Source organism: Treponema sp. OMZ 906 (genome assembly GCF_024181185.1).
GTDB lineage: Bacteria > Spirochaetota > Spirochaetia > Treponematales > Treponemataceae > Treponema.
On sequence record NZ_CP051196.1, the window covers coordinates 288,358 to 403,700 of the forward strand.

A 115,343-nucleotide genomic window follows, 5' to 3' on the forward strand; every position below is an offset into this window, starting at 1 on the left:
TAATTCTTTCAAAGGTAAATAATTTAAGCAATAATAGGCTAATTTCAGTACCGCTAAGAATATTTTGTATAATTGCTTCTATTAATTTTGCGTTATTATGCACAGAATTGTATAGTAAATAGATTAATTTTAAACTTAATGCAACAGGTGATTATATTTTAGTGGAAGTAAAAACCGTCTATCAGGTATCAAATGATAGCCTATGAGATTATAAAGAGCTCGTTATAAAACTTTACCCTCACTTCCCACAGAACGAGTTATGGCCGTATGCGGGAAGCCATATCAAATCTGTACGTCCTTGTACAGATTTGATATCATGTTTTGCTGATGACAAAACATGATACTGTTTAGAACCACCGCCATCCATGGCGGTAGTGAAGGGAAAAATATTTTTTTAAGGTGGAAACAAATTATTTTTATTCACAGCTTAACTATCCTCTCCCCCGGACAGCGATTGAAGCAAAAATCCTTTTAGCCGCACGTGTGACGCAGGTGCGGTTTTTGGAACGATTAAGCGGAAAAACACCGCTTAAAAAAAGCAGCAGCGGCAAAAAGATTGGAGCGGAAAGCGCGGTGCCGATACTTGTGTACCTTTGCATTGATTAATGGTACACAAGTATCGGCAGTCCGCCAAAAGCATAACAATAAGAATTGCAAGAAACACTTTACCGGAGGTTTTTCCGCTTACGGCAATTCTTGCCGTAAGCGGAAAAACGAAGCCTTTTGAAAAGAGGCGGAGCAGATACAAGGAGATAGCCGAAAATAAAGCGGAGGCGTATCGGGTATACGGTGAGCATTTATTTTCGGCGTGCGACGCAGTAGATGCCCGCATATTTTCAAAAGGAGACGGGAACATGACACGTAAGATGAGCACCACGAACCTTCCCGGCGCCCGCGGTAACGCCTACCCGAAAGCCGAGCTTGACTACGCTCTTGATTACGAATACGACCCCTCTTATGCACACCGCTTAATCCACGCAGGAAACCGCTACTACCGCTATGACGCGAACGGTAACATAACGGCGGAAAAAGACGGCCCGTTTACCGACGACGATGAGTTTATCTTTACCTACAACTACGACCCCGACACCGACGTCTACGGCACCGACTACGGCTTCGGCCTTGACGCGCCGAAAGAGACGGAAGAAAGTCATCCTGAGAACCTATTCGCGTACCGCCGTAACTACACGTGGAACGAAAAGAACTTACTCACCAAATCAAGCGACCGAACCTACACCGTACACTACCGCTACGGTGAGGATGGTCAGCGCGCGCTCAAGTATACGGAAGAAGGACGAAGCGAAACCTTATACTTCAACAACTTTTACACGATACACATCCCCGTGCAGGACAAGAATAACCCGCAGGGCTTACGCGTTCATAAGCACATCTTTGTAGGCAATAGCCGTTTAGTTACCGCGATGACCCACACCGATAACAACGGCGATAACGCAGAACAGCGGGAGAAGCGCTACTACTACCACTCAGACCACTTAGGCAGCGCGCAATTCGTAACCGACTGGAAAGGCAGACAGTACGAGCACATCGAGTATACGCCGTACGGGGAGCTATGGATTGAGGAAGTAGCAGCAGGCTTAGATAAGCTGCCGTTCAGGTTCACAGGCAAGGAGATGGATGAGGAAACCGGACTGTATTACTACGGAGCGCGTTACCTTGACCCGAAGTACAGTAGATGGCTGAGTGGAGACCCGGCGTTGGGAGAGTATATACCAGCTGCAGGAGCAGACACGTCAAAACTTGCAGGAATGGGGGGCGTATATAATACCGTCAATTTGCATCTCTATCATTATGCAGGGAATAACCCTTTACGATACACCGATCCTACGGGTGCTTTTGATTGGGATACAAATACGATTCAAGCAGGAGACACTTTAAGTCAGATTGCAAATGATTGTAATACCCGATATGGAACAAATTATTCAGCAGATGATTTGAAAGATTTGAATTCTGATACAATAAGTGACAAAGACAAAATCTATGCAGGCAATTATTTAAATCTTGGTGAAGCTGAAGGCGTCCAAAAAAGAGATGCTGATTATGCCAGTAGATCGACGGCTCAATATTCAAATGAGCAAGATACGCCATCGCCCCTAGTAAATTCAAATCCTGGTAGTAAAGGTTATTCACGAGGTGCTAATATTGCCATTGGATTAGGTGAAATTTTATTGGGGATTGGTTTTTATGTTGGTTCGACTATAACGGCAGTAGGCATTGACGTTACTACAGAAGGAGCTGGTAGTTATTATGCAGGAATGGCTATTCTAGAAGGATATGCAACAGGCTCTTTGTTATTTGCATATGGAATAACTCGTTTGGCAGGAAGTAATAATCAAAAATTTAAGGATGATATAGTTGGTACCTTTGTTCTTCCTGAAGTTGATGTTGCCAATAGTATGAATGATTATTCAAAAAGGAGAAATAAATAATATGCATGATGGAGGAGTTATAATATTAATTATAGTTGGATTAATTACATCTTTACAGTTTGTTGTACGTTTTATAATTGACCCATTCGTAAAGAATAAAAACGGAGGAAAAAATAAATATAGTAAAATAAAAATTTTATTAAGCGTTTTTTATTGTATATTTTTCTTGGTTTTATTATTTCTAGATATACAAGGCTTCTTTGAATATAAATAGAATTAGGGACGGTAATATTTCGGATAGCGATTTAATCAGAAATCCACTTTCCAGTGTTGTACGTTCTGAGTACAACGCTTGAAGGCGAGTTTGACAAAATGTCAAACCCGTGTACTGACAGGATGTCAGAAAAATAAGAACGTCCACGGATGTGCGCTTTTGTATGTTTCCATCCGTGGAAGATCGTAAAGTTGCGCGGTTTCTGGAGTGAACGACCGGAAGCGGAAAAACGAGGCCTTTTGAAAAGAGACATGCTGGATGTGAGGAGCGAGAAAAAATTAACCGCAGGCGTATCTATGATACGTTGAGGATTAATTTTTTTGAAGCGACGAAGCAGACGGCGTGTATATTTTCAAAAGGAGAGGAGACGGGCGTTAATTACTACGGCGCGCGGTACCTTGACCCGAAGTATAGTAGATGGCTGAGTGGCGACCCTGCATTAAGCGACTACATACCCAAAGCCCCGATAGATGACGAGGCGAAAAAGCACAATGAGAACTTACCGGGCATGGGTGGGGTATACAACATAGTCAATATGCACCTGTACCATTATGCGGGGAATAATCCGGTGAAGTATACGGATCCGGATGGGAAAGATATAATAAGTTTTTTTAAAGGATGGGTTAATTACAATCTCAATAACACAATTTTTTCGAGGTATGGTTCGCAATATGCATATAATCCTCAATTTGAAATGGCAAATGAGGTTTTAGCTAACATTGGTCAAATTATGAAGAACGGTTATAGCGTATATGCTCAAACATTGAAATTTACAAGTGAACATTCTGGAACAGCTACATTGTTTTTACTAACCATTGGGCAACCTGGATTAGCTGCAATTACAAGTACCATAGGACTTGCAGTTGATAGCTTATTAGTTATTGATAATTTTGCTAATGGCAATATAGTCGAAGGGAGTAAAGGTATTGCTGTAATAGGTCTTTCGATGTTAGCTAATAAGGGTGTTAAAAAAGGATTTGAAAAATTGGGGAGTTTAGTCGGTATTTCTGTTGGTAAGAATGGCTTATACTATATGAAAGGGCGGAGAGGAGCATTAAAAACAATTGATGGAATTCGTAAACAACTTTATAAAGATTTGGTCGAAGGTTATTTTGGTCAAGCAATAGCTCCGGAAGTTGCTTCGCAGATGGTAGATGCTGTTATGAAAGAAATATTAAAAACTGAAAAGGTGGAAGAATAGAATGAATAGGCGTACTGCTCGGATTTGTTGTTATATTGCCTTAGTAGCATGTTTTATTGTAATTATATTGTATATAATTGGATATAGAGGAACATATATTTTGTATTATCTTCTCGGCTCTATTGCTGGAGGAGGGATGTTTCCAACTTGCTATTTTGATTTCAAAAATGACTATGACAATGATAAAATATCGCCTTCTAGTATTAAGGGATTAGTCGCAACGGTCTTTGTTTTTTTGATTTGTTTTTTTATGTTCATTAAGACGTTATTTGGGTAAATTAGAAACCATATGGAGTAAATTACGATGTTGATTGAAAAAAGCGGATTAAGACTTTATACAGATACTACTAATAAAATTTCTGAAGCTTCAATAACTAACTTTTCAGATGAAATTAAGGCAGAATTACAGTTGCATAATTTGAAGAAGCTTACTGTTGATAGTACGGATTGCATTGACGATTTTTCAGTTATTGCAAGCTTAAGAACTCTTTCTTCTTTGATTATAAGATTTGATTATAAAACGATTGATATTTCGTTTGTGAATGAAATGCCAAATCTGAAAGAATTGGGAAGTCCAAAATTTATAGGAAGTATTACTAATAAGAATATAACTAGTATTGGTTATAAGTGGTCTAAAAAAAGTGATATTTCTCAATGTAGTAATCTTCAAAGTATTGATGTTCATAACTGTAGTGATTTAGCAAGTTTTTTTCAGCAAATAGGTAATTTGCAATTTTTAAAAAAACTTTCTTTTTTTAAGTTAAGTGCCCCCTCTATTTCGATTGGCAGGTTAAATACGAATATAGAAGAGTTGAATCTCTCTTATTGTTCAAAACTTAAAACTTTAGACCATATTGGTAAGAACTTGCCAAAAGTTACAAAAATGACAATAGAGAATTGTAAACATTTGTGTAGTTACGAGGCGTTGTCAGAATTTAAAAATTTACAAAATTTGAATATTTTCGATTCATCGCCTATTTCCGATTTATTGTTTTTAGCAAACTTAAAAAATCTAACACATATAAAAATTGGAAAAACACAAATAACCGCGAAAAATAAAGATTTGTTGAATAATATCAAGAATGTTGATTTATGTATGACTGGAATTTTATAATAATTTTACATTTTTTTAGATTTAGTTTTTTCATAGGTTAAGCAAATCTGAATTTCTTAAAATTCCATAGTTTTGAACAAATTGTAAAATCATGTTATAGATATGTTATTGCTGACAATATAAAATATAAGAATGAATCTTGACAAAGTAAATAAGAGATGATTTGAAAGGTTAAAGTGATAGTATATAAAAAGCAGATGGGTATTCTTAACAGCAAGGATTCATCTTTACTTCCCACAGAACGAGTTACGGCCGTATGTGAGAATCCATATCAAATCTATACGTCCTTGTACAGATTTGATATCATGTTTTGCAGATGGCAAAACATGATACTGTTTAGAACCACCACCATCCATGGCGGTACTGAAAGAAAAAATATTTTTTTAAGGTGAAAACAAAATTTCGTTTTTATTTACAGCGTAACTATCCTCTCCCCCCGGACAGCGATTGAAGCGGAAATCCTTTCCTGCTTCTACGACTAGAGAAAGCAATAATAAATCGGGTGTTGCTAAAAGAGAAGCGTATGAAGCTCTTTCAGAATTATATGCAAAAGCTGTTGTTGTTCAGCCAGGGCTATCTCGATGTAAAGATTTTAGAGCTGCAATAATTAGAATGAGTGAAGCGGTTAAGGATACAAAGGGTACATCATATATCAGGCGGTGGCACAGTTATGCGTGATGAATTTAAATATTCAGGAAAAAGCTATAGAATTGATTTAGAAAATTTGCGTGGTATAAACCTTGTGGAATAATTTTATGAATGAATTGATAAAGAAATATATTGAATTATTATTTAGTGAAGGCAATAAAAATAAACGGGATATAATAATAAATCTTGGTTTATTAATTGAAAAAAATACTGATAAGGAGAATCCTACAGATTATGTACAACTACTTCCTTCAGATTTATTGGTTGTTAATTTATCCGAAGAAGAAAAAAATTATATATTAGATGAATTAATTTATTTTTTAAGTAAAGGCAGAAATTATTATGATTCTGTCATTTGGGCTATCGGAAAATCTTATGATAAAAAATTTATTGAAAAAGCATTGGAGACTGTAATTCATGAAAAATTATATGTATATAAAGATGTCTTACAGCAAATTAATTTTGTTGTAGATATAATAAAAAGCGAAAAAATAGATGAATTATTATCTACTATTAACCTGATGCTTAAATTTGGTTGAGTGATATTTGCGTTAGCATTTGAGGATTGTCGGTTGCAGGTATATCAATTCAAAAGTCGGTATATATGAATGAGTGTAAAAAAATATATTTCTGTATTTTTATGTAATGATGTATAATTTATAATATAAGATTGGATAAATGGATACTGTTTAGAACCACCGCCATCCGTGGTAGTATTGAAAGGAAAAATATTTTTTTAAGGTGAAAACAAAATTTTGTTTTTAGTCACAGCGTAACTATTCTCACCCCCGGACAGCGATTGAAGCGGAAATCCACTTTCAAGCGTTGTACATCCGTGTACAACGCTTGAAGACGAGTTTGACGAAATGTCAAACTCGTTACTGCATAGAACCACGTCCATCTTTAACGATGAAAAGTATGAAGAGGCGATGGGAGAGGAAACAAAGATAACGATTAGTCGGCTGTATGAAGTAGCAGAGGGAGGGAAGCGGATCGGATCGTACTTGGCAGTTTTAAGGGGATACATTGGTGGGCGACCAGCTTTAATCCGAGGGTACAAGGAGTAAAGGCAAGCGACTTAAAAGCCCAGTTTACCGTTAATTTTGGTAACAATAAGCAAATGTATCAAGATTTCAAAGCAGAATGGGAAGAAAATTCCCACTGGAAATTTAATGAGAATCCCAATACAGCGACTTTAAATTTTTAAAAGGAGGAAATATGAGTAAGTCAAAATTCATTGTATTTGTCGTTTTATATATGCTTATTTTTATAAATTGTCAGGGAAAAAAAACTATGCGGTTATTTACAAGCCATGATCAAAAAAAATTAGAAATTGCTGATAAAATAATAACATATTTAGACTTAAAGGATGAAGATGGATTATATTCTTTATTTTAAGAGCAAGTTATAGAAGAAGATGAAGCATTGAAAGATGAAATTTTAGCGTTATTTAGTTCTTATCATGGTTCTGTTGTAAAATATGAGGCGTGGGGCATTGGCGTGAAGAGAAAAATTGAAAAGGGAGATAAGTTATCGCAATACTATTCACGATTCCTAGTATGGATAGGTGAGACTGAATATATGTTACATTATATATATAGTGCCGGCTGTCAAATTTCTCATCTAGCTGATTTCAATGAGGTTACCAGTATATTAAAAGATATTGGTTTTAAGTATGGAGAAGGTAAAGACGCTTGGGTGAAAGGAGACAATATTAAAATAGTAATTAAGGCTCCACCAATAGTTGAAAATTAATCAACACCCCGACAGAGAGCGTCGGGGGATTACTCCCTCTATACAAATAAAAAGGAGACTATATGGAAAAAACAATTCTCAAGATAATTTTTTTGTTATGTATATGTTTTAGGACTTATACATTACCAATGAATGGGGTGAAAATAGCTGAACCGACTTACTATAAGGATATGAATAGTTTTAAAATGATAACTTTTTACGAAAACAATAAAATTAGATTTTCTGATGATGAAAACAACAATTCAGATGATTTTTTATGGAATCATGTATTTGAGTATTCAATCAATACTGATGGTAAATTTTATCAGCTTAAGATAAAAAATGAAAATTATTCAAAATCATTATTGATGTTATTATCTGAAAGGTTCTTAGTTTTGTATGGAGAATCTAATGAACCTCTCTTTTTTGGTGCTTCAAAAATTAATACAGAACTCTTATATTTTCCATCTTATTTTGAAGCTTCTTCGGAACTACATGAAAAAGATATTATATACTCTGGATCAAATTTGAAAACTCTTGATTTAAATAAACCATGGGTTGAAGGTGTGAAAGGATACGGAGAGGGTGAGTCTGTTCGATTTAGCATAAATGCTGAGGAATTAATTATTTTTAATGGATTTGTATCAAAAAACAGATCCTATCTATTTTCTCAGAATAGCAGGCTGAAAACAATAGACTTATATTTTACTTCTTCAGATTTGCATGAACGATATGAATTAAAAGACACACCGAATCCTCAGTCAATAATTTTTGAAAAAATCTTTAATGAAGATATTATATTAACAATTATTGATGTGTATAAGGGTGAAAAATATACCGATACGTGTTTAAATGCAATTATACTAAAATATTAATGTGTACAGTTATGCTAAGTAAATTCTTTCCATCAGGAGCTACACCGGAACAGATGGAAGCGATGCAATGAGCTTCAGATGGAAATTATAATCCCCGTGAACCAGGCGGTGAGTTTAATCAACTTAAAAAAATATGGAGATAGAGGTTTTGAATGTAATACAGAAATTGAATATTGTTTAGTAGAATTTAAGATGTCTAATCAAACATATTATTGTTTATGGTTTTCTGATAACCGTGACGCGTTTTTGATTGATAAAAATGGTAAATTAATTATGTTTTATTGTGAAGCTGAAATGAGAGATTTTTGTAAAATTCATGATTTAGATACTCAAGTAGATGCTGCTATATTGTATGATATTGATACATTTATAGAAAAAATATGTCTGAACGATATAGATTGCAATCTTATTTTACGTTTTTGGAACATTGCATCTGATATGGCATATACATTGAAAGAACCGTTTATAGGTGATGATAATGGTGTGGATTGTATAATCTTAGACGTATATAATAAACTGTTTTACGGAACGAATCCTCCCGCCTTGAAAAAGGACTCTCCTGAGATATATAGTCCTGTATGGGGAGAAAGCGAAATAAATATTATACGGAATATTATGAACGATAGTATTAGAATATTTCGTAAGTTTCTAAAATAAATATGTCATTATTAGGACAATCATCAGGATACAACAAAATGAGAAAAAGAGGGCAAAGATGATCGTAGATACATATACAAAATTTAAAAATGGAGCTAATCATTATGTGTCTATTCCAGAATTTTTATATTTAATGAGTAAATTAAAGTCTAATGGTTTGATACAAAAAAGTATTTCATTTAATCCATTTTATGAACATAAAGATTTTCTGTTGGAGATAGATGAAAGGATGCTTTATATAGAAAGCCGAGATAGTCTGAATGAAATTGATACAAAGGAATTTTATGAGAGTCAAAAGTGTGAAGAAGATTTTTATAATGTTGATATTAAAAAAAGATATTTCCTAATACAAAGAGATGATGTGACAGAATATAAAAAAACTCTTGATAGGATAATTTCATATCTTGATGAGTTAATTCCTTATATACTGCAACGTTTAAAATCTGAATATAATACCAAAGAAGCTGGCTTATTGTTTGGGAATGTATGTTTTGAGATTTATTATGAATAGGAAATAGTCTTCTGGCGATAGAGTTATGTGGATTTTTGATGATTATAAAGGAAGTCACAATCCGCATTTAATACCCTAATAAGAATTTCCATTCTCTTCCCGCAGAACGAGTTACAGCCGTATGTGAGAAAACGGTGCCTTTTGAAAAGAGACATGCCGGATGCGAGAAGCGAGAAAAAATTAACCGCAGGCGTATCTATGATGCGTTGAGGATTAATTTTTTTGAAGCGACGAAGCAGACGGCGTGTATATTTTCAAAAGGAGGAGATGGATGAAGAAACCGTGCTATACTATTACGGCGCGCGCTATTTAGACCCGAAGTATTCGAGGTGGCTGAGTGGAGACCCGGCGCTGGGAGATTACATACCCAAAGCTCCGATAGATGACGAGGCGAAGAAGCATAACGAGAATCTCCCCGGCATGGGCGGGGTGTTTAATGTGGTGAACCTGCACCTATACCACTACGCGGGCATCGGGCAGCGAAGCGATAGCGAGCTTCAAGCCAATAATCCGGTGAAGTATACGGATCCTGATGGGAAGGCTTTACATGTGGCAATAGGTGCTTTATTGGGAGCAGCAGTGAGCGTAGCTTCAGTTGCGATTGGAGATTGTTTAACGGGTAATGTAAGTAGTATAGGTACGTATATAGGGGCAGCTGTAGGAGGAGCGATTTCAGGTGCTATTATGGCTGGCACATGCAATGGATATGCCGCAGGTGTAGCAGGTAGTAGTATTGGCGATTTAACTAAACAAATGATAGATAATAAAGGAAATATTACAAAAACAGATGTTAAAGAATTAATTACGGTTACAGTAATTGGGACTGCAACAGGTGTATTAAGTAATAATTCAATACCAGGAATAACTTCAGGAAAAGGATCTATGTTGGCGGTTTCAAAACAAGTTTCTATTAAATTAGCAAATGGCACAATAAAAAATATTAGTATAAAAATATCTGCAAAGATTGCTGTTGCAAGATGTAGCAATTGTGCATTAGTTGAAGGAACAGCTGCGGCAGTACTTTTATCAAAAGGCGTTAATCGAATAAAAGAGTATTTACCAACCGTAGATAAACAGCAAAAGCAATCAAATATGTTATATATAACAAATGGTATAGCAAATGGTGAGTAGAATAAAAAAATTGCTTATTTTATTTAAATCATATTTTTCTGAAAAGGAAGATACCGATTTTTTAAGGATAGACAAAGGAATAGGAGATAAAATTCTATTTTCCCCTGTTTATATTATGTTGATTATTTTACTTTTTTCTAATGCAACATGGTATGAAATGGCATTTTTTTGGATTTTATTTGCAATTATATTGATACCAGAAGTATGCGGTAGATATATACTCGTTTCAGATAAAAAAATAATACAAAGACAAGCATATATTCACAGAAAAGAGCTTGCTATATGTGAGATAAAAAAATGCTATGTTCGCTATGGTTTTTATCCAAGGGAAAAAGGTATAGATCGAGGCGGATATGTTGTGTTAAGATTGGAAACCGAAAAAAGTTTTATGAATATAAGTATGTTCTATTACCGCAGGAAAGAATTAATAGCACTTTGTGAGAAAATCGGGTTTCCTAATACGATAAAACGAAAGTGAATATTTTTTTGCCCATCAAAGGAGATCTATTTGCCTACCGCCGTAACTACACGTGGAACGAGAAGAACCTGTTAACAAAATCGAGCGACCGAACCTACACCGTACACTACCGCTACGGCGAGGACGGGCCGCGCGCCTTAAAAGTATACGGAAGAAGGTAACTTAGATGTCAAAAGTAATTAAACGCTCTATATTAGTATTAATTTGTCTTTTTTTAGTTTTTTCTTTATTTGAACAACGCAAATATTATGAGTTTACTTGTAAAAATGATACAAGTATGAAGAATATATTTAATTCAACTCAAATAAATCAGTTATCAAAAAAAGACTCTATTATGAGGGTATCTGTTGGTAATGTAATCTTCTTAAAAACTCAGCATTTGGGTTTTAGGATTTTTGCTAAACAGAATTTTAGGCAAGTACGCATCAATCAACTTGAAATTTTATATGACAATAAACATAGAATTTTAAAAAAGCATAATGTTTATGAACCAGATGATTCTAACAAGAATAGGGTTATTTTCAAAAATTATGAAGTTGATGGCATTAATTATTCAGGAGTTGAAAAATTAATATTCTCTGATTTTAATACAAAAGATTTTTGTTGGGTAAATTTTTATAATATGTTTAAATGGCGACATGGAAAGGTGAATGATAAATTCCCTGTAAAAATTGTCTGCCATTATTCATTAGATGAAGAAAATTACACAGAAGAAATTGACTACATAGTAGAATGCAAAGAAGCATATCCATCTCGGTTATACAAGATTTTTTTAATCATTTAACTCAACAGAGTAAAAATTAAAACTCCGTAGTCTTCAGAAACAACTACGGACTACCTACCGTACAAATTTACCGGCAAGGAGATGAATATGGTTGAGCCTTGGTTTTAGGAACTTGGGATTTGAATGCTCCAAATAGTTTGAGTGATATTGGTGTATGGTGTATGGTGGTCTGCAACAGGGGCATGGAAAATTTATAAGGGGAAAAAATAAAATATGTATTTAGGGTGGATGAAAAAACATTTATTAATAATAACAATATTACAGTTTAGTTTAGTGATATTCGTGTTAGTTTTTAAGCAAGAGTTTCACTATGGAATATATTTAACTCCATTTTTAGGAGGTTTATTTTGGGGCGCATTACAATATATTATTTGCAAGTTAGTTTATAGAAATTCAAAAAGTTTGAAGATAAATTTGATGCTTGTTATGTGGGATATATTTTCTATTTTTCTGTTGTATTATCACTTCGAAATTCAAATACGATAATTCAGATTATGGTTATTTTGTTCTTAGTTAGAACAGAATTAACAATCTTTTCTAGAAAGTTTAATATAAAAGAGAAATAGGTAGAGGGTAAGGAAAAATAACTAAGATTGGGAATTGAGCAATACAAATACGAACCGTGAAATAGAAGGAAATAATTATATGGGTATAAAAGATTACTTTTATCAGTTTAACTATATCCCCATCCCCCGGACAGCGATTGAAGCGGAAATCCTCTATCAAGCGTTGTACGTCCATGTACAACGCTTGAAGACGAGTTTGACAAAATGTCAAACTCGTTACTGCATAGAACCACGTCCATCCGTGGACGATTGTAGAATCGTGCGATTTTGGGGAGCGGCTATCAAATCTGTACATCCTTGTACAGGTTTGATAGTACGTTTTACTGATACCAAAACATGATACTGTTTAGAACTACCGCCATCCATGGCGGTAGTGAAGGGAAAAATATTTTTTAAATTGAAAACAAAATTTTGTTTTTATTTACAGCCTAACTATCCTCACCCCCGGGACAGCGATTGAAGCGGTATGGTGCAGCGGAGCCGACAGGCGTAGCTTCGAAGCAAGCGCGATGCCTTTTGAAAAGAGACATGCCGGATGCGAGGAGCGGGAAACTGATCCGGATGGGAAGGCAGCAACAGAATTTGTTATGGCAGTTATTCAAACGGATCTTTCGATACCTGATCCGTCTGATCTCAATCTGTTGAAATGGGGTGGGTATGTAGCTGCTATTGGATTAACAGCTACTGTTGAGTATTTTGCTATAAAAGCTATACAAAGTTCCATATCAAAAGCAAAAGAAGCTAATGGGCAGCGTAATCGTGAGCTTGGATCTATAACAATTCAGATACAACAAGGAACAAGATCGATCCAGGTTGGTTCGACACGGTTTGCTCTTAATGAAAAAGGAGTGACAAAGCGTCAAGCTCAAAAAGCTCTCGATGAACAAGTGAGTATGTTATCAAATAATAGAGGATATGGGCATCTGGTTAAGAGTAAAAAATTTCAAACAGCTGTTAGTGAAATGTCAGAAAACATTAAGACAAAGCATACTGTTGGAGATGGCGATCAAAGACACATGAGAGTCCTATTTGAATATAACGGTAAAACTTATCGAATTGATATTCGTAATAATGGTAATAATCCAAATTTACTACTATACTAACGATATAAAAGGGATTGTTCATGGATAAAAGAATTCATATGTTGTTGGAAGATGCAGAAAATGATTTATCAAAAAAAGAAGTTCTTGGAATTTTAATGCATATTATAGCAGGGACATATCAATTGATGGATCAATCTTTTTATCTGTGTATTCCTGTTGAATATAGAGATATAAGAATTAGACAAGAAGATGAAAAAGAGATTTTGAATAGACTCATAAGCATAATTAATAAAAAAGGAGATAATATGGAATATGCAATGAAATGCATATCGGACATGCAAAATAATAAAGCATATAAATGTGCAGAAGAGTTGTTTTTGCAAGAAGACTGGGGAAAATATCCTGATTTCTTAGGAACGCTTATTTTTTTTCTGGCAATTTCAGATCGAAAATTTAAGAAATATATTCCAAAAACAATCGAATACTATAACACGATTGATAATGTATTTTTTCATGAAACTGTCGGTGCATTATTAGAAGCTTTTTGGGCGAGAGGTGCTTATGGGCAAAGAATAAGAGCGAAAATAAAAGATTTTATCGTAATGCCTATACTAAGATTTATTTCAAAAGTGATAGAGGTTTCTATGTCAAAAGAAGAAGAAGCTTATAAATACCGTAATTGTCAGCTTAACTCGGTAACAATTCAGATACAACAAGGGAGAAAATCAATTCAACTCAGTTCAGTGCGTCTCGCCCTTAATAAAAAAGGGGTTACGAAAGGGCAAGTTCTAGAAGCTTTAACTGAACAAGTTACTATATTATCAATATCCGATGAATATGGAAAAATGGTTACCAGTAAAGAATTCCAAGCAGCTGTTATGGAAATGTCAAAAAATATTCAAACCAAGAATACAATATATGTTGGTGATCAACCTCATATGAGTGTATCATTTACGTATAATAAACAGGAGTATAGGATTGTTATATTAAGCATCGGAAAAAACCTAAAAGACTAGGAGAAAGCATGAATAGAAAAATTAAATTGCTTATGAAAAAAGCTAAGAAAGATACCAACGATATTCATTCGTTGGAAATATTGACAGCAATACTTTTCGCGAATTTTGCATTAGTTGATGAATCGTTTCATTATAGTATTCCTGAATATTATAGGAATATCAAAATAAAGAAAGATGATATTGATGATATGCTAACAGAGCTTGTTGTTATCGTTAATCAGAAAGGGGAAAATATGAGACAAGCAATGGAATGTATAACACAAATGAAAGACGATGAAAATAAGGGGTATGCATGTGCAGAAAAATTATTTTTACAAGAGAATTGGAAGCAATTCCCTGATTTCTTAGTAACCCTTATTTTTTTTCTTTCAATTTTTGATGAGGAATTTCAGAAATATATTCTAAGAATAATTGAATACTATAATACGATTGATAATGTATTTTTTCATGAAACAATCGGTTCATTATTAGATTGTAAAGGATACCTACAATCTATAAGTAGAGAATGAAAACTTACAATTATGATGTATACTGTAACAAAAACTTATCTACTCTTCCTCACAGAACGAGTTACAGCCGTATGTGAAAAGCTATATCAAATCTGTACATCCTTGTACAGATTTGATAGCACGTTTTGCTCAGCAAAATGTGCTTCTGCTTAGAACCACCACCATCCATGGCGGTATTGAGAAAAAAACAGCGCGGGAACAAAGCAGAAGCGGTAAAAAGATTGGAGCAGTATAGTGCAGCGGTGCCGATACTTGTGCATCTTTTCATTGTGTTGATGGTACACAAGTATCGGCAGTCCGCCAAAGAAAGATACATATTAAAAGGTTTTTGGGTAAATCCATGAAAGCAGATAACAAATTAAAAGAACAAATTAATGATATACTTTCAGAATGGAATCCTTTAGATGTACCTGCTTTTATAGCTAGTGAGGAATATATGAATTATGTTGACTCAATCATTAATATAGGTCGAAATATAAATGCGTTACGGAGATATTTCATTAGCCTTATTATTGATCGATTGGGCTTAGAATATGACCCATCAAATTTAGAACAAATAAATAGCATAGAGAATGTAATAGAAAAGGTTATGAATACTTTACTGAAAAGCGGTAATGTCTGACGCGATATATCTATCTGTGAAAGATATTGTCCAACGGCTGAATAATAGCGGAGGTAGAATTGAAATATATGTTCAGAAATTGGATGGCTAAAAGAATAAAGTATGTATGTTGGCGTTGGGGTACGTCTACAAGTCACTTGGAAAAAGGAGAAATAATGAGTTCTGAAATAAAACTAAATTTGGTGGCATGTTTATGTATTTTCGTTGCAATTATCTTTGTAATTATGCTTGTTTTATTTGATAAAAAAATTGGAGGAAACGTTTTAAATACAAAAAGTTATAAAACAGAAACTTTTTTTATTGCAGATAAGAATTACGGAAAATGTATTAAGGAGATAATTAGAATATCATGAAAGGCTTAATCATTAAATATATATGTATCATTCTATGGTGTTGGGTTACAGTGTCGATTCCTTGTTTCTCCGAAGAAACTTTTGAAAGGCAGCTGGAAAAAAACATTGAAAGGATAGGTATCGAAAATTATTATCTATTGGAAACTATATATAGAGAACGCCACAGTCCTGTACCCTTCATTGCTGTCTATTGTGATGGTGGATTTTATTCATTGTATGACACAGGATTGGAATGTGAAAAGATAGGGAATAAACGATATTTTTTTGATTATAAGGTTAATGATAGTATCAAGAAACTTTCGACGGAGATAGCTGATAAAAATATGCCTCTCAATGATTTTATCAACACCTATTTAGCGAAAAATGAACATGATGAAAGCTATAGGATATCTGATTTTGGCTATGGTCCATTTTTATCGTCAGAAATGATGGAAGCTATCTTGTTTGCCGCGCAGTATAGTTATGATTTTTTAATTTTAGCTGAGAACGGTTATGAACATGTGATAAAATTATATTTGCCGGATTCGTATGAATATGCTTTAAAATATTATGAGAAGATATACGGATTGAAAAAACAAAAGTAAAAACTTGCAAGTTTAAACGGTAATACTGCTTAACAATTGGCACGGATACCGTAGTTTTATATGATGGGGCGAATATGAATTACAATAGAATTAACGCTATAATAAGAATGGTCGTATAGTTCTTTCCTTTTTTCAACATATTCTGTGCTTTTGATTTTTTACAGTATCATAAAAAAATAGATGATAGTATACATGATGTTGAACATGTTGAGGAGTACAAAAAAGTTATAAATATAAGCGGGTTTAATCCGGAACTTTAGAGGTTGGCATGGAAAAATATTTTTTATCTTCAGATGAAAATAAACAATTAGAATATGTAAGAGAATGTGAGTATATACGATATGTAAAATTTTCAACAGGGAAATTAGCAGTGATTGCGAAAATTAGTGAGCCCGTGCAATGGAAAGATGAAAAAGGTTTTCATGGATCTGATTATATTATTATTACATCACGCCATGAAGGTTATGGTATAAAGGATATATCATACTTTCCAACTTTTGTGTATGTAACTGTCTTAAAAAATAAAGATTATGATTTGATTGAGGAAATAGTAGCGGATGATTTAATTACAATTGGAATAGGAGAATTATATGAAACTTATGATAGAGCAAAAAATCATATATTTGATTAATTTTTTTATATACTAATTTAAAAATAGGATCCTGTTGGGAAGATGCAAAAAAAGATGTACTGAAGTAATGAGATTTTTGAGGAAAGTAAAGTTTACGTTATCAGAGGAAAAGTTAAAGGCTTGTGAATTGTCAGCTGGGTCAATACTGCCTGATTCTTATTCTGATGGACATAGGAGAAGATTCGCAAATGAAGAATATAAACCGATTGATTAAGGGAAGTATTTTTTTTCTGCTCTTTTTTACACAAACGCTTTATGCCGACATATCTTTTGATAAAGATAATGCTATGTATTATGAGAGCCTGAAAAACAACTATCGAATAGAGGAGTTATATATACAAAATAATACGTATTATGTGAAAGTTAAAGATAAGTGGTTAGTCTTTTACGAAGGTAGGTTGATAGGTGAATTTAATTATACAAGCCTCGTTGTAACAAAGAACGGCCTATTGGGGAAAAATAATACGTATACATTATTATCGAATGATTTAAAAGTATTACAAGATAATTTACTGTGGGCAAGTATAAACGATAACGGGATTATAATAAAAGAGAAGAATAAAGAGTTGTTGGCGATATCTCCTGATGGTTCAAAAAAGACTTTAAAGGGGTATGATTATGCAGAAATGTGTTCTAATGGGTTCTATATTGCATGGAATGTTACAAGATTAATACCGCGATGGTTTTCATTAAATACTAAAGGTAAAATGATTGCATCAACTGATGAAAATATAATAGAATTTGATGGAAAATTTTTTATTAAGAAGGATAATAAAATTATAGTGATAGACAACTATAAAAAGAAAGTTCTTGATGAAAAATATAGTGATTTTATGGAGGGGAGAGAATATATATTTTTATTTAATAACGGTACAAAAAGATGGGAGGTACATGATAGTAACCTTAATTATGTGCTTGAAATAGATTTACCAAATGTTTCAACTAGTATGGTTTGTCATAATATTTTTTTAATATATGATAGGCAAGCAGAGGTATTGATAATGTATAAAATTGATACGCATACATCGATGATAATTGATGACTATCGAATGGGAGAAGACTATTTATTTATAAAATACGAGAATGCTTGGAAGAGAATTTACTAATTCGATAAAATTATGATTTAGAAGATGTTCTTGACTATGAAAACAAAAATTTGCTTTTATTCACAGCTAAATTCTCCTCTTCCTCGGACAGCGATTGAAGCGGATATCCTCTATACAAGCGTTGTACGCCCTGAGTACAACGCTTGAACACAAGTTTGACGGAATGTCAAACTCGTTGCTGCTTAGAACCACCGACGTCCGTGGCGGTTCTGATACGGTGAGGATTTTTAGAAGCAACGTTTTGGCCAAAGCCAAAACTTGCAAGTTTAAGTGGCAATGCCGCTTAAACATTGGCATGGATGCTGCTGGTTTAAACAGAAGCGATGTTTCGGCTTCGACCGAAACTCGTCGTCAAAAGCGTACAAGATGGGAGTGATTATAGTATATGCAGCGATATAATGTAACTATTGAACGAAATAGAACTTTGAACGGTTGTTCTAACAGACTCATAACTATTGCAAGAAAAAATAATGTTAATTTAGATGATTTTTTTCAAAATTATAAAGGAATAGAAGGTTTTACTGCGAGTATGAAAACTATGTATTCTGTATCGCTTTGTATAGATCAAGTGCGTGAAGTATCAATAAATTGCTATGGGTTTGACATAGGTATTTTTGATATAGATTGCTATTCATTTTCTTCAATATACAATGAAATAATTTTTTCATCTCACAATTATTTTTCAGCATATAAAAATCGACTGAATAGTTCTTTCCTTTTTTCAACATATTCTGATGCTTTTGATTTTTTACAGTATCATAAAAAAATAGATGATTGTATGTATGATGTTGAACATACTGAGTTGCTGAGTATTTATAGGGTGCTAAGACCGAATTAGAAAGAATAACTAAGATGAAGAAAAATAGAATTACACTTTATTGTTTTTTACTGATTTTGTTTTCAATTGTTTTTACTTCCTTTTTTATCATTCCAACATTCTTTGATTGGTTGATTGATAAAGATACCAGGGATCTAACCTTTGAAGAAGATGTAAAGGTTTCTAAAGTAATTGAAGATTTTTATTCTGATTGTTTTAAATTAGATTATGCCAAAATTAAGAAATTTTTTTTTAAGGGAAAGGTCAATATAGAAATAATAGATGGATATAATTTATTAACAGATTATGAAGATGATCGTTTTGGAACTATAGAGACTGAAAGTGATTTAAACAGAATTGGAATTGCCTATAATCAGTATGTAGGGGGTTTGATAAAAAAACAGATTGTTTTAAAGGAATTCGTAAAGCCGCCTTATGATTATCCAGTCGGAAATGTTTATTATATAAGTATAGATGCACAATATGAAAATGCAAAAACGCATCAGTATTTTTTTATAATAAATGGACATAAACAGTTTAAAATTTATGAGTATAAAATAGAAATTCTATGAAAATAAGGAAAATCTACACGATTATGACACTAATAGATTGTTTAGAAATTAAATTAGAATGAGTGAAGCGATTGAGGCTACAAGGGGTACATTATACTTGGTTTATTAATTGAAAAAAATATGGAGTAGGTAATTTAGGCACTGCACTACTATTGACTATTCCAATTTAAATTTTGCTAGGAATAAAAATGGATCTAAACTTTTTATCTATGCTAATGTTTATCTATTTTGTTGTTTCTATAATCATATTCATAACTCCAATACATAGGATGTTGAAACATTCATATTCAGAAATGCTGGAGTATTTATATTCAAAGAATATGATAGAGGAGATAAAAATAATTGAAGATTGTATATATGGCATATCAAGTTTTTCTCAACGTAAAGAATTAAGTAATTTTTATGAGAAAATAACACAAGATGAATATTTGAACAACTTAAAACAGAAGTATTTAAATAACCGAAAATTAATTATGAAAAAGTTTATTAAATATATTATATTTGTATTTATGAGTATAATAATGTTTATTATTATTTTATTTTTACTAGAGTTTATATAAAGCTGTATAGAATTAAGGATTGTTTAGAAGTTCATATAAAGGTTTATGTTTGATATAAAATAATGATTCTATGAATGATGATAAAAAATATTTAAAATATGGTGAATAGATGAATTGAATATGCTTCTAGTGCAAATAGAATAGGGATACTCTCTTCTTCATAGAACGAGTTACGGCCGTATGTGAGGAATAAACAGAAATAGGGAAGGTAGTCCTTCGGACAGCGATTGAAGCGGCATCAGAGCGCGAAGCGATAGCGAGCTTCAAGCCAATAATCCGGTGAAGTATACCGACCCGGATGGAAGAAGATTTTTGATGTCCATTGGTTGAGAAGAAACTGGGATAACTTAATAAGTTTAAGTGTTAATGCTACAGAATTTGTAACAGGTGTCGGAGCTTTTTACAGCGCAGCGATGACTATTCATGGTGGATTGAATATCGCTTTATCTATTTGTAAAATTACTTATACAACAATCATGGCTGATATGTATGGTGATGATTATGCTGATGGGATAGATTCAAGATTGCCAGATACAGCATTAGGTTTTGTTGGATATATGATGGGATCTTTTGCTGATACTATGGTTAGTTATACGGATTCTGCTTTACCGGAAAAAGAGGGGGCTTTATTTGATCTTTTCGACACAGGATGTAGAATAGCTCTATCATTTTGTGCTGGAAAGTTCAATAAAGCTGTCGATTCGTTTGTAAAAGAAGTTGGAAGCATCGTTCCTAAAAATAAATTAGTACAATTTCAAAAATATTTAGAAAGTGCTGAAAAATTTACTGCTGTAAATTTTATTAAAGGTATTATCGAAAAATATGATACTATTTCAGGAATTATCGAAAATATAAAACAGATGGGTGAGTAAATATGCTTTTTATTATCAGAAGTTTAATCTATCTTTTTGCATCGGTTATGTGTATTGTAGGAATATTCTTTACTTATCAAGATGCGGATAATGAATGTTTCAAAATTTTTAAGCTTCTTGTGCTTATATTGGGTGGTATAGTATTTATTGTTTTTTCTCTTCAGGATTTCATAGATTTTATAAAGATTGTGAGGAGGAAGTAATTTTTTTTAAAGCGACGAAGCAGACGGCGTGTATATTTTCAAAAGGTGGAGGAGCCGGGCGTTAATTACTACGGCGCGCGCTACCTTGACCCGAAGTATAGTAGGGGGCTGTCGGGGCGACCCGGCGCTGGGCGATTATATACCGACTAGAGGTGCAGATGCATCAAAGCTTGCAGGACTGGGTGGGGTATATAATACTGTCAATTTACATCTTTATCATTATTCTGGAAATAATCCTGTGAAGTATATAGATCCAGATGGAAAGGTTGTTTTTGTATCTGCCGCTATCGTATGGGGAGTCAATACTATATTACTTAGTTACGGAATAGGTGCTTCTCGAAAAGATGAATATGGTTTTGCTTTAAGGCATCCAATAATATCAGCAGATAGATGTAAATGGGTATCAACTTTGAGAAAGATAATGAAAAAGCAGTTTATTCTTTTATTAATTTTAATAGCTCTATTTCTTATCGTTTGTTTTTTGGTTTTTTTTACTTGCCTACGACCAGCAAATCAAAAACTACATACCATACGGATCGGGAAAGAAAAAAAACTTACAGATATTTATAGATATAAGTGTTAAAAAATTGTTTTTATTGAAGGTAAAAATAAAAAAGATAAAATTAAGGTGTTTTGTGATTCTGTTGAAATAAAAGAATGGTGCGAAAATCATGATGTTTTAATGCTGTTTATGGATAAAGATAGACATGCGATAGCATATCCGCTTTATACTTATTTTGATGATTTGGAGAGAGAACCTTTTTATGATGCTATTTGGTTTGAAGTTCCATTTGAAAAGGAGCTGCCTGAAGATTATGTATTTGTTAAAAGATTAACGAAAAATTCGTTTAGAATTAAAGTGAAATAATATATCGTTGAACCGATTGTCGAATCTGTTCGTAGGAATAGGTCGGTAAGAGGGAACAGAAAAGAGTATGAGGAATATGTATTAAAGCTTCCGTACTTGTACAATCAAATAATGATATGGTAGCTTAATACATCTAAATAAATACTTTTTGTGTTGAAAAAAATATTCTGTGTAGTCATTGATATTAGCTAAGGGGGATGAATATGATTATGGTGGTTTTTCCTGTTTGTGCAGTTACATTCTGGTTCTTCGTAAAAGCTTTTAAAAAATTTGATTCCGAATTTGCTAAAGAACGAAAAAAATTTGTAGAATATCTGGATACAATAAATGATATTGAGACTTTAAAACGAATCGGGGAAATAAATATGTTTGGAGTTCGTGAAAAATGGTATCCAAGGTATACGGATCTAATTCCTTATCTTGAATATAAAATTCAACAAACAAACGATGATAATTTTAAAACTTACCTAATTGAATATAAGAAATTTATAAAACATTTTTTGTGTACTATGCCATTTATTGTTCTGTCAGTAATGATTCCTATATCATGTATTATTTCTTTGTTCCGTAATTAAACGTATAAAATCTTTCTGTTTTGAAAGGTGCCAAGTCAGCATCTGTAAAAGGAGTAGCGGAAAATGTCACACGTATAAAAAATGGAAAACATATTGGCATTGATGTTGATAGAAACATTATTTCATTTTGAGCAATGGAGTAGTAAAAATGGCATTAGTTCATAATTTTTTTGTTATTCCGTCTTTACAAGATGTTACTAATAAAATTAATAATCAATTGGATTTAAAATGTATGTCAAAACGATATAAGCATATCTCAATTCATGATGATATCATTATTTTTATTTTTAAAACTTTGAAATGGTTTAAATCAGAAAATAATACTAAAACGAAGACCACAAAAGGCCTTTTTTATTATGGTATTAGTTTAATTGAATCTGATAATTTGAATACTTTTCTTCGCATAGTCGTCTTATGGAAAGAATTATTTAAATTAGCTCCTGAGACGGATGTAATACCGGAATCTAGTTATAGTAAAAAAGAAATTATATCACAAATTGATAATTTAATTAGGCTATTAGAATATGCAACTAAAAATAATAAAATTATTTTACATTTGGGAATTTGAAATATTTAGTGTATTAATTCTGTGCAAAGAAAAACTAAGTTTTTCATGTGTTTAGAGGAAAGATCGTCTATGGACGATAAAAAAATGGTTGGTTTGCTAGTGATGTACAACTAAATTGGCAAGTAGAGCTACAAAAATTGGTAAAGTAGTTGCTGCTATACCGCAGTAAAGGAGTGTTAAATGAATTTTAATTTGGGTGTGTGTAGAATTATTGAACAAATCATTGAATGCAGTATTGGAGATATTGATTTATATAGTTTTTTAGAGAATATATGGGGTATATATATACTTATAAAAGATAAAGAAAATTTAGATTTTCAACATATTTTTCATGAGAGTTGGGATTATATTGATGAAATTATAGGATTAAATATTGAAGATAAAAATATTTATACAACAATTTTACCAAAATTTAAACAAAATATGATTAAATTTTTATAATATTGCTATATGCGAATCAGAGAAACGAAGTAAAGTCTACACAAGATGCTTCATTATTGGTGGAAATAAATGGTATAACACTTCACGATGTACCGTTGTATGTAGCTGGATGTCAGCCGTGTGAAGCACGGACTCTCATTCGAGTAGATTCTGCCGGCTTTCGATGCCCCATACTTTCTGGATTGAAAACTGGGCTGATTGGTTAAAACCCGTTATGCCCAATTTTTTGTTTTAAATGCAGTATTTATAAGGTTTTCAGAAAACATCATCCCAGGGAGCACGAGCTTTTTGAGACGGTTGATGATTTCTATCTTGAGGAGAAATAAATATGAGAAATATAGCGATACTTCCTTTTATGCTTGTTTTTCTGATTGTAGGCTGTCATAAGACTTCAACTGCTATTGAAAGGGAACTCTATAAATTGAGTTATGGTCGATATGAGATTGCAGGAGGAGGAATGGTTGATAGATACTATACGGATTATAAAGGCAATACAATAACAATGCCATTGCTTCCCTGTGGATTGTTCTTATATTTTTCTGATAATGAAGAACTACCGATCTTAGACTACCAGAAAAGAATTGAAGATGTGGGCTTTTATCCGATGCATAATGTACAAAAAGTAATGATTTATCAAAAAGGATTGGTTGTTTTAAATGACGCCGATAAAATATATGAAATCAGCTTAATGAATCCTTGGGACTATACCGAAAAGGAGAATATTTCAGATTCAGATAAGGAACATAGTATCAAGGAGTATCACTTTATAAATAACGGAAAGAAATATAAAAATATTTATGCACATACATTTGGCCTACAGGATAATGATAAGAATAAGAAATATAAAGTTTCATACTCTACTCCTATTATTAATGGGATAACAAAAATTGGACTTTGTAGCCATAGATATTTAGTAGGCGAAACGATCTATTCATTTTTTGCCTTTGATATAAAGAATCAAGAAATTACATATTTTTTTGATGAAGAAGAGTATAAGGACTTTTGCTATAAGAATATTTATTCTACCGGTTTTGAAATGCTTATTTCTTTGTATTGTTATAAGAAAGGAAAAAGTATAATAAAATGAAAAAGATAGGAATACTTTATGTTGTTTTTCTATGTTTTCAATATACGCACAGAGTAAAGATATCAATTTGTTAAAAGATATTTCCAATTCTGTTCCTAAAAATTGCTTTTGAATTGTGTCCTGAAATATTGCGAAGGTGCAAGACTTTAAATATTACTCTTGGAATTGAAATTTATAATGATTTAAAAAGTTGATTCTGATACCATGTTTTGGATGGAAAAATGTGCTTATATTTAGAATCAACAACTACATATCAGTACTAAGAGTGGGGAAAAGGTTGAGCCATAAATGACCAGATATATTAGATGTTTTGATAAATACTCAGATAGATATATAGAAGAGTATAAGCTTCCTATGAATTTGAACTTGAATGATTTGATAGATCATTTGGGGAGTAGAGCAAGCAATGATCCAATGTTATATTACTGCTATAAGATTTACGAGAATGAAAAGGATTTTTATGAAAAAAAATTTCATATAATTTTGAATTTTGTAAAATATGATTATTTTTTAGAGTGTGATGCCTAGCAGCAGTAAAAATTTATTGAAGTAATGGAATTTTCACGAAAAGTAAAATTGACATTAGATGGGAAAATATATTTTAAAAGTTAAAAAATAATAAAAGCTTATGTTCTCTTCCCACAGAACGAGTTACGTCCGTATGTGAGGGATAAACAGAAATAGGGGGTAGGGCACTGCCCCTCCCCAGACAGCGATTGAAAACGTATGAGATTCATGGTTATCCAGTGTATCCTGAACAATATTTAAAATGAGGAATACCTATATGATTATGACACCAAATAGAATAAATAGCATCACAGATGAGGCTCCAAAACAATTGGAGGAATTAAAGTGAGCCTTGGTTTCTTGTTTTTTAAAATATTCCTTTGTTTTATTTATTCTTTTGCTTTATACTCTTTTGTGTCTATACAAAATAAGCATTCAAAAATGAAAAAAATTAGAAATGGGTTTTCAAAGTGGGCAATATATACAGGATATTATCTAATTTTTGTAAATTTGAAAATTAATAAATTTTCAAAGATATTATTTATATTACTTTATTTTTTAGTGATTATTGAAATACTAACAATTCCTGTTGATTTTACGTTATATATTTTATATGAAGCAAAAATAACATCAGAATTATTTTTATCTGAATGGATACAAATATCTACAAAATTTTCATTGTGGATATTCCGCTTATTTGGTGTATTATTTTTGATCAATTATAAACTATGGCGCAAATAGAAATATGTGGTATCTGTTGTTATTGAATAGGGGCTCTTATGGGACATCAATATGAAATAACCATACTACAAAGACATCTAAGAAATGATAAAGATTTCCGGTAATATAGGTGAGTGTATGCTTAAAGTCGATATTGCAATTGTGGTAAGACATCCGATACTGCCTACGCGTGAGATAACACCTATTTTTGACATTAAAGCAACTGCTGAGTATTCTGCTAATACGCCGCGAGTTTCACCCTCCGGTAAAGAATATTGCAATTTCAGAGAATCTTATGTTCGCTATGATGTTGTTCCTGAAATACTAAAGGGGAGTAATCATGATAGTATCATTCATGATTTGAATACCTATTTTAAATCGAAAATAAAAGATAGACAAAAGCTTGAATTATTTTTGCAAAGTGGTGGGAGTGTAACCTATGAAGTTTATCTGAATGAACTACATGATGAAAATATATTTGAATTGTCTCCACGGATTCTAGGTGAATGTGCTGATTTGGGTATACCATTATGTCTGACTATATTGATGGCGAGTGAAAATATAGTCTCTGACAATACAGATTATAAGATTCTAGATTTTGTAACTGTTTCCGTTGAACAGCCAATATCATCCTTTGTGGATAATGCTCATACGCATAACTTTAATAATGGAATAGTTTATTATCCACACAAGATACCTTTAACTGGAGATACTTATTTAGAGAATGAAATTGATAGAGCTATTACTGTTTATAAAAAACAAGCTGTTGATATGTATTTATCGATAAAAGAAAAAGTACGGTGTAAAATAATATTATGTCTAAAAACTTAAGTTATTCATAATCCTTCTGCGGAAGTTAAGGAAACAGTATTTTATGATAAAAATGGAAAAACGTTTGAAAGATTTGTTCATTATTCCAAGGAAAGGATTAGAGTACAATGAAAAAGATAAAATATTTATCAATGCTTTGTATGTTTGTAGAATTACTCATTGCATGTTCAAACCAAGAAAAAAGAATAAAAGATTTATGGAAAGTGGAAGATACTGTAAATTACCAAAATTTTACGGATGATGAAAATAAAAAAATAGAAAAACTTCTAAATGCTTTTTCTTTGGAAGAAAAAATAGATAAGTTAAATTGGAATAGTGGATACTCTCAACAATGTTATGTATTAAGAAAACTATATTTTGAAAAAATTATTCCAAGGGAAGTTTTTCTGGATAGCTGTGCTTCTGTATACAAGCGATATGAAGCTAATCAAACTAATATTTCTTTTCATACTCTGGGATATGCAGTTTGTCTTTATTATTTGGGAGAAAGGAAGCAGGCTAATGAATTGTTTATAAAAATTTTAGATAAATCAGCTGAGAAATATTTTGCTCCAAAAAGGGATTACGAAATAATAGTGACTGTATGTAGTAAATTGCTGGGAATAGACAATGGTAATAATCTAAAGATAGACGAATTCTTTTTCAATATGACCGATGATGATATAATTAATATATTATGCGGAAATTAAAAATAAAATATTTTTATAGAATTGATAATTATTTAATATTGAGTATATAGTTAGTTATGTCTAGCGTTATGGTTTTTCTTGGTGATAATTGAAAGAGAAAAAGAATTATACATCTACAGATCCTTTGAATAATTCGTATAGCGCTTATAAATATGCTAATACTTATGGAGATTAACTATGTCAAGAAAACTGAATATTTTTATACTTTTTTTGATAACAGTTTTGTGTATGTTATTTCCTGAAAATATAAAAAATAATCCAACACTTGTTATAAAACGTGAAGAATGCAATGGTATGATGAATTCTCTTGATTGCGATGTTTTGATAGAAAAGAAGATAGGAGACGAATATATTCTTTATAAAGAATATACGATTTCTAATTTTGAGATATTAGGGGACAGTTTTAATTACACAAGAAAAGACCTATCTCTTGCAGGTGGGGAAAGAATTGTTTTGTCAATGCGACCAATGAAATATCGTATAAAGTGCGTAACTCCATTTGATAAACAACATGAATATTTGAATAAAAAATATGATTGGATTTCTGATTATGTATATGTTGATTTTACGTATGATTCTATCGCAACAATAGTTATAAATCAAAAAATTGATGAATTTGGTTATTCTGGGGGCTGGGAATTAAACATTGTTTATAAGTAAGATGGATATGTTTTTTGGTTTCTATGATATAATGTGCTGGTAAGTATGAGTCTATTATAAATTGTAAAAGATCAGAAGAATCAAATAATAAACGAGGACAAAGATATGAAAAGGAAGCTTTTAATAGGTATGCTCTTAGTGGTGGCTGTTATGCTGTTTTCACAAGAGATACAGTTACAAAGTTATATCGGTAAATGGAAGGTTGACCGTATTTTTACTGTTAATGAAGACTATCACGTTATCGGTGATTTAATAAAGAATGAAGCTTATGCGTACATGGGAGTGATTATTGAATATGATAGGGAAGGTATCGTACTTGACGGTGAAAAATTTATAAATACGAGGGAAATTCAGGAAAACTTTTTTACAGATGAACAGTTAAAGTATTATACAAGAGGTTCTTGGTATCCCGGCTATACTTTTAAGGATTTAGGGATAACCGAAAAAATTATCAAGGAAATTTTTGTGCATGCAAAAAATAATAGGGGGATTTCTATTTTTGGGGCTGTATTTTATCAAATAAATGATAATGAATTAATAATAGAATATCGTGGTTGGTTTTATCATGCGGTACGCATTAGATAATTAAAAAACGGTACTTATCGATATACAGCACTGCCGAGTTTTTATCAAAACCGGAAGGAGAACACAAGGATATGAAGAAGATATTTTTAATCAGCATGATTTTAGTGGAGACGGCTATGCTGTTTTCACAAGAGGTACAATTACAAAGTTATATCAGTAAATGGAAAGTCGACAGGTATTTTACTATTACTGATGATAGTGCTTATATGCATTTTACTGATTTAACGAAGAGAGAGGCGTCTGCATATGATAAAGTAATTGTTGAATATGATAAGGAAGGAGTAGTGCTTGATGGTGAAAGATTTATAAAAGCGGAAAAAGTTGAAGAAATGTTTCTTACAGATGAGCAATTGAGAGCTGCGACGAAAGATGTTGTGTATTCAGGGTATACTTTTAAAGATTTAGGAATAACGAGTAAAATTATCAAAGCGATTTATGTGGAGCATCTTAACGGTAGGGAAGAGCGCCCTCTTTTCGGGGATACCTGTTATCAAATAAATGATAATGAAATAATCATTGCTTATCTCGGTTGGTTTTACCATGCAGTACGCATTAGCCACGTAGGGAATAATCCGGTAAAGTATACTGACCCGGAAGCCTGTACGTCCTTGTACAGCTTTAGGTACCCTGTCGCGTTACTGACAGGATGTCAGGGGCGTCAATAGGAATACAATATGCGTTAGATAAGCTGATTGAGTTTTTCGCTGATAAATTCGCTCTTTTCTTTTAAGCCGATGGAACCGGTTTCGAGCATGATGACGTTCGGCTGCTTTGCATCGAGTTTAACCCGTCCCGCAGACTCTTTTATCATGCGAAGCAACTTATCGATAGAAATCTTTGAGACCTTCGCAAAGGTGATGCGCACGGTTCCGTTCCGCTCTTTAAGCGAGGCGATTGCAAGTTTTGCACAGATAATTTTAATTTCAGCAAGAGAAAGCAGGCTTTCAGCTTCTTCCGGAACGGGGCCGAACCGGTCGGATAATTCCGCGTAGAGCCTATCCAGTTCTTCCGCGGTACGGACGGCGGCGATTTTTTTGTATATCTCCATTTTTGTTTCCGGCACGCGGATATAGCTGTCGGGGATGAAGCCCGTGTACTCAAGCTCTATGACCGGTTCCGTTTCAGGCTCGTAACCGGCGTTTTGCAGCCGTTCCACCGCCTCTTCCAGCAGGCGAAGGTAAAGGTCAAAGCCGACGGAATAAATATCGCCTGACTGTTCTTTTCCCAACAGATTCCCTGCGCCGCGGATTTCCATATCCTTCATCGCAATTTTAAAGCCGGAGCCGAGTTCCGTAAAATCGGAGATAACCTGCAGCCGCTTCATTGCAACTTCCGACAAGGCCTTGTTTTCGGGATAGAGGAGATACGCATAGGCCTTTCTGTCGGAACGCCCGACGCGGCCGCGCAGTTGGTACAGCTGCGAAACGCCGTACATATCGGCACGGTCGATGATGATGGTGTTCGCATTGGGGATGTCGATACCGTTTTCGATAATGGTAGTCGCGATGAGAACATGAAAGCCGCCCATGTTGAAGCGGCGGAAAATATCTTCAAGTTCGGTTGCGCTCATCTGCCCGTGCGCGATATCGATAAGCACTTCGGGGATGAGCTGCTGAATCTTATACCGTGTTTCTTCGAGGCTCTCTACGCGGTTATGCAGATAGAACACCTGTCCGCCGCGGTCAACTTCAAAACGGATCGCCTGCGCAATTTTTTCAGGGTCAAACGGAGAAATAACGGTTTCCACCGGACGGCGGTTTTGCGGCGGCGTGGTTAAAAGGCTCATGTCGCGGATTTTTAGCAGGCTGATATGCAGGGTACGCGGGATAGGTGTTGCACTCAAAGAGAGGCAGTCGATATTCGTCTTCATCTGTTTGAGCCGTTCCTTGTCTTTAACCCCGAACCGCTGTTCTTCATCGACAATCATCAGTCCCAAATCTTTAAACTGCACATCTTTTTGGATAACGCGGTGTGTGCCGATAACGATATCAAGCTCGCCGTTTTTCAGCTGGGTTAAAACTTTTTTCTGTTCAGCCTTTGAAACAAAGCGGGACAGCCGAGCAAGTTTTACCGGAAATTTTTGAAAGCGTTCCTGAAAGGTATCAAAATGCTGCTCCGCGAGGATGGTGGTCGGCGCTAAAAAGGCTGCCTGCTTTCCGCTCATCACCGCTTTAAATGCCGCCCGCATCGCAATTTCCGTCTTACCATAACCGACGTCGCCGCAGATGAGCCGATCCATCGGTATCGGTTTTTCCATATCGGTCTTTACATCGGCAATACAGGTCAGCTGATCTTCGGTCTCTTCATACGGGAAGGCGGCCTCAAAAGCGGTTTGCCATTCGTTGTCTTTCGCAAAGGCAAAACCGGCGGCGGCTTTGCGGCGGGAATATAGGTCGATGAGCTTATCGGCAATATCTTCAACCGACTTTTTAACCTTGTTTTTCCGGTTTTCCCACGCCTTAGAGCCGATGATATCCAGCCGCGGCGCTTCGCCTTCGTTGCCGATATACCGCTGCACGAGGTTCGCCTGCTCGATCGGGATAAACACCGTTTCGTCCTGCGCGTACAGCAGGTTGATATAGTCGCGCTCATGCCCCAGCGTTTTAACGCGCTCAATCCCCTTGAACTGCCCGATACCGTAGTTGACGTGGACAACATAGTCGCCGGGATTAAGTTCCACAAAGGTATCGATAACCGAGCTTTTAACCTGCTTAATCGATTTCGGGATACGCCGCCGCCTACCGAAAATTTCATTTTCCTGAATAACGAGTATTTTCAGCTCGGGGATGCCGAAGCCGGAAGAAAGTGTGAGCGGCAGCACGGTTGCCTTAATATCCTTGAGCAATTCACCGATACGGAGCGCCTGCGCATCGCTTTCCGCAAACACAAAAATACGCCATCCTTCCTGCTGCAAATGCGTTAATTCTTCTTTTAGATACACGATATTGCCGAAAAAACTGCGCGGCGGGTCGCAGTTAAACACAATCGACGCTCCGGTTTCATCCGATTCTTTCAGCGTTCGGAGGAAAAGGCTCTGCGGATAGCTTTCGATCAGCTCCGTAAAGGGCAGCAAAAGACGCTGCGGCATGGGATATTCGGTAATTAAAAGGTTATGCTTGATGTCGTCGTCAATGGCACGGGTGATTTTGTTATATAAGCCGTGATACTCCCGCTCCAGTGCTTCCACCGCGTTCCGCTGCCGGTCGTAGTCCATGTACAGGAGAACTGCAGGTTTCGCAGCGCCGCCTGTGCCCTGATACCTTGAAGCGCCTACGGAATTTCGCTGTGTTGATGCAGCGCCGTCGTGCAGATACTCAAGATAATCAAGGACGCTTGCAGGTTTTTCAAAACAGAGCGGATAAAAAAGCTCTTCACCGTCAAAGGCTCGCTGTTCTTTTAAGTGCGCAATCAGTTTTTTCGTACCTTCGGCCGTAAATTCGGGCATCTGCGATAAATTCCGTTCGAGCGTGGCGATCCGCTCATCATCCCAGATAACCTCTTTCATCGGATAGAGCGTCAGGCTGTCAAATTCTTCAACCGAGGCCTGCGTGTGCATATCGAAGGACTTTATCTTTTCGATAGTAGTAAAGTCGAATTGGATACGATAGGCGGTGTGCTGCGAACCTTTGTTAGCGGCGGCGCAGATATCGAGTACCTCACCGCGGAGCGCGAACTCGCCCCGGACGCTTACCCGCGGCACCCGCGTATAGCCCCACTGTATCAGCATCGAGGCTATTTTTTCCGTATCGATTTCCTTACCTTTATAGAGAGTACAGGTGAGTGTTTTAAGGTAGTCGGGCGGGGGAACCGGCGTTAAAAATGCCCGCTGGGTCATCACCGTTATCGTGCTTGCGGTCGAGTTTGATATCGCTGAGTTGGGTGCCGCCAATCCGGACATCGCCTTTGACGTCATGCCGGACGATACCGAACCGGAGACCGGCGCCCCTGCGCAAAGTTCGGCCAAAACTTGAGCGCGTTCTGCAAACACCGGCGCAGAGTTTTGTACCGGCCGATATGCCATATTGCCCCACCACGGCAAAACCTGAGCTTGCAATCCCGCGATATCGAGGTCTGCGCGTAACTCTTCTATTTCTTTTTCCGTTGGGACAACGATACAGAGGTTAGTACCGAAACGGCGGACATATTCGGCTAAGAAAAAAGCGAATATACCGCCTGAGAGGCCGTGTATATGATATGGAAAACGCTCTTCCCTCAAAGAGGAAAAAGCGTCTTGCATGGTTTTCCATGAGCGGATACTGTCTTGTAATGTGTGTTCTTTCATTACCGATGATTAGCCGAAAACGTTGTCTTTTGTACGCCGTGTTGTTACAAAACGGGAGAGGTCAACGATATTTTTTACGATAATACGGTCGCCGTATACCTCTAACCGTCCCTGATCGGCAAATTTTCGCAGCGCATCGCCGGTCGCCTCCGCCGAAAGGCCTGCCCATCGGGCTACTTCTTCAGGTGTGATGATAAAGGTACGCATCTGGGTAGAACGATCAAGATCGGGTTGCGTTTCATCGAGCATTAAGAATACGTCGCCGACGCGGGCGATATTGTCTTGTATCGTTAAAATCATGAATCGCCGTTTCTGGACGTAAATACGCTTAACAAAGGTCTTTAACAGGCGCATTGCAATGGCCGGATTGCCGGTCAACAGAATTTCAAAGTTTTCTTTATTAAACTCAAGCGCAACAACATCGTCATACGCGATTGCGGAAGCGGAACGGGGAGAATTATCCAAAACAGCCATTTCGCCGAAAATTTCTCCCTGCTGTAAAATATCGATGTTTTTTTCTGCTCCGTTGATGATCTTAATCAGCTGAACGCGCCCCGATTGAATTAAATAAAAAGAAGCGCCCGGTTCAAATTCGGAAAAGATAACGGAACCCTTAGGAAACTTTTTTGCAAAACGGGCAAACGAGGCAAATAAATCAGGCATGGATAGCTCCTTCGCATGCAGCCAGTAGTTCTTTAATCTTAGGCACCAGCAACGGACCTGCCATCGTCAATGCTTTATCATAGAACGGTAACGCCTTATCGGGCCGATCCATACCTTGATAGCACATACCGAGGAACATCAAAATTTCTGCAAGTTTTAAAGATTTGGGGAATTGAGTAATAAAGCCCGTACCGAGCTGAATACAGCGAACAAACTCGGACTGCTTGTATAAACAGCGGGCAGCTCCTAAATAAGCTGCTTCCAGCTTTGTGCCCTGCTTCATTTCAATAATAGTATGATATTGCTTGTATGCATCAGCCCACTTCTCTTGTTTTGCAAGATCTTCGGCAAGCTGGAAAGTCAAATCTACAGAGGCATCGTCGGGCTGAGTCTGTTGAACGGGACCGCTCACCGGAATGGAAGCGGATGCGGTAGACTGACCGGAAGAAGTACCACCCATGCTGCCCGGCTGCCGCGCTTCTCCAAAACTTCGACCTGCCATCTGTGTCGAATTTGCAATAATCGGGCCAATTGCCGCCAAGTGCTTGCCTGCCGGATAGAGTGCCCTGTAGCGCGCAGCTACTTGGGCAGCCGCCTGATAATGCTGTGATTTATAAAAGGCCGATGCAACCGTAAATAAACCGTCTTCGTTATTCGTTTGCTGTTTACTATCCATTAACGATTCAAGCTGCCGGTGGATATTTCGCAGTTGCCGGGAGAAAACTTTCAACATTTGAAGGATAATACGTGTATTTGTCTGAGCAAAACTTTCAAATTCGGCAACAGAGAATGTATACACAAGCGAATCGGTTAAGACCATCGCGCTCTCTTCTCTCGGATAATTCCCAAGTGCGGATTTCACTCCAAAAAACTCACCGGTTTTAATATATTCCGTTACCTGCGCGCCGGTTTCAATATCAAGCGAATTGAGTGCGATATGCCCGCTATGCAGCAAAAATACTCGAGCATCAAAATCGCCTGAAAAATAAATAACAGAATTTGCGCTGTATTGAACAGCCTTTGGCATTTTGTCCTCCGTACCACACGCAGTTCTCAACTGTAATCATACATGGTGCTCCCTAAAAACTTCAGTTTTTAAAGGGTACCGCATATATTTATCCGAACAATTAACGGTAAGAACTATCTGCGATGATTATATCATACCTCGCGGAAAAAACCTAGTGCATTATGAATCTTTTTGCTATAATGATTGCTATGATAGATTTGCATACTCATTCCACAGCCTCCGACGGTACTTTTTCACCGGCGGAACTGGCAGCGGAAGCGCATAAGGCGGGACTTTCGCTGTTTGCCCTTACCGATCACGACACCGTAGCGGGCGTTGCGGAAGCACGACAGGCAGGGGAAGCGCTCGGCATCCGTGTTTTGCCGGGAATAGAAATCAGTGTTGAATGGCAGCCGGGCGAGCTGCATCTACTCGGACTGGGAATCGATATCGAAAATAAAACACTCTGCGGTCTTATGCAGTATGCGCAGGAAAAACGGCTGGAACGGAACCGTAAGATAATAGAAAAATTTAATGAGGCGGGGATCGTCATCGACGAAGAAAAGCTCGCCCAACTCGCCGGCGGAGCGGTAATCGGACGGCCTCATTTTGCAAAGTATCTTGTACAAGAGAAAAAAGCAAAATCCATTCAAGATGCCTTCCTGAAATACCTTGCAAAAGGACGTCCGTTTTATATTGAAAAGGAATGTTTACCGCTTACGGAATCAATTGACGCTATCAAAGACGCACACGGCGTTCCTGTATTGGCTCATCCGATGTCGCTCTATCTTTCGTGGGGAAAACTGCCTGAAACCATCGCCCAATTTAAAAAAGAAGGCTTAGTAGGCCTTGAAGCATGGCATTCGGGGGCGCGGTACGGTGAATGTATCCGGCTACAAGAACTTGCCGAAAGTCTCGGGTTGATTGTTACTGCCGGCAGCGACTTTCACGGAGCAAACCGCAAGGATGTGCATTTAGGCAGAACCGCCGCCAATCTCCCGATTGATGACCGCTTTTTTACGGATAACCTGCTTCCTGCACTTGCCGCGGTCAATACTAAGTATCGATAACGGTATTTTTATAAAAACGCCCTCTAAGACGATGCGTTTTAGAGGGCGTTCACACAAGAACTTCTTGCTTCCAACATCAGCTAATAGCCGAAGCCGTTAGCCGGTCTTTTAGAAAACAGTCTGCTCTGTGATGGGCGTTTGTAAGGCTTTTAAAGCTTTTTCGACAAGCGCACGGCGTAATTCTTTTTCGTCCTTTGCGTTCATTGTCGGGTTTCCGAGCGGGTGTGGGATTGCTACCGCCGGTACGATTCTGTTCGCTCCTACTGTTTTTGAAATCGGAACAACGGTCGCAATATGCACAACCGGTAAAACTTTTTCAATTTCTTTAACCATCGTTGCACCGCAACGAGTACAGGTGCCTCACGTGGAGGTAAGAATAACCGCCTGCACTCCGGCGTTTACAAGCTTTCCGGCAATTTCGGACGCAAATCGCTTTGCATTCGCAACGCTGGTGCCGTTACCGACCGTCGTGTAATACAGCTCATACAACTTTCCTATTTTATGCTCGCGTTCCATATCACGCAGTACATCGACCGGTAAAACACGGTTGGGGTTAGCATTACAATAAGTAGGATCATAACCGCCGTGCGCCGTTTCGCTGTTTTCGGATGTCAGTTCTGTAAGTCCCGCGATGGAGTATTCACCGTAGTGAGAAGCGGAAGACGCTTCAATATGATCGGGGTTCCCTTTCGGAACAACACCGCCTGAAGTAACCAATGCGATAACTGCCTTGGAAATATCGGCGATAGGTGCATGGGGCGGTACACGGTCGAAAACCGGCATCGGATATTCGGTAACGAAAGCTTCACCTTTGAGCTTTTGTACGAGCATATCGACGGCACGTTTTGCTCCGCGCTCTTTTGCAAAGTAGTTTTGGCGGATACCGCGCGGCAATAAGCCATCGGCTGCAAGGTCGATTGCTTCGCCGTTTAATACTTTTTTTGCAACTGCGGCAATAGCCGGCACTGCATGGCGCATATCGGCAGCGGAATTCTTTGTTTTAACGGTGTACATACATGCTTTAAACACATCGTAACCGGGGTTCTCTTCATATAGCCCGGAAACAGCGGGAATGCCAAGCGCAGCCGCCGCTTTTGCAGCACCGCCGCATGCCATACCGTAACGGCCGGCGTTAAAACCGGGGCCGGTAATTAGCAAATCCGCTTTGTTTTCTCTTAAAACATCTTGGATAAATCCCATACACTCATCGGTGTGGTCGTTAAAATAGTTATCACCGCAGATAATCGTCTTAACGATTTTCCCCGCATCGCCGAGCGCTGCTTGAATCCCCATACCGGGTCCGGCATTTCCGTCGATTACTTCAATCTTGTAGTCGGCAACATCTTCTCCGCCCTTTCCGGCAAAGAATTGGTTGATATAGTGTACAATCTTTTTCATTGTTTACCTCTTATAATCCGCATGCGGATAAATTCCAGAAGCCCAGCTCATTCGTTGCACCGGTAATAACCTGTAATTCCGCTTCAATACTTCCGTCTTTGTGTAAGCTGCCGTCCCATGCACCTGCAATAACGTTTGCTTGTTGGGGATCGCCGATAACCAAGTCCATCTTAGGCAGTTTGATAACCTGATTGGCGTTTCCGTTCGACACCACGGCATCCGCAGAAGGATGAGCATCCGCAAGCGACTGACTCGCGCCGTCCTGCCCCGCGTATTCGTCGGTCAGCAATACTGTTTTAATGCCCTTTGCAGCAATCTTGCGGCAGTTCATCATCAAGTCGGCGTCGGGGTTACCGAAACCTTCCTCGGAGATAATCACTGCATCAAGGCCGAGCTGTTCCGCAAGCCGTGCAGTTAAAGAAGAAGAGCGCTCTTTATCCGCCAGCGTTACGTTCTCGTTGGTTACGATGACGCCGATAAAGTTGTAATCCTTTCCGTGCCGCTTATACAGTTCGTGGATAACGGGGCTGTTCTGGTGCACATACGTCGGGTTTTTGTCGCAGGCGGAAACGCAGTTGCCGCTTACGACTGCGCCGTCCATCGCCTCAGTGGGATACATAATGGTTGGAACAATCTGCTTAACATCGACGCCGTAGTAGTAGGTGTCATGCAGCAGCCCCTGGCTTTGCAGGGCATAGACATAGCCAACCTTCGGCAGATTGGGATATTGCTTAGCTTGTTCAATCGGGTTCAAGGTTTCGTACACTTCGGTTTCAGCCGGAGCAACGGACTTTGCGGCATTACCCAAATAGCGTGCGGCTTTAAGCCCCATCAAACGAAGTGATTTTTCTTTAACTGCACGAGTGGTGTCGTCTTTCACGGTGCCTTTTACCACAAGGTTAATCGTGCGGGAAAACGGCGTGTATTCGGCACCGGGGCCGCTCATATCGATAATACCTTCTTGGAATCCGACAACGGTACCGGTTGTTACCACCGCTGCACCGCGGAGTACGGCGGTTTTACCCGAGCCGACCGTATCTTCTTCGCCGGTAAAAAATCCGGGAAAACATACGCCGCTGCCTTCAACCTTGCAGCGCGGTTCAATAACGTCTTTAACGGAAATAATCCGGGTCTTGTCGCCCGGTTTGGTAATTGTCAGTGAAACATCAGTGATAAGCGGATCTTCTTTAATCAAAGATATCAGCTCATCCTTGTTTATTTCGAGACAAGTTCCTTTGATGGCAGTTTTATCGGAAAACCGCATCTCATGAATAGGGATAATTCCCAGTTCAAGCTTCATATCGACCTCCTATACTTTTTTGAAAGGGGCAGACTACCCCATAAGTATACAATAATATTTTATTGCAATTACTCTAGGCTGTCAATTTATACGAGCTTTTCTATCGTTTATTCTTTATAAAGTCTTTGATAGGCCGCCGAATCATGCGGACAATGGAGGTAGAGAGGATAATACCGACCGAGATTGCAACTGCCATAAAACATGAATGAACACCTTCAGCAAGCCCCTTATCCAGATCGCCGCGCACAAAGAAAAGCATAGAACGATATACGCGGAAACCCGGGACTAACGGGATAATACCGATAACGATAAAAGAGGTCGCAGGAGTTTTTTGAATAACAGCAAAGAGTTCCGCCAGGAGGCCGACCACAATAGCTGACAGCAGATTTGCAAAGATATAGCTGACTTGTGGAATGTCAAGACTTAACAGGATTGTCCAGCCGATTGCACCGTTAAGGGCCGCGAGCAATAATGTTCGTTTCTGAACATTAAACAGAACGCCAAAACCGAGACAGCTGATAAAGGCAAGCACGGTATGGACATAGATCGGCATTAAAGTCCTCCAAAAATCGAGTAGAGCATTAAAATACTGCCGACTCCGAACGCAATTGCAATGGCGACAAGAATTGCTTCTCCGATACGCGCGATACCGGAGAGCAAATCGCCTGAGATAAAATCTCTGATTCCTGCAGTAAATGCAACCCCTGGAACAAGAGCAAGTGCCGCACCGACGATGATATTGTCGAGGTTGTCAACTAATTTAATTTCAAAAGATATAATGGAAATGACTCCCACAAACATGCTTGCGATAAAATTACCGGTAAAAACAGTACGGGAACGCACCATTATTTTATCGCTGATAAAAACAGCAATATACGAAGCAAAAAACGCTGCGACAAAGTCTCCGAATTTTCCGCCTACTAAAACTGCAAAAATACCGCACCCGATACCGGTAGCAAATAACAGGAATCGATACGGGTATCCTTTATATTCATCTATCTTGCGTAGGCAATCCATTGCATCGGATATATCGATTTTGCCTTCCACAAACTTGCGAGAAAAATCACTGACTAAGGTAATCTTAGCGATATTGTTGCCTCTTTTTTTGATATCCTTTGTATAAAGTACGTTTTCTCTATCGCCTTTTGCAATAAAGAGAATGGTGGGAGTAACAAAAGGGGTAACATCGTACACACCGCCCGCTTCGCTTATCCGCACGATCGTTTCTTCGGCGCGGTACATTTCTGCCCCGTTGCGAACAAGCAGTTCTCCGGCGTAGAGCGCTATCTGCATTACTAAAGCATGCCGAGTGAGGGCATTGTCCTTTTCCATAGCTACAATATCCGACTGGGTATCCATAATAATTGCTGATTGTAATTCTTTTTCGCTATTATGACAATGGAACTATTTAATATTTTTTGGGGACAGACGGGCAAACGCATCAGGTATTTTTTGATATTCACGCAGAATATTTGCAACTGGTCAAGCAGAGTTTCGCCGCGCTGCGTCTCAAATGCTTGCCCAATCTCAAATATCCTGCGATTTTAATCTACTCTCCTGATGCGTTTACTCTCCGCACAAATAAACTGCGTAAAATTTTGGGCAAAGGTATTTATTTTAATATTACCCATGTCGAACCTGTTCCTCCGTCGCGTCCTTTAGGGTGCCCTGTTTCACCCGCATGGGCATTTGTTTCTAAAAATTTTTGTACAAACCGTGACAGTACCGGGCCGTTTTGGGAATGATTCCCTTTCCCGTGAATGATGAGTATTTTCTGATACTTTCTGCGTAAGGCGTCTTCAAAAAAAGTAACCAGTGCACCATAGGCTTCTTCCAGTGTCATGCCATGCAAATCGATTTCAGCCTGGGGGCGCATTGCCCGTAGCCGCTGTTTATCGGCTAGATTATCAAAAAGGGCAGTATTTTCGGAATTATTCGCATCTTTGTCATAAACGCCGTAACGGCGTAGCCAATAATCCATCGGGTTTAACGTTTGAGTATTTTCGAGGGCATACGCTACGGCTGTCGGATTTTTTAAGTCTTTACGAATCCGCTTCTTTCCATAAGGCTGTTGTGTCTGCGCTTCCCATTGATTTAGAATCTCTTCAAAATTCATAATTTCCCTCGCAGGATTAAAGATAAATGATTAAACCATGAAATACAAAAAACGTTTCAATAATAATATTGAAATTTATCGATTTTTTACAAAGTTTCCATATTTGCTAAAGATATTCTTCCCCCCCTTACTCCCCATGTCGTATATAAAAAAGAATCCATTTGCATCGCTGCCTGCATAAAATCTTTCACCTTGGTCTTGCGAATGTATCTGCAAAGAGCCGGTTCAGCTGTATTCATTAAGCGGAGCCATGAAAGCTGTACAAAATATTGTTGAAGTAAATCATTGCTTTGTTGGAGAAGATAAGCCATAAACTCGTTTTGCAGCAGGTAATCGTCGTCAGTGTTATACTGCAAGGCCGGATATATTTCAAAATAACGGCGTAAAAATAGCGCGGCGCGTGGGTTCGTCTGCCGAAAGACTTCCGTTACCGTATCACGGAAGTTTTCTTCCGTAAAATAAATACCGTGCAGACATTCGTGGGTAATAAACCGGTAACGGAGATCCCGCTCAGATTGACGGCTTATAGATACGATTGCACCCTCCCCCGCCTCAATACCGGTTTCCGTACGAACAATGATGCCATTATAGAAAAGAATTTTTCGTAAGTGCAATTCCGATTTGTTAAGCAGGAAATGTTCTTCTTCAGCCTTTTGAAAGAATGCTGCAAGCGTTTCTGCTCTGTAGTCGTGGGCATTAAACCCGTGGAGAGAAGTTAGCGCTCCATCTGAAAGAAGCTTTCCCGTAAAGCCTTTTTTTTCCGCAAAGAACGAAAGCCGTTTAAGATAGGCATCCTGTACCGAATAGTCGGCAAAATCAAAGATCAGCACCGAAGGAAATTGTTCCCATGAAAACAGCTCGTAAGAGGGCTGTCGCCATTGTTCTTGCGGCCAATCCGGAATAAGCCCCGGATCGGCTGTAATCGGAGCCATCAGAGAGGGGGTAGAATATTCGATCGTAATACCGCAGACCATGGCTGCCGCATCTGCCTGCTCACCCGTATCAGGAAGCGTATCTGTATTGGATAACCGCTCCGCATCAGGCGGCATATCCGCAGCGGCCGCCTTATCCACATCAATCTGTTCAAGCGTTAAAAGAGGATCGGAAAAAAGGCAGCTGTCAAGCGTAAGTTGGTATATATCCGGTGCGCGAAATACGGATATACGCTTGTCACCGCATTGAAACGAAAGGCGCGGCTGTTTTTGCCCTGCCGTCAGATTAACCGGTTGGGTTTTGTCAAAATGAATACTGATAGAGTCCCTACCGCCTGTCTCCGTATTTCCCGCACGTATAATCGCCGACGGTTTAGGGAACTCCGTGCGTAGGGGAACTCCCGATTCGGTACATAATTCCGGCGGGATAACATCTCCATCAGCGGTTGTACCGTACCACAGTGCAGCCCCATCTTTTAACCAACCGTACCGAACGGGTACGACAGCCGCACTTTTCAGCTTTAGAGCCGATTTTGCCGAAACCATAAAGCCCCTAATATGAGCTGTCCCCACCGCTATGCCTGCAAAGCCGATGCTAACCGTAAGGGTCCCTCGCGGCAGCAGCTTCGCTGTAACGGGATGCTGCGGGCGGAAGTTTTCTTTTAACTTACCGAAAGCGGAAAAATCGTTTGCATAAAGCAGCCCTACGGCAAATTGGGCAGAATCAGTTTGAATAGCGTTTGGGTTGATAGGTGCTGTGCGGCTCGATTGACCGGTGAACTCTAACGGTTCAAACTCCAGCTCGAGGGCATATAAGCCGGAATCGGTTAAACCGAACATCGTAGGGCTTTTTTCAAAAGCGAAGCACATGACATCGGATTTTTCCGGATCATCTATCGTACCCGTTTGGGCATTTGTATTTAAAGCCTTGAGCGGCACGCACCGGCTCTGCATACCGGAAACGGATGCAGCTAATAGATAAACCACAGTATCATCGCTGTCTACCGGCAATGCAAGCGATACCGACGACGCGGGATCGGCACAAGAGGTACATAACCAAGAGGTAAAAACTAAAACAAGAACGCCACGCAGCAGGATATGCATGTCGCTACTATTTTATAGCTGCTTTTAGAGCGTCAATCTTATCGGTTTTTTCCCAACTGAATTCGGGGCGGCCAAAGTGCCCGTAGGCAGCGGTCGCTTGATAAATAGGTTTACGTAAATCCAATGCCTTGATAATACCGGCAGGGCTGAGATCGAATACCTGCTGAACGGCTTTTTCGATTGCATCTTCCGGAACCTTTGCAGTACCGAAGGAATCTACCCGAATCGAAACGGGAAACGGTACACCGATAGCGTAGGCAAACTGCAACTCGCACCGTTCGGCTAAACCCGCAGCAACGATATTCTTTGCGACATAGCGCGCCATATATGCAGCTGAACGATCTACCTTGGTCGGATCCTTACCGGAAAAGGCACCGCCGCCGTGCCTCCCCATACCGCCGTAGGTATCCACGATGATCTTCCGCCCCGTTAAACCGGTGTCGCCGAAGGGGCCGCCGATAACAAAGCGGCCGGTCGGGTTAATAAAGAATTTTGTCTTTGAATCCAGTAAACCGGTCGGTTCAAGGACAGGTTTAACAATCTTTTCGATAATCGCTTCTTTTAACGAAGCATAAGAAATTTCGGGGTCATGCTGATGGGAGATAACGACCGTATCGATACGCACGGGTTTATCTCCTTCGTATTCTACCGTTACTTGACTCTTTGCATCGGGGCGCAGCCAATCGATCTTTTTCGACTTACGCAACTGCGATGCCTTCCGCAGCAGCTTATGTGCATACATGATAGGGGCAGGCATCAATTCCGGTGTTTCTTTACACGCATAGCCGAACATCATCCCCTGATCCCCTGCACCCATTTGGTTCTGATACTCGCTGAGGCCGGTACCGTTTACCCCCTGCGCAATATCGGGGGACTGAGCATGAATCATACTTAAAACAGCCATAGAGTTGCAGTCAAGTCCGAATGCGGAATCGGTATAGCCGATGTCCCGCGCAATATTGCGGGCTGTTTGCTGTATATCAACAAAAGTATTGGTGGTAATCTCTCCACCAATAAGGATTAACGCAGTTGAAGCAAAGGTTTCGCACGCAACATGGCTTCCGGGATCATCACGTAAACAAGCGTCCAAAACTGCATCAGAAATTTGATCACAAAGTTTATCGGGATGGCCTTCTCCGACCGATTCCGAGGTAAATAATTTATGTTCGTTCATTATTACTCCTATCATTAAAAGTGTTACGAAGCAGCCGCTATCATACCGCTATCAGTCTAAATGTACAAGTTGCTTGTTAGCCGATGCGATCATCTTTCTAATGAATGCAATGACTATTCTTATAGAATAAATTGGAGGGATACGGTCAACTGAGAAAGAAAACTTACAGAGGATATAAAAAACCGGGAGCACTACGGCACAAGAAGAATTAATCTACCGCTGCTTCCTTCCGGATCTGACGGGGTTCGAAAAACCTTCTTTGCATAGGTCCCGGTACGGAGAGAGAGGGATTCGAACCCTCGGTACCCTTTCGGGCACACACGACTTCCAATCGTGTACCTTCGACCACTCGGACATCTCTCCAAAGTGTTGAAAGCACCTGAAAGTATTGAAATTTTCAAGGTGTTTCGTAAAACGCATAAAGAAAGACAATGCTTGAACGCGCGGCTCCGTTAAAAAACGGAGAGAGGGGGATTCGAACCCCCGGTACCTTGCGGTACAACGGTTTTCGAGACCGCCCGATTCGACCGCTCTCGCATCTCTCCAGTAGCATGAGACTAGGCGGGCTCGAACCGCCGACCTTCAGATCCGCAATCTGACGCTCTAATCCAACTGAGCTATAATCTCAAAAATAAAAAAAACGATGAGACTAGGCGGGCTCGAACCGCCGACCTTCAGATCCGCAATCTGACGCTCTAATCCAACTGAGCTATAATCTCAAACACAAAAAAACCGATGAGACTAGGCGGGCTCGAACCGCCGACCTTCAGATCCGCAATCTGACGCTCTGATCCAACTGAGCTATAATCTCAAATATCCCCGATATGCTTTGTCCATTACTGCATTCTAGCCATTTAATGTACAATAATACCCGGTTTTATCTTACGGAGCAGGGGGGATTCGAACCCCCGGTACCCGGATGGGTACAACTCCTTAGCAGGGAGCCCGATTCGGCCACTCTCGCACCGCTCCAAAGTTATTGCCTATCTAAGTTATCGGTTTTATATATGCACGTATAAAGGAACGTGCCGCCTTTTATTTTACGGAGCAGGGGGGATTCGAACCCCCGGTACCTCGCAGCACAACGGTTTTCAAGACCGCCGCCTTAAACCACTCGGCCACCGCTCCATAAGCGGTTTGTATATTAGCCTAGAATAATGGCGAATGTCAAGACTATCGCTCAAACCGTATCGATTTTTCTCTTAATAGTGCATATAAAAAAATTTGTAATTTTTTTTATTTTTTTTTGCAAAAATACCGTAAATTTCCAGCCATTTTTAAATGAATGCTTTATATAACAGGTACTACAAGATCAAAAGAGACCGGAACCGCGGCGAGCGGCAACGCGGTACTCTTATTTTAGGAGGCTATTATGCACAATTTGAATTCGTTGATCATTGAGGGAAATGTAGTTCGTGATCCCGTTGTAAGAGCAACACCTAAAGGGACACCGCTCTGTATGTTTTCCATTGCTTCGAACCGTTTTTTTAAGCAGGAAGATCAAACGACACAGGAAACTTCGTTTTTTGATGTGGAAACATGGGCACGTTTAGCGGAACTCTGCGGAGAAAATTGCACAAAAGGCCGCGGCGTACGAGTTGTCGGACGTTTAAAGCAAGACCGCTGGGTAGGTACCGACGGCAAACACTACAGCAAGATTAAAGTGGTAGCCGAACATATCGAGTTTAAGCCCTTGTTCAAAAACGGGAAACAACCTGCCGATGCGTTAGACGATATGCGTGAGGAGACCGTCCCGGAAAAAGAGGCCGTACCTGCCTTTTAAGAAAAATGCCGGCGGTTCCGAATATGGAAACGCCGGTAAACAGTACGGGGATACCCAAAAACCTCAAAACTTGGACATCCCCTCTCCCCTGTTATAGGACAAACGCCTTGCGATAATTATGCAGGACTCCGCTCGATGTACCTGTTCGGATTTCCGCTGTTGTATGAACTACACACTGCACAGAAAAGCGGCAGCTCTACAAAGAGCGCTGATAAATCCAGCCAAATAAACAACTTACAGATGAATGCTTGTTTTTTTTTTCGTCAGATGTATACTCTTTTTAAGACGAGACTCGACTATTAGGAGGCATGCAATGAAAAAAATAATAGGACTCTTTTTATGTATTCTAATTGGTGCAGTAAATAGTTTTGCTGCGGAAATTATTTTTTCACCCGGTATCGGATTTTCATCGTATACAGTGCGAAGTTATGAAGTTATAATAAGCGGAGGCACTCTTAATACTTCAGATAAAGCGGCAACATATACTATTTTTGCTCCCGCTGTAGGGCTTGATATGCATTTTACTCATGAAAACAGCGGCTTTACCTTCAGTCTTATTAATAACGCAGCGCTCCCTGTCGGCATATATAAAAGCGGCGGCTTCGGTGCCGAGTCAATGAAAGTCCACGGTTTTATATGGGACGGCCAAATGCTGTTCGGTTATACGTATGGAATTAAACAGCCTTTCAGTATTCATGCCGGTATTGGCCCCGGTCTTGCGCTGGGAAGATTTTGGACGCGCTTAAATGGGCAAGGTTTGGAAAATTTTTATCATGCGTGGACACCAATAGCATTACATATCGGTTTCCAATATATTTTTACAGAGCACATCGGTATTAATATAGGACTGCATGATATGATAAGTTTTTCAGGACTTTTGCGTAGTATGGAAAAATCAAATATCGCTGACGACAATAATAAAGTCGGATCAACATTCGGCTTCGGTAATGTTTTTACGTTACGGATAGCTGCAGCTTTTAGATTGTAATTTGGCTGTCTGTTATCGCTGTAGTAATCTACAACGGTCTTTATGTCTTATATAACTTTTATACAGACTTTGCCGCTGCTATGCGCAGCGGCAAAGATTATAAATGAAGGTTAAGCGGCTATTGTACCGCTTTGCTTTTTAAATCAACAACCCCGACGCAAGCGTCGGGGTATTAAACCCTCCGCACGAATAAAATTTCCGTATTTAGAAAGCTTGTTTTTATTTGCTACGCTGGTTTTTGATTTGTTCGATCGCGTAATCCATCGCTTGATTAAAGAAGTCTTGCGGCGGTTCTTTGATAAACCCGCTATCCATCAGCTGCTGTGTCAGCGCTCTGCTTTCTGCAATTTCGGCCTTAGCTCGTTTAAATGCTTCATCCCATGTAATAGTGATACGGGCAAGACCTTCTTTTATCGCCTGCATTGCGACATCGGCCGCTTCGACGGCAAAGACATCCTCATCATTCATCTTTACGACGATGTTTTCAGGATCGATGCCTTTTTTCTCCGAATAGTCGGCAATGGAGTGCGCACAGCGGATAGCCATACCGTCGGAAATCTTCCGTGCACGAACCAACAACGCACCTTTCAAGATGCCGGGGAAGCAGACGGAGTTATTGATTTGGTTCGGGAAGTCTCCGCGCCCGGTACCGGTGATAAAGGCGCCGGCAGCTTTGGCATCGTGCGGCCAAATTTCGGGGACGGGATTTGCGCAGGTAAACACGATGGGTTTATCGCCCATAGAGGCAATTTGCTCTTTGGTTACCGTGTTGGGGCCCGGTTTGGACAGAGCGATCAGCACGTCGGCGCCTTTTAGCGCTTCGTTAAAGTCGTTTATCCGCTTGGGGTTTGTCGCTTGGCACAGCTCCCACTTGCGGTAATAGCGTGCATCGGCTTTGATGTCTTCCCTGCCTGCATGGAGCGCACCCTTGGAGTCGCAAATAATCATCTTTGCGGGATCTCCGCCGTCCTGCAGGATGAGGCGTGCAATCGTCGTGTTGGAAGCCCCGGCACCGAGTAACACGATGCGGCAGTCTCCGATTTTTTTACCTGCCAATTTCAGCGCATTGAGCAACCCTGCAAGCGTAATACATGCCGTTCCTTGAGCGTCGTCATGCCAAACAGGAATGTCGCATTCTTCCCGCAGCGTATCCAGAACTTTAAAGCAGTCCGGCTGCTGAATATCTTCCAGATTAACTGCGCCGACGCTCGGTTCCAGCATCTTCACAAAGTCGATAATCTTATCGGGGCAATGTTTACCGGCAGGGAAGTTGTATTTCTTTTCTTCATTCGGCTTGACGTAGGAATCGATACAGATGGGATACGCGTCGACACCGCCTAAGTACTTCATCAGCATACATTTTCCTTCCATAACGCCGAGACCGCCGGAAGGAGAACAATCTCCGTCCCCCAGTACGCGAGTGGAATCGCTGACAACGGCTACGAGGTTTCCCCGATTGGAAAGCATAAAGGAGCTGTCGTGATTATCACGGATTCCGGTAGAAACGGCGGATACGCCCGGCGTATACCAAACGTTAAACCAGTTAAACCCATAGATCCCGCATTTTGGGACGGTTTGCAGTTTTCCGCCATAAAACTCGTGTGTTAACAGCGAAAGCTTTTTTAAAAAAAGTGTTTTTGCCGCCGCTTTTTCATTTTCCGTAAAGTCGGAAGGGAAGTGTTCCGTAATAGATTGTAAATCTTTATTGATAGTTTTCATATGATAAGTGTAGCATGCTTACCCTCTCCCTGCAAGCTATCCTTTTGAAAATATACGGCATATCTACTTCGTTGCTGCGCACAAATTAATCCTCAACGTATCAAAGATACGCCTGCGGTTAATTTGTGCTCGCGCCTCGTATCTATACCGTATATTTTCAAAAGGCTTACGGTAAAAGGCTTTTCAAAGCGGACAGGGATGTCCGTGGTTGTAAGCAGTAGCGAGATTTGTGTTATACACAAATCTCGTCGTGGAACAGCGTACATGGATGTATGCTGTTCCACATGCCTGCGTGTGTTTTTTTCATTGCACACGATACATAAAGCTGTCGTAAAATTCTAGATAAAAATATGTTTTTTAGCAAATGGAAAGGTATGCATCGTAAAGTCGGCGGGCGCTTGATTCGAGCGCAGACTGTTCATCCGCGGGTAGTTCGCCTTCGATAATCCTGTCAACACCGTTTCTGCCGACAATACAGGGAACGCTTAAGCAGGCGTCATGCAGACCGAATTCGCCGTTCAAGGCTGTAGAAACGGAAAGAATACTGCGCTCATTTCGCAGAATGGCGCCGGCAATTCTGGTAAGTGCCAAACCGACGGCAAAATAGGTTGAACCTTTGTAGTCGATGATATGATAGGCGGAATGGCGTACTTCGTCTAAGATTTTTTCTTTATCGAAGTGAATACCCGAACTACAAACTCCGTGGCCGCAGTATTCGTCGATGCGCCGTCCGGCTATGGTGGTCATCGACCATGCGGCAAATTCGCTGTCGCCGTGCTCGCCGAGGATGTATCCGTGTATATTACGGGCATCGACGCCGCATTCTTTGCTGAGTACGTAGCGGAAACGAGCGGTATCCAAGACGGTGCCGGAACCGATAACCCTTCCGCGATCCCAACCGCTTGCTTCGAGCGCCACCTTGGTAAGAATATCGACAGGGTTACTGACAAGCAGCATAACACCTTTACAGCCGCTTGCGGCGATTTCTTTGGCAATGGTTTTAATGATGGTGGCATTACGCTTAAGAAGATCTATTCTCGTTTCTCCCGGCTGCTGTTTTGCTCCGGCGGTTATTACGATGATATCGCTGTCGGTGTAATCGTTCTGCCCGCCGGCATGAATATCGACTTGTGGCAAAAACGGTAAGCCGTGGACAAGATCCATTGCCTGTCCTTCCGCAAAGTTTTTATTCATATCGGTTATTGCAATCTCATCGGCAAAACCGCTTTGAGCTAACGCATAGGCAAATGTAGCCCCGACAGAGCCCGCACCGACAATCGTTACTTTTCGTTTCTTTTGATCCATAACGTCTCTCCTTATAAAAAATTAAAGTATTGCTTACTCTTCAAAAAAGTATAAGCGCTTCCATGTATCAATGATTATATACTTTTGGGAGGAGAAATTATAGAGAGCCTGATTGTAATTAGATCCGGTTCGGTCTATTAGTGGAAAATATAATATACCTTCCTCAAGTCTTTGTCTGCTTGCCGCGCAGATATTAACCGTATTCTGTCTTTCTTTTCAGTAAAAAAGACCAACACTATCAATATTCCGCTCAAATTGCCGATTCCGTAATATCTATCTTATTTGAAATGGCTGTTAGGTTTTATACATTCTTGCACATTAGTAATCATTGACTATTCCAGATAGAAGCCTATGAATGTACTCAGCGCAGTGATTAAGTCTAACAAATTTAAAATAGGTGAATTATTTCAATATTTCCCCAATTTCGTGCTAAATATTCCGCTAATAATCTTCTATGACACTGGTCGGGACGATCTTCACTACAAAGTAATACACCGTTGATGATCTCGTCTTTTTTTATGATATTCAGTATATTCCTTTGTTCAATAATTCTTAAATACTCAACTTCATAATCTGCCCAGGTAATTTCTTTCTTTTGATAATTACGTAACAAGTCTTTTGTAGGAGCTAATAATGGTTTATAAATATATTGCCAATTTAAGAGCTTTTCTAAAAAAAATTCCAGATCATTTGATTTTGTAAATCCTGCCAATTGAGAGGCATTATTAAGTCTGATATCAATAAGTTTATTTGCTGTCGATTGACCTAATAATGAAAAAAAATTTTGTGCACTTTTTTTTGAAAATCCGATTGTATAAATTTTATCTTTCAATCTCTACCTCACTGCTATGTAAACTGTAGGCAACTTTATGTTCAAGTATTTTATATAATTGAACAAGCGGATCATCATTGCCGCCAAATAATTCTGCCTCAATTGAATATTGTTTAAGCAGCTGCTGCTCTATATCTTTAGTCGTCATTAGAGTGCCGTCATATAAAATATGATTTGCATAAACACCGATTCTCTCTGAAATACCTTTGGCAACAAGGCTAAATCTATGGCAGTCGGCAGGTTCTTTTTCCGTGCACATAAGAGCAATACGATATCCTTCTTGTAGTCCTTTTCTAATTCTTTCTACCCCATTAATAAATATGGGAAGCTGCTTTACTTTATCAAAGCTGACAGTATCGTTTGTGTAAACACAGTTTTCTTTACGCCTAGCACCGAATTCCTTACTAAAAGATGAATAATAGATACGATTGTGACTTGTCGCTCTTTGTAAATTCTCTTTATTGAATTGAGCCGTATGCTTGCTATAGGGAGTAGATCGGACGTCAATGACGACATTAACTTCGTGTTTTTTGAGAATATCAATGAAAGATTCGATAGTATGAATCGAACACCCTATTGTATAGAGCCTACCTCCGCTGTTTATTGCACTCATAACCATCAAAAGATTCCTGCTACAATTTTAGAGCATTCTTCTCTCTTCTCATAATATCATAGAACGCTCTACATCTTCAATCTATTCGGATGCGGTACAACCGCCAAACCGGCACGTCCTACCCCGCTGCCAAAACCTTACTAAAGGAGCAGATCGCACCTAGTCTATAGCCCTAACAGCATCCGTGCCATAAACACAGAGAGCATCCAAAAACTAACGTTTTTAGATGCTCTCATAAATTTCAGCTATGTAACTATACAGCACTACACCGTATTCTAATCCATCTACACAAGCTTACCACAGTCTGCGGGTTTATGCTCTACTCCCACTTCAAGGTATAGGTTACGCCAACATGTCCTTTCACATATGTCGGTACCTCAAGTTCAATCCAATACCGGATAGTAAAATCCTTTGTTTCACCGCTGTGCCCGCCGAGATTTTATTAACCACAAAGGCCCCAGAGACCTATCTGCATCTACTTCCACCCTATCGTGTAAATAACCTTTATGGTTCCCTTTGAGCGAGTTTCATCATGGTTATCTACCGTATAAGTAATTACAAAATCTTTTTCTTCGCCGTCGGCAAGGGTAAAGTTTTCGTCGTAGGTAATCGTTACGCCCTTATAGGAAATTTTTCGGTTAGGATTCGGCTTTGTGCCTGCAAATTCGGTCGGCAACGGAATATCGTCTGAGCGTTTTATATTAACATTGGCCTTATCTACCGTCCACATTCCCGTAGTTTCATTGTATACCAAAGGAAAAATACTGTTGTCGTCGATGGCTTGAAGAGGATATACATTCCCACCTCCCCATGTCGTCCATTCCGCCCACCAATAATCGTGTCGATTTGCTTTAATCAGGTAATTGGAAAGAGATATCTTTAAGTCAGAAAACGAAGAAAATTCGGTTGTCAACCAAGCGGCATCTGCGGATTTTTCGGCTCCTACTTTGATAAAATCTTCCGACTTAACCTTTATCCATTTCCCACTATTGTTTTCAATGGGAAACATGTAACTCCACGATTCTGTAATATTACTTCCACCGGTTACCTGAACCGCATTCTTACGAGAAAGATGAACCCCATCAATATATTTATGCTTGAAGTGATCACCGTCTGCCGTACTCCACGACTGTAAATCTACATTCTGTATTTTAGGTGTTACGGTAAGGCGCATTATTTTCGCAAAATCAACATTAACCGTTATAGGTCCGGATACAGCAATAGTCGCTTCCATTGGTTCTTTCTGCGGCACAGCAGTTTGAGGCGTCGCTCCCTTCCAGTCCTTAACACAGAAACCGGGTTTCGGCGTAGCAGTAAAGGTAACGTTTTGATCTTCCCGAACCTTTGTACCACTCTCAATAAATTCTCCGTTGACTTTTGCCGTAACGGTACCTTTATTTTCGTCATTGGAAGTAAAGACAACGGGATACAGCCGTTTAAATACCGCTTTTACCGAAACTTTATTCAGCACCTTCACTTGTACGGTATCGTTTTCGCCAGCAGCGGAGGCGCCTTCCCAGCCATCCCAATGGTCGAGGTAATATCCATCGCGAGCGGTTGCTTTAAAAGTGACGTTTTTATACTTTTCCACTTCAGTACCGCTTTCCGCAAGAGATTGCCCATCCGCGGTGGCGGTAATAACGCCTCCTTCTACAGGAACGCACTCATAATTTACCGCAAAGCGTTTCAGTGCAAAATCAACGGTTACAAACATATTTTCCTTAATCGTTACAGTTTTAGGGGTTTCTTTTCCGGAAATACTACCGACCCAACCGCTAAATGTATAATCGTCAGTCGGAGTTGCAGTGAAGGTCACAACGCTGCCTTTTTCCACCTCAGTACCGTTTTTGCTGCATTCCAAAGGAGAACCGTTCATTTCTACTTTGAGCGTTCCTTTCTGCTCTTCATTATAAAAACAGAAGAGCTTGACTTTCGGCGCAGGCGGCGCGAGTATCGACTTAAATTTGACACCAAGCGTTATATCCTGCGTTACGGTTACATCGGCAATAAGCGGATTATCTGTACGAGGTTTAGCATTTATCCAGCTTGAAACAGTAAAGTCGGCAGCAGGGGTTGCTGTTAATGTCAGCATCGAACCGCGCTCGACTTCTGCGCCGTCTTCTATCGACTGTCCGCCCATCATAACGCTTAAAGAGCCGCCCGTTTTAGGCTTCTTGATATGAATAACCGCCATGCCTTTCTTCACTATAACCTTTACGGCTCTACTGGTTACCGATGTCGATTTACCGTTTTTTGAATTGGTATTGGTAATTTTGCAGTAGTAATACACCTCTTTTGCCGTATCGGTTGGGAAAAAATATGCGGATTCCGTTTCTCCTTTTCCTCCCGAAGCAGGCGTACCGCCTTCAGCCAATCCTGAAGTAGTCGTATACCACTGATAACTTAACTGTTCACCTTCCGGCACTGCATTCGGAATTGCCTGCACGAACCACCCCTTTGCCCCTTGTATGACCTCACGCGGTTCGGGTTCTTTCTTAACGGTTACGGCGGCCGCTGTGTATTCGGGATTCTCTATCCATTTTTGTACCGGTTTTCCTTTTATTTTATCACGGTAGGGGGAATACCCGGGCTTACCCGGATCCCGCTGTGCAGGTTTATCGTATGCGGAATTTTTTTGCGCGGTATAATTATTTTTAGAAATATTCCTTTTAATCCACTCATACATAACGACTGTGCCGTCTGCTTCTACATAACCGACGGGATCGCTCATATAAAACGGTTCGCCAAACTGTTTGTGCTCTCCTTCGGTAGGCTGTGCATAATCTCGCCATTTAGAAGGTACCCCTTGCCAGTTTATATCTCGAGGATCGCTGTAATAAAAGAGAAACTTGGAATACCGGTCTACACAAAACATAGAATTGTCCAGTGATGCAAGCCCTCCACCTGCAGAGCCTGTGAACCGATAAAAGTAAAAGCGTTCGTCACGAGGATCGGCGTCAGGTTGATAGCCGCCATGTTCCTTCCACCGATCTTTTCGTGTCTTATAACGGTAAAAATCAACATTTTTTGTTTTTTTTATACCGGAACCAAAATCTGGACCTCTATAGCATTCCGGAGAGCCTGACCATGTACCGTTTTTAAACGTATAGCTTGCAACATTGGTGCCATTATCAAACGAACTAATATAGACAACCCAGTCGTCGAATTTAGAAGCGGAAAACCCGTTAGAGTTGCTTTTATAATGATCAAACGGATCAATGAGCTGTTCGGTTGTCGTTAAAATCCATTTAAAATGCCCTTCTGCATCCTTAGGATTTGAACCGGGTTTGTTCGGGTTAAAGGGCGGAATTGGCGTTGAGCCGGCATCCGGTTTATTGTCATTATCCTCATCATTCGATGAACCGCCGCCACCTATGTCATCATCATCATCGCCGGAACCGCCCGGATTAGACGGATCGCCGGGTGTCCCCGGATCGTCGTCGGGCTTCTTTTCCCGTGTAACTTTTACTATTTTTATCAACTGTCCGGCAGGATCAGTAAGAGTAAGCTCTATCGCGAGATAGACAGGTGTTCCGTCTTTAGGCAACGGAACGGAATTTCCCGTTAAAAGTCGTATACGATAAGTAGTGTCGGCAATAGGCGTTTTAGTCTCGTCATTCGTTACAAGGCTTACGGCAATATCGCTTTGTTTTATCTCCTTTACCGTATGGGGTAGCGTGAGCGCATAACTGCCGTTGGCGGAAGCAGCAGCTTTATCCTGTATTTTTATCTCTTGTACCAGCACCTGTTCATTTAGGGGTTTCACCTGAGCTGCTTCTCTTGTAACTATAACGGTGGTCTGTAATGCCTTATACGGTTCAGGCGGGGTAATCGTCAGCAGAACTGCTGCGGGCACATCAGGGGCAAGCTGTACTGTCCCTCCGCTTACCGTAACCATACTGCCGGATATCGCATTTTCTTTTTTCTCATCGGCAAAAAGAGACACTGAGACATGCTCTTTTGTAATAGCTTCAATCTCATTCGGGACGGAGACTATATAATTACCGGATACGGCAAAATCGGGGGCAGGACTAGCCTCAATACCGTAAATTTTAAGGCGCTCTAAATAGGCCGTACTTTTAGGAAGCCTTTTTACTTTTAAAGTTTTCTCTATTACTGTATATCCGGTTCTCGAAGGTTTAATACGCAGTAGAACGGGGCTATACATATCTGCTACCAACGGCACCGAATCACCCGCAATTTCAAGCGTAATCGAAGATTCCGGAAACTCTTTTTCCAGTTTAGGATCGGAAAACAGTTTTACCTTTATTTGGGCGATACTGATATCAGTTAAAGTATTTGGAACCGATACGGTATAGTCAGGCGAATCATTAAAGCTTTTTGCAGAATCATTAGCCTTTACTTGAGCGCCAGCTACCGTTATCTCCCCCACATACAGCGGAATAGCGTCTTCAGAAACTGCTCGCGGATACCATTGGGTACCGATCGACGGATTACACGATAAAATCATCATCATAAAATATATGATCAAAAATGCATTCAAACTAAAAACATGCTTTCTACTACTCATAGTACCCTCCTCAAAAATCCTTCTAATAATAAACTTATATACCTATACTTTAAAAGCCAATCCGATGTGTACACCAAAATCGAACGAATTCATATAAAATGAATTAATAGGTTTATCGAAATCCACTGAAGGATTGTTATATTTCGCAGCATTTACCAACTTCTGTGGCATTGTTATATATTTCGGCTTATATATGGTATAGGCTAAGAAGCCGCCCAATATAATTTCCATATTGGAAAGAAAGGGCTGATTGTACTCAATGAACCCCTTAAATGTAAAACCGATAGGGTTGATCTTTTTCATTAGCTCCTGGGGAATAAGGAGTGTTCCCGTTTCATTGGAAAAGTCCACTTTTCCACCTGTTGTGTTTTTCAGCTCTTTTACTTCTTCCGGGCTGAGGTTTGTGTACAATTCATAGATAGGCTGCGGATCAAGCGGCATTCTGATGCCAGTATTCAACCCTAATGATAGACGGTTGCGCAAAAAATATGAACGCACTCCTGTCGTAAAGGTCAACACCGGCGTCATGTGTATACGACAGAACACATCTATCTTTTTCCCTTTACCGCCATTTAACGCACCATTATACTGTCCGGATATCTGCCCGGAAAAACCTTGCCCAAGTCCAAGTGCAAAGCTCCAGCCCAGGCCGCCAAATATGCTGTTATCTTGCATACGAAAGTATCGTATCGAATCAAAAATATAGGTTAAATCGGCTTCTCCGGTGGTAACATACCCCAGTGAACCACGCATACCATCGCCGCCTAAGTAAGCCATATCCTCTGGGCTGATTCTCGGTCTTGTCAGTGAACCTGTTAAATTCGCCTTTAGCCCCAGCGTGAAGCCGGAATCGAACGCATATAAATGAATAGCAATGGCGGTCAATAATACCACCGCACCTGCTTTTTTATGTAAATGCATAGGTTTCTCCTCATTTTAGATACCACCGGGCATCACTCCGTGTTATTTAAAAAATACTCATTTTATGCTATCGGCAAAATATATAGTTTGTCAAGACATCAATCCGCTAGCAAATCACCCGATTTATGGCGACGGTAGAAAAACTTGGTTACAGCGTTTCAATCCCATCGTCTTTACGCTTATAACCTCTTTTTGATATAGTGTCTATAATGAGACAACGTATCGGCTTTTTATACCTAAAGACAGGCGGCGGACATATTTCCGGTGCGAACGCCTTAGTAGCGCGCTTAAAGGAAAAATATCCGGATAATGCCGAATATATACCGCAAAACGGCTTTAATAGCACTAATTTGGTTGCACGTATTTTTTTTGAAAAAGGGTATCTTGCAACTTCAAACTACTTTGAACTCGGTTATGTCGCATTCTATCAATTAACGAAGTCGAAAACCGTTTTAACATTTTGTAAATGGCTGTTGCGCCCTTTTCTTGTAAAAAATTTGATAACGTTTCTTAAAACCGAAAAAATTACAAAACTGGTTTGCCTGCACGAAATACTTATCCCGCTTGCACGGATTGCCATTAATAGAGTAAACCCTAGCATCCCGCTTATTTCCATTGTGATGGATCCGTTCACCGCGCATCCGTTGTGGTTTTATGAAAAAGATACCGAGCTTATCGTCTTTTCACGGAAGTTGCAAAGAGAAGCAATCTCGTACTACGGCTTTAAACCGGAACAAGTACATCAATTTCCTATTATGCTTTCGCGGAATTTTGACCGGCGGTATACGCTCGACGAAAAAATTGCCGCTAAAAAAAAACACGGCATCCCGCTTGATAAAAAAATCGTGATGGTTGTCGGCGGCGGAGAAGGGTTAAAAGCGACGCTTGCTATTGTCAACGCTTTTATCTTTCAGCGCTGCCCAGCTCATTTAATTGTTATTTGCGGTAAAAATAAAGTGTTAAAAACGCAGCTGGAAATCCTGCTTAAAACCACGCGCATCGCTAATATTCAGGTGTTCGGGTTTGTCTCCTGTATGCCCGATCTAATCAATGTGTCCGATTGCGTTATCACCAAAGGCGGGCCTGCTACCGTTATGGAAACACTGTCTGCCGGTAAGCCGTTAATCCTTGCAAGCTACGTGCGTGGACAGGAACTCGGTAATATGCTCTATGTTGTTAACAACAACCTCGGTTGGTATATTCCTCAACCGCGAAAGATAATAAAAAAAGTAAAAGAAATAATAGCCGATGATTCACTACTGGCTTCTATAGAAAAGAAAATCGATATGATGCATATCCAAAACGGTCTGGAACCCATTGCCGATTTTATCTATCAATTTCAAGAGTCACGGAACACGGAAGAGGAATAGTAACTCATAACGCAAATTAAATCTAAGGAAAACCTCTCAAAACTGATTCGCAGTCCGCGTTAGCAGATACGATGATTATTCCTTACAGAACAAGCCGATAGGCTTGCAGTTTTTAGAGGTTCCCCATACAGTAAAGCTTACATCCGCATCCGGACTTTTTTTGCAATGCCGGGAAATCCTTTTAGTTTGAGTACAACTCCGTCTTCAATTAAAAAAGAGCCTTCAAAAGTACCGCAGATAGTCTTATAATCCCGCCGCCAGACGAGTATGTTCAAGCTCCGTTGCGAAATTGCACCGGGTGTAAAGGTTAAATCGACCATATTTTCGGTATCTTGGATAATCCAGTTTTTGGAAGATCCGAACGGGTATGTAATACGCACCGGTGGTAACGGGATTCGTTTTCCGCCGTAAAATAAAATATTGTCGTTATAGCTGTAGCTGTCCGGAGCGATGGAATCACTTAAATGAAAAGAAACTTGAGCTCCCTCGATAAATCCCAGTCCGATAACAACGCTTCGCTTTGTATGAGGAGACGTATACGTTTTTCTGAAATCTAAAAAGCCGACTCCGCTTGTCTTACTCAGCTGTATATCTTGGTTATGCCCAAAAGTAACCCATCCGTTTACGGCAAACGAGCGAAAATACACGGCTTGGCACCGGCGGCTCACAAAAGCAGGAATAACGGCAGAATAGTCGGTACATTGCGGCGAACGCGAATCAAAATCGAGCCTGCCCTCGCATGACGGCCGATCGTTGGCAGCAAGAAAATCAAAATCGGCATAGAGCATCCCTTTGGAAAGGCGGGAAAAGATACGCACGTACCGCCGTTTAACGCGGCAGGTTGCAACGCTGTACGCAATGTATTTGGGCAGGTGCACAAACCCCAGCGGCAAAAGTTGCCGGTAGGCAAGCAAGCGGTTTGTGCGCCGATTCCACAGTGTTGTCTCCATAAAGGCAAAATATCCGCCGTAAAAAAATTCAATTTCGCCGATAAGGTTATCGTCGCAAAAGAGAAGCCGCAATGTGTCTGTTATGCGAGTGTCAGTAATGAACGACGGGAGCGGCAAATTCCCAAACGGCTTTTTGACGCCCCGTATGTCAAAGGTACGGAACATCCCCGAGTACGACCCAAACAGCGGTACTGCATCTTCGATGGGGCGGCGTGGAGCCGGAGTAATAACGCGGGTATAAGGAACTTTTTGTATATCCATAGTAACAACCTAGCAATCTCGTAATAATCTAATAGAATCGCTCCTGCGGCGTATCGAAATATGCATCGAGTTCTTGGGAACGGTATATCCCCTTATCGGTTACGATTCCGCTGATAAGCTGAGGCGGCGTAATGTCGAACGCGGGATAGATTCCTTTTACCGCAGGATGAGTATGCCGCACCCCATGGCACGAAAGCGCTTCCTCAGGATTACGCTGTTCGATGCGGATATCGGCGGCATCATTTTTATCTGCATCCGGTATACCGGTTACATAGTACGGTATCCCGAACCTATCCGCAAGCAGGGCAATTTGAAAAGTACCGATTTTATTTGCGATATGCCCGTCCCGCGTAATGGTATCCGCTGCCGAGGTAAAAAGATCGACGTGCCCCTGCTGCATCGTATAGGCAACCATATTATCGGTAATAACGGTGGTGTCAAACCCCATATCGGCGGCGCAGCTTGCGGTTAAGCGAGCGCCTTGCAAGAACGGCCGTGTTTCAGCGCAGATTATTCTAACGGGATTATTGCGCGCACGGGCTGCCTTCAGCATCATCCCGACAATCGTTTCCCCAAAGCACTGGGTAAGAACGCCGCCCCCTTGCGGAAAAAGCTCTGCAAGATAGCTTCCAACCTTTTCCATTATACTGTAGCGCCGATTCAGTGAGTCTATTGCAGTGTTAAAAAGGGCGGTTACTATATCTTGCCCCGCGTTCAAAGCGCCTTTAGCCACAGCAAGACTGCCCGCCGTAATCTGTCCCATTCTGTTTGCCGTCGTCGGCCGGGCATGAGCCAACCCTTGTGCCGCCTCTTCAAGAAAGCACCGCTGCTTCTCCGCCCCTTCATTCCGCACTTGATATGCTGCAAGCGCCATCCCCATAGCGGCAGCCGTGTACGGCCCAGCGCTCTGGGTTACCATATCGGCAATCGCCTGCCGGACTTCCTGCCACGAAGAACATTCGACATACGTTATTTTTTCGGGATAGATGCGCCGGTCAAGGATTCTGACACACCCTTTTTCATACCATGCGACATTTTCATATTGCAATAAAAATGCAAGTTCTGCGTCTTTTCGTTCCATGTTTCATTTTTAGTAGTTTTGATAGATTGAAGACCGGTGGATTAACAAGTGGTGAATTGAAGAACATGCCGGCGAAGGGACTTGAACCCTTACGGAGTTGCCCCCAATAGATTTTGAGTCTATCGTGTATACCAATTTCACCACGCCGGCTTCCAAGATAAGCACTATAACATATTAGCTTTCCTTTGTAAAGCAGGCTATGAACTTATCTTCGTATCTGATATACTCGCACCGATTATGGATATATCTTTTAGAGATTTGGGACTCGATGAGTCCGTGTTGAATGCGGTAGCGGCAAAAGGATTTGAAGAGCCGACGCCCATTCAAGTGTTGGCAATTCCGCGCCTCTTAAACGGCGATGCGAACGTTATTGCAAAGGCGAGAACAGGTACCGGTAAGACCGCCGCCTACGGATTGCCGCTTGTACAGGAATTGAGGGAACCGCGGGAAAAACCGCGTGCGTTGGTATTGGTGCCTACTCGCGAACTTGCGCTGCAAGTCGCTTCGGAAATAGAATCGTTTAAGGAAGGAAGCCATCCCCGTATCACGACCGTATACGGTGGCGCGTCGATTGTCGAACAATTACGAAACTTAAAGCGCGGATGCGAAATTGTCGTAGGAACCCCCGGCCGTGTTATCGATCATTTGGAGCGCGGCTCGCTGAATTTGGACAGTATCGAATATTTTATTTTAGATGAAGCTGATGAAATGCTGAACATGGGCTTTATCGAAGATATCGAAACGATATTCAAAAAGGCGAATCCCGATTCGCGAGTACTGATGTTTTCGGCGACGATGCCCAAGCAGATTTTGAAAATCGCTACCAACTTTATGGGCGAATATGAAATTGTAGAAGAAGAGGCGTCGGAAGAACCGCTGCCGCTTACCGAACAGTTTTTCTGGATGGTAAGGGAAGAAGATAAAAGCGAGGCCTTGGTGCGCCTGATCGACACCGCCGAAAACTTTTACGGGCTGGTCTTTTGCCAAACCAAGGTTGACGCCGATGCAGTTGCGAAAGAGCTTGACGAACGGCATTACGAAGCCGCCGCTTTGCATGGAGACATCCCGCAGGGGCAGCGCGAAAAAATCTTGAGCCGTTTTCGGGCAGGGAAAACCCGCATTCTCGTTGCAACCGATGTCGCCGCCCGCGGTATCGATATCGAAGGGATTACGCACGTTGTCAACTATTCTATTCCGTATGACGGCCCCACCTACACGCACCGTATCGGTAGAACCGGACGGGCGGGGGCGAAGGGGACGGCGGTAAGCTTTATCCGCCCGAATGAGCGGCGCAGGATCGACTATTTGCGCCGCCATGCACGTGGCGAGCTGCAGGAAGGAAAAATTCCTTCTATAGAAAAAGTCCTCGCGCAAAAACAGGAACGGCTCTTTTCCGATCTGCGGCGGAAGCTGGATACCGTCCGCGCCGAACATACGGTCAACAAGCCTTTTATCGAACTCGCCCGGGAACTCTTAGCCGAAAACAAAGCAAGCTTCGCCACAGCAGAAGAAAACGCCGCCGATGGTACCGATACTGCTGTTGCAAATACTGCAAACATTGATGAAGCCGTTGCTTTCGGCGCTGAGACCGCGGTATCCGGCGTCAAGAATATTAGCAGCGTCGAAGTGCTTGCCGCCGTGCTACAGTTGCATTACGGTTCGGTACTGTCGGCATCCCATTACAGAAATATCAAAGTCCCCCGCACCGAAGACAAGCGCGGAAAATTCTCCGGCGGGAATACCATCCGGCTCTATATCGGTCTTGGTAGAAAGGACGGAACGAGCAAGCGGAGCCTCGCGCAGTTTTTTAGTACGCTGCTCTCCATTCCCGAACACGCGGTTGACCACATCGAATTATTCGACCGTTTTTCGCTCGCGGATTTACCGGCCGACGCTGCTCACGAGGCACTGAGGCTTTCAAAGAAAAAAGCCAACATGCCGCATATCCACATCGACACAAAATCGGATAGCGTAAACGAAAAAAGCCCACATACGGCCGGCTATACAAAAAAAAGCCCTTCACGAAAACTGCGTGAAGGGAACCGGCGCGAAGCCTTTTTCCGCGACAAAGACACGAGAAAGAAACATCCCGTTAGCGCAGGCTCCGCCGCTGCCTACAAAAAGCGGAAATAGCCTGTTGAACAGTGTACGTCCGTGTACACTGTTCAACGACGAGATTTTGCATTATAGACATTTATGCAAAAGTTCGGGATTACGGAATGCTTCGTCTATAATGCGGCTTAAAACTGAACTATACCCTTTACCAAGCGCTTTGACCTTTTCGGCTGTTTCGGGAGAAAGCCGGATTGCTACAACCTGTTTTTTTCGGAGCTTGCGCTGTTCTTTTGCGATACGTGCAAATTCCTTTAGTTGCTCTTTGGTTAGCGGCGGGCAATCTTCATCGTATACAATAGGCTTTTTTGCGGCTTGTCTAACCTCTTCAATTTGTTCTTTGGTAGGTTTTTCATTACCATACAAAACCGATGTAACTATTGCCATAGAGTCTCCTTTCCGCTTTAGTGGCGGGTCTTGCAGATATAATCCGTGTTTTATCGCCTCGTTCGGTGTAAACAACAAATAGTATTTTATCTACTTTTCCTATTGTGATAAGGCGATCTTCCATACCGCTGTGGTTTACATCAAAAAATTCGAGACGATTGTTATCATTGAAAACGAGTTTTGCCGTCTCAAATGAAATTTTGTGTGTTTTTATATTGCGTTGTTCTTTTTCATAATCCCATTCAAAAAGACGCTGTGCTATTTTATCGTTTCCCATAGTTTACTATACAATATGTAATACTTTTTGTCAAACTTTTCATAAAAAGCCATCTTATAGACTTAGAATTATAAGAGGGCTTTTTATGAAAGAGATACAGTACTTGTGGGTGTTGAGTATCGTTCTTTGGATATACAACACCGCCATAGATGGCGGGGAAGCTAAACAGCAGCGACGGGGCTGTCCCAAAAGTTTTGTTTTATTACCGATTGTATAGCCCTTACTTTCCAGCGCTTTTGAAAATAGCCTGTTGAACAGTGTACGTCCGTGTACGCTGTTCAACGACAAGTTTTTCTAATGAAAAACTTGCTACTGTGTGGAACCCCCGCCATCCGTGGCGGTTCTGAAAAGCTTTTGCCGTAAGCCTTTTGAAAATAGCCTGTTGAACAGTGTACGTCCGTGTACACTGTTCAACGACGAGATTTGTGCATAACTCAAATCTCGCTCCTGTTTATTACCACGGACATCCATGTCCGTTCTGAAACTACAAGGAGTTTAGCAAAAGCGAAGCGGAGGCGTACTTACTGTACGTTGAGGATTAATTTGTGCGCAGCAACGAAAAGGGTATCCCCCTGCCAGCGCTTTTGAAAATAGTGGCACAGTAGATGCCCCTTTCCGCAAGCCTTTTGAAATAGACGGTACAGATGTTAGGAGCCTAGCCGAAATAAAGCGGAGGCGTACTTGCTGTACGTTGAGCATTTATTTCGGCGTAGCGACAACGCAGATGTGCCGTATATTTCAAAAGGTGGTTAGCCTTTGCGGGATTCGTATACAACCGACCCTCCAATAAAATATTTGGAAAGTCCGAAGAAGATGAGCATCATCGGGATGCTGGCAATAACGGCGGCTGCCATCATTGCGCCTTCGTCGGTGCTCCGTTCGGCTGTAAATGAGGTGATGTACTGCGGAATGGTTTTCATCGTATCGGATTGGGAAACCAGCAGCGGCCACAGCAGGTTATCCCACTGCGTTCTAAACGAAAGGATCGCGAGTGTCGCGATAACGGGTTTGCAGTTTGGTAATACGATATGCGAATAGATGGAAAACTCATGCATTCCATCCACGCGCGCCGCATCCAAAAACTCATTTGGAAAGGTGATAAGGTATTGGCGCATCATAAAAATACCGAATGCGCTCACCATAAAGGGCAGTATCAAACCCGTGTATGTATTTTGGATATGCAGCTTCGTTGCAATCATGTACAGCGGTATCATAATAGCCTCAAACGGAATCATCATTGTTGCCATAATCAGCATAAAGATGAGGTTCCGTCCGCGAAATCTGAATTTAGCCAGTCCGTAGCCAGTGATGGATGCGAGGAGAACTGTAGTAAATAATACGGTAATCGCCACGATAAACGAGTTGATAATATTTCGAACGTAAATGTAATTGCCGTCGTTACCTTTCATTGCCGTTATGAAGTTGACATACTGCCAGCTTTCGGGAATCCATTTATACGGCATCTGCATAATCTCTTTTCCCGACATAAATGAAGCGGTCAACATAAAAATGAGCGGCATCACGGTAAAAGCTGCAAGCGCCAGCAATAATACCAGTTTAATAACCGAAAGCGCTCCCGTCGTCATAGATTGTTTCATATTTAACTCCTATGCGTCTTGCGGCGCTCTTTTAATAATCCGTCTCGTCGGGTTTTGACGAGCGGAATTGCAGCCATGTTAAAAAGAGCATCATCAAAAATAATACGATACTCATCGCGCTTGCACGGCCGATCCGCTGCAGCTTAATACCGGTCTGATAGATATTCAACGTGATAACGTTAATCGGCCCGAGCGACGCTCCATTCTGGGTAAAGAGATATTGGGTGCTGAACGTTTTTAAACACTGCAACATCGCCATAATTGAAACCAATACAGCCGTCGGTTTAAGGAGCGGCAGCGTAATCGACCAAAAGACTTGGAATCTATTTGCACCGTCGATTAAAGCCGCTTCGTACACCACCGGAGGAATGGTCGAAAGACCGGTAATAAAAAGAATAACAAAGTATCCGATATATTTCCAAAAATATACAATCATTGTAGAAAGTTGAAGCATCGTACTGTTTAGCAACCATTGATGGTCAATACCAGGCGTGGAAAGGAGCTTATTAATCCAGTAATTTCCCAGTCCGCGAGGGTCAAAAATCAGCAGCCAAATAGCCGCGGCAACAACAGACGATAGAATGGCAGGTGTGTAATACGCTATCTGAAAAACTTTTTTTAAACTGTTCCGCTGCAATGAGCTGATAAGCACTGCAAACAAGAGACTTAATATCACAAGCGGTATAAATGTTCCGAGCGTAAACACGACTGTTGCACGCAGCGAATTTAAGAATGACATCGGATTATCGTATCGGGAAGCGTCAAAAATATAGAAATAATTTTGCAGCCCTACAAACTTAGGGGGAATATTGCTGAGTACGCGCTTATCGAAAAAACTTTCGATGAACGCATTTATAATAGGATAAAAACTGAATACGGCAAAAAATAACACTGCGGGAATAACAAAAATAACACCCCACCGTGCGATCTTTTTTTCGATACCGCCGCTTTTTTTTGAGTTAGACATAACCGCTTTTCCTTTTACCGATGAATACTAGACCTGTTCAATAGCTTGGTTGTCGAAACGGAAGTTTCCGAACAGGTTTAATCAACAACTCCGACGCAGAGCGTTGCCGAGGGCGGCGGGTATTAAACCCTCCGCATGAATGAAACAGCCTCTAAAAATACCGTTTTTTAGAGGCTGTTAATGACTGTTCTAACTATTTGTTTTCTTCGTCAAGAATTTCTTGAGCCGTTGCTCGCAAAGACTCAAGCGCTTTTTCGGGAGCTACGCCGGACAGCATAACCGACTCAACTGCTGAGCGGATTGCCGTTTGCAACTCAGCACTGTTCGCTCCGTAGTACACCATGTGTCCTTTGTTCATATCGTTGATAAATACATCGGAATACGGCATATCTTTGAGTGTCTGCGAATCGAGCAGCGCTTTGGTCGGCTGAATAATGTTACCGCCTTCGCGCAGATAATCTTCGCCGTGCTTGAGTAAAAAGCCGATGAGCTTCCATGCAGCCTCTTGCTTCGTCTTGGAAATATCGTTGTTAACCATTAAGAAATGTCCGTAATAGCAAGCGGGAACTTCTTTAACTGCGTTCTTAAATTGAGGGAACGGAACAACCATCCACTCACCGCTATTATAGAAGTCGGGATTATCCTTGCGGATTCGTCCCTGCTGGTATAAACCGGTCGTTGCCATTGCAATATCGTTATTGTCTTTGTTGAACAGGTTACGTGCGCTCTTGTAGGTAGGAGAACCGAGGTTCTTTCCGGAGGGTCCCCAATCGCGCATAAAGGTAAGGAACTTGATCCATGCTTCATCCCCGACAATCGCTGTTTTGCCATCATCGCTGATCAGCTGACCGCCGAGCTGTTCCACCATCGGAACGAAGGCAACAAGGTAATACGGATAGCGGAAATCGAACCCTCTGCGTACCAGAATATCACCGTCGCGGATAACCAATTTTTCGGAAACTGCAACCATATCCTCCCATGTTTTGGGATAATCTTTTTCGGGATCCAAACCGGCATCGCGGAAAATCTTCTTATTGATATAGATACACCAGTTGGTAATCTCCAGCGGCAGACCGTATACTTTTCCGTCTTTCGTTACGGCATTGAGAATTTCCGGCAAATAGCTATCATAGATCGCAGCCTGATCGGCATAACCGGCGGCTTTGGGATCGACCGGAGCGACTCTGCCATTTGCAACATAAGAATATTCATCTTCGATAGATAAATTGAAAATATCAGGCCCTTGATTAGCTGCAAAAGCGGTCTGTACCAGCTCAATCAGCTTTGCAGCGCCCTGAGTTGTCCGCTCTACTTTGATATTCGGATTTGCTTTTTCAAATTCGGCGATAAGCTTTGTTTCAAGCTCGGTACGGGCGGGATCTTCATGCGTCCAATAATGAAGCGTGATAGGTCCCTCTTCCTTTTTTTCCTGCGCACACGACATAAGAGCCGCAATCATCAGTCCCGCAGACAGAATGCTAACCAATTTTTTTAACATAGGTTTCATACTCCTTCTTGCCCTCATCTGTAGATTTGGTTGATTACGATGGGGAACAACTCTTTATTTTCGCATACTATCGGTGAAAGGTCAATTGGAAAACAAGACATTGAGAAAAAGAGATACCGCACGAATAAAAAAACGGCCGCGCGTTATGCACGGCCGTTAGCGTTAAAGTATTCGTTCTATACGCGGATTACTGTTTAATCGTAAATGTACCTTCGTTTATAAAGCGAGATTGCCCCGTTACTCCGATTGACGATGCATTTTCATTTGCACTGATAGGCGTTCCGTTGATTGACAGAGAACCTACCGTCGTCGTCGCGCCTTTTTCGTTGCTTACGAGAACGTAGAAATTTTTATTCGTATTTTCAACCGATACTTTTCCGCCTATATCGACGATACCACCTTGAACGATAAACTGTTCATTGCGTACGTCTTCTGCCTCAGGAGCAATACCGGGCTTGCCGCCTTTTCCCATATCGGGTCCCGGCGGTACCGCGCCGATAAACGGAGCAATTTTTCCGTCATTGTATCCGCTGATTTTGACATCACCTTTTACATAGGTGCCGAAGCCATCAAAGGCTGCACTTTGAAAAAATGCGTTTTTTCCTTTTGCAGTCGCTTCTACCGAACCCATCCTCGAAATTGTTTTTTCTGCACCTGTCCATCGGTTGTGCCCTGTTGCGACGATTGCAGCGGCTCCTCCGTTCGGACATTCCACTTTTACCTTGCCGTCGACAGTCGCCTCGAAAACACCCTGCACGGTGTATATCGCCGAAAGCGAACCGTCTTTGTCTTTTTCGGCTGCATTGTAGACATATACATTGCCCAAGCGAGCTTTCGGTCCTGTCTCCGTTACTTTACCGCCGAGAATACCGCGTGCGGTATTAAAATTCGCCAATGCAACGGTTGCGTCCGCTGTCGTTCCCTTGTTATTGCATTTTACGATCATATGATCGACGTCGATTGTGCCGCTTGGAGCGACGTAGTAAAAGCCTGCCGTCGCGTTGTTTCTATAACCGGGGCTTCCGTCGACAGTGCCATCGGGATTGTAGATGCCTTCAATTCCTTCTGCAACGATTTCGATCGTACCGAGTTTAATAAACGGTTCGTCGATCCAATCCATACCGTCGGAATACTCTCCGCGGTCGAATTCGTTGATTGCAAAGATTGCGTTTCCGTGTATTTTATTTAATCCGTGAATATACAATCTACCTTGTCCTATCAACGTCGAACCGCCGCCTCTGAGATTTCGTACCGTGCGGATTTTGGCAACGCCTGCGCCGGCACCGCATGAAATTTGGAGATCACCGTCAATGCGGATTGAACCCGCGTACGGACTCGGATTCCCATCTGCTCCGACGGATCTGCCGTCTGCAAGCCAGAGAACTGCTGAATCGTTTGCGTTTGCATTGTTTGAACCGAGGATGAGCGTACCACCCTTATCGACATCGATCGCATGATTGAACGTATCGTTTAAAACACTTGTCGCGGCCGTGTCATTTGCTTTTTGCGACACTTCAGGATTGCTTGTTCCGGTGCCGCCGACGATAAAATGAAATGTATCGAAATCATTGACGGTTTTTCCGCTCCATATTTGAAGCTTTGCCCCCGATTTTACTTTAATAAATTTTCCTGCCGGAACGAAAAGTGTTTTTTGTCCGTAAGATATAACTTTACCGGGTACGCACACTTTGACGTCTGCACCGCGTTCGATGACGACACCGTCAAACGGCAAACCCGTATCGGCCGCTTTCCATTCGCGGATATCACCGTTCAAAAAACCGATGGTACTGTTTGCTGACCACCCGCCGTTAAAACCAAGCAGTGCGTTCATGTCTTCCTGATTTCGAATGACACGAACACGATCAGTCAGTACTGTAGCGCGGGTCGATACGCAAGATGCGAGAATTGCGATGAATGCCGCTGTAAATATCAGTCGGATTCCCTGTTTCTTCCACTTATTCATATATACCTCCTCCATAAAAATTTTCTAATTTCAAATATTTCAATCAACAACCCCGACGCAAGCGTCGGGGCACAGTGCTCAACGTTTCGCACTGTGTGTTCTATAAGGTGGTTGCAGTCGGTTTTAATACCCTTTGTTACGACGCAAGCGTCGGGGTATTAAACCCTCCGCACGAATCAATGACGGGATTATCCACCTCAATCTTATCGTTGTCTTGATAGGGGGCAAGAGTCGATACCATGCGCATCACGGCATTTGATCGATTGATAACATAATGAACTTCCTTAGGTTCAATATGGATGAATTGTCCCTTTGTCAGATGATGCACGACGTTATCGACAACAATATCTACCTCACCTTCAAGGATATAAAAATTTTCTTCCATTATGTCGTGATAATGCGCTCTAAAATCCTGTCCCGGTTGGAACTGCACTATCGCAAAATTCATTCGAGGCCCTTTCATCAAATACTTCGGCCCGTGATCCTGAAAACGATACTCTTTATCTTTTTCATCGACTATAAACATATTATTCTCCTATTATGCTCTGGGCACCTCTAAAAACTCGGTTAGATTTGCTTCGCATCCTTCGGAATAGAGGTGCCCGTCGAGTTTTAATTTAAGTCTTTATAATATAATGACTTAAATTAAAACATCGCAAGTTACATCTAAAGAAAACTTCTAAAACCTGAAGTTTTTAGAAGTTCCCGTCTATTTTCCGGTAATGCCCGGCGCAGCCCACATGTACTGCGTGATGCCGCGATCGCTCAAGCTGAGCTGTGCATCATAGATATCCCGCCATATTTTATACATTTCCATGTATTTTTTATGATGTTGCATATTCGGCTGTAGTGTCGTTTCGATTTTCACCATCGCCGCCGCCGCTTCTTTTATACTGCCGTATATATCGACACCTGTCGCTGCAAGCATTGCCGCCCCAAGCGCGGTTGCTTCTTTTACGGCTGGTATGCGCAAAGGAACACCGAGCGCATCGCATACGATTTGCGCCCATAACCGGCTCTTTGCAGCTCCGCCGCCGAATGTTACAGCAGCAGGCATTCCGCCGCCTTTTGATGCAACGAGCTGCATATGACCGTAAGTGATCAGCGCAGTGCTTTCGAGGATAGAACGGTAAAAGGTGTATTTATTGAACAGCTCCGCTTCAAAGGTGAAGTTCGTAAACGTAGGGGCTGCATGGCGCCATGCGGAAAAATTCATAACATCGCTAAATGTGCAGAACATACCGTTCGAACCGACCGGGATTTTTTCGGCGCGTTCATCCATCAGCGCATAGACATCTTTACCTTGCGCGGCAGCTTCTTTTTGTTCTTCGGTACAAAATCCGTCACGGTACCAGCGCATCATCAGGCCGGGCTTAAATGCAAGCGCTTCATACTGCCAAAGGTTTGGCTGCACATGGCAGTTCACCCGTATATCGCAGTCGTCCGATATGCTTCCGCTTGCGGTGTTATATTCATATTGCCAAAATGTCCCGCCGAAAACAGCCGCTTCGTTTGCTTCCGTTACGCCGACTCCGATTGTGCCGAGCTGAGCATCTCCGCCGCCGACAATAATAGGGGTTCCTTCTTTCAATCCGGTTTCTTTAGCGCCCTCTTTGCTGACGTGGGAAACGAGCGTACCGCATTCCTGTACCGGCGGGAAGATATCGCTTTTAAGACCGCAACGATCTGCAATCGTTTTATCCCATGTCCGCTTAGTCAACGAAAAAAGCCCGCTCGTAGAGCCGTTACTCGGTTCCATAACCAGTTTTCCGCTCATTTTATAGATAAGCCAGTCGTTAAACATACCGATAGAAGCAATGTTCTCATATACTTCCGGCAAATTATTTTTTACCCAAAGGATACGCGGCAATGCACTGAGCGAATACGTTTGTCCGGTCTCAAGGTAGAGTTCATGTTCAAGGGAGAGCGACTTTTTTTTAAGCTGTACCACTTCGTCCGTACTACGTGCATCGACATTTGCACAAGCCCAGATTTCTTTTCCTGTCTTATCGTATAAGATAATCCCTTCGCGCATACAAGTTGTCGAAACAGCAACGATGTCTGCGCTATTGATGCGTGATTTTTCCATTACTCCGGCGATACAGCGGCGCGCATAGTCCCAATTTTTTTCCCAATCGAAGTTCATACTCCCGGGATATTTCGGATCTTCAAGATGTTCCCATTCTTGCTGCACGCATTCGATTTGATTTCCGTTTACATCAAAAATGACAGCGCGAACACTCCCCGTACCGGCATCGATAGCCATCAAATACTTTTCACTCATAATTATCTCCCAATACTCCTTTACTTATTTTCAATGAGCCATTGTGCAGTCGTTTCATCCGTTATGAGAATATTCGGGTACTGTCCCCGAAGCGCCGCTCTGATTGCGGGGCGTTTGACCGTTCCTGCAGCAACAGCAATGACATTGTGCAGTTTCTTTAATGCTTCCGGTGAATATGTGATAAGGCGTTCTTCGGTAGAAACCGGAATAAAAGTTCCGTTTTCGTCAAAAAAATGAGCAAGCACATCACCCGCAGCGCCGCGCATTTTGAGAAAATCGAAATCGTTTTTTTGTATGATACCGGACTTAATAACAGTCGCATTATCATCCATACCGCCGATGCCGATAACCGAACAGCTTGCCGTCGGGTGCATCCGCGAAATTTCAATAACGGCTGTTTCCTTTTTTATTGCGTCAACAATTTCTTTTGTCGATGCAACGAAAGGAGCCGGAATAAGGTAGAGTGATGCATTTCCGGCAGAGAGCTGTGTGTTGAGCAGATAAATACTCACTCCACCAGTGAGCGAGATATACGTCGGTTTCTTTTTTGAAATTTGCGAAAAATAATTCATAAACCGTCCGGTCGTATCACCATATCCGATATTGATGATGGGAGTATCGGAGAAGTGTTCGTCGATGTACATGGCAGCCGCCTTCGCAACCGCATCATTAAGCGTTTCGGAGGTATGGCGTTCATCGGAAGGGATTACAAAGGCATCATCAAGCCGGTAGATATCGATCAGCTCTTGCTCGGTTTTCAGCCTGCCTCTAAAATCGTTATGAATACTGATTTGCACAACGTTTTCCCGTTCAGCCTTTTCAAGCAATCTGATAACACGCATACGGGAAACACCGAGCATATCGGCTATTTCTTTCTGCGTTTTCTTTTGAATGTAGTAATACCATGCAATACGTACGATAAGCTCTTTTTCCCAATCATCCGTCATTGTGTTTTTTTCTCCTAAACGAACAAAATATCACACTATGAACATATTATCACATTAAATCTAAAAAAACAAGATTTAACTAACAGATTATTAGGACTAAATATTCGTTTTCTTCATAAGTTAATTGGTAAAACTTTAAAACAGCAAGAAATCTCTATCTCGCTGAAATTTTGCTATTTTATCAAATATACATTTGACAAATCGTTTTTTTCGTCTTATACTTAATTTATTGATAAATGTTCACATTAAGAACAAAAGTTCTTTAATTTTTACTCTTGAGTGAGAGAGGAAACAACCTATGGATGAAAACGCAGCGCCGTTGCTGTCGGTAAAGAAAATCTATAAATCTTTCGGTTCCAATGCCGTTCTTAAGGGCGTTGACTTGAATGTCTATCCGGGAGACGTTCTTGCGCTTATCGGAGGTAACGGTGCCGGTAAAAGCACGCTGGTAAAGACCATTATGGGAATAAACAGGCCGGAAAGCGGTGATATCCTTGTAGACGGGAAGTCTATCCATTATGGAAGCCCATCGGCCTCGCTCCACGCAGGGGTATATCTTATACCGCAGGAGCCGATGCTTTTTTCAAATATGACGCTCGAAGAAAATATTTTGATGGGGATTCCCGGTAAAAAGAAAGAACTTCATAAGCGTCTTATGGATATTATGCAGCAGCTCGGCTGGAAGCTCGATTTTGATAGAACAGCGCGTACGCTCTCGATTGCGGAACAGCAGTTGGTAGAAATCTTACGCGGTCTGATGCGTGAGGCGCGTATCATGTTTTTTGATGAACCGACCTCTTCGCTTACATTTGAAGAGGTTAACTCTCTTTTTAACATTATCGCCGAATTGAAAAAAAAGAAAGTCGGCGTCATTTATATAACACATCGTTTAAATGAAGTATTTGCTATAGCAAATCGCATTGCGCTTTTAATAGACGGTACTATTACGATGGACGGCGACACCAAAGACTTTACATACGATATGTTGTTAAAAGGGCTTGCACCGGAAAGTGTCGAAAAAATGCTCGAAGAAGAAACGATTGAGACGACGGAAGTCGAAAAAAAAGTGCCGGTACTTTCACTTAAAACTCTCAGCGGTTACGGTTTTGCCGATGTCAATCTTGATGTCTATCCCGGAGAAGTTCTCGGTATGACCGGTGTTGTAGGAGCCGGTAAAACGGAGCTTGCAACGACGCTTTACGGCCGCGATAAGGTGCTGGGCGGAAAAGTGTATTTAAACGGAGAAGATATTACGGGGTTGAAAACCAAGCAGATCATTGCAAAGGGACTCAATTATCTTCCCGAAGACCGGTTTTTAAACGGAATTTTTAAATTGACAACGGTGCGTAATAATATTACCTCTATAACACTTACAACGTTAAAGCGAATGCTTATCAATACCGTACAAGAAAAATCGCTTGCAAAAAAATACATCGATGAATTTCATATTAAAGTTATCGGCGACGGCCAGATAATGGGTTCTCTTTCTGGCGGCAATCAGCAAAAAGTGATTATCGGAAGATGTTTTTCTACAAATCCGCACCTTGTTATTCTTGACGAACCGACGCGCGGTGTTGATGCGGGAGCACGCAGCGATGTGTACGCGATTATCAAAGAGCTTAAAAAAACAGGCGTAGCTATCTTACTGATCAGTTCCGATATGGAAGAAATCATTACGATGAGTGATCGGGTCGTTACCATGTACCGTGGTAGAATTAATCATGAATTTTCAAAAGATGAAATAAACGAACAGGCGCTGATGGCGGCTTCTTTCGGTGTAGAAAAAGGGATGGTTGGATAAATGCAGTGTATATCCTTTAAGCGGATTTTTAAGGCAAGAAGCCTCTTTTCGCTTGCGGTAGTAGTTATACTTTTTCTTCTTGTCGGTATTGTTAATCCCGATTTTCTCGGTACGCGAAATTTAATGCAGACGGTAAACTCAAGCGTCGTATTTGCGCTTTTGTCTATCGGTATCGCATTTGTACTGATTATCGGTGAAATCGACGTTTCAGTCGGCGCAGTGATGGGGTTGACTGCTGCGGTAAGCGCAACGTTAATTCGTGACGGCAGTCCGTGGTCGCTTGCTATTTTAGCGGCTGTCGGAATCGGTATTGTATGCGGACTCATAAACGGTTATGGGCTCGTATATCTCGGCATTCCTTCCATTATTATGACACTTGGTATGAACGGCGTTATCCGCGGTCTTATCTATGTCTATACCGGCGGAAAATGGGTTGAAAACATTCCGTTTGAGTATAAGGCGATCAGTCAAGCGACTGTCGGCGGTATCACTTACATTTACTTGACAACGTTCATTATCGCAGTCGGCGGTTCACTATTGCTGCGGCGTATTGCCGTAGGACGCAATTTTTATGCCGTAGGGGATAATATCGGCGGCGCCGAGCTGGTCGGTATTCCGGTAAAGCGTACGCGGATAAGCGCCTTTGTACTTAGTTCGTTCTTTGCCGCCGCAGCCGGTTGTATCTATGTAAGCCGCATCGGATTTGTTACGCCGATTGCAGGAAACGGTTACGAAATGAAAGCGATTGCGGCCTGTGTTCTGGGCGGCATCAGTCTGTCCGGCGGTGTAGGTTCGTTGTTCGGTGCGCTGATAGGAGCCATCATCATGGCGTCGATAGACCGCATCCTCGTATTTTTAAAATTTTCTTCCGATTATGACAGCACGATTACCGGTATTTTATTGATTACGATTGTTACGATAGACGGGCTGGTACAGCATTATGCGGCTGAAAAGGCCCGGAGAACGCGCCTCTTAGCAAAGACAGCCGGAACGGAGAGTAGGTAGCTATATGGGAAAGAAACGGTTTGCTTTCACAAATGAATTATTGCTGATTGCCGTTATTGTATGCGAAATCATCTTATTCGGTATGTTGAACCCGCGCTTTTTACGTCCGATTGTACTGCTCGGTTCAATCAATGACTTTATTTCGATCTGCATCATCTCGCTTTTTGTAACGATGGTTATTATTGCCGGCGGGATGGATATTCAGGCAGGTTCCATAGTCGGCCTTTCGTCAATTGTTGTAGGCGTATTTTTTCAAAGCGGTGTAAATATCTATGCGGCCTGTTTGCTTGCGATTATTGCAGGTATACTGTGCGGACTGTTAAGCGGTTTTATTATTGCGTATACCAATGTGCCGCCCATGGTCGTAACACTCGGCGGCTCGTTTTTATATTCCGGTTTAGCGGTTTCGATTACCCGTATTGCAAAGGTTGAATTGTACAAGGGTATCAGCGGTTTCCCTGCTGCATTTACGGCAGTTACGCAGTTCCGTTTTTTTGGAATTATTCCTTCTCAAATTTTATTGTTTTTAATTATGGCGATAATTGCCTATATTATTCTGCACCGTACTGCCTACGGACGTTCCGTGTATTTGTGCGGTATTAACTCGAATGCAGCCGAATTTTCCGGGGTAAATACGCGATTTATTAAGATGACGACGTATGCGCTTTCCGGGGCCGGTGCGGCGATCGCCGGAATTGTACTTACTTCATATCTCGGTACTGCAAAGGCGGACTTTGGTAAAGAATTAACCCTGCCGGTTATAACGGCCGTCGTACTCGGCGGTACGGCAATTACCGGCGGGAGCGGCAGTATTTTCGGGACGGCGCTTTCTGCGCTGGTAATTGGAATTATGCGATTCGGTTTATCGATGGCTGGAGTCAATACTCAGTATCTTGATATACCGGTCGGCATGTTACTGCTCATTATTGTTGCATCTCGCGGATTTTCCGGGAAAGGTTTTTCGAGTAATCTCACCGGTATTTTCCGCAAGCGATAGGGGAGGTCATCTTTAATAGCTTTGCTTTTAAAGATGTCTATAGGTGAAAACAACGGACGACAAAATCAGGAGGTAAAAAATGAAAAAACTGATGTCGATTATGTTGGCAGCGCTCTTGGTCGGCGTACCGGTATTTGCCGGCGGCTCAAGTGATCAGAGCTCTGGTGGTTCAAAGAAAGACGTTGTTGTCGTATTTATTCCGAAAATCAGCGGCAATGCTTTTTTTGAAGTAGCAAATGAAGGCGCTCAAAAACTGGCAAAGCAGGTCGGTTTTACCGTAAAGTATGACGGCAGCCCCGATGCAGCAGTGGCGAATCAGGTTAATATCATTAACAATGCTATTCAGCAAGGTGCCGATGCAATCTCAATTTCGACCGTTGATGCAGCCGGTGTCGATCAAGCATTGAAAGCAGCGCGCAAAGCCGGCCTTGCCGTTATGACATGGGACTCCGATTCCAATCCCGATGCACGGCAGCTTATGACATCTCAGGGAACCCCCGATATCCTCGGCAAAATGCTTGTAGATATGGGCGTTACCTCTCTTAAAGAAAGAGGTAAAAATCCCGATACGGATGTTATCAAATACTGCTGGCACTATTCTCAGGCAACGGTTACCGATCAGAATTCATGGCATGTCGCAGGCGAAGCTTATATTCGCCAAAAGTATCCCAAATGGGTTAATGTTGCGCCGGATAACTATTATTCGAACCAAGATGCAGAACGTGCAATTACAGTTGGAGAAGCGGTTCTGTCTGCTCACAAAGATATCGACTTAATTATTTGTAACGACTCGACTGCGCTTCCCGGTCAATGTCAAGCCGCACAAAACCTTGGTCTTAATCAGAAAAAGGTAACCATTACCGGGTTTGCAACACCGAATGCGATTAAGGGCTATTGCCGTGCAGGTATTCTTACTCGCTGGGGCTTGTGGGACTGCGGTATTCAAGGTGCAATTTCCTGTTACCTCGCCTACTGGGCAGCAACAGGACACAGTATGAAAGTCGGCGACACAATCGATATCCCTACCATCGGTAAGGTAACTATTCAGCCGAACACGGTACTTGATCCGAAAGCTTATACGGCAAACGATTCCGGTGTTGTATTGCTTCCGGAGCGCGCAGTATTCACAAAAGAAAACATGGATAAGTATAACTTCTAAATAGAGGTTATAGGGGAACCTTTAAAGACACAGCCGTTTTTAGAGGTTCCCTGTTATCACTTTTAATGATAGGAATGATAGTATGGCAGATTTAGACGGTTTAAAAACAGCTCACGATTATCACACGGATGTCCCTTTTGCCGTTGACGGTGCATTTTATGTCAAGGGGGCAGGCAATCTCGACTGGGGTATGAAAAAACACCTCTCGAATATCTTTAATCCTCAAACCGGTAATACCGTGATGTTCGCATTTGATCACGGTTATTTTATGGGGTCCGTCTCGGGACTCGAACGGCTCGACCTTTTAATTCCCCAGCTTAATGACCATGTCGATGTCCTTATGGCAACACGAGGCGCATTGCGCACCTGTGTGCGTCCCGACTGCAAAAAAGCTATTGCGCTCAGAGTATCTTCCGGTTCTTCTATGGTACAGGATGACTTAACCCATGAAGTTGTTGCCGTCAATATTGAAGATGCGATAAGGATGAATGCTGACTGCCTTGCAGTTCAGACTTTTATCGGCGGCGACGGTCAGCTGGAAAGCATCGATAATCTTTCTGCGGTTATTAATGCGGGAATCCGTTATAGCATACCGACCCTTGGCGTAGTCGCAGTCGGTAAGAACATGGAGCGCACCGCACAGTATTTTAAACTTGCAACGCGTATTGTTGCCGAACTCGGTGCAAATATTATAAAAACATATTATTGCGAAGATTTTGAAGAAATCGTTGCTGCATGTCCGGTGCCGATTGTAGTAGCCGGTGGAAAAAAGCTCCCCGAACAAGAAGCGCTCGCATTGGCTTATCATGCAATCCGCGACGGAGCCAGAGGGCTTGATATGGGCCGTAATATTTTCCAGAGTGCTCATTCTGTAGCGATGGCCGATGCAATCGGAAAAATCGTTCACCACAAATATACCGACAAAGAAGCGTTTGAATTCTATACGGAACAAATTAATAAAAAATAAAGGTACGACCAGGGCAAACAAATCTGACATGTTTGCCCTTTCTCTCAGCTTTTTAGTAGGAAGGCTAATTAATCAGTACTACCTCTTTATCCTTAATGCAGCTTCCCAGTCTTTACAAAAGACAGCGAGTGAGTATCTCCTACCGCCGTTTTGCAAGCGCTGTGCTGATCCTCGTACCGATAAATTGAATAAGTTCTACCATCACTAAAATAACGATGACCGCCGCCAGCATGATATCGCTGCGGAACCGCTGATAGCCGTATCGGATTGCCAAATCACCGAGACCGCCGCCGCCGATTGCGCCCGCCATTGCCGAATATCCGATAAGGTTAATAATAGTGAGCGTAATGCCTGCAACGAGGGGCGGCAGCGCTTCCGGTATCATCACTTTAAAGATAATCTCCATAGTAGATGACCCCATCGCGAGAGCCGCTTGGATAACACCGCGGTCGATTTCCAGCAAGGCGCTTTCGATAACCCGTGCAACAAAAGGGGCGGCAGCGATGGAAAGCGGCACGACCGTTGCGGCGGTTCCGATGCTGGTACCGATGATGAGCCGTGAAAACGGAAAGAGTAAAATCATCAATATAATAAACGGGAATGAGCGTAACACGTTTACCACCCGGTCGATAAGTTGATGCACCACCGGTCTCGGCATCAGGTTCCCCTCCGCAGTGATGCACAGCAGCACGCCGAGCGGCGCTCCGAGTATAAAAGAAAAGAGCGTAGAAAAGAATACCATTATAAGCGTTTGCCCCGTCGCCGTTCCTACCAGCTGCACTAACGCTGACCATGAACTCATTTATGTGTCTCCTCTACTTTGATACCGTTTTGGTTGAGATAAGCAAACGCTTTTTGCATATCTTCGGAGGAACCGTTAATATCGACAAAGAGGGTTCCGACCACCGTTTCCCCGACCTTCTGCATACCGCCTGCACAGATATTAAACTCAATACCGTAATCGCGGGAAATTTTACTCAAGACCGGCTCACTCGTAAGCTCGCCGGAGAACCGGAGCGTATAGGCGCCGCCGCTTTTAGACCATCGGATAAGCTGCGTGTCTTCGGGATTGAGCGGGTTGATATGCATTAAGAAGTCTTTGGTTACTTCCGACTTCGGCGCAGAAAAGATTTCACGCACGGAACCCGTTTCCGCCACGGCGCCGTTATCGATAACGGCCACTTGCTGACAGCAATCGCGCACTACTTCCATCTGATGCGTTATCATCACAACACTTAAATTCATATCCTTTTGCAGCCGCTTGAGCAGTTCCAAAATTGAGCGTGTTGTCTGCGGGTCAAGTGCGCTCGTCGCTTCATCACAAAAGAGGATATCGGGAGAAACCGCCAAGGCACGGGCAATAGCAACCCGCTGTTTTTGCCCGCCGGATAGGGTACTTACCCGCGCATCACCGCGTCCTTCAAGCCCGACAACATTCAGCATTTCTTCCACTTTCGCTGCGATAACACGCTTCGGCATTCCCGCAATTTCAAGCGGATAGGCGATATTGCCCGCAGCCGTGCGCGATGCAAATAAATTGAAATTCTGGAAAATCATCCCGATTTTTTTATGCTGATTTCGTAAGAGCTTACCCGTCAAGGTGTCTACGCGGGAGTCTCCGTAGTAAATCTCGCCCGAGTCAACCGGTTCCAAAAGGCTTATCAGCCGTACGAGCGTCGATTTCCCCGCGCCGCTTTTTCCGATAATTCCGAAAATCGTATGAGAAGGAATTTCAAGGCTGATATTATCCACCGCTTGAAGTTCTCCGTACCGCTTGTTTACGTTTACCAACCGTATCATCCGTACATACAAACAAAATATAAAACCTCTGTCAAGTTATTGCCGATAGGTGTATCATAATAGTATGTTATATGTTTAAGAAACAGTGATACACAAACGAGAGCTTCTAAAACTTACATCTCTTATAGCGCTCTCATATTGGAGGTAAACTCATGTATTTAAAACAGAAATTTCAAACACTACTGTCATTCGCGACAGTATTAAGCATGGTTGTGATGATCTTTGTATCCTCATGCTCTGCAAGTCCTGCTTCGGCAACAACGGTTTATGCCGATACAAAGCATTCGGATGCAATTACAAAAGAGACGATTACGTTGTTGGAAGGACTGCAAAGCGCAAACCGGCAGGTATCCGCAGCGATTTTACCGTCTGTGGTAACGCTTTCGGTTACCGAAATTAAGAAAGTCAGAAACCCGCTTTCGGGTGACGGTTTCCCGTGGTTCTTCTTCGGAATGCCTAATCAGGAGAACGGCGAAAAATCCGATGGAAAAGATAGCGGCGAACAGGAATATAAATCAGAAGGTATGGGATCGGGCGTTATCGTTCGTAAGAGCGGTAACACCTATTATGTGCTGACTAATCAGCATGTTACCGGTACGGCTGAAAAGATTATCGTCAAGTTGTATAACGGACATACTGCGGAAGGAAAATTGGTCGGTGGTGACCAGCGGCGGGATATCGCATTGGTTTCGTTTGAATCCACCGAAAAAGATATTGTCATTGCCGAATTGGGTAATTCCGACGCAGTAGAAGTCGGCGATATCGTATTTGCTGTCGGTTCTCCGCTCGGGTATGTTTCGACGGTTACCCGCGGTATGGTCAGTGCGGTAGGACGGTCGGGCGGCCCGAATAATAACATCAACGACTTTATCCAAACCGATGCGGCAATCAATCAGGGGAATTCCGGCGGCCCGCTCGTGAATATCTACGGGCAAGTTATCGGCATTAATACTTGGATTGCATCGTCGAGCGGCGGATCCCAAGGGCTTGGCTTTTCCATTCCGATCAACAACGTTAAAGGCGCAATCGACTCGCTCATTTCCGACGGTAAATTGAAATACGGATGGGTCGGTGTCCAACTGACGAGCGCCGACGAAACGGTTATGAAAGCCCTAGGGCTCGGTGAAAAAACCGGAGCATTGGCTATCGATATATTTTTAGGTTCTCCTGCGTTTAAAGGCGGCATCCGCCCGGGCGATTTTGTCGTTAAGCTGAACGGCAAAGAAGTAAAGAGTGTCGATCAACTTGTCCGCGATGTCGGTGATCTTCGCAGTGGAACGACAGCAGAATTTGTAGTTATCCGTGACGGCAAAGAACAAACATTTTCCGTAAAAATTGAAGATCGAGATCAAAACATCGTTACCGATTCGTCAAAACTCTGGCCGGGATTTATCGGTTACGAGCTCAGTGATGAAATACGTGATAAATTAAAGCTCGATAAAAAGCAAACGGGAGTACTGGTAACCAACATTACCAATAAAACACCCGCCGTTATTATCGGGCTTAAATCCGGCGACGTTATTACTGCGGTAAACGATGTATCGGTAGCGAATATGCGCGAATTCTATCGTGAATTATCAAAGCTCAAAAAAGAAGTATGGTTCGATGTATTACGTGAAGGGCAAACACTATCGACCTTACGTTATAAGTTTTAATAGAAGCTAAAAAAGGAAAACGCCGATTAACCCATCAGGATTAATCGGCGTTTTTTATACGTATTGCCTGCCCATGTTTGTAAAGGATGGCTCCAACCGATTATTTCACTCGCATAACGAAAACGCCTTTCCAATCTGCGGGCGGCGGAGAACTCCGATAATGTTCGATTCTTTCTAAGAAAACTTTTGCCGGTTTATCGTTATATTTTTCTACGCATTCCAAAAAATATTTTTCGGCAGTTTTCCATTTCCGCTGCCGATAATAGTCAAGCCCCGTTTCAAAAAGCTTTTTTAAATCATAAATTTTATCGCCGGTATTTTTTTTAGCTTCTTGCAACACTTCAAAAATACGTACAACCTCCGTTTTCCCTTTAACCGTTATATAATCAAGCTCACGGCAAATAAATGCATTTCCCAGATTGTTGTAGACAGCCTCAGAAATAATAGTCTTTGATCCATACTGTTTATTTGCGCCTTCAAGCCGTGCCGCCAAATTAACCGTATCACCGATAGAAGTGAAATCTTTTCTCGTTTCGGAACCGACAGGGCCGAATATAACGTAGCCCGTATTTATACCGATGCCGAGAGAAATTGTTTCTCTCCCTACCTTTAGAGCTGCCAGCTGTTCGCGATAGAGTGCTTCCCGTATTTCCATCGCTGCCTTACAAGCGTTGATCTCTTTTTTAGGACCTGCAAAAAAAGCCATCATTTCGTCTCCGACATACTTATCGACATCGCCGCCGTTATCAAAAATAATTTTAGTTTCGATGTTTAGGTAGCGATTTAACATCAATATGACCTCTCTCGCCGGCAATTTTTCGCAAAGCTTTGTAAAGCCTCTGATATCGGTAAAAAGGAAACAAAGATTTCGCGAGATACTTTTGGAACCGACATCTTTTTCCGCATTTCTAAGAGTATGGAACGAAATATATGGAAGCATACCACGCACAAGCGTAATAATATTTTTTATTTCTTTTGAAAGCGTTTTTATTTCGTCACGCGTTTTAAGATTATCATCAAACACAAGTTTGTGTGCATCGATCTTTGCATTTCCTGAAAATATTTCGTTTAATATATTAGTCGTCTTTCTAATATTTACACAAAGCTGAATAATAGGCTCGGCAATAAAATCGGCAAGAAAAAGTGTAATAATTATCGCCGCATACAAGAAAATAGCTGCAAGTGCAAAGATAAATACTTTTGCTTGGAAGTATGGCCGGTCAAGTATCTCTTTCATATATGTTACGACGGAAAACCCGACGAGTCTTTGGCCGTCTTTGCGTGAAAAGGTTATGGGGTGTACATAAAGGCACATCCGCTTGTCCGCTTTATAAATAGGCTGGCTCCGGGTATTTATATTTTGAAAATGTTTTATGTAAAGAGCAGCTTCTTCCGCAGTAATGCGTTTTTCTTCTGCGGGTATATTGCGCACCGCCCCTTGTTCTGTTGTATAGGAGAATACATTGAAATCGGGAAGCACTGTAGTATTATCAATCTTATCAAGAAATACCGGTTCTTTACTGTCCGTTGTAATAATATCTACGCGCCGGTGCGGAAACGGGGAAGATGCATTCGTTTTTTTTATTCCTTCGAGAAAGGCGCTTATTTTTGCATGAAGCCCGTCGGAAAATCCGTAGATTGCCGCCACTTGTTCGGCTTGGTTCTTACCGGTTGTATTCACATTTTGCGTTAACAGCAATTTATAGTTCTTTAAATCCGTATAAATAAAGACTGAAATAATAATAATAATTGCGATAAGAATTACGCCGGCTATTTTACTCTTTAGATGTGTCTTCTTTTGGGGAGACTTTATACGACCGATCAACTCTTGAACTTGTCGCTTTATATTGAATTTTTTTTTGTTTTCCGGCTGTTTATCCGACTCCTCTGTTTTTTCACTTTCTAAAATAAGTTGTTTGTATGCGGAATACGTTTCATTTCTCGCTTTTATTAATGCAATGCCATAGCTGATTAAAAAAATATGGAACGTAAGTGCCAAAAAAAAGGCCATATACACCAAAATACTTAGCGACTGGAACCAGCGTATGGTGTTTGCAAATACCGTCATCCCTGAGATGGCAGCCGCAAGATAGCACGTTACAGCAACAAATGCAGAGATAATAACGATATTCTGTGTTATTCTCTTATTAAAGATTGATATAAATATTATGAGGAATGCTACGGGCAGTAAAAAAAATGAAAAACAACTTACATAAAAAAATAGAAAATTTTGTTGCACTAAGCCGGAGAATAAAACTGTAAAAGGGTAGAGAAGCTGCGGCGTTCGCGTATGATTAACAAGATCCATTTTGTCCATACCAAAAGGTAAGAATATCAGCGCAACAAAAATAACAAGAGAGACAATTTGCATCTTGTAGGGGAACTCTACGGTCTGTTTATGTACTGTTTCTAACTTTTCGTCTTCGATTACACGCATCTCAATGTCCTATATTTTTAGAATAGCTTATAACACAAAAGGATATCTTTCAACAGCCTGTCGATATGTTAATTATCGCTTATAGTGTATATTCTCGACATCTTTTGTCAAGGGAACGCCCCGCGTGCCAGGGTAAATACACTAGGCGATTTTTTAACAGCTCCGCAAAATAATTAGGAATCACGGCAGCTGCAGCAAATAATCGGCGTATTCGACGTTTTCCTGATTCGCCGCAACACTTCAAGTCCATTCAACTGAGGGAGCATGAATGCAACGTGGAAGCTCCAGTACACCCGCAATGACGATAATACGCTCACACTGCGCGGCAGCGACTTACCCAAAGAGCTGGCAAACCTTACCTTGTCTCGGCAAGGGCGCTAACGCCAACGAAGCGCAGGGCAAGCGCATCAGATGCTTGTTTAATATTCCCGCAGAAAAAGCGGAGCTGTTCAACCGGAATTGAACCTCTACGCTTGCCCTGCCGCCGTAAAAAAATTACACAAAATTTTATTCAAAATTTTGTGTATAAGAGAGACGCTGCTTAAATACCCGTGCCCGTCTTCCGCATATCCTGAATAACCATTTGAGGTACCGTATTGCCGTTAAAGGTATTCCGGCTTAGTGTGAATACGGCATCGATACTGTCGCCGATTTTAAATTCGACGTTCAATTTATCCGCTGCCTGCCAATACACCGCTGTCCATTTATATGTTCCGCAGTCGAACGTAAGGCGTAAATGCTGCGGCTGGGTTTTACCCATAATTGAGGCGGCAGTTAGTTTGACTCCTTTAGCGGCAAATTGCAGCGCCGGAAAGCCTTCGCCGTAGGGCTCAAAGGTGTCAAGTACGGTTAAAAGATCAGGCGTTAAATAATCATGCGGGAGTTCCGCATCGATGGAAAGCGGAGGGTTTTCGGAATTTTCGTCAAATTCGATAGCAGCGGTGAATTCTTGAACTTTCTTTAAAAACGGCGCAAGTTTTTCTTGCATTAAGCTGAATCCTGCGGCAAATGCATGTCCGCCGTAGTCAAGGAAAAAATCGGGATATGCTTCCGGCAAAGAGAGCACCCGATAGCCGCGGGCGGAACGAAGCGAACCGACTGCGGTTCCGTCTTCCATAAGACAGATAACCATACTCGGCACGTTAAACTTATCTGCAAGCCGGTTTGAAAGGATACCGGTAATGCCGCGATGGATTTTATCGCTTACAACAACGGTGAGCTTTTCGCGGTATTTTGCAAGACTTTCTCGCGCAATCGGTTCGGCAATTGCCCAGCCGGTCTTTCCGAGTTCTTTCCGCTCCTCGTTCATTGCAACAACCGCATCTGCAAGTTCATTGCGTACCGCTGCGTTTTGCTCAAGGAAAAGTCTGATTGCCGTTTCCGGTTTACCCATCCGTCCGGTTGCGTTGATAACAGGCGTAATATTCCACGCAATATCGTTGGTGCCGATGTGCTTACCGATAAGCCCCTGTTTTATCATCAACTCGGAAAGACCGGCACGCGGCGCGGCATTGATGGCTGCTAAGCCTTGCTTTACCAATATCCGGTTTTCTCCGGTCAGCTGCATCAAGTCTGCAAGCAGCGAAAGTGCGACGAGTTGTAATTCACGCTTTTCTTTTTCACCGTACATGTTATGCGCTTGTTGGATGAGCGTAATAAAGATATTGAAAAAGCCGTCGAGTTCGGACATCGGCGTGTCGTTGTACTTGCCAATCCGCGATAAATTCTTTAACCGCAAAAGGCTCATCTCGGCAAGCTGAGGCGCAATCTTTGCGCATTCGAGTCTAAAATCACTCACATAAAACTCAACCGACTTACCGAACACTTTTTCCAGCTGCTTGAGTTGTAAGTCTTTATCCCAGACAAAAATCTGCTGCCCCTGCAAAAATCTGCCGAGCCGAGTATCTGAAAACGGAACCATACCGGGGATAATCGTTTCCGTGATTCGAGCTGTTTCAACCAAATTGACGGTATGGATAGCTTCCACTGCAAAGGCATCGTTAACGGGGCGCACATTCAATAGGCAAATCTGCTGTTTATAAATGTCGAGAAGTCCGAAGCGCAGGGCGGTAACAACCTTCCACGCCGTAGCGCATCCGGAAAGATGTTCGTTGGGATAGCCCGATCCCGGCACCTTACAGTTAATGATGACTGCGGCATCGGGAAGCGTATCCTGCGGGGTGTGATGATCGATGACGATAACATCGATTCCTTTTTCCGCAGCGTAAGCGACTTCTTGAATATTGGAAATACCGCAGTCTACGGTAATGATGAGGGTGCCGCCGTCGGCTTCATGTGCATCAACCGCTTTGCAGGAAAGTCCGTACGGTTCGTCGCCGGTGGGAATACGCCATGTCGTCGGAATGCCTAAATCGGTGAGCGCTTCGTAGAGCACGGTAACGGCGGTGATCCCGTCCACATCGCGGTCTCCAAAAATAAGTACCCGCTCACCTTCTTCCTTTGCATCGAGGATCCGGTCAACGGCATCCTCCATATTTACAAAAAGAAAGGGATTGTACACATAGCGCAGATCGTTTTCAAGGTGAAAAAATGCCTCGCGCCCTTCGGCAATACCGCGCCGCAGCAAAATCGATGCAACGAGCGGAGTGCAGCCGTATTGCTGCGCCATGGAGCGGACAACACTCGGGTCTATATCTTTTTTTTCCCAATTCACTGTATGGTACCGGAAGCGCGGCTATAAATCGGCCGCAGAGATTTCTTTGAACACTAACGGACGCATTTGCGGCTTCTCCGCTGCATACCGTATCGCTGTTTTGATCATATCGGAAGCAGCCGGAAGGCACTCCGCATCCTTACCGTACACGTCCATGATGAGGTCGCCTTTTTTTACGGCATCGCCTGCGTGCTTATGCAGAATCATACCGGCATCGGGACACACCGCATCGGTAGTTTTATTGCGGCCGACCCCAAGATTAACTCCGGCAATACCGATTTTGAACGCATCGATATCCGCGATAAAGCCGTCCTGTTCCGCTTTAATGTGGCAGGTGTGCGGGCTGCGGCGCTTTCCGCATTCGGCCACAAACTGCTCTGCATTGCCGCCTTGCAGCGTAATGTTTTCTAAAAACAGCTCAAGCGCTTTGCCGCTGCGAAGCGCCTCTTGCGCTTTTTGAATTCCTTCTTCTTTTGATGCAGCCTTATGACCAAGCACGAGCATCCAGCCTGCAAGCTGTAATGTTAAGTTGGTTACATCCTCAGGCCCTGTGCCTTTCAGAACATTGTAGGTTTCTTCCATTTCCAAGAAGTTACCGACTGCATTTCCTAAAGGCTCATACATATTGGTTATCATCGCGATAACTTTTTTCCCCATCGCGGTGCCGGTACCGACAAGGCTCTTTGCGAGCGCTTCAGCTTCGGGCAGCGTTTTCATAAAGGCGCCGCTTCCGCATTTTACATCGAACACCAGCGCTTCGGCACCTTCTGCAACTTTCTTGGAGAGAATACTCGCCGTAATGAGCGGCACCGATTCAACGGTTGCCGTAACATCGCGCAGGGCATAAATCAGCCGGTCGGCAGGGACAATCTCTTTTGTCTGCCCTGTCATTGCAAAGCCGATTTTTTTGATATAATTACGGAATTGGTCAACGGAAAGGCCGGTCTTATATCCGGTAATCGATTCAAGTTTATCGAGCGTACCACCGGTGTGACCAAGCGCACGACCGCTCATCATCGGAACTTTCACCCCGCAAGCAGCTACAATAGGAGCAAGCGGTAAAGAAAGCTTATCTCCGACACCGCCGGTGGAGTGTTTGTCGACAAAGGGACCTTCAATCCCCGACAAGTCCATGACTGCCCCGGAATGCAGCATTACATCGGTAAGAACGGCGGTTTCATCAAATGTCATACCGTTAAAGTAAACCGCCATCAGCCATGCGGCCATTTGATAGTCGGGAATCTCTCCGGCCACATATCCGTTCACTAAAAAGGCAATTTCTTCCCGAGAGAGCGTTCCTGCGCCGGTTTCTCTAAACCCGCGCTTTTTCATAATGATATCAACTGCACGCATGTTTTTCTTCCTCTTTTAATTGAAGGCCTTGCGCCACGCGGCGGGATTACCCGGGCCAACCCATTTATTGAGGGCAAAACCGTTCCGTAAACTTAACGTGATAAATTTCTTTGCGCGGAGGGCTGCTTCATACGGTTCAAGCCCGAAACCCAAGCCCGCAGTAATTGCAGCGGCAACGGTACAACCGCACCCGTGAGTCCATTCGGTTTTAATCAGCTCAGCTTCGAGATAGCGGAAATCCTTGCCATCGTAGAAAACATCGATGGATGTCTCTGCATCTTTCAATTTTGAGCCTCCCTTAATGAATACATGCGGAGCGCCCATATCGTAAATCCGTTTTGCGGCATCTTTAATTTCTTCTAATGTCGAAGGCGTATCGATATGAGCAATCTGACCTGCTTCAAACACATTCGGCGTAATAATCTTTGCAAGCGGCAACAGTTTTTTAATCAACAGCTCATTGATTTCCGGATTAAGCGGCAAATTCCCGCCTTTACAGATCATTACCGGATCAAGAACATAGTTTTCTACCTTATATTTACCGAGATACTCGGCAGCAAGTTCGATTGCGTATGGAGTTGCCAACATTCCCGTTTTTGCCGCATCAACGCCGATACCGTTAAAAATGGTTTCGAGCTGTGACCGCAGTGAATCTTCACCGATCGGGAACACCTCATGGCTCCAATCCTTATGGGGGTTCATGGTAGCAACCAAAGTAATCGCTGCCATACCGTATCCGCCATACTCCTGAAATGTTTTTAAATCCGCTTCAAGCCCTGCTCCTCCGGATGCATCGGAACCGGCAATTGTCGCTAATTTTACCATTTTATACTCCTCAATTATGAAAATATCTACGAGTGAGAACTATATCACATTTGCTCGTTAAGTCAAGATCGGTGCGAGATTGTTGCGGGATAGCCCTCTGGTATCTTTTTAGGCTTTCCGATATAATTACCGATACATTCCATAAGACAAGGTATCTCTAAAAACTCGGTTAGATTTTTAGAGGTTCCCTACTATTTGTTTTCTTACTACGCCTTACCGTTAAGGAGGATCTTGGATGAAAAAATCATTATTATCGTTTATATTATTTTGCTTACTCATAATCGCTGCAGGATGTAAAACAGCTCCGGAAGATAAAACTCCCAAACTTACGCCCGTAGAAACTGCAAAAGCGTCTGCCTCGGATGTACAGGTAGTACAGACTGAAAACAAATCAGAGACAATGCAAAACTCGGCTACTGCGGCCATGCCTTCCGATTCAGAAAAGGTCGAACCTAAAAAAGTCGAGCCTCAAAAAGCTGAAGCAAAAACGTCTACGTCGACGCGAGCACCCGCTCAGAAGGTAACACCTCGAAAAACGACTGCTCAATCGGGAAGCGTTGCTAAAAACATGCCTCAAGCGAAAAACGCTCAGACAAAGCCCGCTAAACAGGGGTCGGCACAGCAGAAAACTGCGAAGTCAAATGCATCCGGCGCATCGGCTAAAAAAACCGACACGCCTAAGCAATCGGCAACGACTACGCCCTCAAAAGCGACGACAAAAGAGTCTGTTCAGAAGGAAACGCCTCAAAAAGCAGCGGCTGCAAAAACTGACGCCTCTAAGCAATCGGTAAAGACTGCACCCCAAAAGGCACCGGCGAAAGAATCTACTCAGAAGGAAACACCACAAAAGGCTGCTGCTCAATCGGGAAGCGCTTCTAAAAACAAAACCGCTTCTCAAGCAAAAAATGCTCAGACAAAGCCCGCTAAACAAGATCCGAAACAACAAGAAACGGCAAAGTCTAAAGCAACCGCAAAAAATAATAAGCAGTCTGCATCTCCGGAAGCGGTTAAGAAAGAGGCACCTAAACCGGCATCTACGAAGTCAGTTAAGAAAGATGCTCCTAAAACGATAGCCTCGACCAAGCAAGGGGCTGGTGATAAGGCTGTTTCTACAAAACAGCCTCAAAACAAAAAGGCTGAAGCTAAAACAAAAGAACCAGCTGCTCAAACGGCAGCAGCTCAAATTACCGACATTTCATGGATGATTGAGCAGGCTGATGCGTCCTTTGTTTCAAAACAGCATAAAGGTAAGGGAAAAATCTTTGTTACTATGCTTGCAAAATACAAAGGTGATCTAACAGCTCAAGACTTTAAAGAAGCTTTCTTTGCTTCACCCGCTGATGTGTGGGGGCTTGATGAGCAAAGTGCAAAGGGGCTGATGGAGATTAATAAAAAAGAGAAACTCTTGATGCTGAAACATCTGTCTTCGGGTGAAGGTGAGGGAGCGGCCGCTCTTGGAAAGTGGTTCGCATCGGTTACACTTGAGGGGCAGAAGCCGTTTGAAAAAGAATTGAATGTAACCGGAATCGGCGGCAAAACCGTTATGGAAGATAAGTCTACTAAAGGAGCCGCAAAAGGAAAAGTTCTCTTCCTTATTGTCCCTGCTGCGAAAGCAGAAAACGAACAGCAAGCACTTACAATGCCGGTTATACAATCCGTTTCCCGCGATTCCGATACAATAGAGATTATCTTTTCGGTTAACGATCCGCGGGTTAAAAATGCTTATTTCTATTTTGACGTGCCGGGAGAAGAATACTATCGCGATTCAGGTTCGATGATCGATGCAACGGGAAAGCCGGTAAACGGATGCCGCTCGTTCTCTACCGATGGAAAAAAATGCCAGTATGTACTCCGCAAAGATGCAACCAATAAAGACTGGTTTGGCAAGGCGACTCAATGCTTCCTCGTTGTTTCCGATGTAAACCGCGTTGCCTCCCCCTGGGAAGAACGCCACCGCACTATCAGCGCCGCATCGCGCATCGCAAAATAGCAATTATGGCGGGGTAATTAGATATTCTTTTGAATACCCCGCCATCCCATGGCGGAATTGATACGGAATATATGGATTATATAGCATTGCTCAGAGGTATCAATGTTGGAAGTTCTGTAAAAATTAACATGAAAGAATTGAAAACATTATTTGAGCAATGCGGTTTTTCAAACATTTCAACATATATCAATTCCGGAAATGTCATTTTTCAATCACATGACGCGAAAAATAGTATCACAGAGAATATTGAACAAGCATTGCATATAACGACCGGGAATGAAGTAAAAGTATTGGTAAAAACAAAAAGTGAGATGGTAAAAATAGCAAAGAGCATCCCTAGTGAGTGGCAAAATAATGATGCTCAAAAGACTGATGTAGCCTATTTATTTGACTCAATAGATAATGAAAACATAATAAATGAATTACCAATAAGAAAAGAATATATACAATTAATATATGTTAAGGGTGCGTTAATCTGGAGTGTTCGGCGAGAAGATTATAATAAAAGCCATTTAAATAAAATAATATCGCATAAAGTATATAAAGATATGACAATACGAAATGTTAATACGACTCGATATCTTGCAACGTGCTAATAAAAAAAATTATCTAGTATTTACTTCAACCTAACATTGCTTCGCAAGGCAGGCGATACGGTGAGGATTAATTTTTTCGCAGCAACGGCATATCGTCAAATAAACTCTCCGTTAGCCTTTTGAAAGAGACTGTTAAGCAGTTGTACATCCGTGTACCTCTCTACCGATGTACGTCCATGTACATCGGTAGAGGACAAGTTTTGTTCCAAAACTTGTTTCTGACTTATTCCCCGCCCATCCTTGGGCGTTCTGACGACGAGATTTGTGCATAACACAAATCTCGCTCCTGTATAAAACCACTGCCATCCTTGGCAGTTCTGAAGATGCTAGGAGCGTACAAAAAACATCCGCAGGCACGGTAAAGAATGTACATTCTTTACCTACGTGTTTGCAGAGCAAACACGCTACTGACTGGAAACACCGCCGTCCATGGCGGTTTTGATACGTTGAGGATTAATTTTTTCGCAGTAACGGCATATCGTCAAATAAACCCTTCCGTAAGCCTTTTGAAATAGACGGTGCAGATGCTAGGAGCGTACAAAAAACACCCGCAGGCGTACTTGTTGTACGTCGAGGACTGTTTTTTGTTAAGCGACAACGCAGATGCGTCGTATATTTCAAAAGGTGTTACTAGGGTAAGTACGCCGTATTGATATTCCTCAACGCATCGAAGAGCTTACGCTTTAACTCATAGTTGCCGTCTGTCAGCTTATCCAAGCGGGAACGAGCGGTTTTTCTGCCTGAATTATCCTGATAGCTGCATGTACAGGTAGAAGAAATATACCCCTGCATTTCTGCATGACGGATAATCATCGGAATGTCGGCAAGGCAGAGCGGGCGGATAAAGGTCAATGGGAATTTATCAAACTTCAGTACCGGAGGCATTGCTGCAAGCTCTCCTTTCGTCAGTGCATTCATTAGTGCCGTTTCCAGAATATCGTCTAAGTGGTGGCCGAGCGCAATTTTATTAAAACCGTGCTCCTGCGCGTATTTGCTCAGCTCCAACCGGCGCTGACTGGAACACCACCAGCAGTTCATCTTTTTGCCTGTTTTAAGCCGCTCAAGCACCGAAATGGTTTTGATACTTAACTCAATTCCCCAGCTTTTAAACCGCTCTGCCAATTCAGGCGCGAACGCTGACCCGATATCCGTGGCGATATGAAGTGCGGCGGCTTCAAAAACCGGATGCCGGCGATGGAGCCGTGCTGCAAAATATTCTGCAAGAGCGGTCGAATCTTTCCCGCCGGAAGCGGCAATCAAAATACGATCGTCTTCTTCTATCATATTATATTCGGAAACGGCTTTATCAATTGTTCTAAATAGTTTAGGGTTTGCCATAGAGAATAGCAGGAAATGCGATAGCCTATTACCGCTGCCGGTACAAAATATGACTTGGCATTATTGATGCCCGCTTGCACCGGCGTCTATATAGCTATAGAGTGTGTATTTGGAAATGCCGAAGTAGGTTGAAATTTTATCGCCGGATTTTGTAATTAAAAAAGCACCGGATCCATTTAAAAACTTAATCGCTGCGATCTTGTCTTCTTTATTCATCAATGCAACCGGTTTACCCACAATACGGACAGACTGTTCGATAAGTTCGTCCAATAGATCGTTGACATTCTGCGGAATATTTTCAGGTTCATTTTTAGCACTGATAGGCGAAATCAGCTGCTGCAACACGTTCTCTGCCATCTGCATCGGTGTAATATCAAGATTAATCGAAAACACTGCCTCGATTGCATTATTTTCGCCTCTGATAAACATACTGCTCGATTTAAGAATGCGCCCATCCTTCGTTTTTGTCAGATAACTGAGCTTATCTTCCAGCGTTTTATGATCACTATGCAACGCCTCAAGCACTACATGAGACGGCCCGTCGCCAATTTTCCGCATCGTAACAGTACCGTTTTCTATAATGACAATTGAACTATTGGTATAGTCGGCGGTGAGATCATGCACAAGTACTTCACAATTATTACCAAAGTGGATAGCGATACCGTGTGCGATTTGCTGCAGCATCGCAAGAGTGTGTTTGGACATCATATCGTGTAATTCCTTTTATCTCTCATTATTTTTTTAACTGAACATCATTTTGCAACTTATGTATTGCCTGATTGAGTCGTTGCACCGCGGCATTTTGAGGGTCTGCTTCGATAGCTTTGTGTAAATACTCGATAGCGGTTTCCGACTCAGTATTTTCCGTCATTAAGTAGGAATAAGCCGCTAAGTACCACGCTAACTGTAATTCGGCAGGTGAAAGGTCGCCGGTTTCTGCGGCGGCTTTATATTCATCGCTCGCTTTAAGGTAATTCCCCTGCTGTGCAAAGCTCTTTGCCCGTATGTCGGCACTCATCAACACGTATTTTCCTTTTAAGCCGGATCGATTATCGGGATCGAGCGCCGGTACTTGCATACGCAGAGAATCATAGCGGTGTGCTTCTGCATTGCCGACCGTGTTTAAAAAGGTGTCAATTGCTCGCGCTTTTTCCTGTCCTTTTGTAGTATTGATATGCTTTCGTGCCTCAATCACCTTCGTCCGCTGCGCAGTCAATGCTTTAATTTTTTCTATTAGCTGAGCTTCGGTTTTTATATCCGCTTCTATAACAGCAGAGGCATACATATCCTGTTCGGCTGTTTGCAGTATGATAAAAGGGATATCAGGTACTGCATATTCGGAAAACAACAGATAGTTCTTTTGAGCTGCTTCCCGTTCATTTTCCGAAGGGTTATGCAGCAAGTCGATAAAGCGGACGGCATAGAGCTGCGCCAATTCCGTTTTGCATGATTCGGTAAGAATGTTTTTTGAAAAATCTTTTGCTTCTTTTGACCAATCGGAACCGGTAAAGATAAGCAGTATATCTCTTTCATCTCTATTAGGGTTTTGGTTATTTCTCGTGGTGTTCTTTCCTGCTGAGGCGGTAGAAATACAGCTACTCACCATAACAACAAGGCAGAAGCCGATACATAGTAATCCATATCGATATAATTTTTGCATAGAACGATTATAGCATTAAATTAACAAATCGCAAAGAGATTTTTTTAGACGGTATCAGAGGTAGAGACACCGTTTTACTCCATGATAGTGATTTCGACACGCCGATTTAGTGCGCGTTCCGCTTCGGTTGTATTTGATGCGATCGGCTTTGAGCCACCTGCTCCGCTATAGATGAATACACCGGACGGGATGCCGCGTTTGGTCAGTTCATCAACAACCGTTTTTGCTCGCCGGAGGGACAGCCCGTGTTGGGTGCTTTTGTCACCGACATCAGCAGTATGGCCTTCAACAAAAAGGTTTTTAAAGGTTAGCGTTTTTAATACGGCGGCTATTTCATCGAGTTTTTTATCTTCTCCATGTAACAACTCCGCCTTATCCGCAACGAAATGTAAATTTTTCAAATTTAATAATATGCCGCGCGGTGTTTCCTGCACATTAAAAATACCGTCTCCCTTATCTTTTATGCGCTCCTTGTTTGAGCTCTCCGGTTTCACCGGATTCTTGGAGTGATCAAGTAATGCCGTTGTCGGTACGGAACCACCGTTGTAAACGGTATGCTGCCCGTAATTGTAAAAGTGCAGTAAAAAGCCGCGCTGCCGAATCGATTCAGCACCCTTATAGAAAAATGTTTCATCGATTTTTTCCCGAATAAAGAGCGGGCGATTCCGATCATCCAGATAAATATCCGCCGTTCTGCTTCCTTCCGAACGAAGCATATCAGCATCCCCTAAATGATCTTCACCGTGGTACCGCAAGGCGAATACTGCCTTTACATAATGAGTATCGGTTCCATTGTACTTCTTTTTGCCGATGTATTGATATTCAGCCAACACCGGTATTCTCGTAGGATTTTTCCCTTGCTGCGGACACACTACGATAGTGCTTTCAGCTGTCCATTTTTTTCCGCTTTCCTGTTGTTCGAGTCGCTGCGTAGGACTTGTCGGGAAATTCCGCAGCAGCGGATAGCCGGTATCTTGTGTAAAGTGAAGGGCTGCTATCTTTGTGCCGTCCGTTCCCCGATGGGCCGACTGCGTAAAAGCAATCGGTCTGATTTCATCAAGTTTTTTTGCCGTGCCGACCATATTCTTGCGGGTTTCTTCCAGCACAAAGGCTTCTCCTTCATACCGATAGGCCGGCTCGTCATTATAAACGGTAGCTTTTTCATCAAGGTAGATATAGGCTTCTCGATAGGTAAGCCCTGCATAAGTATCGTTTTTATAAACCGAATAGTCGGCGCGCTCCGAAATGGTAATTCTTCCGTTCTCTGTAAACGCAATGACCGGAATCAATACACAGACAATAGATAGTATCGTTCGTTTCACTCATTTCTCCTCTAAAAAGCGCTAGCAGCACCGGCTTGTATCAGGTGTCTTTTATTATCATCGTCAAATACAAAGAAGATAATTACCGCCTCTGCCATGGTTGCAGGTTCCGGGATGTGTTACGGCAACCGTATTCATCAATATTTTCTTCGAGCAATACCGGCCGCTCTTTTTAGAAAACGAAATGAAGCCGTATTTACCTCACGTATAAATTTAACAAAAACCTTGACACCCTATTGGATAGGGGTATATAAAACCTCAGTAAAGAAGAAAGAAATCAGATGAAGCATTTAGTAACTGCTATAAAAAATGCAGAAAAGGAGGTAACCCATGGAAGAAGTTAATGTATTTGAAAGTATTATGAATGGACTTTCAGAAAGTCTTGAGTATGCAAAAGGAAAACCCAATAAGGCGCGGAAAATAACCATAACTATTGCAGACTTACCTTCATATCATTGTAAAGAAATAAAGCAGATTAGAGAGGAGTTAAATCTTACACAGAAAAATTTTGCTTGTGTGCTTGGCGTATCCCCAAAAACTGTAGAGGCTTGGGAAGCAGGTAGAAATGTACCGCAGGGTATGGCTCAAAGATTTTTACAGATGCTTCAATTGGGCGGAAAAAAAATGCTGCAGGATTTTAAGGTCATTGATTTTGCAAGATAGTTTGATTGCTTTAGAAGTAAACGGTATCAGCGATTGCCTCTGTTGATTTTACTGTCAAAATCGGTACAATCGGCATAGCTCCAACTTTGAGGTTTCTATGATTCTGTTTATCTCGTTTCTTATCATTTTGGCAATGCTGTCGACCAAAATCAGCGATAAATTCGGGTTGCCGCTCCTTATCGGTTTTATTCTTATCGGTGTTCTTGTTGGCGGTGATGTCTTAAATTTATTCTATTTTGATAATGCCCTTTTAACAAAAAAAATTGCTGATATCCTGCTGATCTTTATTATTTTTGACGGCGGATTTTGCATTACAAAGGAGACGTTTCAAAGAGTTGCCGGCCCGTCGATGACGCTTGCAACCCTCGGTGTTGCACTTACTTCCGTGACGCTTGGATTTTTAATTCACTTTATCCTTAAACTAGAGTTAACCTATTCGATGCTGATTTCTTCTATTATTTCTTCTACCGATGCCGCTGGTGTTTTTATGATTACCAAGTCCAATCCGATTAAGGATAAGCTTGCCGCAACGCTCAATGTTGAATCCGCTGCGAACGACCCGATGGCGATTTTGCTTACCCTCACCTTTGTGCATATTGCAACAGGGGCTTTTAAGTCCCCAGCCTTGGCGGTAGCAGAGCTTATTTGGCAATTTGTCGGCGGTATCATTATCGGCTACTTTGCTTTTCAAATTTCGATATGGCTGTTTAACCGGCTGCAGTCGGATAACAGAGGAAACTATAATGTGCTGATACTGGGATGTGTGTTGCTTGGATATGGCGGGGCGGAGCTCTGTCAAGCAAACGGGATTATCGCAGTGTTTTTTATGGGGTACTGGATCGGCAATACCGCTTTTCCTGCAAAGCGCAGCGTCGGAAATTTTCTCGAAAGCATTTCTACAATCTTTAATATCACACTTTTTATTATGCTGGGGCTTTTGTCATTTCCACACCATTTTGTTCATATCTGGAAAGAAGCGCTCATTATTGTCGGTATTATGATGTTTGTCGCCCGTCCACTTGCCGTGTTGGTTTCCACGTTTCCGTTTCAATATACACGGAAGGAAAAATTCTTTTTAATGTGGGGAGGGATTAAAGGTGCGGTTCCGATTGTTCTTGCAACCTATCCCCTTGCAAACGGGTTGGATAAGGACGGCTTTATTTTTAACTCTATCTTTTTTGCCGTTTTCCTTTCCTGTATTATTCAGGGAACCACGCTTGCTCCGCTTGCTCGGCTCTTGAAATTTACCAACCCTAAAAAACCGGAATCGCTGTATTCGGTCGAGCTGTATTCGCTTAAAGCAAGCGATATTGATATCTTCGATATTTATATTGAAGATCATTCCGGCAGCATCGGTCAAAAGATCAGCGAGCTTCATCTTGATAAGGATACGCTTATCAGTTCAATTGTACGCGATGGAAAAATCATTTTCCCGAAAGGCGATACCGTTATTCAAAAAAACGATATCCTCTATGTACTTGCTCATTCTGCAAAAATAAAGGAAATTACCGACAAGCTCAACGAACCGAGCGAATAAGCTGCGGATAGTCGACAATATGTCCGGTGCGATTATCCGATATGCCCGAATATTGCTCAACACCGATAAAATGGATATAGTAAATTCATCAATTTATACTTGCGACTTACGTAAGGAGGAACCGCCATGAGCGAAAACAAATTAAAGATTATCGGTTGGATAGGAACAGCACTATCGGTTACCATGTATATATCCTATATTCCGCAGATTATGAATAATTTGAACGGAAATAAAACCGTTTTTCTTCAGCCCTTAGCAGCAGCCGTCAATTGTACAATATGGGTTTTATACGCATTGCTGAAAGATAAACGAGATTATCCGCTTGCAGCGGCAAATGCACCGGGCGTTATTTTCGGTTTAATAGCAGCAATTACCGCTCTCTAGGCGCCCGCGGTTTTTTAACTAAACCTCTGAAAATTGTATAAGGCATCTCTAAAAATCTTATCAGTTTTTTAGAGATGCCTATTATTTTTTACTTCTTCAATTCGTAAATATTAATGGATTTTATGTTCGGGGTTCTGCCGTCTGCAGATCGAGGAATCATGATAGTACCCGCTCTAATCTCATCAAAAATCTTATCCCGTTCGGCAACATTCGGATTAAAGCCGATAATCTTCCAGTTGTAATTCACCTTAGGAGTAATAACGCCCTTATCGACTTTCTTTACATACGCACCAATCAGATCGCGTATGCGCCCTGCATCCTGCATGACTTCATACGAGTCGTAGTACACATCTTTGGGTGTCGCAAGTTTTAAGCTTTGCAGCGTTCCGAAACGGTAGTTGTTGACGGCAACCTTATACACCTTTTTAGGATCAAGGGTTTGCCCTTTTATCTTGACATTCTTGATTCTGTTTCCTGCTTCTTGTGAAATATCAATGTCGTAATCAATACCTTCAAACATATCGTAGTTATAGCCGCGTACATTGGGATTGAACGAAATCGTTACATCACCTTCTTTAGCGGTATTGTAATACGATGCAGACCATTCCATGTATTTCAGCAAGTTTTCACCGGTCATATTCAGACCTCGCAGGGTATTCGGATATTTATAGATAAAAGCAACGTCTTTTTTCTTAAAATCGCCTTTTTTCAGATTCATATCGGAGCGGAACGCAGCAGCCGAAGAAATATCAGCTTTGGTGTAGTACAGCTGCACATCATTGATTAAGTCGATAAGTGCAGTGTCTTCAAGCTGAATAGTAGGCATGGTCGTAACTTTATCTTGTCCGGTAATGTAGTCAACACGCGGGATAAAATCTTCTGTAACCTTTCCGACGATGAGGTTTGCGTCTGCAACGGATTGGTCATGCACAAAGTTAAACTCTTTTTCCATCGCTTTATCGGCGGCAATCTTAGCGGTTTCGCGGTTTTCTGCTTTTACGGAAACAACCTTCCATGCACCGTTGTCTTTTTTAACCTGTACTTCGCCTACCGCTAAAGCCCAGCCGTAACAGCCCGGTTCAATGATCCATGTTTTATCTCCGTTTTGCCCATCTACAATACTTGCATAACGGGCATGTTCATGTCCGCCGAAGATTAAATCGAACTCAGGGATTTGCTTTGCCATTTCGATAACGCCGCTATTGGTGCCGTATTCCCCAGTTCGGCTCAGGTGGAATGCGCCGATTAAAACATCATATTGCCCTTTTAAGGAATCAACGGTTGTGCGTGCAGCAACTAAGGGGTCTTCAAATTCCAGTCCTTTAAAGTGAGCGGGTGTGGCAGCTTCCCACATCGGGATATGAGGCGGTACCATACCGATAACGGCAACGCGGACACCTTCAATGTCAAACAGCTGATATGGCAATACGAAATGACTGCCGTCCTTTGTGTTTTTGATATTGGCGCTTAATACCGAGCCGTTAAAGTGGCGGATATTGCGGGCAAGGAATTCTTTTTCAAAGTTGAATTCATGGTTACCCAAAACCCAAATATCGTAGTTCATGTAGTTGAGCGCTTGAATCATCGGGTGGGTGTCAAGGTCGTTAAACAGGTCAGCGCTGTTGTCTTGCACCGTGTCGCCGACGTCGATTAAAACGGTGTTGGGATTTTGTGCACGTAGCTCCTGTGCAAGTACGTAAGTTTTTACGAAACCGGCTGCCGCGGTCTCTTCGCAAACTGCGTAGTCATAGGCATAGAGCCGTCCGTGTACGTCGCCCGTTACACCGAATGTCAAGGTAACGGCATCCGCCCCCGGCTGTCCCTTTTGGATAACCTTGTGGGTAAGTTTTACCTCATCAGATTGCTTTCCGCGTGCCTTGGCTGTGCGTGCGGGAGATTGCCCCGTAGTCAGCGCTGCAGAATTCGTTTCAACGCAGGCTGTCAGCGAAAAAACAAAGATCAATGCAGCAACAAAACCTAGCATTCTTTTTTTGATCATGTGCATACTCCTTCACATTTTTTTTGGGTCTCTTTCACCGGCTGTACTGAGCGGTGAGCAATTCCCTCTCTATAATAGTACGGATATTTTCCGTCTATTTTCGCATTTTTTCCGCAGCCGGTATTCTCAGTATAAAAAGAGCTACCAGTGCCGTACACGGAACTGCCGCAATAATACCGATGCTCCCCGAAATACCGTGCATAATCTCTATGACGATGCGTGGAATATTGATAAACTGCGTAAAGCTCATGCCATAGCCCCAAATCATCATCACGAGCGGCAGGGACGAGCCTGCAAAGGCAAGAATGAGCGTGTTGCTCATCGTGCCGGTAATATCTTTTCCGACAGTCAGTCCCGACTGAAAGAGTTCCTTTTTGCTGAGGCGTGGATTTGCGGATAAAATTTCCTGCATGGAAGATGCGATGGACATACTGACATCCATCACAGCGCCGAGCGAAGCAATCAAAATTGAGGTAAACAATAGCCCATCCAGCTTGAGGTTATAATCGGGCGCCAAGTTGAGCAGCTGTTCGCCGCCTTCCATATTAACACCTGAAAGCTGCGCCGAGTAGGATACGACGACAGAGATAATTCCCGCGATGGTAATCCCGGACACGGTGCCTGCGATGGCGGTATATGTTTTGCGCGTAAAACCGCCTATCAAAATAAAGCTGACGATGGTCATAATGGAAACAAGTCCGATAGAAACCGGCACGGGAGGGAAGCCTGCAAACAAGGCTGGGATGAGCACGGTAACAATGAGTACACAGGTGAACACCAGTCCGAGTGCGGATTTTAACCCTTGTCCTCTGCCGAGAAGGATAAGGGCTGCAAAGAACAGCCCCAGCAGCACAAAAACATGGGTGTCGCGCTTGAGGTTATAAAGCCACACGGCTGTTTTCCCTCCGCTGTTCCGCAGTGTGAACACCGCTTTTAAGCCCTTATACGCAAAATTGCTGTGTAGACTGCTGAGCGTATTATACACTTCAAATTCCGTATTTTTATGAGTTCCTTCGAGGATTTTAACACGGAGCTTTTGCGTACCGCGGAACTTTCCTTGCACAATCGGATCGGGAGAAAGGTCTTCCTCGAGCACCTCCTCCACAATACCCTCAGCAAATTCTTGCGTAAACGGCGATTCAGGCTTGAGTTTATCTGAAATTTTCGGCATACCGATGCAGAGCAGCACCGTAATGATCAGCACTGCCCCTGCGAATATTTTTTCTTGCATACTCTCTTGTAAAAGTATACCGTGAGATTTCCCCACCCGTCAACAATTTTTTTCCTTTACCAAATAAGTTTTTTCCTATTTTCAAAAGGTATGGAATATGGTATATATACCGCTCGACTCAAAATTATTTAAAGTGAGATAAAAATAGGATTGTAATATGGCAAAAAAACGTTTTTCAATTAGCAACAAATTGATTATTATCTTTGGACTTTTAATTGCAGTAGCTTCGTTGACGGAAGGTGCGCTGGCAATCAGCTTTGCACGGAAGGCCGTAATCGAAAAATTGGAAATACAGCTTATCGATAAGGCCTTGGATGAAGCGGAGATCATGGACGCAAAAATAACTGCTTTTTTTCAGTTTTTAGAGGGACTATCCCATATCCCGATACTGTATGATCCAGCCGCTTCATATCAAGAAAAATTGGAACAGCTGCAGAAAAATGCAGTGAGCAACAATACAATACAAGAACTCAATATCAGTGATACCGCAGGCGTTTGCTATGTAGAAAGCGGTACGGTAAATGTAAGCGATAGAGATTGGTTTAAGGCTGCAATAAAAGGAGAGCGTTTCGTTTCAGATTTATTGATTTCGAAAACAACTCAAAAGTTGATCAGTACTTTCTCGATTCCGCTTTACGATGAAACCCATCGTATTATAGGTGTTTTATCTGCTGATATTTCCGGCTTGTGGTTCAGAGATAATATCAAAGACATTACCATCGGCAAAAGTGGCAATTGCTACATCATAGGACCTACGGGAGCAACGATTGCCGATCAGGATATTGATGCGGTAACAAGTATGCTCAATCCAAGTCAAGAAGGACAGAGCAATATTGAATTGGATTCTTGCGGAAGATTTGAAAGGAACGCGATAGCTTCTTTACAACCCGGCATCGGTTATTATGAGTACGAGGGTGTTCCCAAAATTGCAGCTTATACAAAATTGAAGTCGGCCGCATGGACTACTATCGTATGTGCGCCCGTACATGAATTTATGGAAACCGTAAACACGCTCCGGCTCAGTCTGATTTTAATCGGATTCGTTATTTTTGCAGGATCCGTTATTATCGTCTATTTAGTATCCAGAGGTATAATAAAACCGGTTAAACGAACAGTTTCGGCTTTAGAAAATATCGCACAGGGCGAAGGTGATTTAACCGTAAGCCTTCCGGTAACCGGAAATGATGAAATTACGGACTTATCGGAATATTTTAACGAGACGATTGCAAAAATAAGAAACGCAATCAAATCGATAGGTGTGAACTGCAATCAAATGGAAGAAATCGGAAATGAGTTGTCTACCAATATGACTGAAACGGCAAGTGCAGTACATCAAATCAGTGCGAATATCGATGGGGTAAAACATCAAGCAATGACTCAAGCGGCAAGCGTTACCGAAACAGCGGCAACCGTTGAGGAAATCGTTCGTACCATTAAGCAATTGAATACAGGCATCGAAATGCAGGCAGCAAGTGTTGCACAGTCATCGTCATCTATAGAAGAAATGGTCGCAAATATCGCTTCGATTGGGCAAACGCTCACTAAAACCGATAGCGCTATTAAAGAGCTTACAACTGCTACTGCTAATGGCAAAGCTACGATCGTTACATCGAATACCGTAACGCAGAAAATTGCCGAAGAATCCGGTTCTTTACTGGAAGCGTCAAGCGTCATCCAGCACATTGCATCGCAGACAAACTTATTGGCAATGAATGCTGCAATAGAAGCTGCACATGCCGGTGAAGCAGGCAAGGGCTTTGCCGTTGTAGCTGATGAGATAAGAAAGCTTGCCGAAGAATCTTCGGTACAAGGAAAAACGATCACCACAACCTTAAAAATGCTTTCAGCGGAAATAGAAACACTTTCCGTATCATCAAAAACGGTAGAAGGAAATTTCAATAGTATTTTTACTCTTGCAGAACAGGTTAAAAAGATGAGCGCCCATCTAACCGAATCAATGAAAGAACAGGAGCACGGCAGCAAAGAAGTATTGACAGCTATTAAGAACATCAACACGGTAACAATGGAAGTACAAGCCGGTTCCGAGGAAATGCTGAAAGGCGGTGAAGGGGTCGCTCAGGAAATGCGAAAGCTGGATAATCTTACCCGCATCATAACTGACAGTATGAATGAGATGGCGGCAGGTGCGGTGCAGATTAACAATGCCGTGCAGGAAGTAAACGAGATTACACAGAAGAACAAGCAAAGTATCGATAATCTGGCAACCGAGGTCTCTAAATTCAAAATTTAGACACAAATAGAGCGGTATCTACGGCGTTGCTGCACAAAAATAAATGCTCAACGTACACAAAGTACGTCTCCGCTTTATTTTTGTTCGCGCCTTGTATCTACTCGCTCTATTTGTGTCTAAGATATTTCGCAAAAGGGTTGAAAAAACAGGTTTTTCGATAAAAAGGAAATACCCTTATACCGCTAAAAAACTGTCCCAAAGATATCAAGCTAGGTGTCTATTCTTTTTAATTCTGTCAGTGCTTTATTGCGATAAACTAAATCGTTCCTAGCGGAAAAACCTTCGTTTTCCCAAAAGGCATTACCATCTTTATTTTTAGTGAATACAACTAACGCAGTTTTGTGAATACCAATATGTTTTAAAGCATTCAGCACCGTGGAGATCAATTGGGAAGCAACCCTTTGTCTCCGCCATTTCGGATGTACAGCAGTATGGTATATGTAACTTCGCCTTCCGTCATTTCCTGCTAATATTGCGCCGATAATATCTTTTTCATTTTCCGCAACAAAACATGTTTCCGGATTGCGCTTCAAGAAACGAGCAATACCTTCTTTTGAGTCGTCTAAATCGTTCAAGCCCATTCCCGCACACGACATCCATAAAGCATATACCGCTTCATAGTCGGATACAAGCATAGTACGTATATTCATTGGTTGTTTCCAATTTCCGGCAGTTTAGCGGCTAAACTGCCGGAAGACATTATTTATTTTTCTTTTGCTACAGACGGTTCAAAGGCTTTTTTAGGAGTTCTGCCTTCGTTCTGTGCGGCAAAACCTACCAGTTCCGGGTATATTTTCTGTGCTTTTTCAAACACATCGGCTGCTTGGTCGTTTCCTAATTTGGTTGCATATTTTGCTGCGGCGGATTCACCTTTTTTGGTATAGAGCCGTGCAATTTCAGCATCTTTGCCTTTCTGCTCTTTAATCAGCTTTTGCTCATACGCTTTCCAATAGCTGCGGACATTCTTTCCGTACATATCCCTGTTTAAAGCTGAAAAGACATTGATAGTCCGCATCAGCCAATAAAACGAATCAGGCGTATACATTTTGTTGTCGACTTTATACGCAGCGTAGGTGTCCGTAATGTTGCCATAGAAAGGCAGATACACCGAATGTTCCGCATTTGCCATCGCCATCCACATCACACCGCCGACAGCTTTCGGTAAGGTGTCTTTCATCTGAATGATATGGCACTCCATAGAAGTCGGTGTACCGATTGCGCGAACTCCTGCGTTTTCCGGTAAATTTGCATTTTTATCGGTATCTTCATAGCGGTAGCGCTGCAATTCCATTACATCTTCAAGGGCAATTTTCTTGTCAGCCTTTCTCCACAAAGAGAATAGCTTCGTGTCATACGCAACCTTAGCGGACGGTGAGAGTTTATTTTGTCCTCCCCAAAGCCGTACACGGTTGTAGTCGCTCATTTCTTCTCCATAAGTAAGTCCCACATGGAATTTACCGTCAACTTCTTTATAAAAGCCTTTCGACTTAGGCAAATTGATTAAATCTTTTGATGCGATAACATCTTTACTTGTCGTATCGACATAACCGAGTAAGAAGCAATTAGGTACTACCGCATACATATCATCCGGAACCTTAACCGCTGCATACTGATGGCCGGTATAAATTTCCATGTACCAGCTTTCTTTATCGTCTGCGATAAAAATGATGTTGCCTTCTGCCGAACCGTAGGTATCTACAATCTTTGCAATCCGTTCAACGCCTTCCCGGGCTGTGGTAATATACGGCAATACAACCGTTGTCATAGATGCTTCCGAAAGTCCGTTTTCAACAAGCGGGTCAGCTGCTTCTGCAGCTTTCCCCGGAGATGCCGAAACGGTTGCGCTCATCGCAACGCCGTACTCGTTAAAACCGACTTCGTCGTAGATGCCTTCGGATTGTTCGGCATCGCAAATAGCGGTATACCGATAGCTCTCTTTCGGCAATTCAATTTTAAAGCCGATTGAGTCGGTAAACTGTACCGGCTTCCTGTTTTTCTGATGCGGATATACCTTAAAGGTTTTGTTATGGGCGCCACTCAAATCTTCCGTACGCGCAATAATGCGAAAGCCGTCGGCTGTTGCATCCTTTCCTGCAACAAACCCCGTACAGCCGAAAGCATTGGACATTCCTGCCCATACGCCGGCCGCGGCAACCAATAAAAACAGACACATTTTTTTCATAATGTACTCCCTGTTAAAAATAATCCGATAAACACTACCGAATATAAATATGAAAAGGATTATATCATGCAGTATGAGACTTGTCAAAAATTATTCTTTTTATCGAAACAAGAAAAGTCTTCCCTAATTGGTTTTAAACTTACTCACCTCCGCCGCCAGATTTTCAATACTCCGCTTATTCTTTTGCGTAATTTCACTTACTTCCTGCACGGCATTGTTAATCTGCACTGCGCCCGCTGCCATTTCGTTCATACTATCGGTAATGATACGGGTGAGGTCATCGAGCTTGCTCATTTCCTCCGCAACACTCTCTCCGCCCTTCAGCATTTCGTCAGACCCTGCCTGTACTTCCGTTGTTACCATATTGATATTCTTAATGGCGATTAGTACTTCTTTGCTACCGTTTTCTTGTTCCCTCATTGATTCGGTTAGACGGGCGCTCATATCCTTAACTTGTTCTGCAAGCATAAAGATTGCGTTGAACTTTTCTTCTACCGTTTTGGAAGAGGCAGAAAGCATTGCGATTTCGCCGGAGAGGGTCTTGAGCGTTGCAGTGATCGTCTTTCCTTGCGTTGCAGAATCTTCGGCGAGCTTACGGATTTCGTCCGCAACGACGGCAAATCCCTTGCCAGCTTCTCCCGCATGAGCAGCCTCAATCGCGGCATTCATCGCCAATAGATTTGTCTGAGATGCAATATGCTGAATGACGCTCGACGCTTCCAGAAGCGAACCGGATTCTTCGGCAATCTTCTGTGTTACAGTATTGGAATTTACGAGTGTTGCTTTGCCGTCGCCGGTTGCCAGGGTAAGACTCTTGATTGCCTCGTCGGTTCTACCGAGCGTTTGCCCGATGGAGGCAATGTTGGCAACCATCTCTTCTACGGATGATGAGGATTGCGCGACACTCGCTGCTTGGGTTTCGATACCGATATTTAACTGCTTAATAGTACGGACAATTTCTTCGACAGTTGCAGCAGTTTCGGTAACGCTTGCCGCCTGAGTCATTGTCTGCTGCTTTACTCCTTCGATATTTGCACTGATTTCATTTACGGCACTCGCCGTTTCGGTCATGTTGGAGGCAAGTTCATTTCCAATTTCTTCCATTGCAACACTGTTTGCACCGACCGCTTGTATCGAAGCACTGATTTTTGCGATTGTTTCGTTAAAGTATACAGATAAATCCGTTACTTCATCATTACCGATTAACGGCAACCGCACCGTTAGGTCTCCCTCTCCTTGGGCAATATTTTTTAGAGCATTGACAGCGGTCTGTACCGGCTTAACCATTGTGCGGGCGACAAAATAAACAATCGTAAGCGCAACAACTAAAATGATAACGCCAAGCGTATATAATGACCGGCGCAGTGTGCTGACCGTTCCCATAAATTCATTATACGGCGCCGATATAATTACCGTCCATCCGGTTGTCTTTATCTTTGCAAAAGATGCGATTTCCGGTTCGTTCTCCCAATAAAAAAATCCGGTAGAGGGTTCTTTCTCCGTCATGGCTCGCTGTTCGAAAGAGGCAATGGTAGAATATGCAGGATCCGTTTTAGCTCGTTCGATACTGCTGCCTTGGCTTTTTACAATTTCAATATCGGTATCGGCAATAGTAATGCCGGTAAGGCCGATGATGTAGCAACTCCCCGATTCCCCAACAATAATATCACTGATAGTGTCGGAGAGCCATTCGGCCTGCGCCGCCGCCCCAAGCACTCCAACTATCTGATGATTATTATCATAAATAGGAACCGAAAAGGTAATGATCATTTGATCGTTCGTGCGTGAAAAATACGGTTCGGTTATAAAAGATTTTCCCTGCATACCGGCTTGCACCCAATTCCTGTCGCTCGCTGCGATTTTTCGACCGTCGAGGGAATATAAATTTCCATCCATATCGGTAATGGCGGCATCGCGCAGTACATCATTGTAGGCAACTTCTCTTTTTAAAAATGCGGTTTTTTCGCGGTAGGACAACGTTTCATCTCTAAACATCGGCATCCGCGCAATTCCTTCAAGAAATTGAATGAAAGACGTAAGGCGCCCGTCAATAATCTCCGCTACGTCGGTTGCTTTATCGGTAAGATGTGCCTCAATTTTTTCACTTACTGCCGTACGAGCAATTTTAGTTGCTAAAAGGCCTTCAGTAATCCCCGCCGCTGCGATTAATATACCGAAAATCAGAATAAGCTTATAACGAATTGAAAACCGTTTTTTCATCGTATACCTCCCGCCAAATGCGCACTAAATTGTATGGAATACTGTATATCATATTTTATCTCTTTTGTAATAGTATACGAATTCAGTTTTATGCCTCAATTCATCTCTGAAATATTCGGATATCTTTTAGACCCTTACTGGCTTCTTAATACTTAAGAGAAAATTAATTTCCGTGGCATATTATGAATTACTTTACTTTTAGTAGAAAATTCAGTATGCTGTGTTTCGATATTTCAATGTTGTATGCTGCAAACATTTGCAAGGCGTACGGGAATATCCGAAATTTTCTTTTAGGAGGAAGGAATATGAAAAAATTCGCTTTCGTATTATCGGTTCTTTTTTTGACAAGTGCTCTTTCGTTTGCTTCCGGTGCTGCCGATTCCAATGCTGCAGCCGATGTCAAAATCGACTTTAGAATGAACATTGCCAAACAAGATTATGAGTCCAATTATTTTAATTGGACGCTTGGAAAAGAAGCAACTGTGCAGGACAAATTCGATGCTGTTTCTGGTGCAAGTTTGAAAGGTTCCACAAGAGCATTTAATGCTGTCCGCTATGCAGGTAATGCTGCAGATAAAAAAGCGGCGCTTCCCTCAGCACTGCGCAGTCTGTTTTTGTTCCCTCTTGCCGATTGGAAATTCGTCGAGGGATACGGACTTCAAATAACGAATGCCGACGGTGCTCTTACGATACGGTTTGCCCGCAAAACGACTGCATATGAATTAACAACCGACAATCAGGGTAATTTTAACCTGCTTACCGGAGCAAAAATTGCAAAAGATATTGCGGAAAAAACCGATACCGGTTTTGCAATTAAGCCCGAATATCTCAAAGAGGGCGGGGATCCCACAAAGATGTCCGATTTGGATTGGAACAAGATACCACTGAAAAACGACACTTTTGCTCCCGATGCCGCTTATCATTATGAAGGGACGCTCAAATTTGCGTTGAAAGATAACATTTTAACGGTGAACGGTGCATTAAATCGTAAATAAGTGACGGGTGTCTGAATAATCGAAAAAAAAGAGCCTCTCTAAGCATTGTGCTTGAGAGGCTCTTTTTTTACTCCGAGTAAAGACCGATGGCGTGTATCTTTTTGCGGCGATACCGCACCAAGACTTTGGGATCGCGTTTGCAGAGATCGGCTAAGTCATGCAGAATTTGCGCGCGTATTTTATCCGCTGCTTTTTGCGGATCGGTATGAGCACCGTCTACCGGCTCTTCAATAACCCCGTTAATCAGTTTAAGCCCGAGTACCTCACGGCTGGTAATTTTCAGCATTGCGGCGGCATCCTTCGCCTTGCTTGAGTCTCGCAATAAGATAGACGCACAGCCTTCCGGCGAGATAACCGAGAAAATTGCATTTTCCAGCATGTACACCTTATCACCGACTCCGATACCGAGCGCACCACCTGAACCACCTTCCCCAATGACAAAGCAGATAACAGGCGTCTTGACGCGACTCAACTCACGTAAGTTTACCGCGATAGCTTCGGCGATACCGCGCTCCTCCGAACCAAGTCCGGGATAGGCGCCTTGTGTGTCGACAAAGGTAATAATCGGGCGGTGGAATTTTTCCGCCTGTTTGATGAGCCTGAGTGCTTTGCGGTAACCTTCGGGATTCGCCATGCCGCCGTTCCGGTCGATGGTTTCCCGCAAGTTCCGCCCTTTCTGGTTGCCAATAACCGTTACCGGTATCCCATTGATAAAGGCGATACCACCTATCAGTGCAGGGTCGTCGCCGAAGCAGCGGTCGCCGTGCAGTTCGATAAAGTTATCAAAGACCATATCGATATAGTCGAGGGCACGCGGTCGATCGTTATTCCGTGCAAGCTCGATCTTCCTCCATACTTGGGAAATCGCAGAGCTTGCTTGCAGCTTTTCATTTATCGTTTTGAGTTCTTTGGTGATATCGAGCCCGTATTTGTCGGCAATATCACGCAAACTCGACAGGATTTCACTTTGGTCGGTCAGTTGTTCGTTTCCTTTATCCATATTACCTCCTTCCCTTGCCGAACGGCGGATTCATGTGTGCGTCGATCATCACGGCAAAAAAGTGTTTTTGCTCTATGCGCGGCACAATACAGTCAACAAAACCTTTTTTAAGCTGGAATTCAGCGCGTTGAAATCCCTCCGGCAGCTGCTGGTGGATGGTACCTTCGATAACGCGCGGCCCGGCAAATCCGATAAGAGCATTAGGTTCCGCCGCGATAACATCGCCCAGCATCGCAAAACTTGCCGTAACGCCGCCCGTCGTGGGGTCGCAGAGCATCAGGAAGAGGGGGACGCCCTTGTCGTCAAGCTCCGCTGCCGCGCTTGAGGTTTTCGCCATCTGCATCAGCGAGAAAAGCCCTTCCTGCATACGCGCGCCACCCGATGTTGCGTAGATAATCACCGGTATCCGTTCTGCTGCGCCTTTCAGCATAAGCCGGGAAATTTTCTCCCCGACAACAGATCCCATCGAACCGCCGAGAAAGTCGAACGACATAACACCCAACAGCGCATCTCTACCTTCAATCTTGCATTTACCGGTAACGACAGCCTCATTCATCGAGGTTTTTGCCTCCGCAGCGGAAACTTTTTCTTCATATCCCGCCATCTGAATAGGATTCATTGTCCGTAAGGTAGGATCCAGCTCTTCAAACGTATCTTTATCGGCAATATAGGCAATCCGGTCGGGCACATCCATCCGCATGTGGCAGCCGCAGTCGGGACATACCATCAAGTGTTTTAAAAGCGTTTCCCGTTCATATTGTTTTTTACAATGAGGACATTCCATTATCTCTTTCCTTATTTATCTCCAGTAGTGAATAACTGCGCGTACAAACTTGTGCCGAAGGTACCCGATTGGAACTGAGCCGACCGTAAAATAGTTTTTTGCTCTTCAATATTGGTTTGGATACCTTCGATATGCAACTCATCCAGTGCACACAGCAGCTTTTTAATAGTCTGTGCCCGATCCGCCCCATGCACAATCAGCTTGGCAGTCATCGAATCATAGAAAGGCACTACCTTGTACCCTTGATATAAAAATCCATCGAAACGGACACCATTTCCGCCGGGTATCCGTAGATTTGTAATCAGCCCGGGTGTACGTGCATTGATACGAGCTTCGATTGCCCAACCCTTTATCGGCACTACACCGTCAGGGAGCGTCATCTTGCCGCCCGTACACACAGAAATCTGTTCACGGATAATGTCGGTACCGGTTACCATCTCGGAAACGGGGTGCTCAACCTGTACGCGCGCATTAACTTCCATAAAATAAAATTGATCACCGGAGACGAGAAATTCGATGGTACCCGCTCCGCAATACTTGAGCGAAGAAAAAAGCTTTTGCGCACCCGCGCACATTGCATCATACATTGCATCGCTCACCGCCTGCGAAGGGCTTTCTTCTATCAGTTTTTGGTGATTCCGCTGTACCGAGCAGTCCCGCTCACCGAGAATTGCAACACCGCCTGTACCGTCGCCGATAACCTGCAACTCGACATGTCGCGGGTCGCTCAGGTATTTTTCGATATAAACTGTGCCGTCGGCAAAATTCGCTTCTGCTTCTGAAGATGCGATGGAAAGGTTTTCAGCTAAGTCGGCTTCCTTCCAAACGATGCGCATACCCTTCCCGCCGCCGCCTGAGGCTGCTTTGATAATAACCGGATAGCCGCATTCCTTCGCGGTTTCCGCAGCTTGTTCTTTGGTTGTAATCGCACCCTTAGAGCCGGGAGTAATCGGGAGTCCGCTTTTTTGTGCGGTCTCGCGAGCTCTCACCTTATCGCCAAGCATTTCGATGGTGTCGGGCTTGGGGCCAATCCAGAACATACCGGCTTTTTCTACCTCCCGTGCAAAACCTGCGTTTTCGGAGAGAAAGCCGACGCCCGGGTGTACGGCATCGCAACCGGTGCATAGTGCAGCAGTTATGAGCGTATCCTTATTCAAATAGCTTTTAGCCGACGGCGCAGGCCCGATGCACACTGCACGATCCGCTAACTGCACATGCAGGCATTCTTTGTCGGCAGTAGAATAAACAGCGACGGTTTCGATGCCCATTTCCCGACAGGCGCGGATAACGCGAACGGCAATTTCGCCGCGGTTCGCAATCAGCATTTTCCGTATCATACTTAAATCCTGATTGTAAAGAGCGGCTGATCAAACTCAACCAAATCACCATTTGCTGCAAGAATCTCCTCAACGGTACCGTCGTATTCGCACTCAAGGGTGTTCATCATCTTCATCGCTTCGAGGATGCAGAGCGGCTGTCCCTTTGAAACCTTGGATCCTTTGTCCACATACGCGGGAGCATCAGGGGACGGAGATCGGTAGAATGAGCCGACAATAGGGCTTTTCACCGTTACGAGGTTCGCATCAGCGCCGGGGGGAACCGCTGCGGCTGCAGTCGGTATACCTGCTGTTGCACCCATTGCGTTTGCGTGCCCATGTGTACCTGCTGCAGAAGCTGTTCCGCCGTTTGCAGGAAGGCTTTGCATACCGGTGCCCGTTGCTGCATATCCGTTTGTATCAGTTCCGGCGATCGGCTGCATCGGCGCAGTGTGCAGTGTATACGGCACGGCCGCCTGTGTATTCTGATACGCAGCTTCTTTTTTAAGCGTTAGCTCCGCTTCTCCTTCCTTTATATGGAGCAGCACAGCCGAGCTTTTTTCAAACTTGTCAAAGACATTTAAAATAAATTTTTCGTTCATATTCTTGCTCTGTTACTCTGTGTCAGCCTTTATATCCGGTCGAACCGGTCAATCTCGGCATCGTAATCGATACCGGCAATATCAAATCCGTTAATCGCCAAAAAGTCATGCCGATATTCATCGACATCGGTACGCTCGCGGCTGGTCTCGTCGGTAACGGTTGCCATAATCTCTGCAACGGCAGACTGTACCGATTCGTCTAACTCCCAGTCGTCGATACGGATACGGTGTTCGCTGTCAGTCGGGATAACACCGTCTGTCGTGTATAAGCGGCTGTCAAAGAGACGGTTTATCTGCTCGATACAGCCTTCGTGCGTGCCCTTTTCCTTCATCACTTTGAAAAGACTTGCCAAATACAGCGGAATAACCGGAATAACGGCACTCGCTCTGGTTACCAACCCCTTGTTGACCGACACGAATGCCTGACCTTTTAAGGCTGCAAGCTTTGTGTTCAATGCATGGGCGGTGGCTTCCAAGTGTTCCTTAGCCTTGCCGATGGTGCCCTTGCGATACAGTGCTTGCGTGGCTTCCGGCCCGATATAGGAATACGCAACCGTAATGCACCCTTGCGCCAATAGATTAGCGGCACCGAGCTTTTCTATCCAACGCTGCCAATCCTCACCACCCATAACTTTTACGGTAGCGAAGGCTTCTTCGTCGGTTGCCGGCTCCGCAGTAATTTCCGTCAAAGCACCGGTAAACGGGTCGAGGGTTTTACCGGTAAACGGCTTTCCGAAGGGCTTGAGTGCCGAGCGATAAGTAACACCGGTCTCCGGATCGGTACGCACGGAGCTTGCCACGCTGTAGATGATCAAGTCGAACTTTATACCCAGTTTTTTTGCTTCATCGATAACCTGTGTTTTAATAGCATCGGAAAACGCATCTCCGTCGATGGTAACGGATACCAGCCCTGCTTCTTTTGCCGCGGTATCAACGGCTAAGTTGTTATACCAGCCGGGTGTTCCCCACTTCTTTTCGCTACCGGCTTTTTCATACGATACGCCGATGGTTGTCGCACCGTACCCGAAAGCTGCCGTAATGCGGCTCGCCAATCCGTATCCACCTGAACAGCCGACTATCAGCACATTTTTCGGTACCGCGGTTCCTGCCGGGTGAGATTTTGCCCGCTTTTTTGTATACGCGATTTGATCTTCAACTGCTTTTTTACATCCTTGAGGATGCGCGTTTAAACAGATATTGCTCCTCAACATTGGTTTCATACTCATTTCTCTTTACTCCTTACTATATTAGTTGTTTATAATGCATGATTACGCCATAATTGGCAATAGCTTTTTCTTGACTGAATATATGATGTTTTATATAATAGAAGAATGAGTACTAAATCATTTAAAGGGGGGTGTCATCCTCCCGAGCGGAAAGCGATTTCCGCAGAATCCGAAGTCTTGGCTGTCATGCCGTCGACAAAGATGGTGTGGATTCCGGTTACCCAAGGCGGTGCTCCGAATACTCCGTTGGTAAAGGTTGGCGATACGGTTGTACGAGGTCAAAAAATAGCGGAAACGGACAAGTTTATGTCTGCGCCTGTACATGCCTCGATCTCCGGTACCGTAAAAAAAATAGAACCTCATCTCGTTACAGGTAATACGGACGCACTTTGTATCGCAATTCAAGCAAGCGAGGAACCTTCCGAAGCTTTTATGGAACCGCTTGATCCTTTTACCTGCACAAAAGAAGATGCCATTAAGCGTATCCGTGAGGCCGGCATCACCGGTATGGGGGGTGCTTCTTTCCCTGTGCATGTCAAATTGAGTCCTCCTAAAGATGCGAAAATCGATTACATTTTAGGCAATGCAGCGGAATGTGAGCCGTATCTGTGTACCGATGCCGCTACGATGTATCATTCCGCTGAAACGATTATAGACGGAATGGCGATTATCATGCACATCACCGGAGCCGACAAGGGAATTATTGCGCTTGAGGATAACAAAACGCACTTGGTTCCGGTGTTCGAAAAAGCGATTGCGAAGATAAAAGCAAACCCTGTCGGCCCGGGCGCCTACGACATTTCCGTTGAATTATGCAAAACAAAGTATCCGCAGGGCGGAGAAAAAAATCTGACTTCCGCAGTTGTCGGCAGAGAAATTCCTTCCGGCGGGCTTCCGTTCCAGATCGGCTGTATTGTTCAAAACGTCGGCACGATGAAAGCGATTTCTGATGCATTCCGTAAAGGTATCCCGCTTATAGATCGCCCGCTTACACTCTCGGGTGGCGCTTGCGAAAATCCTGTGAACGTAATTGCTCCGATCGGTACCTGCATCGGAGACCTCATCCCTGATGTCATCCGCTTAAAACCCGGTGTTACTAAAATCATTTCAGGCGGCCCGATGATGGGCTTTGCGATGAAAAACGCGGATTTCCC

Annotated in this window: 100 protein-coding genes, 8 tRNA genes, 1 other RNA gene and 4 pseudogenes (1 of these 113 running past the window's edge); 56 read left to right on the plus strand and 57 right to left on the minus strand. The window is 42.2% G+C overall.

Annotation, left to right across the window (positions count from 1 at the left end):
* Nucleotides 1-399: 399 nt before the first annotated feature.
* The 37 genes and pseudogenes from E4N69_RS01060 to E4N69_RS01245 all read left to right on the plus strand — a co-directional run bounded on the left by E4N69_RS01060 (nucleotide 400) and on the right by E4N69_RS01245 (nucleotide 29,444).
* Complete coding sequence (locus tag E4N69_RS01060) at nucleotides 400-606, plus strand: hypothetical protein (protein ID WP_253824211.1); 207 nt, start codon at nucleotides 400-402, stop codon at nucleotides 604-606.
* Nucleotides 606-2,447 carry an RHS repeat-associated core domain-containing protein gene (locus E4N69_RS01065; RefSeq protein WP_253824212.1) on the plus strand — a complete coding sequence of 614 codons (1,842 nt, stop codon included), beginning with the start codon at nucleotides 606-608 and terminating at the stop codon, nucleotides 2,445-2,447. The genes E4N69_RS01060 and E4N69_RS01065 overlap by 1 nt, the downstream gene beginning before the upstream one ends.
* Nucleotide 2,448: 1 nt before the next feature.
* A complete protein-coding gene (locus E4N69_RS01070) occupies nucleotides 2,449-2,661 on the plus strand; it encodes a hypothetical protein (RefSeq protein ID WP_253714854.1) in 213 nt (70 codons plus the stop codon).
* 361 nt (nucleotides 2,662-3,022) lie between these two features.
* Nucleotides 3,023-3,265, plus strand: a pseudogene (locus E4N69_RS01075) (RHS repeat-associated core domain-containing protein); the annotation flags it as partial.
* Between the two features lie 901 nt (nucleotides 3,266-4,166).
* Complete coding sequence (locus tag E4N69_RS01085; RefSeq protein ID WP_253824213.1) at nucleotides 4,167-4,976, plus strand: leucine-rich repeat domain-containing protein; 810 nt, start codon at nucleotides 4,167-4,169, stop codon at nucleotides 4,974-4,976.
* Nucleotides 4,977-5,731: 755 nt separating this feature from the next.
* Nucleotides 5,732-6,163 (plus strand): hypothetical protein, encoded by a 432-nt coding sequence (locus tag E4N69_RS01090; protein ID WP_253824214.1) that lies wholly within the window; start codon nucleotides 5,732-5,734, stop codon nucleotides 6,161-6,163.
* Between the two features lie 679 nt (nucleotides 6,164-6,842).
* Nucleotides 6,843-7,022: a hypothetical protein gene (locus E4N69_RS01095; protein ID WP_253714870.1), complete on the plus strand. Its 180-nt coding sequence runs from the start codon at nucleotides 6,843-6,845 to the stop codon at nucleotides 7,020-7,022.
* A 27-nt stretch (nucleotides 7,023-7,049) separates the two neighbouring features.
* Nucleotides 7,050-7,379, plus strand: coding sequence for a hypothetical protein (locus E4N69_RS01100; protein WP_253714871.1), 330 nt, complete (start codon nucleotides 7,050-7,052; stop codon nucleotides 7,377-7,379).
* A 62-nt stretch (nucleotides 7,380-7,441) separates the two neighbouring features.
* Nucleotides 7,442-8,233, plus strand: coding sequence for an NADase-type glycan-binding domain-containing protein (locus E4N69_RS01105; RefSeq protein ID WP_253714872.1), 792 nt, complete (start codon nucleotides 7,442-7,444; stop codon nucleotides 8,231-8,233).
* 78 nt (nucleotides 8,234-8,311) lie between these two features.
* Nucleotides 8,312-8,890, plus strand: a complete 579-nt coding sequence (locus E4N69_RS01110) for a hypothetical protein (protein WP_253714873.1) — start codon at nucleotides 8,312-8,314, stop codon at nucleotides 8,888-8,890.
* Between the two features lie 58 nt (nucleotides 8,891-8,948).
* Entirely contained in the window at nucleotides 8,949-9,401 is a 453-nt protein-coding gene (locus E4N69_RS01115) for a hypothetical protein (RefSeq protein ID WP_253714874.1), read from the plus strand.
* Nucleotides 9,402-9,653: 252 nt separating this feature from the next.
* Nucleotides 9,654-9,941, plus strand: a pseudogene (locus E4N69_RS12750) (RHS repeat-associated core domain-containing protein); the annotation flags it as partial.
* Between the two features lie 580 nt (nucleotides 9,942-10,521).
* Entirely contained in the window at nucleotides 10,522-11,010 is a 489-nt protein-coding gene (locus E4N69_RS01125; RefSeq protein ID WP_253824216.1) for a hypothetical protein, read from the plus strand.
* On the plus strand, nucleotides 11,007-11,171 hold the full coding sequence (locus E4N69_RS01130; protein WP_253824217.1) for a hypothetical protein: 165 nt from the start codon (nucleotides 11,007-11,009) through the stop codon (nucleotides 11,169-11,171). The genes E4N69_RS01125 and E4N69_RS01130 overlap by 4 nt, the downstream gene beginning before the upstream one ends.
* Before the next feature lie 5 nt (nucleotides 11,172-11,176).
* The gene (locus E4N69_RS01135; RefSeq protein ID WP_253824218.1) at nucleotides 11,177-11,794 is read left to right on the plus strand and encodes a hypothetical protein; all 618 of its coding nucleotides are present in this window, start codon (nucleotides 11,177-11,179) and stop codon (nucleotides 11,792-11,794) included.
* Nucleotides 11,795-12,869: 1,075 nt separating this feature from the next.
* Nucleotides 12,870-13,463: a hypothetical protein gene (locus E4N69_RS01140; protein ID WP_253824219.1), complete on the plus strand. Its 594-nt coding sequence runs from the start codon at nucleotides 12,870-12,872 to the stop codon at nucleotides 13,461-13,463.
* Nucleotides 13,464-13,483: 20 nt separating this feature from the next.
* A complete protein-coding gene (locus E4N69_RS01145; RefSeq protein ID WP_253824220.1) occupies nucleotides 13,484-14,419 on the plus strand; it encodes a hypothetical protein in 936 nt (311 codons plus the stop codon).
* A gap of 8 nt (nucleotides 14,420-14,427) precedes the next feature.
* Nucleotides 14,428-14,928 carry a hypothetical protein gene (locus E4N69_RS01150; protein WP_253824221.1) on the plus strand — a complete coding sequence of 167 codons (501 nt, stop codon included), beginning with the start codon at nucleotides 14,428-14,430 and terminating at the stop codon, nucleotides 14,926-14,928.
* A gap of 340 nt (nucleotides 14,929-15,268) precedes the next feature.
* Entirely contained in the window at nucleotides 15,269-15,550 is a 282-nt protein-coding gene (locus E4N69_RS01155; protein ID WP_253714881.1) for a hypothetical protein, read from the plus strand.
* A gap of 68 nt (nucleotides 15,551-15,618) precedes the next feature.
* Nucleotides 15,619-15,903: a hypothetical protein gene (locus E4N69_RS01160; RefSeq protein WP_253824222.1), complete on the plus strand. Its 285-nt coding sequence runs from the start codon at nucleotides 15,619-15,621 to the stop codon at nucleotides 15,901-15,903.
* Complete coding sequence (locus E4N69_RS01165) at nucleotides 15,900-16,487, plus strand: hypothetical protein (protein ID WP_253824223.1); 588 nt, start codon at nucleotides 15,900-15,902, stop codon at nucleotides 16,485-16,487. The genes E4N69_RS01160 and E4N69_RS01165 overlap by 4 nt, the downstream gene beginning before the upstream one ends.
* Before the next feature lie 268 nt (nucleotides 16,488-16,755).
* A complete protein-coding gene (locus E4N69_RS01170; RefSeq protein ID WP_253824224.1) occupies nucleotides 16,756-17,118 on the plus strand; it encodes a hypothetical protein in 363 nt (120 codons plus the stop codon).
* 188 nt (nucleotides 17,119-17,306) lie between these two features.
* Nucleotides 17,307-18,224, plus strand: coding sequence for a hypothetical protein (locus E4N69_RS01175; RefSeq protein WP_253824225.1), 918 nt, complete (start codon nucleotides 17,307-17,309; stop codon nucleotides 18,222-18,224).
* A gap of 385 nt (nucleotides 18,225-18,609) precedes the next feature.
* Nucleotides 18,610-19,062 (plus strand): hypothetical protein, encoded by a 453-nt coding sequence (locus E4N69_RS01180; RefSeq protein WP_253824226.1) that lies wholly within the window; start codon nucleotides 18,610-18,612, stop codon nucleotides 19,060-19,062.
* Between the two features lie 14 nt (nucleotides 19,063-19,076).
* Nucleotides 19,077-19,613 carry a hypothetical protein gene (locus E4N69_RS01185; protein ID WP_253824227.1) on the plus strand — a complete coding sequence of 179 codons (537 nt, stop codon included), beginning with the start codon at nucleotides 19,077-19,079 and terminating at the stop codon, nucleotides 19,611-19,613.
* An 886-nt stretch (nucleotides 19,614-20,499) separates the two neighbouring features.
* The gene (locus tag E4N69_RS01190) at nucleotides 20,500-21,045 is read left to right on the plus strand and encodes a hypothetical protein (protein ID WP_253824228.1); all 546 of its coding nucleotides are present in this window, start codon (nucleotides 20,500-20,502) and stop codon (nucleotides 21,043-21,045) included.
* 251 nt (nucleotides 21,046-21,296) lie between these two features.
* A pseudogene (locus E4N69_RS12755) lies at nucleotides 21,297-21,537 on the plus strand (RHS repeat-associated core domain-containing protein); the annotation flags it as partial.
* A gap of 339 nt (nucleotides 21,538-21,876) precedes the next feature.
* Nucleotides 21,877-22,116, plus strand: coding sequence for a hypothetical protein (locus tag E4N69_RS01200; protein ID WP_253824230.1), 240 nt, complete (start codon nucleotides 21,877-21,879; stop codon nucleotides 22,114-22,116).
* Between the two features lie 203 nt (nucleotides 22,117-22,319).
* On the plus strand, nucleotides 22,320-22,691 hold the full coding sequence (locus E4N69_RS01205; RefSeq protein ID WP_253824231.1) for a hypothetical protein: 372 nt from the start codon (nucleotides 22,320-22,322) through the stop codon (nucleotides 22,689-22,691).
* Nucleotides 22,692-22,839: 148 nt separating this feature from the next.
* On the plus strand, nucleotides 22,840-23,259 hold the full coding sequence (locus E4N69_RS01210; protein ID WP_253824232.1) for a hypothetical protein: 420 nt from the start codon (nucleotides 22,840-22,842) through the stop codon (nucleotides 23,257-23,259).
* 180 nt (nucleotides 23,260-23,439) lie between these two features.
* Nucleotides 23,440-23,700 (plus strand): hypothetical protein, encoded by a 261-nt coding sequence (locus tag E4N69_RS01215; protein WP_253824233.1) that lies wholly within the window; start codon nucleotides 23,440-23,442, stop codon nucleotides 23,698-23,700.
* A 328-nt stretch (nucleotides 23,701-24,028) separates the two neighbouring features.
* Entirely contained in the window at nucleotides 24,029-24,787 is a 759-nt protein-coding gene (locus E4N69_RS01220) for a hypothetical protein (protein WP_253824234.1), read from the plus strand.
* A gap of 1,365 nt (nucleotides 24,788-26,152) precedes the next feature.
* Nucleotides 26,153-26,845, plus strand: a complete 693-nt coding sequence (locus E4N69_RS01225; protein WP_253824235.1) for a hypothetical protein — start codon at nucleotides 26,153-26,155, stop codon at nucleotides 26,843-26,845.
* Between the two features lie 107 nt (nucleotides 26,846-26,952).
* Nucleotides 26,953-27,534 (plus strand): hypothetical protein, encoded by a 582-nt coding sequence (locus E4N69_RS01230; protein WP_253824236.1) that lies wholly within the window; start codon nucleotides 26,953-26,955, stop codon nucleotides 27,532-27,534.
* A gap of 177 nt (nucleotides 27,535-27,711) precedes the next feature.
* Nucleotides 27,712-28,194 carry a hypothetical protein gene (locus E4N69_RS01235; protein ID WP_253824237.1) on the plus strand — a complete coding sequence of 161 codons (483 nt, stop codon included), beginning with the start codon at nucleotides 27,712-27,714 and terminating at the stop codon, nucleotides 28,192-28,194.
* 105 nt (nucleotides 28,195-28,299) lie between these two features.
* Nucleotides 28,300-28,779 (plus strand): hypothetical protein, encoded by a 480-nt coding sequence (locus E4N69_RS01240; protein WP_253824238.1) that lies wholly within the window; start codon nucleotides 28,300-28,302, stop codon nucleotides 28,777-28,779.
* A gap of 71 nt (nucleotides 28,780-28,850) precedes the next feature.
* Nucleotides 28,851-29,444 (plus strand): hypothetical protein, encoded by a 594-nt coding sequence (locus E4N69_RS01245; RefSeq protein WP_253824239.1) that lies wholly within the window; start codon nucleotides 28,851-28,853, stop codon nucleotides 29,442-29,444.
* Between the two features lie 14 nt (nucleotides 29,445-29,458).
* Here the strand turns inward: E4N69_RS01245 and mfd are convergent, their stop codons facing one another.
* From mfd to E4N69_RS01260, 3 genes are read right to left on the minus strand one after another with little or no spacing between them, the layout of a single operon-like run.
* Nucleotides 29,459-33,061, minus strand: a complete 3,603-nt coding sequence (mfd, locus tag E4N69_RS01250; protein WP_253824240.1) for a transcription-repair coupling factor — start codon at nucleotides 33,059-33,061, stop codon at nucleotides 29,459-29,461.
* A 9-nt stretch (nucleotides 33,062-33,070) separates the two neighbouring features.
* Complete coding sequence (locus tag E4N69_RS01255; RefSeq protein WP_253824241.1) at nucleotides 33,071-33,724, minus strand: Crp/Fnr family transcriptional regulator; 654 nt, start codon at nucleotides 33,722-33,724, stop codon at nucleotides 33,071-33,073.
* Nucleotides 33,717-34,751 (minus strand): cyclic nucleotide-binding domain-containing protein, encoded by a 1,035-nt coding sequence (locus E4N69_RS01260; RefSeq protein ID WP_253824242.1) that lies wholly within the window; start codon nucleotides 34,749-34,751, stop codon nucleotides 33,717-33,719. Before E4N69_RS01260 ends, E4N69_RS01255 begins: the two co-directional genes overlap by 8 nt.
* 188 nt (nucleotides 34,752-34,939) lie before the next feature.
* Here E4N69_RS01260 and E4N69_RS01265 point away from each other — a divergent pair, with 188 nt between their 5' ends.
* Nucleotides 34,940-35,800, plus strand: a complete 861-nt coding sequence (locus E4N69_RS01265) for a PHP domain-containing protein (RefSeq protein ID WP_253824868.1) — start codon at nucleotides 34,940-34,942, stop codon at nucleotides 35,798-35,800.
* A gap of 108 nt (nucleotides 35,801-35,908) precedes the next feature.
* Here E4N69_RS01265 and E4N69_RS01270 read toward each other — a convergent pair whose 3' ends face one another.
* The 15 genes from E4N69_RS01270 to E4N69_RS01340 all read right to left on the minus strand — a co-directional run bounded on the left by E4N69_RS01270 (nucleotide 35,909) and on the right by E4N69_RS01340 (nucleotide 44,952).
* A complete protein-coding gene (locus E4N69_RS01270; protein ID WP_253824243.1) occupies nucleotides 35,909-37,198 on the minus strand; it encodes a glycine/betaine/sarcosine/D-proline family reductase selenoprotein B in 1,290 nt (429 codons plus the stop codon).
* 10 nt (nucleotides 37,199-37,208) lie between these two features.
* Nucleotides 37,209-38,498, minus strand: a complete 1,290-nt coding sequence (locus E4N69_RS01275; RefSeq protein WP_162662112.1) for a glycine/sarcosine/betaine reductase component B subunit — start codon at nucleotides 38,496-38,498, stop codon at nucleotides 37,209-37,211.
* Nucleotides 38,499-38,598: 100 nt separating this feature from the next.
* A complete protein-coding gene (locus E4N69_RS01280; protein WP_162662113.1) occupies nucleotides 38,599-39,051 on the minus strand; it encodes a threonine/serine exporter family protein in 453 nt (150 codons plus the stop codon).
* On the minus strand, nucleotides 39,051-39,830 hold the full coding sequence (locus tag E4N69_RS01285; protein WP_253824244.1) for a threonine/serine exporter family protein: 780 nt from the start codon (nucleotides 39,828-39,830) through the stop codon (nucleotides 39,051-39,053). The genes E4N69_RS01280 and E4N69_RS01285 overlap by 1 nt, the downstream gene beginning before the upstream one ends.
* Before the next feature lie 280 nt (nucleotides 39,831-40,110).
* A complete protein-coding gene (locus E4N69_RS01290) occupies nucleotides 40,111-40,614 on the minus strand; it encodes a Smr/MutS family protein (RefSeq protein WP_162662115.1) in 504 nt (167 codons plus the stop codon).
* 86 nt (nucleotides 40,615-40,700) lie between these two features.
* Nucleotides 40,701-42,650 carry a hypothetical protein gene (locus tag E4N69_RS01295; RefSeq protein WP_253824245.1) on the minus strand — a complete coding sequence of 650 codons (1,950 nt, stop codon included), beginning with the start codon at nucleotides 42,648-42,650 and terminating at the stop codon, nucleotides 40,701-40,703.
* Between the two features lie 7 nt (nucleotides 42,651-42,657).
* Nucleotides 42,658-43,824, minus strand: coding sequence for a methionine adenosyltransferase (gene metK / locus E4N69_RS01300; RefSeq protein WP_253824246.1), 1,167 nt, complete (start codon nucleotides 43,822-43,824; stop codon nucleotides 42,658-42,660).
* Nucleotides 43,825-44,001: 177 nt separating this feature from the next.
* Nucleotides 44,002-44,100: signal recognition particle sRNA small type (ffs, locus tag E4N69_RS01305), an RNA gene on the minus strand.
* Nucleotides 44,101-44,187, minus strand: a tRNA-Ser gene (locus E4N69_RS01310). It abuts the RNA gene before it with no gap.
* Between the two features lie 97 nt (nucleotides 44,188-44,284).
* Nucleotides 44,285-44,369, minus strand: a tRNA-Ser gene (locus E4N69_RS01315).
* A gap of 7 nt (nucleotides 44,370-44,376) precedes the next feature.
* Nucleotides 44,377-44,451 (minus strand) — tRNA-Arg (locus tag E4N69_RS01320).
* Nucleotides 44,452-44,468: 17 nt separating this feature from the next.
* A tRNA-Arg gene (locus tag E4N69_RS01325) sits at nucleotides 44,469-44,543 on the minus strand.
* A 17-nt stretch (nucleotides 44,544-44,560) separates the two neighbouring features.
* Nucleotides 44,561-44,635, minus strand: a tRNA-Arg gene (locus tag E4N69_RS01330).
* 74 nt (nucleotides 44,636-44,709) lie between these two features.
* Nucleotides 44,710-44,796 (minus strand) — tRNA-Ser (locus tag E4N69_RS01335).
* Between the two features lie 71 nt (nucleotides 44,797-44,867).
* A tRNA-Ser gene (locus E4N69_RS01340) sits at nucleotides 44,868-44,952 on the minus strand.
* Nucleotides 44,953-45,196: 244 nt separating this feature from the next.
* Here E4N69_RS01340 and E4N69_RS01345 point away from each other — a divergent pair.
* Together E4N69_RS01345 and E4N69_RS01350 are read left to right on the plus strand one after the other, a co-directional pair.
* A complete protein-coding gene (locus E4N69_RS01345; protein WP_253824247.1) occupies nucleotides 45,197-45,607 on the plus strand; it encodes a single-stranded DNA-binding protein in 411 nt (136 codons plus the stop codon).
* 313 nt (nucleotides 45,608-45,920) lie between these two features.
* A complete protein-coding gene (locus E4N69_RS01350) occupies nucleotides 45,921-46,595 on the plus strand; it encodes a DUF2715 domain-containing protein (protein WP_253824248.1) in 675 nt (224 codons plus the stop codon).
* Nucleotides 46,596-46,814: 219 nt separating this feature from the next.
* Here the strand turns inward: E4N69_RS01350 and E4N69_RS01355 are convergent, their stop codons facing one another.
* The 7 genes and pseudogenes from E4N69_RS01355 to E4N69_RS01380 form a co-directional block, all read right to left on the minus strand.
* Entirely contained in the window at nucleotides 46,815-48,314 is a 1,500-nt protein-coding gene (locus tag E4N69_RS01355) for an NAD(P)-dependent malic enzyme (protein ID WP_162662120.1), read from the minus strand.
* 357 nt (nucleotides 48,315-48,671) lie between these two features.
* Nucleotides 48,672-49,619 (minus strand): L-lactate dehydrogenase, encoded by a 948-nt coding sequence (locus E4N69_RS01360; protein WP_162662121.1) that lies wholly within the window; start codon nucleotides 49,617-49,619, stop codon nucleotides 48,672-48,674.
* A 137-nt stretch (nucleotides 49,620-49,756) separates the two neighbouring features.
* Nucleotides 49,757-49,897: pseudogene (locus tag E4N69_RS12760) on the minus strand (BrnT family toxin); the annotation flags it as partial.
* A gap of 110 nt (nucleotides 49,898-50,007) precedes the next feature.
* Complete coding sequence (locus E4N69_RS01365; protein WP_253824249.1) at nucleotides 50,008-50,451, minus strand: DUF488 domain-containing protein; 444 nt, start codon at nucleotides 50,449-50,451, stop codon at nucleotides 50,008-50,010.
* Nucleotides 50,441-51,064, minus strand: coding sequence for a DUF488 domain-containing protein (locus E4N69_RS01370; protein WP_253824250.1), 624 nt, complete (start codon nucleotides 51,062-51,064; stop codon nucleotides 50,441-50,443). Before E4N69_RS01370 ends, E4N69_RS01365 begins: the two co-directional genes overlap by 11 nt.
* A 475-nt stretch (nucleotides 51,065-51,539) precedes the next feature.
* Entirely contained in the window at nucleotides 51,540-55,595 is a 4,056-nt protein-coding gene (locus E4N69_RS01375) for an InlB B-repeat-containing protein (RefSeq protein ID WP_253824251.1), read from the minus strand.
* A 42-nt stretch (nucleotides 55,596-55,637) separates the two neighbouring features.
* Entirely contained in the window at nucleotides 55,638-56,516 is an 879-nt protein-coding gene (locus E4N69_RS01380) for a hypothetical protein (protein WP_253824252.1), read from the minus strand.
* A gap of 209 nt (nucleotides 56,517-56,725) precedes the next feature.
* On the opposite strand from E4N69_RS01380, the gene E4N69_RS01385 reads away from it, so the two are divergent.
* Nucleotides 56,726-57,886 carry a glycosyltransferase gene (locus E4N69_RS01385; RefSeq protein ID WP_253824253.1) on the plus strand — a complete coding sequence of 387 codons (1,161 nt, stop codon included), beginning with the start codon at nucleotides 56,726-56,728 and terminating at the stop codon, nucleotides 57,884-57,886.
* Nucleotides 57,887-58,023: 137 nt separating this feature from the next.
* On the opposite strand, the gene E4N69_RS01390 is transcribed toward E4N69_RS01385, so the two are convergent.
* The 3 genes from E4N69_RS01390 to E4N69_RS01400 form a co-directional block, all read right to left on the minus strand.
* Complete coding sequence (locus E4N69_RS01390; protein WP_253824254.1) at nucleotides 58,024-59,097, minus strand: DUF2804 family protein; 1,074 nt, start codon at nucleotides 59,095-59,097, stop codon at nucleotides 58,024-58,026.
* 28 nt (nucleotides 59,098-59,125) lie between these two features.
* Nucleotides 59,126-60,178, minus strand: coding sequence for an S-methyl-5-thioribose-1-phosphate isomerase (locus tag E4N69_RS01395; RefSeq protein ID WP_253824255.1), 1,053 nt, complete (start codon nucleotides 60,176-60,178; stop codon nucleotides 59,126-59,128).
* Between the two features lie 66 nt (nucleotides 60,179-60,244).
* A tRNA-Leu gene (locus E4N69_RS01400) sits at nucleotides 60,245-60,328 on the minus strand.
* An 87-nt stretch (nucleotides 60,329-60,415) separates the two neighbouring features.
* On the opposite strand from E4N69_RS01400, the gene E4N69_RS01405 reads away from it, so the two are divergent.
* Nucleotides 60,416-62,311, plus strand: coding sequence for a DEAD/DEAH box helicase (locus tag E4N69_RS01405; protein ID WP_253824256.1), 1,896 nt, complete (start codon nucleotides 60,416-60,418; stop codon nucleotides 62,309-62,311).
* 51 nt (nucleotides 62,312-62,362) lie between these two features.
* On the opposite strand, the gene E4N69_RS01410 is transcribed toward E4N69_RS01405, so the two are convergent.
* The 9 genes from E4N69_RS01410 to E4N69_RS01450 all read right to left on the minus strand — a co-directional run bounded on the left by E4N69_RS01410 (nucleotide 62,363) and on the right by E4N69_RS01450 (nucleotide 72,220).
* Complete coding sequence (locus tag E4N69_RS01410; protein ID WP_206182465.1) at nucleotides 62,363-62,677, minus strand: BrnA antitoxin family protein; 315 nt, start codon at nucleotides 62,675-62,677, stop codon at nucleotides 62,363-62,365.
* Complete coding sequence (locus tag E4N69_RS01415; protein WP_253714917.1) at nucleotides 62,646-62,954, minus strand: BrnT family toxin; 309 nt, start codon at nucleotides 62,952-62,954, stop codon at nucleotides 62,646-62,648. The genes E4N69_RS01410 and E4N69_RS01415 overlap by 32 nt, the downstream gene beginning before the upstream one ends.
* A 749-nt stretch (nucleotides 62,955-63,703) precedes the next feature.
* Nucleotides 63,704-64,552 carry a carbohydrate ABC transporter permease gene (locus E4N69_RS01420; protein WP_253824257.1) on the minus strand — a complete coding sequence of 283 codons (849 nt, stop codon included), beginning with the start codon at nucleotides 64,550-64,552 and terminating at the stop codon, nucleotides 63,704-63,706.
* Nucleotides 64,553-64,583: 31 nt separating this feature from the next.
* Nucleotides 64,584-65,519 carry a carbohydrate ABC transporter permease gene (locus tag E4N69_RS01425; RefSeq protein ID WP_253824258.1) on the minus strand — a complete coding sequence of 312 codons (936 nt, stop codon included), beginning with the start codon at nucleotides 65,517-65,519 and terminating at the stop codon, nucleotides 64,584-64,586.
* Nucleotides 65,520-65,712: 193 nt separating this feature from the next.
* Complete coding sequence (locus E4N69_RS01430) at nucleotides 65,713-67,017, minus strand: ABC transporter substrate-binding protein (RefSeq protein ID WP_253824869.1); 1,305 nt, start codon at nucleotides 67,015-67,017, stop codon at nucleotides 65,713-65,715.
* Between the two features lie 196 nt (nucleotides 67,018-67,213).
* On the minus strand, nucleotides 67,214-68,989 hold the full coding sequence (locus tag E4N69_RS01435; RefSeq protein ID WP_253824259.1) for a hypothetical protein: 1,776 nt from the start codon (nucleotides 68,987-68,989) through the stop codon (nucleotides 67,214-67,216).
* A 136-nt stretch (nucleotides 68,990-69,125) separates the two neighbouring features.
* Nucleotides 69,126-69,515, minus strand: coding sequence for a cupin domain-containing protein (locus E4N69_RS01440; RefSeq protein WP_253676050.1), 390 nt, complete (start codon nucleotides 69,513-69,515; stop codon nucleotides 69,126-69,128).
* Nucleotides 69,516-69,698: 183 nt separating this feature from the next.
* Complete coding sequence (lsrK, locus tag E4N69_RS01445) at nucleotides 69,699-71,273, minus strand: autoinducer-2 kinase (RefSeq protein ID WP_253824260.1); 1,575 nt, start codon at nucleotides 71,271-71,273, stop codon at nucleotides 69,699-69,701.
* Between the two features lie 20 nt (nucleotides 71,274-71,293).
* Complete coding sequence (locus E4N69_RS01450; protein WP_253824261.1) at nucleotides 71,294-72,220, minus strand: sugar-binding transcriptional regulator; 927 nt, start codon at nucleotides 72,218-72,220, stop codon at nucleotides 71,294-71,296.
* 298 nt (nucleotides 72,221-72,518) lie between these two features.
* On the opposite strand from E4N69_RS01450, the gene E4N69_RS01455 reads away from it, so the two are divergent.
* The 5 genes from E4N69_RS01455 (at nucleotide 72,519) to lsrF (ending at nucleotide 78,149) form a co-directional block, all read left to right on the plus strand.
* Nucleotides 72,519-74,021 (plus strand): sugar ABC transporter ATP-binding protein, encoded by a 1,503-nt coding sequence (locus tag E4N69_RS01455; RefSeq protein WP_253824262.1) that lies wholly within the window; start codon nucleotides 72,519-72,521, stop codon nucleotides 74,019-74,021.
* The gene (locus E4N69_RS01460) at nucleotides 74,022-75,026 is read left to right on the plus strand and encodes an ABC transporter permease (RefSeq protein WP_253824263.1); all 1,005 of its coding nucleotides are present in this window, start codon (nucleotides 74,022-74,024) and stop codon (nucleotides 75,024-75,026) included.
* 4 nt (nucleotides 75,027-75,030) lie between these two features.
* On the plus strand, nucleotides 75,031-76,023 hold the full coding sequence (locus tag E4N69_RS01465; protein WP_253673193.1) for an ABC transporter permease: 993 nt from the start codon (nucleotides 75,031-75,033) through the stop codon (nucleotides 76,021-76,023).
* A gap of 79 nt (nucleotides 76,024-76,102) precedes the next feature.
* Nucleotides 76,103-77,182 (plus strand): substrate-binding domain-containing protein, encoded by a 1,080-nt coding sequence (locus tag E4N69_RS01470; RefSeq protein ID WP_253824264.1) that lies wholly within the window; start codon nucleotides 76,103-76,105, stop codon nucleotides 77,180-77,182.
* Between the two features lie 82 nt (nucleotides 77,183-77,264).
* The gene (lsrF, locus tag E4N69_RS01475; protein ID WP_253824265.1) at nucleotides 77,265-78,149 is read left to right on the plus strand and encodes a 3-hydroxy-5-phosphonooxypentane-2,4-dione thiolase; all 885 of its coding nucleotides are present in this window, start codon (nucleotides 77,265-77,267) and stop codon (nucleotides 78,147-78,149) included.
* 139 nt (nucleotides 78,150-78,288) lie between these two features.
* Here lsrF and E4N69_RS01480 read toward each other — a convergent pair whose 3' ends face one another.
* Together E4N69_RS01480 and E4N69_RS01485 are read right to left on the minus strand one after the other, a co-directional pair.
* Complete coding sequence (locus E4N69_RS01480; RefSeq protein ID WP_253714921.1) at nucleotides 78,289-78,951, minus strand: methionine ABC transporter permease; 663 nt, start codon at nucleotides 78,949-78,951, stop codon at nucleotides 78,289-78,291.
* On the minus strand, nucleotides 78,948-79,949 hold the full coding sequence (locus E4N69_RS01485; RefSeq protein ID WP_253824266.1) for a methionine ABC transporter ATP-binding protein: 1,002 nt from the start codon (nucleotides 79,947-79,949) through the stop codon (nucleotides 78,948-78,950). The genes E4N69_RS01480 and E4N69_RS01485 overlap by 4 nt, the downstream gene beginning before the upstream one ends.
* 152 nt (nucleotides 79,950-80,101) lie before the next feature.
* Between E4N69_RS01485 and E4N69_RS01490 the strand changes: the two genes are divergently transcribed.
* The gene (locus E4N69_RS01490) at nucleotides 80,102-81,604 is read left to right on the plus strand and encodes a Do family serine endopeptidase (protein ID WP_253824267.1); all 1,503 of its coding nucleotides are present in this window, start codon (nucleotides 80,102-80,104) and stop codon (nucleotides 81,602-81,604) included.
* 100 nt (nucleotides 81,605-81,704) lie between these two features.
* Here the strand turns inward: E4N69_RS01490 and E4N69_RS01495 are convergent, their stop codons facing one another.
* The 4 genes from E4N69_RS01495 to thiD all read right to left on the minus strand — a co-directional run bounded on the left by E4N69_RS01495 (nucleotide 81,705) and on the right by thiD (nucleotide 88,893).
* On the minus strand, nucleotides 81,705-84,041 hold the full coding sequence (locus E4N69_RS01495) for an adenylate/guanylate cyclase domain-containing protein (protein ID WP_371922356.1): 2,337 nt from the start codon (nucleotides 84,039-84,041) through the stop codon (nucleotides 81,705-81,707).
* Between the two features lie 541 nt (nucleotides 84,042-84,582).
* Nucleotides 84,583-86,715, minus strand: coding sequence for a single-stranded-DNA-specific exonuclease RecJ (gene recJ, locus E4N69_RS01505; RefSeq protein ID WP_253824268.1), 2,133 nt, complete (start codon nucleotides 86,713-86,715; stop codon nucleotides 84,583-84,585).
* 21 nt (nucleotides 86,716-86,736) lie between these two features.
* Nucleotides 86,737-88,068 carry a thymidine phosphorylase gene (locus E4N69_RS01510; RefSeq protein WP_253824269.1) on the minus strand — a complete coding sequence of 444 codons (1,332 nt, stop codon included), beginning with the start codon at nucleotides 88,066-88,068 and terminating at the stop codon, nucleotides 86,737-86,739.
* 15 nt (nucleotides 88,069-88,083) lie between these two features.
* Nucleotides 88,084-88,893, minus strand: coding sequence for a bifunctional hydroxymethylpyrimidine kinase/phosphomethylpyrimidine kinase (gene thiD, locus E4N69_RS01515; RefSeq protein ID WP_162662139.1), 810 nt, complete (start codon nucleotides 88,891-88,893; stop codon nucleotides 88,084-88,086).
* A 235-nt stretch (nucleotides 88,894-89,128) separates the two neighbouring features.
* On the opposite strand from thiD, the gene E4N69_RS01520 reads away from it, so the two are divergent.
* Together E4N69_RS01520 and E4N69_RS01525 are read left to right on the plus strand one after the other, a co-directional pair.
* A complete protein-coding gene (locus E4N69_RS01520) occupies nucleotides 89,129-90,883 on the plus strand; it encodes a hypothetical protein (protein ID WP_253824270.1) in 1,755 nt (584 codons plus the stop codon).
* Between the two features lie 71 nt (nucleotides 90,884-90,954).
* The gene (locus E4N69_RS01525; protein ID WP_253824271.1) at nucleotides 90,955-91,479 is read left to right on the plus strand and encodes a DUF1697 domain-containing protein; all 525 of its coding nucleotides are present in this window, start codon (nucleotides 90,955-90,957) and stop codon (nucleotides 91,477-91,479) included.
* Between the two features lie 630 nt (nucleotides 91,480-92,109).
* On the opposite strand, the gene E4N69_RS01530 is transcribed toward E4N69_RS01525, so the two are convergent.
* The 4 genes from E4N69_RS01530 to E4N69_RS01545 all read right to left on the minus strand — a co-directional run bounded on the left by E4N69_RS01530 (nucleotide 92,110) and on the right by E4N69_RS01545 (nucleotide 95,799).
* Nucleotides 92,110-92,817, minus strand: coding sequence for a tRNA 2-thiocytidine biosynthesis TtcA family protein (locus E4N69_RS01530; protein WP_253824272.1), 708 nt, complete (start codon nucleotides 92,815-92,817; stop codon nucleotides 92,110-92,112).
* Between the two features lie 60 nt (nucleotides 92,818-92,877).
* Nucleotides 92,878-93,525 carry a helix-turn-helix transcriptional regulator gene (locus E4N69_RS01535; RefSeq protein WP_162662143.1) on the minus strand — a complete coding sequence of 216 codons (648 nt, stop codon included), beginning with the start codon at nucleotides 93,523-93,525 and terminating at the stop codon, nucleotides 92,878-92,880.
* A gap of 25 nt (nucleotides 93,526-93,550) precedes the next feature.
* Nucleotides 93,551-94,477: a tetratricopeptide repeat protein gene (locus tag E4N69_RS01540; RefSeq protein ID WP_162662144.1), complete on the minus strand. Its 927-nt coding sequence runs from the start codon at nucleotides 94,475-94,477 to the stop codon at nucleotides 93,551-93,553.
* Between the two features lie 74 nt (nucleotides 94,478-94,551).
* The gene (locus tag E4N69_RS01545) at nucleotides 94,552-95,799 is read right to left on the minus strand and encodes an OmpA family protein (RefSeq protein WP_253824273.1); all 1,248 of its coding nucleotides are present in this window, start codon (nucleotides 95,797-95,799) and stop codon (nucleotides 94,552-94,554) included.
* Between the two features lie 330 nt (nucleotides 95,800-96,129).
* Between E4N69_RS01545 and E4N69_RS01550 the strand changes: the two genes are divergently transcribed.
* From E4N69_RS01550 to E4N69_RS01560, 3 genes are all read left to right on the plus strand, one after another.
* The gene (locus tag E4N69_RS01550) at nucleotides 96,130-96,462 is read left to right on the plus strand and encodes a helix-turn-helix domain-containing protein (protein ID WP_162662148.1); all 333 of its coding nucleotides are present in this window, start codon (nucleotides 96,130-96,132) and stop codon (nucleotides 96,460-96,462) included.
* 97 nt (nucleotides 96,463-96,559) lie between these two features.
* A complete protein-coding gene (locus E4N69_RS01555) occupies nucleotides 96,560-97,999 on the plus strand; it encodes a potassium/proton antiporter (protein ID WP_253824274.1) in 1,440 nt (479 codons plus the stop codon).
* Between the two features lie 126 nt (nucleotides 98,000-98,125).
* Nucleotides 98,126-98,383 carry a SemiSWEET family transporter gene (locus tag E4N69_RS01560; protein WP_253824275.1) on the plus strand — a complete coding sequence of 86 codons (258 nt, stop codon included), beginning with the start codon at nucleotides 98,126-98,128 and terminating at the stop codon, nucleotides 98,381-98,383.
* An 88-nt stretch (nucleotides 98,384-98,471) separates the two neighbouring features.
* Here the strand turns inward: E4N69_RS01560 and E4N69_RS01565 are convergent, their stop codons facing one another.
* Both E4N69_RS01565 and E4N69_RS01570 read right to left on the minus strand, forming a co-directional pair.
* Nucleotides 98,472-100,382 (minus strand): bifunctional metallophosphatase/5'-nucleotidase, encoded by a 1,911-nt coding sequence (locus E4N69_RS01565; protein ID WP_253824276.1) that lies wholly within the window; start codon nucleotides 100,380-100,382, stop codon nucleotides 98,472-98,474.
* 94 nt (nucleotides 100,383-100,476) lie between these two features.
* Entirely contained in the window at nucleotides 100,477-101,613 is a 1,137-nt protein-coding gene (locus tag E4N69_RS01570) for a YibE/F family protein (protein ID WP_253824277.1), read from the minus strand.
* A gap of 157 nt (nucleotides 101,614-101,770) precedes the next feature.
* Here E4N69_RS01570 and E4N69_RS01575 point away from each other — a divergent pair, with 157 nt between their 5' ends.
* Entirely contained in the window at nucleotides 101,771-103,864 is a 2,094-nt protein-coding gene (locus tag E4N69_RS01575; RefSeq protein WP_253824278.1) for a methyl-accepting chemotaxis protein, read from the plus strand.
* Between the two features lie 209 nt (nucleotides 103,865-104,073).
* On the opposite strand, the gene E4N69_RS01580 is transcribed toward E4N69_RS01575, so the two are convergent.
* The 3 genes from E4N69_RS01580 to E4N69_RS01590 all read right to left on the minus strand — a co-directional run bounded on the left by E4N69_RS01580 (nucleotide 104,074) and on the right by E4N69_RS01590 (nucleotide 108,266).
* Entirely contained in the window at nucleotides 104,074-104,514 is a 441-nt protein-coding gene (locus tag E4N69_RS01580) for a GNAT family N-acetyltransferase (RefSeq protein ID WP_253824279.1), read from the minus strand.
* Nucleotides 104,515-104,567: 53 nt separating this feature from the next.
* Nucleotides 104,568-106,046 carry a C69 family dipeptidase gene (locus E4N69_RS01585; RefSeq protein WP_253824280.1) on the minus strand — a complete coding sequence of 493 codons (1,479 nt, stop codon included), beginning with the start codon at nucleotides 106,044-106,046 and terminating at the stop codon, nucleotides 104,568-104,570.
* Between the two features lie 123 nt (nucleotides 106,047-106,169).
* On the minus strand, nucleotides 106,170-108,266 hold the full coding sequence (locus tag E4N69_RS01590; RefSeq protein WP_253824281.1) for a methyl-accepting chemotaxis protein: 2,097 nt from the start codon (nucleotides 108,264-108,266) through the stop codon (nucleotides 106,170-106,172).
* 305 nt (nucleotides 108,267-108,571) lie between these two features.
* Here E4N69_RS01590 and E4N69_RS01595 point away from each other — a divergent pair, with 305 nt between their 5' ends.
* The gene (locus E4N69_RS01595; protein WP_253824282.1) at nucleotides 108,572-109,261 is read left to right on the plus strand and encodes a hypothetical protein; all 690 of its coding nucleotides are present in this window, start codon (nucleotides 108,572-108,574) and stop codon (nucleotides 109,259-109,261) included.
* A 67-nt stretch (nucleotides 109,262-109,328) separates the two neighbouring features.
* Here the strand turns inward: E4N69_RS01595 and E4N69_RS01600 are convergent, their stop codons facing one another.
* From E4N69_RS01600 to fabV, 5 genes are read right to left on the minus strand one after another with little or no spacing between them, the layout of a single operon-like run.
* The gene (locus E4N69_RS01600) at nucleotides 109,329-110,261 is read right to left on the minus strand and encodes an acetyl-CoA carboxylase carboxyltransferase subunit alpha (protein WP_253714940.1); all 933 of its coding nucleotides are present in this window, start codon (nucleotides 110,259-110,261) and stop codon (nucleotides 109,329-109,331) included.
* Nucleotide 110,262: 1 nt separating this feature from the next.
* Entirely contained in the window at nucleotides 110,263-111,045 is a 783-nt protein-coding gene (locus tag E4N69_RS01605) for an acetyl-CoA carboxylase carboxyltransferase subunit beta (RefSeq protein WP_253824283.1), read from the minus strand.
* Nucleotides 111,046-111,056: 11 nt separating this feature from the next.
* Nucleotides 111,057-112,382 (minus strand): acetyl-CoA carboxylase biotin carboxylase subunit, encoded by a 1,326-nt coding sequence (locus E4N69_RS01610; RefSeq protein WP_253714942.1) that lies wholly within the window; start codon nucleotides 112,380-112,382, stop codon nucleotides 111,057-111,059.
* Between the two features lie 2 nt (nucleotides 112,383-112,384).
* Nucleotides 112,385-112,963 carry an acetyl-CoA carboxylase biotin carboxyl carrier protein gene (gene accB, locus E4N69_RS01615; protein ID WP_253824284.1) on the minus strand — a complete coding sequence of 193 codons (579 nt, stop codon included), beginning with the start codon at nucleotides 112,961-112,963 and terminating at the stop codon, nucleotides 112,385-112,387.
* Between the two features lie 29 nt (nucleotides 112,964-112,992).
* Complete coding sequence (fabV, locus tag E4N69_RS01620; protein WP_253714944.1) at nucleotides 112,993-114,189, minus strand: enoyl-ACP reductase FabV; 1,197 nt, start codon at nucleotides 114,187-114,189, stop codon at nucleotides 112,993-112,995.
* 105 nt (nucleotides 114,190-114,294) lie between these two features.
* On the opposite strand from fabV, the gene rsxC reads away from it, so the two are divergent.
* Nucleotides 114,295-115,343 carry the 5' portion of an electron transport complex subunit RsxC gene (gene rsxC, locus E4N69_RS01625; protein ID WP_253714945.1) on the plus strand. The gene runs 328 nt beyond the window's last position, so 1,049 of the gene's 1,377 nt are visible here — the first part of the coding sequence; the start codon lies at nucleotides 114,295-114,297; its stop codon lies off the right edge, out of view.

Coding starts and splice junctions, on each gene's coding strand:
- E4N69_RS01215 (WP_253824233.1), top strand. CDS start 23,440: ATGAATTTTAATTTGGGTGTGTGTAGAATTATTGAACAAATCATTGAA.
- E4N69_RS01565 (WP_253824276.1), bottom strand. CDS start 100,382: ATGATCAAAAAAAGAATGCTAGGTTTTGTTGCTGCATTGATCTTTGTT.
- E4N69_RS01205 (WP_253824231.1), top strand. CDS start 22,320: ATGATTATGGTGGTTTTTCCTGTTTGTGCAGTTACATTCTGGTTCTTC.
- E4N69_RS01085 (WP_253824213.1), top strand. CDS start 4,167: ATGTTGATTGAAAAAAGCGGATTAAGACTTTATACAGATACTACTAAT.
- E4N69_RS01165 (WP_253824223.1), top strand. CDS start 15,900: ATGAAAGGCTTAATCATTAAATATATATGTATCATTCTATGGTGTTGG.
- E4N69_RS01065 (WP_253824212.1), top strand. CDS start 606: ATGGTACACAAGTATCGGCAGTCCGCCAAAAGCATAACAATAAGAATT.
- E4N69_RS01415 (WP_253714917.1), bottom strand. CDS start 62,954: ATGGGAAACGATAAAATAGCACAGCGTCTTTTTGAATGGGATTATGAA.
- E4N69_RS01580 (WP_253824279.1), bottom strand. CDS start 104,514: ATGAATATACGTACTATGCTTGTATCCGACTATGAAGCGGTATATGCT.
- E4N69_RS01520 (WP_253824270.1), top strand. CDS start 89,129: ATGAAAAAATCATTATTATCGTTTATATTATTTTGCTTACTCATAATC.
- E4N69_RS01105 (WP_253714872.1), top strand. CDS start 7,442: ATGGAAAAAACAATTCTCAAGATAATTTTTTTGTTATGTATATGTTTT.
- E4N69_RS01385 (WP_253824253.1), top strand. CDS start 56,726: ATGAGACAACGTATCGGCTTTTTATACCTAAAGACAGGCGGCGGACAT.
- metK (WP_253824246.1), bottom strand. CDS start 43,824: ATGAACGAACATAAATTATTTACCTCGGAATCGGTCGGAGAAGGCCAT.
- E4N69_RS01375 (WP_253824251.1), bottom strand. CDS start 55,595: ATGAGTAGTAGAAAGCATGTTTTTAGTTTGAATGCATTTTTGATCATA.
- E4N69_RS01140 (WP_253824219.1), top strand. CDS start 12,870: ATGCCTTTTGAAAAGAGACATGCCGGATGCGAGGAGCGGGAAACTGAT.
- E4N69_RS01155 (WP_253714881.1), top strand. CDS start 15,269: ATGAAAGCAGATAACAAATTAAAAGAACAAATTAATGATATACTTTCA.
- E4N69_RS01255 (WP_253824241.1), bottom strand. CDS start 33,724: ATGCCTGATTTATTTGCCTCGTTTGCCCGTTTTGCAAAAAAGTTTCCT.
- E4N69_RS01175 (WP_253824225.1), top strand. CDS start 17,307: ATGAAGAATATAAACCGATTGATTAAGGGAAGTATTTTTTTTCTGCTC.
- E4N69_RS01170 (WP_253824224.1), top strand. CDS start 16,756: ATGGAAAAATATTTTTTATCTTCAGATGAAAATAAACAATTAGAATAT.
- E4N69_RS01430 (WP_253824869.1), bottom strand. CDS start 67,017: ATGTTAAAAAAATTGGTTAGCATTCTGTCTGCGGGACTGATGATTGCG.
- lsrK (WP_253824260.1), bottom strand. CDS start 71,273: ATGAGTGAAAAGTATTTGATGGCTATCGATGCCGGTACGGGGAGTGTT.
- E4N69_RS01370 (WP_253824250.1), bottom strand. CDS start 51,064: ATGAGTGCAATAAACAGCGGAGGTAGGCTCTATACAATAGGGTGTTCG.
- E4N69_RS01465 (WP_253673193.1), top strand. CDS start 75,031: ATGGGAAAGAAACGGTTTGCTTTCACAAATGAATTATTGCTGATTGCC.
- E4N69_RS01610 (WP_253714942.1), bottom strand. CDS start 112,382: ATGATACGGAAAATGCTGATTGCGAACCGCGGCGAAATTGCCGTTCGC.
- E4N69_RS01220 (WP_253824234.1), top strand. CDS start 24,029: ATGAGAAATATAGCGATACTTCCTTTTATGCTTGTTTTTCTGATTGTA.
- E4N69_RS01150 (WP_253824221.1), top strand. CDS start 14,428: ATGAATAGAAAAATTAAATTGCTTATGAAAAAAGCTAAGAAAGATACC.
- lsrF (WP_253824265.1), top strand. CDS start 77,265: ATGGCAGATTTAGACGGTTTAAAAACAGCTCACGATTATCACACGGAT.
- E4N69_RS01145 (WP_253824220.1), top strand. CDS start 13,484: ATGGATAAAAGAATTCATATGTTGTTGGAAGATGCAGAAAATGATTTA.
- E4N69_RS01240 (WP_253824238.1), top strand. CDS start 28,300: ATGAAAAGGAAGCTTTTAATAGGTATGCTCTTAGTGGTGGCTGTTATG.
- E4N69_RS01230 (WP_253824236.1), top strand. CDS start 26,953: ATGAAAAAGATAAAATATTTATCAATGCTTTGTATGTTTGTAGAATTA.
- E4N69_RS01420 (WP_253824257.1), bottom strand. CDS start 64,552: ATGAAACAATCTATGACGACGGGAGCGCTTTCGGTTATTAAACTGGTA.
- thiD (WP_162662139.1), bottom strand. CDS start 88,893: ATGGTAAAATTAGCGACAATTGCCGGTTCCGATGCATCCGGAGGAGCA.
- E4N69_RS01235 (WP_253824237.1), top strand. CDS start 27,712: ATGTCAAGAAAACTGAATATTTTTATACTTTTTTTGATAACAGTTTTG.
- E4N69_RS01115 (WP_253714874.1), top strand. CDS start 8,949: ATGATCGTAGATACATATACAAAATTTAAAAATGGAGCTAATCATTAT.
- E4N69_RS01295 (WP_253824245.1), bottom strand. CDS start 42,650: ATGCATATCCTGCTGCGTGGCGTTCTTGTTTTAGTTTTTACCTCTTGG.
- E4N69_RS01355 (WP_162662120.1), bottom strand. CDS start 48,314: ATGAAAACTATCAATAAAGATTTACAATCTATTACGGAACACTTCCCT.
- E4N69_RS01125 (WP_253824216.1), top strand. CDS start 10,522: ATGGTGAGTAGAATAAAAAAATTGCTTATTTTATTTAAATCATATTTT.
- E4N69_RS01460 (WP_253824263.1), top strand. CDS start 74,022: ATGCAGTGTATATCCTTTAAGCGGATTTTTAAGGCAAGAAGCCTCTTT.
- E4N69_RS01265 (WP_253824868.1), top strand. CDS start 34,940: ATGATAGATTTGCATACTCATTCCACAGCCTCCGACGGTACTTTTTCA.
- E4N69_RS01570 (WP_253824277.1), bottom strand. CDS start 101,613: ATGCAAGAAAAAATATTCGCAGGGGCAGTGCTGATCATTACGGTGCTG.
- E4N69_RS01275 (WP_162662112.1), bottom strand. CDS start 38,498: ATGAAGCTTGAACTGGGAATTATCCCTATTCATGAGATGCGGTTTTCC.
- mfd (WP_253824240.1), bottom strand. CDS start 33,061: ATGAAAGAACACACATTACAAGACAGTATCCGCTCATGGAAAACCATG.
- E4N69_RS01555 (WP_253824274.1), top strand. CDS start 96,560: ATGATTCTGTTTATCTCGTTTCTTATCATTTTGGCAATGCTGTCGACC.
- E4N69_RS01425 (WP_253824258.1), bottom strand. CDS start 65,519: ATGTCTAACTCAAAAAAAAGCGGCGGTATCGAAAAAAAGATCGCACGG.
- E4N69_RS01510 (WP_253824269.1), bottom strand. CDS start 88,068: ATGCGTGCAGTTGATATCATTATGAAAAAGCGCGGGTTTAGAGAAACC.
- E4N69_RS01260 (WP_253824242.1), bottom strand. CDS start 34,751: ATGCCAAAGGCTGTTCAATACAGCGCAAATTCTGTTATTTATTTTTCA.
- E4N69_RS01395 (WP_253824255.1), bottom strand. CDS start 60,178: ATGGAACGAAAAGACGCAGAACTTGCATTTTTATTGCAATATGAAAAT.
- E4N69_RS01540 (WP_162662144.1), bottom strand. CDS start 94,477: ATGCAAAAATTATATCGATATGGATTACTATGTATCGGCTTCTGCCTT.
- E4N69_RS01585 (WP_253824280.1), bottom strand. CDS start 106,046: ATGAAAAAAATGTGTCTGTTTTTATTGGTTGCCGCGGCCGGCGTATGG.
- E4N69_RS01490 (WP_253824267.1), top strand. CDS start 80,102: ATGTATTTAAAACAGAAATTTCAAACACTACTGTCATTCGCGACAGTA.
- E4N69_RS01550 (WP_162662148.1), top strand. CDS start 96,130: ATGGAAGAAGTTAATGTATTTGAAAGTATTATGAATGGACTTTCAGAA.
- E4N69_RS01090 (WP_253824214.1), top strand. CDS start 5,732: ATGAATGAATTGATAAAGAAATATATTGAATTATTATTTAGTGAAGGC.
- E4N69_RS01070 (WP_253714854.1), top strand. CDS start 2,449: ATGCATGATGGAGGAGTTATAATATTAATTATAGTTGGATTAATTACA.
- E4N69_RS01435 (WP_253824259.1), bottom strand. CDS start 68,989: ATGAATAAGTGGAAGAAACAGGGAATCCGACTGATATTTACAGCGGCA.
- E4N69_RS01135 (WP_253824218.1), top strand. CDS start 11,177: ATGTCAAAAGTAATTAAACGCTCTATATTAGTATTAATTTGTCTTTTT.
- E4N69_RS01285 (WP_253824244.1), bottom strand. CDS start 39,830: ATGGAAAAGGACAATGCCCTCACTCGGCATGCTTTAGTAATGCAGATA.
- E4N69_RS01225 (WP_253824235.1), top strand. CDS start 26,153: ATGCTTAAAGTCGATATTGCAATTGTGGTAAGACATCCGATACTGCCT.
- E4N69_RS01455 (WP_253824262.1), top strand. CDS start 72,519: ATGGATGAAAACGCAGCGCCGTTGCTGTCGGTAAAGAAAATCTATAAA.
- E4N69_RS01360 (WP_162662121.1), bottom strand. CDS start 49,619: ATGGATCAAAAGAAACGAAAAGTAACGATTGTCGGTGCGGGCTCTGTC.
- E4N69_RS01180 (WP_253824226.1), top strand. CDS start 18,610: ATGCAGCGATATAATGTAACTATTGAACGAAATAGAACTTTGAACGGT.
- E4N69_RS01450 (WP_253824261.1), bottom strand. CDS start 72,220: ATGACGGATGATTGGGAAAAAGAGCTTATCGTACGTATTGCATGGTAT.
- E4N69_RS01210 (WP_253824232.1), top strand. CDS start 22,840: ATGGCATTAGTTCATAATTTTTTTGTTATTCCGTCTTTACAAGATGTT.
- E4N69_RS01380 (WP_253824252.1), bottom strand. CDS start 56,516: ATGCATTTACATAAAAAAGCAGGTGCGGTGGTATTATTGACCGCCATT.
- E4N69_RS01605 (WP_253824283.1), bottom strand. CDS start 111,045: ATGGAATGTCCTCATTGTAAAAAACAATATGAACGGGAAACGCTTTTA.
- E4N69_RS01485 (WP_253824266.1), bottom strand. CDS start 79,949: ATGATACGGTTGGTAAACGTAAACAAGCGGTACGGAGAACTTCAAGCG.
- E4N69_RS01535 (WP_162662143.1), bottom strand. CDS start 93,525: ATGATGTCCAAACACACTCTTGCGATGCTGCAGCAAATCGCACACGGT.
- E4N69_RS01530 (WP_253824272.1), bottom strand. CDS start 92,817: ATGGCAAACCCTAAACTATTTAGAACAATTGATAAAGCCGTTTCCGAA.
- E4N69_RS01390 (WP_253824254.1), bottom strand. CDS start 59,097: ATGGATATACAAAAAGTTCCTTATACCCGCGTTATTACTCCGGCTCCA.
- E4N69_RS01095 (WP_253714870.1), top strand. CDS start 6,843: ATGAGTAAGTCAAAATTCATTGTATTTGTCGTTTTATATATGCTTATT.
- E4N69_RS01440 (WP_253676050.1), bottom strand. CDS start 69,515: ATGTTTATAGTCGATGAAAAAGATAAAGAGTATCGTTTTCAGGATCAC.
- E4N69_RS01525 (WP_253824271.1), top strand. CDS start 90,955: ATGGATTATATAGCATTGCTCAGAGGTATCAATGTTGGAAGTTCTGTA.
- E4N69_RS01290 (WP_162662115.1), bottom strand. CDS start 40,614: ATGAATTTTGAAGAGATTCTAAATCAATGGGAAGCGCAGACACAACAG.
- E4N69_RS01350 (WP_253824248.1), top strand. CDS start 45,921: ATGAAAAAAATAATAGGACTCTTTTTATGTATTCTAATTGGTGCAGTA.
- E4N69_RS01560 (WP_253824275.1), top strand. CDS start 98,126: ATGAGCGAAAACAAATTAAAGATTATCGGTTGGATAGGAACAGCACTA.
- E4N69_RS01185 (WP_253824227.1), top strand. CDS start 19,077: ATGAAGAAAAATAGAATTACACTTTATTGTTTTTTACTGATTTTGTTT.
- E4N69_RS01245 (WP_253824239.1), top strand. CDS start 28,851: ATGAAGAAGATATTTTTAATCAGCATGATTTTAGTGGAGACGGCTATG.
- E4N69_RS01470 (WP_253824264.1), top strand. CDS start 76,103: ATGAAAAAACTGATGTCGATTATGTTGGCAGCGCTCTTGGTCGGCGTA.
- E4N69_RS01595 (WP_253824282.1), top strand. CDS start 108,572: ATGAAAAAATTCGCTTTCGTATTATCGGTTCTTTTTTTGACAAGTGCT.
- fabV (WP_253714944.1), bottom strand. CDS start 114,189: ATGAGTATGAAACCAATGTTGAGGAGCAATATCTGTTTAAACGCGCAT.
- E4N69_RS01280 (WP_162662113.1), bottom strand. CDS start 39,051: ATGCCGATCTATGTCCATACCGTGCTTGCCTTTATCAGCTGTCTCGGT.
- E4N69_RS01495 (WP_371922356.1), bottom strand. CDS start 84,041: ATGCGTGTAATCGAAGACGAAAAGTTAGAAACAGTACATAAACAGACC.
- E4N69_RS01345 (WP_253824247.1), top strand. CDS start 45,197: ATGCACAATTTGAATTCGTTGATCATTGAGGGAAATGTAGTTCGTGAT.
- E4N69_RS01590 (WP_253824281.1), bottom strand. CDS start 108,266: ATGAAAAAACGGTTTTCAATTCGTTATAAGCTTATTCTGATTTTCGGT.
- E4N69_RS01405 (WP_253824256.1), top strand. CDS start 60,416: ATGGATATATCTTTTAGAGATTTGGGACTCGATGAGTCCGTGTTGAAT.
- E4N69_RS01160 (WP_253824222.1), top strand. CDS start 15,619: ATGTTCAGAAATTGGATGGCTAAAAGAATAAAGTATGTATGTTGGCGT.
- E4N69_RS01575 (WP_253824278.1), top strand. CDS start 101,771: ATGGCAAAAAAACGTTTTTCAATTAGCAACAAATTGATTATTATCTTT.
- accB (WP_253824284.1), bottom strand. CDS start 112,963: ATGAACGAAAAATTTATTTTAAATGTCTTTGACAAGTTTGAAAAAAGC.
- E4N69_RS01600 (WP_253714940.1), bottom strand. CDS start 110,261: ATGGATAAAGGAAACGAACAACTGACCGACCAAAGTGAAATCCTGTCG.
- E4N69_RS01480 (WP_253714921.1), bottom strand. CDS start 78,951: ATGAGTTCATGGTCAGCGTTAGTGCAGCTGGTAGGAACGGCGACGGGG.
- E4N69_RS01410 (WP_206182465.1), bottom strand. CDS start 62,677: ATGGCAATAGTTACATCGGTTTTGTATGGTAATGAAAAACCTACCAAA.
- E4N69_RS01110 (WP_253714873.1), top strand. CDS start 8,312: ATGGAAATTATAATCCCCGTGAACCAGGCGGTGAGTTTAATCAACTTA.